This is a genomic window from Nocardia sp. NPDC004340 (assembly GCF_053602575.1).
The window spans coordinates 171,252-285,391 of sequence record NZ_JBSGDW010000007.1; the positions used below are offsets into that span (position 1 = coordinate 171,252).

103 protein-coding genes (2 of these 103 cut by a window edge) are annotated in these 114,140 nt (G+C 69.2%); 57 read left to right on the forward strand and 46 right to left on the reverse strand.

Annotated elements, in window-relative coordinates:
- From ACWEOI_RS26240 to ACWEOI_RS26260, 5 genes are all read left to right on the forward strand, one after another.
- On the forward strand, window positions 1–971 hold the 3' portion of the coding sequence (locus ACWEOI_RS26240) for a phosphatidate cytidylyltransferase (protein ID WP_433672026.1). It extends 1 nt beyond the left edge of the window; the window shows 971 of its 972 coding nt (coding positions 2–972); only part of the start codon is in view: it crosses the left edge, with 2 bases visible at window positions 1–2; its stop codon occupies window positions 969–971.
- A 94-nt stretch (window positions 972–1,065) separates the two neighbouring features.
- Window positions 1,066–2,175 (forward strand): 23S rRNA (adenine(2503)-C(2))-methyltransferase RlmN, encoded by a 1,110-nt coding sequence (gene rlmN, locus ACWEOI_RS26245; RefSeq protein ID WP_433672027.1) that lies wholly within the window; start codon window positions 1,066–1,068, stop codon window positions 2,173–2,175.
- A 253-nt stretch (window positions 2,176–2,428) separates the two neighbouring features.
- Entirely contained in the window at window positions 2,429–3,625 is a 1,197-nt protein-coding gene (locus ACWEOI_RS26250) for a fatty acid desaturase family protein (RefSeq protein ID WP_452361316.1), read from the forward strand.
- A gap of 56 nt (window positions 3,626–3,681) precedes the next feature.
- Window positions 3,682–4,119, forward strand: coding sequence for a 2,4'-dihydroxyacetophenone dioxygenase family protein (locus ACWEOI_RS26255; RefSeq protein ID WP_452361317.1), 438 nt, complete (start codon window positions 3,682–3,684; stop codon window positions 4,117–4,119).
- A 137-nt stretch (window positions 4,120–4,256) separates the two neighbouring features.
- Window positions 4,257–4,685 carry a phage tail protein gene (locus tag ACWEOI_RS26260; protein WP_433672030.1) on the forward strand — a complete coding sequence of 143 codons (429 nt, stop codon included), beginning with the start codon at window positions 4,257–4,259 and terminating at the stop codon, window positions 4,683–4,685.
- A gap of 5 nt (window positions 4,686–4,690) precedes the next feature.
- On the opposite strand, the gene ACWEOI_RS26265 is transcribed toward ACWEOI_RS26260, so the two are convergent.
- Together ACWEOI_RS26265 and ACWEOI_RS26270 are read right to left on the reverse strand one after the other, a co-directional pair.
- The gene (locus ACWEOI_RS26265; RefSeq protein WP_433672031.1) at window positions 4,691–5,557 is read right to left on the reverse strand and encodes a GDSL-type esterase/lipase family protein; all 867 of its coding nucleotides are present in this window, start codon (window positions 5,555–5,557) and stop codon (window positions 4,691–4,693) included.
- Window positions 5,558–5,612: 55 nt separating this feature from the next.
- Complete coding sequence (locus ACWEOI_RS26270; RefSeq protein ID WP_452361318.1) at window positions 5,613–6,464, reverse strand: helix-turn-helix transcriptional regulator; 852 nt, start codon at window positions 6,462–6,464, stop codon at window positions 5,613–5,615.
- A gap of 110 nt (window positions 6,465–6,574) precedes the next feature.
- On the opposite strand from ACWEOI_RS26270, the gene ACWEOI_RS26275 reads away from it, so the two are divergent.
- The 3 genes from ACWEOI_RS26275 (at window position 6,575) to ACWEOI_RS26285 (ending at window position 9,290) form a co-directional block, all read left to right on the forward strand.
- Window positions 6,575–7,462: an NmrA/HSCARG family protein gene (locus tag ACWEOI_RS26275; protein WP_452361319.1), complete on the forward strand. Its 888-nt coding sequence runs from the start codon at window positions 6,575–6,577 to the stop codon at window positions 7,460–7,462.
- Between the two features lie 245 nt (window positions 7,463–7,707).
- Window positions 7,708–7,959 carry a hypothetical protein gene (locus ACWEOI_RS26280; protein ID WP_433672034.1) on the forward strand — a complete coding sequence of 84 codons (252 nt, stop codon included), beginning with the start codon at window positions 7,708–7,710 and terminating at the stop codon, window positions 7,957–7,959.
- Between the two features lie 167 nt (window positions 7,960–8,126).
- Entirely contained in the window at window positions 8,127–9,290 is a 1,164-nt protein-coding gene (locus ACWEOI_RS26285) for a low temperature requirement protein A (RefSeq protein WP_452361320.1), read from the forward strand.
- Between the two features lie 3 nt (window positions 9,291–9,293).
- Here the strand turns inward: ACWEOI_RS26285 and ACWEOI_RS26290 are convergent, their stop codons facing one another.
- Both ACWEOI_RS26290 and ACWEOI_RS26295 read right to left on the reverse strand, forming a co-directional pair.
- Window positions 9,294–10,526, reverse strand: coding sequence for an RNA polymerase sigma factor (locus ACWEOI_RS26290; protein ID WP_452361321.1), 1,233 nt, complete (start codon window positions 10,524–10,526; stop codon window positions 9,294–9,296).
- Window positions 10,523–10,861 carry a YciI family protein gene (locus ACWEOI_RS26295; RefSeq protein ID WP_433672037.1) on the reverse strand — a complete coding sequence of 113 codons (339 nt, stop codon included), beginning with the start codon at window positions 10,859–10,861 and terminating at the stop codon, window positions 10,523–10,525. The genes ACWEOI_RS26290 and ACWEOI_RS26295 overlap by 4 nt, the downstream gene beginning before the upstream one ends.
- Window positions 10,862–10,994: 133 nt before the next feature.
- Between ACWEOI_RS26295 and ACWEOI_RS26300 the strand changes: the two genes are divergently transcribed.
- From ACWEOI_RS26300 to ACWEOI_RS26320, 5 genes are all read left to right on the forward strand, one after another.
- Window positions 10,995–11,807, forward strand: coding sequence for an alpha/beta fold hydrolase (locus ACWEOI_RS26300; RefSeq protein WP_452361322.1), 813 nt, complete (start codon window positions 10,995–10,997; stop codon window positions 11,805–11,807).
- A gap of 102 nt (window positions 11,808–11,909) precedes the next feature.
- Entirely contained in the window at window positions 11,910–12,572 is a 663-nt protein-coding gene (locus ACWEOI_RS26305; protein WP_433672039.1) for a VTT domain-containing protein, read from the forward strand.
- Between the two features lie 58 nt (window positions 12,573–12,630).
- Window positions 12,631–13,560: a cytochrome c oxidase assembly protein gene (locus ACWEOI_RS26310; RefSeq protein ID WP_452361323.1), complete on the forward strand. Its 930-nt coding sequence runs from the start codon at window positions 12,631–12,633 to the stop codon at window positions 13,558–13,560.
- A 185-nt stretch (window positions 13,561–13,745) separates the two neighbouring features.
- Window positions 13,746–14,453 carry a hypothetical protein gene (locus ACWEOI_RS26315; RefSeq protein ID WP_433672041.1) on the forward strand — a complete coding sequence of 236 codons (708 nt, stop codon included), beginning with the start codon at window positions 13,746–13,748 and terminating at the stop codon, window positions 14,451–14,453.
- 262 nt (window positions 14,454–14,715) lie between these two features.
- On the forward strand, window positions 14,716–15,399 hold the full coding sequence (locus tag ACWEOI_RS26320; protein WP_452361324.1) for a hypothetical protein: 684 nt from the start codon (window positions 14,716–14,718) through the stop codon (window positions 15,397–15,399).
- A 103-nt stretch (window positions 15,400–15,502) separates the two neighbouring features.
- Here ACWEOI_RS26320 and ACWEOI_RS26325 read toward each other — a convergent pair whose 3' ends face one another.
- Window positions 15,503–15,787, reverse strand: a complete 285-nt coding sequence (locus ACWEOI_RS26325; RefSeq protein WP_357092747.1) for a DUF2631 domain-containing protein — start codon at window positions 15,785–15,787, stop codon at window positions 15,503–15,505.
- A gap of 93 nt (window positions 15,788–15,880) precedes the next feature.
- Here ACWEOI_RS26325 and dxr point away from each other — a divergent pair, with 93 nt between their 5' ends.
- The gene (gene dxr, locus ACWEOI_RS26330; protein ID WP_433672043.1) at window positions 15,881–17,020 is read left to right on the forward strand and encodes a 1-deoxy-D-xylulose-5-phosphate reductoisomerase; all 1,140 of its coding nucleotides are present in this window, start codon (window positions 15,881–15,883) and stop codon (window positions 17,018–17,020) included.
- A gap of 24 nt (window positions 17,021–17,044) precedes the next feature.
- Window positions 17,045–18,247, forward strand: coding sequence for a site-2 protease family protein (locus ACWEOI_RS26335; RefSeq protein WP_433672044.1), 1,203 nt, complete (start codon window positions 17,045–17,047; stop codon window positions 18,245–18,247).
- Window positions 18,248–18,328: 81 nt separating this feature from the next.
- Here the strand turns inward: ACWEOI_RS26335 and ACWEOI_RS26340 are convergent, their stop codons facing one another.
- Together ACWEOI_RS26340 and ACWEOI_RS26345 are read right to left on the reverse strand one after the other, a co-directional pair.
- Window positions 18,329–18,895, reverse strand: a complete 567-nt coding sequence (locus tag ACWEOI_RS26340) for a YbhB/YbcL family Raf kinase inhibitor-like protein (protein ID WP_452361325.1) — start codon at window positions 18,893–18,895, stop codon at window positions 18,329–18,331.
- A gap of 27 nt (window positions 18,896–18,922) precedes the next feature.
- Window positions 18,923–19,615: an alpha/beta hydrolase family esterase gene (locus ACWEOI_RS26345; protein WP_452361326.1), complete on the reverse strand. Its 693-nt coding sequence runs from the start codon at window positions 19,613–19,615 to the stop codon at window positions 18,923–18,925.
- A 71-nt stretch (window positions 19,616–19,686) separates the two neighbouring features.
- Here ACWEOI_RS26345 and ACWEOI_RS26350 point away from each other — a divergent pair, with 71 nt between their 5' ends.
- From ACWEOI_RS26350 to ACWEOI_RS26370, 5 genes are all read left to right on the forward strand, one after another.
- Window positions 19,687–20,121 (forward strand): MarR family transcriptional regulator, encoded by a 435-nt coding sequence (locus tag ACWEOI_RS26350; protein ID WP_433672047.1) that lies wholly within the window; start codon window positions 19,687–19,689, stop codon window positions 20,119–20,121.
- Between the two features lie 306 nt (window positions 20,122–20,427).
- On the forward strand, window positions 20,428–20,940 hold the full coding sequence (locus tag ACWEOI_RS26355) for an MspA family porin (protein WP_452361327.1): 513 nt from the start codon (window positions 20,428–20,430) through the stop codon (window positions 20,938–20,940).
- A gap of 381 nt (window positions 20,941–21,321) precedes the next feature.
- Window positions 21,322–24,636, forward strand: a complete 3,315-nt coding sequence (locus ACWEOI_RS26360; protein WP_452361328.1) for a protein kinase domain-containing protein — start codon at window positions 21,322–21,324, stop codon at window positions 24,634–24,636.
- Window positions 24,637–24,883: 247 nt separating this feature from the next.
- Entirely contained in the window at window positions 24,884–25,129 is a 246-nt protein-coding gene (locus tag ACWEOI_RS26365; protein WP_433672050.1) for a hypothetical protein, read from the forward strand.
- Window positions 25,130–25,361: 232 nt separating this feature from the next.
- A complete protein-coding gene (locus ACWEOI_RS26370; protein WP_452361329.1) occupies window positions 25,362–27,050 on the forward strand; it encodes a TerD family protein in 1,689 nt (562 codons plus the stop codon).
- A gap of 295 nt (window positions 27,051–27,345) precedes the next feature.
- On the opposite strand, the gene ACWEOI_RS26375 is transcribed toward ACWEOI_RS26370, so the two are convergent.
- Complete coding sequence (locus ACWEOI_RS26375; RefSeq protein ID WP_452361330.1) at window positions 27,346–28,032, reverse strand: endonuclease V; 687 nt, start codon at window positions 28,030–28,032, stop codon at window positions 27,346–27,348.
- A gap of 207 nt (window positions 28,033–28,239) precedes the next feature.
- On the opposite strand from ACWEOI_RS26375, the gene ispG reads away from it, so the two are divergent.
- From ispG to ACWEOI_RS26390, 3 genes are all read left to right on the forward strand, one after another.
- Entirely contained in the window at window positions 28,240–29,373 is a 1,134-nt protein-coding gene (gene ispG / locus ACWEOI_RS26380; protein WP_433673285.1) for a flavodoxin-dependent (E)-4-hydroxy-3-methylbut-2-enyl-diphosphate synthase, read from the forward strand.
- Between the two features lie 157 nt (window positions 29,374–29,530).
- Window positions 29,531–30,394 (forward strand): GNAT family N-acetyltransferase, encoded by an 864-nt coding sequence (locus ACWEOI_RS26385; RefSeq protein ID WP_433672053.1) that lies wholly within the window; start codon window positions 29,531–29,533, stop codon window positions 30,392–30,394.
- Between the two features lie 89 nt (window positions 30,395–30,483).
- Complete coding sequence (locus tag ACWEOI_RS26390; RefSeq protein WP_452361331.1) at window positions 30,484–32,271, forward strand: penicillin-binding transpeptidase domain-containing protein; 1,788 nt, start codon at window positions 30,484–30,486, stop codon at window positions 32,269–32,271.
- Between the two features lie 40 nt (window positions 32,272–32,311).
- Here ACWEOI_RS26390 and ACWEOI_RS26395 read toward each other — a convergent pair whose 3' ends face one another.
- From ACWEOI_RS26395 to ACWEOI_RS26430, 8 genes are all read right to left on the reverse strand, one after another.
- Window positions 32,312–32,512 carry a hypothetical protein gene (locus ACWEOI_RS26395; RefSeq protein WP_357092784.1) on the reverse strand — a complete coding sequence of 67 codons (201 nt, stop codon included), beginning with the start codon at window positions 32,510–32,512 and terminating at the stop codon, window positions 32,312–32,314.
- 210 nt (window positions 32,513–32,722) lie between these two features.
- The gene (locus ACWEOI_RS26400) at window positions 32,723–33,232 is read right to left on the reverse strand and encodes a peroxynitrite isomerase (protein WP_452361423.1); all 510 of its coding nucleotides are present in this window, start codon (window positions 33,230–33,232) and stop codon (window positions 32,723–32,725) included.
- 73 nt (window positions 33,233–33,305) lie between these two features.
- Window positions 33,306–34,127, reverse strand: coding sequence for an ABC transporter permease (locus ACWEOI_RS26405; RefSeq protein ID WP_433672055.1), 822 nt, complete (start codon window positions 34,125–34,127; stop codon window positions 33,306–33,308).
- On the reverse strand, window positions 34,127–34,963 hold the full coding sequence (locus tag ACWEOI_RS26410) for an antibiotic transporter (protein ID WP_433672056.1): 837 nt from the start codon (window positions 34,961–34,963) through the stop codon (window positions 34,127–34,129). Before ACWEOI_RS26410 ends, ACWEOI_RS26405 begins: the two co-directional genes overlap by 1 nt.
- Window positions 34,960–36,042, reverse strand: coding sequence for an ATP-binding cassette domain-containing protein (locus ACWEOI_RS26415; protein ID WP_452361332.1), 1,083 nt, complete (start codon window positions 36,040–36,042; stop codon window positions 34,960–34,962). The genes ACWEOI_RS26410 and ACWEOI_RS26415 overlap by 4 nt, the downstream gene beginning before the upstream one ends.
- Window positions 36,039–49,298, reverse strand: a complete 13,260-nt coding sequence (locus tag ACWEOI_RS26420; protein WP_452361333.1) for an amino acid adenylation domain-containing protein — start codon at window positions 49,296–49,298, stop codon at window positions 36,039–36,041. The genes ACWEOI_RS26415 and ACWEOI_RS26420 overlap by 4 nt, the downstream gene beginning before the upstream one ends.
- 41 nt (window positions 49,299–49,339) lie before the next feature.
- Window positions 49,340–49,753: an AMP-binding protein gene (locus ACWEOI_RS26425; RefSeq protein ID WP_433672059.1), complete on the reverse strand. Its 414-nt coding sequence runs from the start codon at window positions 49,751–49,753 to the stop codon at window positions 49,340–49,342.
- Between the two features lie 147 nt (window positions 49,754–49,900).
- Window positions 49,901–50,764 (reverse strand): helix-turn-helix domain-containing protein, encoded by an 864-nt coding sequence (locus ACWEOI_RS26430; RefSeq protein WP_357092801.1) that lies wholly within the window; start codon window positions 50,762–50,764, stop codon window positions 49,901–49,903.
- 262 nt (window positions 50,765–51,026) lie between these two features.
- On the opposite strand from ACWEOI_RS26430, the gene ACWEOI_RS26435 reads away from it, so the two are divergent.
- Complete coding sequence (locus tag ACWEOI_RS26435; RefSeq protein WP_379102218.1) at window positions 51,027–51,386, forward strand: DUF4254 domain-containing protein; 360 nt, start codon at window positions 51,027–51,029, stop codon at window positions 51,384–51,386.
- 260 nt (window positions 51,387–51,646) lie between these two features.
- A complete protein-coding gene (locus ACWEOI_RS26440) occupies window positions 51,647–52,009 on the forward strand; it encodes a hypothetical protein (protein WP_433672060.1) in 363 nt (120 codons plus the stop codon).
- A gap of 31 nt (window positions 52,010–52,040) precedes the next feature.
- On the opposite strand, the gene ACWEOI_RS26445 is transcribed toward ACWEOI_RS26440, so the two are convergent.
- From ACWEOI_RS26445 to ACWEOI_RS26480, 8 genes are all read right to left on the reverse strand, one after another.
- The gene (locus ACWEOI_RS26445; RefSeq protein WP_452361334.1) at window positions 52,041–53,681 is read right to left on the reverse strand and encodes a hypothetical protein; all 1,641 of its coding nucleotides are present in this window, start codon (window positions 53,679–53,681) and stop codon (window positions 52,041–52,043) included.
- Between the two features lie 135 nt (window positions 53,682–53,816).
- Window positions 53,817–54,614: an ABC transporter permease gene (locus ACWEOI_RS26450; protein WP_452361335.1), complete on the reverse strand. Its 798-nt coding sequence runs from the start codon at window positions 54,612–54,614 to the stop codon at window positions 53,817–53,819.
- Between the two features lie 3 nt (window positions 54,615–54,617).
- Entirely contained in the window at window positions 54,618–55,511 is an 894-nt protein-coding gene (locus tag ACWEOI_RS26455; protein WP_452361336.1) for a 2-aminoethylphosphonate ABC transporter permease subunit, read from the reverse strand.
- A complete protein-coding gene (locus ACWEOI_RS26460) occupies window positions 55,508–55,684 on the reverse strand; it encodes a hypothetical protein (protein ID WP_433672063.1) in 177 nt (58 codons plus the stop codon). Before ACWEOI_RS26460 ends, ACWEOI_RS26455 begins: the two co-directional genes overlap by 4 nt.
- The gene (locus tag ACWEOI_RS26465) at window positions 55,681–56,865 is read right to left on the reverse strand and encodes an ABC transporter ATP-binding protein (RefSeq protein ID WP_452361337.1); all 1,185 of its coding nucleotides are present in this window, start codon (window positions 56,863–56,865) and stop codon (window positions 55,681–55,683) included. Before ACWEOI_RS26465 ends, ACWEOI_RS26460 begins: the two co-directional genes overlap by 4 nt.
- 22 nt (window positions 56,866–56,887) lie before the next feature.
- Window positions 56,888–57,958: a 2-aminoethylphosphonate ABC transporter substrate-binding protein gene (locus ACWEOI_RS26470; protein ID WP_452361338.1), complete on the reverse strand. Its 1,071-nt coding sequence runs from the start codon at window positions 57,956–57,958 to the stop codon at window positions 56,888–56,890.
- Window positions 57,959–58,052: 94 nt separating this feature from the next.
- Window positions 58,053–58,742 carry a phosphonatase-like hydrolase gene (locus ACWEOI_RS26475; protein ID WP_433672066.1) on the reverse strand — a complete coding sequence of 230 codons (690 nt, stop codon included), beginning with the start codon at window positions 58,740–58,742 and terminating at the stop codon, window positions 58,053–58,055.
- A 24-nt stretch (window positions 58,743–58,766) separates the two neighbouring features.
- The gene (locus ACWEOI_RS26480; protein ID WP_452361339.1) at window positions 58,767–59,882 is read right to left on the reverse strand and encodes a TIGR03364 family FAD-dependent oxidoreductase; all 1,116 of its coding nucleotides are present in this window, start codon (window positions 59,880–59,882) and stop codon (window positions 58,767–58,769) included.
- Window positions 59,883–59,979: 97 nt separating this feature from the next.
- Here ACWEOI_RS26480 and ACWEOI_RS26485 point away from each other — a divergent pair, with 97 nt between their 5' ends.
- The gene (locus ACWEOI_RS26485; RefSeq protein ID WP_452361340.1) at window positions 59,980–60,774 is read left to right on the forward strand and encodes a GntR family transcriptional regulator; all 795 of its coding nucleotides are present in this window, start codon (window positions 59,980–59,982) and stop codon (window positions 60,772–60,774) included.
- 8 nt (window positions 60,775–60,782) lie between these two features.
- Here ACWEOI_RS26485 and ACWEOI_RS26490 read toward each other — a convergent pair whose 3' ends face one another.
- Window positions 60,783–61,796, reverse strand: coding sequence for an Atu2307/SP_0267 family LLM class monooxygenase (locus ACWEOI_RS26490; RefSeq protein ID WP_433672068.1), 1,014 nt, complete (start codon window positions 61,794–61,796; stop codon window positions 60,783–60,785).
- 129 nt (window positions 61,797–61,925) lie between these two features.
- Here ACWEOI_RS26490 and map point away from each other — a divergent pair, with 129 nt between their 5' ends.
- From map to ACWEOI_RS26510, 4 genes are all read left to right on the forward strand, one after another.
- Window positions 61,926–62,789, forward strand: a complete 864-nt coding sequence (map, locus tag ACWEOI_RS26495; protein ID WP_379101984.1) for a type I methionyl aminopeptidase — start codon at window positions 61,926–61,928, stop codon at window positions 62,787–62,789.
- Window positions 62,786–63,079: a hypothetical protein gene (locus tag ACWEOI_RS26500; protein ID WP_433672069.1), complete on the forward strand. Its 294-nt coding sequence runs from the start codon at window positions 62,786–62,788 to the stop codon at window positions 63,077–63,079. The genes map and ACWEOI_RS26500 overlap by 4 nt, the downstream gene beginning before the upstream one ends.
- A 10-nt stretch (window positions 63,080–63,089) precedes the next feature.
- Window positions 63,090–64,622, forward strand: a complete 1,533-nt coding sequence (locus ACWEOI_RS26505; RefSeq protein WP_433672070.1) for a cobyric acid synthase — start codon at window positions 63,090–63,092, stop codon at window positions 64,620–64,622.
- Between the two features lie 66 nt (window positions 64,623–64,688).
- Window positions 64,689–65,252, forward strand: a complete 564-nt coding sequence (locus ACWEOI_RS26510; protein WP_433672071.1) for an alpha/beta fold hydrolase — start codon at window positions 64,689–64,691, stop codon at window positions 65,250–65,252.
- On the opposite strand, the gene ACWEOI_RS26515 is transcribed toward ACWEOI_RS26510, so the two are convergent.
- On the reverse strand, window positions 65,232–66,260 hold the full coding sequence (locus tag ACWEOI_RS26515) for an alpha/beta hydrolase (protein ID WP_452361341.1): 1,029 nt from the start codon (window positions 66,258–66,260) through the stop codon (window positions 65,232–65,234). The two genes, ACWEOI_RS26510 and ACWEOI_RS26515, sit on opposite strands and share 21 nt — an antisense overlap.
- Before the next feature lie 173 nt (window positions 66,261–66,433).
- Between ACWEOI_RS26515 and mqo the strand changes: the two genes are divergently transcribed.
- The 9 genes from mqo to ACWEOI_RS26560 all read left to right on the forward strand — a co-directional run bounded on the left by mqo (window position 66,434) and on the right by ACWEOI_RS26560 (window position 76,346).
- Entirely contained in the window at window positions 66,434–67,957 is a 1,524-nt protein-coding gene (mqo, locus tag ACWEOI_RS26520; protein WP_452361342.1) for a malate dehydrogenase (quinone), read from the forward strand.
- Between the two features lie 18 nt (window positions 67,958–67,975).
- On the forward strand, window positions 67,976–68,425 hold the full coding sequence (locus ACWEOI_RS26525; RefSeq protein ID WP_433672074.1) for a GNAT family N-acetyltransferase: 450 nt from the start codon (window positions 67,976–67,978) through the stop codon (window positions 68,423–68,425).
- Between the two features lie 146 nt (window positions 68,426–68,571).
- A complete protein-coding gene (locus ACWEOI_RS26530; RefSeq protein WP_452361343.1) occupies window positions 68,572–70,722 on the forward strand; it encodes a magnesium chelatase subunit D family protein in 2,151 nt (716 codons plus the stop codon).
- A 183-nt stretch (window positions 70,723–70,905) separates the two neighbouring features.
- A complete protein-coding gene (gene cobO / locus ACWEOI_RS26535) occupies window positions 70,906–71,526 on the forward strand; it encodes a cob(I)yrinic acid a,c-diamide adenosyltransferase (protein ID WP_379276565.1) in 621 nt (206 codons plus the stop codon).
- 11 nt (window positions 71,527–71,537) lie between these two features.
- The gene (locus ACWEOI_RS26540) at window positions 71,538–72,932 is read left to right on the forward strand and encodes a cobyrinate a,c-diamide synthase (protein ID WP_452361424.1); all 1,395 of its coding nucleotides are present in this window, start codon (window positions 71,538–71,540) and stop codon (window positions 72,930–72,932) included.
- Window positions 72,919–73,311: a cobalamin biosynthesis protein gene (locus ACWEOI_RS26545; RefSeq protein WP_452361344.1), complete on the forward strand. Its 393-nt coding sequence runs from the start codon at window positions 72,919–72,921 to the stop codon at window positions 73,309–73,311. The genes ACWEOI_RS26540 and ACWEOI_RS26545 overlap by 14 nt, the downstream gene beginning before the upstream one ends.
- A gap of 121 nt (window positions 73,312–73,432) precedes the next feature.
- Window positions 73,433–74,107, forward strand: coding sequence for a hypothetical protein (locus ACWEOI_RS26550; RefSeq protein ID WP_452361345.1), 675 nt, complete (start codon window positions 73,433–73,435; stop codon window positions 74,105–74,107).
- A 91-nt stretch (window positions 74,108–74,198) separates the two neighbouring features.
- Window positions 74,199–75,650: a DUF222 domain-containing protein gene (locus tag ACWEOI_RS26555; RefSeq protein WP_452361346.1), complete on the forward strand. Its 1,452-nt coding sequence runs from the start codon at window positions 74,199–74,201 to the stop codon at window positions 75,648–75,650.
- A gap of 327 nt (window positions 75,651–75,977) precedes the next feature.
- A complete protein-coding gene (locus ACWEOI_RS26560; RefSeq protein WP_433672077.1) occupies window positions 75,978–76,346 on the forward strand; it encodes a hypothetical protein in 369 nt (122 codons plus the stop codon).
- A 57-nt stretch (window positions 76,347–76,403) separates the two neighbouring features.
- Here ACWEOI_RS26560 and ACWEOI_RS26565 read toward each other — a convergent pair whose 3' ends face one another.
- Both ACWEOI_RS26565 and ACWEOI_RS26570 read right to left on the reverse strand, forming a co-directional pair.
- Entirely contained in the window at window positions 76,404–77,504 is a 1,101-nt protein-coding gene (locus ACWEOI_RS26565) for a hypothetical protein (protein ID WP_433672078.1), read from the reverse strand.
- Window positions 77,505–77,515: 11 nt separating this feature from the next.
- Window positions 77,516–78,643, reverse strand: a complete 1,128-nt coding sequence (locus ACWEOI_RS26570) for a phosphotransferase family protein (protein WP_452361347.1) — start codon at window positions 78,641–78,643, stop codon at window positions 77,516–77,518.
- Between the two features lie 293 nt (window positions 78,644–78,936).
- Here ACWEOI_RS26570 and ACWEOI_RS26575 point away from each other — a divergent pair, with 293 nt between their 5' ends.
- On the forward strand, window positions 78,937–80,295 hold the full coding sequence (locus ACWEOI_RS26575; RefSeq protein ID WP_452361348.1) for a DoxX family protein: 1,359 nt from the start codon (window positions 78,937–78,939) through the stop codon (window positions 80,293–80,295).
- On the opposite strand, the gene ACWEOI_RS26580 is transcribed toward ACWEOI_RS26575, so the two are convergent.
- Entirely contained in the window at window positions 80,288–81,253 is a 966-nt protein-coding gene (locus ACWEOI_RS26580; protein WP_452361349.1) for a poly(ethylene terephthalate) hydrolase family protein, read from the reverse strand. The two genes, ACWEOI_RS26575 and ACWEOI_RS26580, sit on opposite strands and share 8 nt — an antisense overlap.
- Before the next feature lie 195 nt (window positions 81,254–81,448).
- On the opposite strand from ACWEOI_RS26580, the gene cobA reads away from it, so the two are divergent.
- From cobA to ACWEOI_RS26600, 4 genes are all read left to right on the forward strand, one after another.
- On the forward strand, window positions 81,449–82,690 hold the full coding sequence (gene cobA / locus ACWEOI_RS26585; RefSeq protein ID WP_452361425.1) for a uroporphyrinogen-III C-methyltransferase: 1,242 nt from the start codon (window positions 81,449–81,451) through the stop codon (window positions 82,688–82,690).
- A gap of 76 nt (window positions 82,691–82,766) precedes the next feature.
- A complete protein-coding gene (locus tag ACWEOI_RS26590; RefSeq protein ID WP_433673290.1) occupies window positions 82,767–84,230 on the forward strand; it encodes an MFS transporter in 1,464 nt (487 codons plus the stop codon).
- Window positions 84,231–84,285: 55 nt separating this feature from the next.
- A complete protein-coding gene (locus ACWEOI_RS26595; RefSeq protein WP_433672082.1) occupies window positions 84,286–84,852 on the forward strand; it encodes a TetR/AcrR family transcriptional regulator in 567 nt (188 codons plus the stop codon).
- Window positions 84,853–84,922: 70 nt separating this feature from the next.
- Window positions 84,923–85,552, forward strand: a complete 630-nt coding sequence (locus ACWEOI_RS26600) for an HD domain-containing protein (protein WP_433672083.1) — start codon at window positions 84,923–84,925, stop codon at window positions 85,550–85,552.
- A gap of 10 nt (window positions 85,553–85,562) precedes the next feature.
- Here ACWEOI_RS26600 and ACWEOI_RS26605 read toward each other — a convergent pair whose 3' ends face one another.
- On the reverse strand, window positions 85,563–86,039 hold the full coding sequence (locus tag ACWEOI_RS26605) for an AsnC family transcriptional regulator (RefSeq protein ID WP_433672084.1): 477 nt from the start codon (window positions 86,037–86,039) through the stop codon (window positions 85,563–85,565).
- Window positions 86,040–86,123: 84 nt separating this feature from the next.
- Here ACWEOI_RS26605 and ACWEOI_RS26610 point away from each other — a divergent pair, with 84 nt between their 5' ends.
- On the forward strand, window positions 86,124–87,251 hold the full coding sequence (locus tag ACWEOI_RS26610) for a metallophosphoesterase (protein ID WP_452361350.1): 1,128 nt from the start codon (window positions 86,124–86,126) through the stop codon (window positions 87,249–87,251).
- Window position 87,252: 1 nt separating this feature from the next.
- Here the strand turns inward: ACWEOI_RS26610 and ACWEOI_RS26615 are convergent, their stop codons facing one another.
- Window positions 87,253–88,083 (reverse strand): alpha/beta fold hydrolase, encoded by an 831-nt coding sequence (locus ACWEOI_RS26615; RefSeq protein WP_452361351.1) that lies wholly within the window; start codon window positions 88,081–88,083, stop codon window positions 87,253–87,255.
- A gap of 69 nt (window positions 88,084–88,152) precedes the next feature.
- Between ACWEOI_RS26615 and ACWEOI_RS26620 the strand changes: the two genes are divergently transcribed.
- Window positions 88,153–88,593 carry a MarR family winged helix-turn-helix transcriptional regulator gene (locus tag ACWEOI_RS26620; protein WP_452361352.1) on the forward strand — a complete coding sequence of 147 codons (441 nt, stop codon included), beginning with the start codon at window positions 88,153–88,155 and terminating at the stop codon, window positions 88,591–88,593.
- Here the strand turns inward: ACWEOI_RS26620 and ACWEOI_RS26625 are convergent.
- The 4 genes from ACWEOI_RS26625 to ACWEOI_RS26640 all read right to left on the reverse strand — a co-directional run bounded on the left by ACWEOI_RS26625 (window position 88,590) and on the right by ACWEOI_RS26640 (window position 94,673).
- Window positions 88,590–90,002, reverse strand: coding sequence for an NAD(P)/FAD-dependent oxidoreductase (locus ACWEOI_RS26625; RefSeq protein WP_452361353.1), 1,413 nt, complete (start codon window positions 90,000–90,002; stop codon window positions 88,590–88,592). The two genes, ACWEOI_RS26620 and ACWEOI_RS26625, sit on opposite strands and share 4 nt — an antisense overlap.
- Window positions 90,003–90,269: 267 nt before the next feature.
- On the reverse strand, window positions 90,270–91,757 hold the full coding sequence (locus ACWEOI_RS26630) for a gamma-aminobutyraldehyde dehydrogenase (RefSeq protein ID WP_452361354.1): 1,488 nt from the start codon (window positions 91,755–91,757) through the stop codon (window positions 90,270–90,272).
- 34 nt (window positions 91,758–91,791) lie between these two features.
- Window positions 91,792–93,156 carry an aminotransferase class III-fold pyridoxal phosphate-dependent enzyme gene (locus tag ACWEOI_RS26635; protein ID WP_452361355.1) on the reverse strand — a complete coding sequence of 455 codons (1,365 nt, stop codon included), beginning with the start codon at window positions 93,154–93,156 and terminating at the stop codon, window positions 91,792–91,794.
- A 26-nt stretch (window positions 93,157–93,182) separates the two neighbouring features.
- Entirely contained in the window at window positions 93,183–94,673 is a 1,491-nt protein-coding gene (locus ACWEOI_RS26640) for a CoA-acylating methylmalonate-semialdehyde dehydrogenase (RefSeq protein ID WP_452361356.1), read from the reverse strand.
- A 155-nt stretch (window positions 94,674–94,828) separates the two neighbouring features.
- Between ACWEOI_RS26640 and ACWEOI_RS26645 the strand changes: the two genes are divergently transcribed.
- Entirely contained in the window at window positions 94,829–96,400 is a 1,572-nt protein-coding gene (locus ACWEOI_RS26645) for a PucR family transcriptional regulator (RefSeq protein ID WP_452361426.1), read from the forward strand.
- Between the two features lie 7 nt (window positions 96,401–96,407).
- Here the strand turns inward: ACWEOI_RS26645 and ACWEOI_RS26650 are convergent, their stop codons facing one another.
- Entirely contained in the window at window positions 96,408–97,253 is an 846-nt protein-coding gene (locus ACWEOI_RS26650) for an SCO6745 family protein (protein ID WP_452361357.1), read from the reverse strand.
- A 229-nt stretch (window positions 97,254–97,482) separates the two neighbouring features.
- On the opposite strand from ACWEOI_RS26650, the gene ACWEOI_RS26655 reads away from it, so the two are divergent.
- From ACWEOI_RS26655 to ACWEOI_RS26665, 3 genes are read left to right on the forward strand one after another with little or no spacing between them, the layout of a single operon-like run.
- Window positions 97,483–98,997 (forward strand): amino acid permease, encoded by a 1,515-nt coding sequence (locus tag ACWEOI_RS26655; protein ID WP_433672094.1) that lies wholly within the window; start codon window positions 97,483–97,485, stop codon window positions 98,995–98,997.
- Between the two features lie 47 nt (window positions 98,998–99,044).
- Entirely contained in the window at window positions 99,045–99,494 is a 450-nt protein-coding gene (locus ACWEOI_RS26660; protein ID WP_452361358.1) for a nucleoside deaminase, read from the forward strand.
- Window positions 99,491–100,450 carry an isopenicillin N synthase family dioxygenase gene (locus ACWEOI_RS26665; protein WP_452361359.1) on the forward strand — a complete coding sequence of 320 codons (960 nt, stop codon included), beginning with the start codon at window positions 99,491–99,493 and terminating at the stop codon, window positions 100,448–100,450. Before ACWEOI_RS26660 ends, ACWEOI_RS26665 begins: the two co-directional genes overlap by 4 nt.
- A gap of 21 nt (window positions 100,451–100,471) precedes the next feature.
- Here ACWEOI_RS26665 and ACWEOI_RS26670 read toward each other — a convergent pair whose 3' ends face one another.
- Window positions 100,472–100,954, reverse strand: coding sequence for a nuclear transport factor 2 family protein (locus ACWEOI_RS26670; RefSeq protein WP_433672097.1), 483 nt, complete (start codon window positions 100,952–100,954; stop codon window positions 100,472–100,474).
- A gap of 56 nt (window positions 100,955–101,010) precedes the next feature.
- Between ACWEOI_RS26670 and ACWEOI_RS26675 the strand changes: the two genes are divergently transcribed.
- Entirely contained in the window at window positions 101,011–102,099 is a 1,089-nt protein-coding gene (locus tag ACWEOI_RS26675; RefSeq protein ID WP_452361360.1) for an NAD(P)H-dependent amine dehydrogenase family protein, read from the forward strand.
- Window positions 102,096–102,584: a carboxymuconolactone decarboxylase family protein gene (locus ACWEOI_RS26680; protein WP_433672099.1), complete on the forward strand. Its 489-nt coding sequence runs from the start codon at window positions 102,096–102,098 to the stop codon at window positions 102,582–102,584. The genes ACWEOI_RS26675 and ACWEOI_RS26680 overlap by 4 nt, the downstream gene beginning before the upstream one ends.
- Window position 102,585: 1 nt before the next feature.
- On the opposite strand, the gene ACWEOI_RS26685 is transcribed toward ACWEOI_RS26680, so the two are convergent.
- The 5 genes from ACWEOI_RS26685 to yaaA form a co-directional block, all read right to left on the reverse strand.
- Window positions 102,586–103,851 carry an alkaline phosphatase family protein gene (locus ACWEOI_RS26685; RefSeq protein WP_452361361.1) on the reverse strand — a complete coding sequence of 422 codons (1,266 nt, stop codon included), beginning with the start codon at window positions 103,849–103,851 and terminating at the stop codon, window positions 102,586–102,588.
- Between the two features lie 64 nt (window positions 103,852–103,915).
- Window positions 103,916–104,554, reverse strand: coding sequence for a maleylpyruvate isomerase family mycothiol-dependent enzyme (locus tag ACWEOI_RS26690; RefSeq protein WP_452361362.1), 639 nt, complete (start codon window positions 104,552–104,554; stop codon window positions 103,916–103,918).
- Between the two features lie 60 nt (window positions 104,555–104,614).
- Window positions 104,615–104,857 (reverse strand): hypothetical protein, encoded by a 243-nt coding sequence (locus tag ACWEOI_RS26695; protein WP_452361363.1) that lies wholly within the window; start codon window positions 104,855–104,857, stop codon window positions 104,615–104,617.
- Between the two features lie 88 nt (window positions 104,858–104,945).
- A complete protein-coding gene (locus ACWEOI_RS26700) occupies window positions 104,946–105,338 on the reverse strand; it encodes an ankyrin repeat domain-containing protein (RefSeq protein WP_357092935.1) in 393 nt (130 codons plus the stop codon).
- Window positions 105,339–105,362: 24 nt separating this feature from the next.
- Window positions 105,363–106,109, reverse strand: a complete 747-nt coding sequence (yaaA, locus tag ACWEOI_RS26705) for a peroxide stress protein YaaA (protein ID WP_452361364.1) — start codon at window positions 106,107–106,109, stop codon at window positions 105,363–105,365.
- A gap of 58 nt (window positions 106,110–106,167) precedes the next feature.
- Between yaaA and ACWEOI_RS26710 the strand changes: the two genes are divergently transcribed.
- Complete coding sequence (locus tag ACWEOI_RS26710; protein WP_452361365.1) at window positions 106,168–107,925, forward strand: proline--tRNA ligase; 1,758 nt, start codon at window positions 106,168–106,170, stop codon at window positions 107,923–107,925.
- Window positions 107,926–107,977: 52 nt separating this feature from the next.
- Here ACWEOI_RS26710 and ACWEOI_RS26715 read toward each other — a convergent pair whose 3' ends face one another.
- The 3 genes from ACWEOI_RS26715 to ACWEOI_RS26725 all read right to left on the reverse strand — a co-directional run bounded on the left by ACWEOI_RS26715 (window position 107,978) and on the right by ACWEOI_RS26725 (window position 110,586).
- Entirely contained in the window at window positions 107,978–108,265 is a 288-nt protein-coding gene (locus tag ACWEOI_RS26715; protein WP_433672105.1) for a hypothetical protein, read from the reverse strand.
- A 283-nt stretch (window positions 108,266–108,548) separates the two neighbouring features.
- Complete coding sequence (locus ACWEOI_RS26720) at window positions 108,549–109,202, reverse strand: Uma2 family endonuclease (RefSeq protein ID WP_452361366.1); 654 nt, start codon at window positions 109,200–109,202, stop codon at window positions 108,549–108,551.
- A gap of 130 nt (window positions 109,203–109,332) precedes the next feature.
- Entirely contained in the window at window positions 109,333–110,586 is a 1,254-nt protein-coding gene (locus tag ACWEOI_RS26725) for an NADH:flavin oxidoreductase/NADH oxidase family protein (RefSeq protein WP_452361367.1), read from the reverse strand.
- 63 nt (window positions 110,587–110,649) lie between these two features.
- Here ACWEOI_RS26725 and ACWEOI_RS26730 point away from each other — a divergent pair, with 63 nt between their 5' ends.
- The 3 genes from ACWEOI_RS26730 (at window position 110,650) to ACWEOI_RS26740 (ending at window position 112,874) form a co-directional block, all read left to right on the forward strand.
- A complete protein-coding gene (locus tag ACWEOI_RS26730; RefSeq protein WP_452361368.1) occupies window positions 110,650–111,240 on the forward strand; it encodes a TetR/AcrR family transcriptional regulator in 591 nt (196 codons plus the stop codon).
- 25 nt (window positions 111,241–111,265) lie between these two features.
- Window positions 111,266–111,949 (forward strand): type 1 glutamine amidotransferase domain-containing protein, encoded by a 684-nt coding sequence (locus tag ACWEOI_RS26735; protein ID WP_452361369.1) that lies wholly within the window; start codon window positions 111,266–111,268, stop codon window positions 111,947–111,949.
- Between the two features lie 190 nt (window positions 111,950–112,139).
- Entirely contained in the window at window positions 112,140–112,874 is a 735-nt protein-coding gene (locus tag ACWEOI_RS26740; RefSeq protein WP_452361370.1) for an alpha/beta hydrolase, read from the forward strand.
- A 45-nt stretch (window positions 112,875–112,919) separates the two neighbouring features.
- On the opposite strand, the gene sigJ is transcribed toward ACWEOI_RS26740, so the two are convergent.
- A complete protein-coding gene (gene sigJ, locus ACWEOI_RS26745) occupies window positions 112,920–113,816 on the reverse strand; it encodes an RNA polymerase sigma factor SigJ (protein ID WP_452361371.1) in 897 nt (298 codons plus the stop codon).
- 134 nt (window positions 113,817–113,950) lie between these two features.
- Here sigJ and ACWEOI_RS26750 point away from each other — a divergent pair, with 134 nt between their 5' ends.
- Window positions 113,951–114,140: the beginning of an NADPH-dependent FMN reductase gene (locus ACWEOI_RS26750; protein ID WP_452361372.1), read on the forward strand. Its footprint extends 392 nt past the window's final position; the window shows 190 of its 582 coding nt (coding positions 1–190); its start codon is at window positions 113,951–113,953; its stop codon lies beyond the right edge, outside the window.

The following is a 114,140-nucleotide window of genomic DNA, read 5'->3' on the forward strand; positions in this document are numbered from 1 at the left end:
TGAGCGACGGGACAATCGTGGCCGAAGAGACTGCCTCCACCGGCGAGCTGCCGGAGGGGGCCACCGCATCGCCGGCCGAGCTGCCGGCCGCGAATTCGGCCACGCCGGACAATGCGGGCGAGGCCGCCTCGGGTGGGAAGCCGGGCGCGCCCGCGTCGAAGGCGGGCCGCAACCTGCCCGCGGCGCTGGGCGTCGGATTCGGGCTGGGGTTGTCCCTGATCGCGATCCTGCTGTGGGCTCCGAAGGTGCTCGTCGGCGTGATCGCGATCGCGGTCGCGGTGGCCACCTGGGAGGTGACCAAGCGGCTGCGTGAGGCCGACGTGCTGGTGCCCCGGATCCCGCTGTTGCTCGGCGGGCAGGCGGTGGTGTGGCTGGCCTGGCCGGTCGGGCCGCAGGGCGTGCTGGGCGCGTTCGGCGCGACGGCGCTCACCCTCATGGTGTGGCGGCTGTTCGACCACGGCCTGACGGCCACCCCGCGAAACTACTTGCGCGACACCGCGATCTCGGTGTTCACGCTCACCTGGATTCCGCTGCTGGCCTCGTTCGCGGTGCTGATGCTGTCCGAGGACAAGGGCAACCTGCGGGTGCTGTCCTTCATGATCCTGGTGGTCTGCTCCGACGTGGGCGGCTACGTGGCGGGCGTGCTGTTCGGCAAGCACCCGATGGTGCCGCACATCAGCCCGAAGAAGTCCTGGGAGGGATTCGGCGGTTCGCTGGTGTTCTGCGTGATCGGCGGTCTGCTGACGGTGACGCTGCTGCTCCAGGCGAATTCGATGATCGGCGTGCTGCTGGGCGTCGGGCTGGTGCTGGTGGCGACCAGCGGCGACCTGATCGAATCGCAGGTGAAGCGGGAGCTGGGCATCAAGGACATGGGCACGCTGCTGCCCGGACACGGCGGGATCATGGATCGGCTCGACTCCATGCTGCCGTCGGCTTTCGTGGCGTGGCTGGTGCTGACCGCCCTGCTCTGACGGGTCGCGTGGCCGCCGACCAGCCCCGTATGTGACGAGCGCATCGCACCCCGCGGCTCCGAACGCGTGTTTCGGATGGAACACTGGAAGGGTTATGACTACCCCGTTGCCCCTCGTTTTCGACGCCCCTCGTCGCGGTATGCCGCCGCGGCATCTCGCCGACCTCGATTCGGGGGAGCGCAAGGCGGTGGTCGAGGAGCTCGGCCTCCCCAAGTTCCGCGCCGACCAGATCGCGCGCCAGTACTACGGCCGCCTGGTCGCCGACCCGGATCAGATGACCGATCTGCCCGAGGCGATGCGGTCCAAGGTCGCGGAGGCGCTGTTCCCGCAGCTGCTGACCGAGATCCGGCACATCGAATGCGATGACGGCACCACCCGCAAGTCGCTGTGGCGTGCCAATGACGGCACCCTGCTCGAGTCGGTGCTCATGCGCTACCCCGACCGCAACACCCTGTGCATCTCGTCGCAGGCGGGTTGCGGCATGGCGTGCCCGTTCTGCGCCACCGGTCAGGGCGGTCTGAACCGCAATCTGTCCACCGCCGAGATCGTCGATCAGGTCCGGGCCGCCGCGGCCGCCCTGCGCGACGGCGAGGTCGCCGGTGGACCCGGCCGCCTGTCCAACATCGTGTTCATGGGCATGGGCGAGCCGCTGGCCAACTACAAGCGCGTGGTGAACGCGGTCCGCCGCATCACGTCCCCGTCGCCGGAGGGTTTCGGCATCTCGCAGCGCTCGGTGACGGTCTCCACCGTCGGCTTGGCGCCCGCCATCCGCAAGCTCGCCGACGAGGACATGTCGGTGCGACTCGCTGTCTCCCTGCACACCCCCGACGACGAGCTGCGAGACACCTTGGTGCCGGTCAACAATCGCTGGCCGGTCGCCGAAGTCCTCGACGCCGCACGCTATTACGCGGACAAGTCGGGTCGCCGGGTGTCGATCGAGTACGCCTTGATCCGCGACATCAACGATCAGGGCTGGCGCGCCGACATGCTCGGCAAGAAGCTGCACAAGGCCCTCGGCCCACTGGTCCACGTCAACCTGATCCCGCTCAACCCGACGCCGGGCAGCAAATGGGACGCGTCCCCGAAGCCGGTCCAGGACGAGTTCGTCCGGCGTGTCCAGGCGCAGGGCGTCACCTGCACCGTCCGTGACACTCGGGGCCAGGAGATCGCCGCCGCCTGCGGCCAGCTCGCCGCGGAAGGCTGACCACACGTCGGTGTGATGACGCTCGTGGTGAACGGGCGTGCGGCGGGCGCGATCGGGCCCGTCGGGTCGTAGCGGATCCTCGACCAAGTCGGGTATCCCGCATGACATTCCGTGTCAGCGAATAGTGGGTTATCACGCGGCAGGCGCCTCACGCGGTATTCTGACAGGCTGGATCGGCCCGGCGTCCGCGAGTTTGTCGTCGCAAGCAACGGCGCGACGTGGGCAGACGGGTTCGTCCTTGCAGCACCTTTCGATGCAGATCGATCTCACCGCAGATTGGAGCGTTGATGGCACTGTCCGAATCACGTTTGCCCGGTCGACTGCGATCGGCCGGGGCGCACTGATGGCCATCACCGACGTAGCGGCCTACACCCATCTGACATCCGAAGATGTTCGCGAGTTCGGAGACCGGCTCGACGAGATCAAACGATCGGTGGAGCACGACCTCGGTGAGCGGGACGCCCGCTACATCAGGAACCTGATCAGGATCCAGCGGACGTTCGAGGTCGGTGCGCGGCTGGTGCTCCTCGACTCCGGCAGAAAGAGCAGTTGGTGGCTCGGCACCGGACTGTTGTTCTTGTCCAAGGTGATCGAGAACATGGAAATCGGACACAATGTCCTGCACGGCCAGTGGGACTGGATGAATGATCCCGAGATACATTCGTCCGCCTGGGAATGGGATCACCCGATGCCGGCGGCGCACTGGAAGAAGGCGCACAACTACCAGCATCATGTTTTCGCCAACGTGATCGGGATGGATCCGGACGAGGGGTACGGGCTGCTGCGCGTCACTCGCGATCGACGTTGGCGCCCCTACCATCTGGGCAACGCGGTGTACGTCGTGCCGATCTCGATGCTCTACGAGTTCGGGATGTGCATCTATCATCTGGAGATCCCGAAGGTCGTGGCGGGACGCAAGGATTCTCAGGAGTTGCGGGGAGCCGGCGTCGAGATACTCCGCAAGGCGAGCAGACAGCTCTTCAAGGACTACGTCGCCTTCCCCGCATTGTCGACGCGGAATTGGAAATCGACCATCCGCGCCAACCTGGCCGCCAACGTCGCGAAGAACAGCTGGGAGCAGATCGTCACCTTCTGTGGCCATTTCCCCGACGGCGCCGAGAAGTTCACCCGACGCGATCTGGCCACCGAGACCCGCGGCGAGTGGTATCTCCGGCAGTTTCTCGGAAGCGCGAACTTCCCGTCCGGTCCGGTCGGGAGAATCTTGACCGGGTCATTGGGATATCAGATCGAACACCACTTGTTCCCGGACGTGCCGAGCAACCGCCTGCCGGATGTCGCCCGGCAAGTCCGAGACCTCGCCGAACAGTACGGGCTGCCCTACACCTCCCGAAGCATCGTGGTGCAGTATCTGCTCACTCTGCGCACCATCGCGATGCTGTCCTTGCCGGACCGATTTCTCGGGCTCGATACCGAGAGCGCAACGGGATGAATCGGATATTTCGGATTCCCTTCGGGCGCAAAGGTTCTTGACCTAGCGTTTGCTTCATGTTGCAGCAACCGCTCGTAGGGCACGTGAACGAAGCCGATATCCCCTGGGTGTGGGCGGGTGATGTCGGCTTGCAGCTGCTGCGGGTGTCGCCGTCGGGGTTCGTGCTGCGCAATCGGTTCAAGGCCGGGTTCAGCCTGCCCACGCACAAGCACACCGGTGCGGTGAACGCGTACACCTTCTCCGGGGACTGGTACTACGCCGAGCAGGGCATCCACTACACCGCCGGGACGTTCATCCACGAGCCCGCCGGGTCGGTCCACACCCTCACCGTCGCCGAGGACTCCGATGTCCTGTTCATCGTCGAGGGCGCGTTCATCGACCTCGACGCCGACGGCAATGTGGCGGGTGTGGTCGATTCGAAGACCATCCAGGACGCCTACTTCGCGCTCTGCGATGTCGCCGGTGTCGCCCGTCCGACCGGAATTCTCGAATAGCGTCCCGACCGGCGGGCTTGTTGCCCGAAGGTAGCTATGCGATCGATTCGCTCTTGCCGGGCGTGCCGTGGTTCCTACACTGGATCGAAGGCGGATGCTTGCCGGGCGTCCGATCGGCCGAGGAGCGCATGATGCCAATGCCGCAACTCACGACCATTTCCTCCTTCGTCATCGTCATCGACGGCCTCCAGATCGCGTCCTTCGCGGAACTGGGCGGCATCGTGTCGGAAATCGAACCGGTGGCCTACCTCGAAGGCGGTGGCGGCGGTCCGATCCAACTGCCCGGAAGGGTCAAGCCGCCCCAGGTCACGCTGTGCCGAGGCCGCACCGGCACCGCCGACCTGTGGGCCTGGCACCAGTCGGCGCGCAATGGCCAGATGGCCATGGCGCGCCGCGACTGCACCCTGACGATGTACGACGGCGAGGGCACCCCGGTTCCGAGCTACCTGCTCGAGCACGCGTGGCCGTCCAAGATCGAGGTCTCCGCCCTGCGGGACGGCCCCGGCGAAATGCTGTACAACAGCGTCACATTGGTCTGCGAGAACCTCCAGCACATGGCCGCCTGACCCGGTCAGAGGGTGGCGATCATCTTCTGCGCGGTGGCGGCGTGGCCGTACTGGTTCGGATGGAATTGCGCGCCTTCGCCATTGTCGACGGAGGTGCCGTTGACCCAGCGATCCGGAACGGCTTCGCAGACATCGTGGCCGTCGTACAGCTCGTAGGTGCTGAAGTAGGTGGTGCCGGGCTGCGAGCTCAGCATGGTGTTGAGACCGCCGATCACGCCGTCCCGAATCCAGTCGGCATCGGCGGCGAGCACCGGTTGGCGGCCCGCGCACAGAGACGCGTTGTCGGGCAGGATTTTCGGATACCCGACCAGCACGATGCGAGCCTGCGGCGCCTGCGTCCGAATGGCGGCGAGCAGCTGGGCGAGCTTGGCCGCGGTCATCGACAGCCGCCCCGGCATCGCCGCCGCGTACTTGTTCTTGCAACCCGCCACCAGCTCGGCGACCGCCCCGGCACTGCCGCTGGCGCTACCCGTGGCGAGACTCCCTGTCCCGCTACCCGTTCCGATCGTGCCCGCGAGCACGCAATCCTTCACCAACTGCCCGAACCCGACATCATTGCCGCCGACCCCCAGCGTGACGAGGGTCGTGTCCGAGGTGACAGCCGACAGCTGCGTACTGGTCACCGAGTCGATGGTCGCGCCACCACAGGTGACGTCGGTGAGCGCATACCCGCGCTGCGCCGCGAACAGATGCGCGTAATTGCGATCCGACCGCGAACAGGTCTTGTCGAGAATGTTCGAGATGCCCACCCCCGCCGCATACGAATCGCCCAGCGCCACATACTTTCCGCTGTCCGCACCGGCCGGGGTGATGCCGGTCAGGCCGGCGGCAACGATCATCGCAATTGCGGACAGGCAGTGTTTCAGTTTCACGAGAGGGTCCTGGTGGTGCAGCGGGGAGGGGATCCCGCCGACCCTAGAAGATGGCCTACCGCCCAGTAGGTCGGTTTGCGCGATCGTTATCGAGCAATGTGGCGATGCGGTGGCGGTCGTCCGCGGTGGCGGGGAGTTGGACGACCATGAGCAGGTCGGGGTTGTCGACCGGGCGGAGTTGGTGGACGTCGAGGTCGAGCGGGCCGGCGGTGGGGTGGTTCAGGGTGATGGTGGCGGGGCGGAAGTCCTGGACGGGGTATTCCTGCCACCAGGTGCGGAATTCGGGGCTGGCTTCGGTGAGGGCCGTGATGAGGGCGGTGAGGTCGGGGTTGTCGGGGGTGCGGCCGGCCACGGCGCGGAATTGACCGAGGATGGCGCGGGCGGCGCGTTCCCAGCGGGGCATCATGGCGCGGGTGCGGTCGTCGGTGAACATCCACCACAGCAGGTTTCGGCGGTCGGCGGGAAGTTCGGCGGGGTCGACGCGGACGCGGGCGAAGGCGGCGTTCCAGACGACGAAGTCGAAGCGGGCGTCGTGGACGACGGCCAGGTCGGGCATCAGGGCGTCGACCAGGCGTTGCAGTCGGCCGTCGTCGATGTCCTTGTGCTCCAGGGGATCCGCGAGGCCCGCCAGGGTGCGCAGGTGGCGGTGCTCGGCGGGGGACAGGAGCAGGGCGCGGGCCAGGGCGTCGACCACCTGGGGGCTGGCCGCGATCTTGCGGGCCTGTTCGAGCCACGTGTACCAGGTCAGACTGACGCCGGCGAGCTCGGCGACCTCCTCGCGCCGCAGCCCGGGGGTGCGGCGGCGGCCGGGCTCCGGGTCGTCGAGCAGGCCGACGTCCTTGGGGGTGAGCCGGGCTCGGTGCGCTTTGAGGAAGGCGGCCAGTTCGGAACGGTGATTGTCGGGCATCGCATCCCCTTGTGGCTAGCAGTATCGGTACCAGGACCAGGTGTCGGCGCGTCCCTAACGTCATAGGCATCAGGTGATCGGCACGGATCACCGCTCATGGGGAGAACGACATGACGAACGACAAGGCACCGGTTCTGGTCATCGGCGCGACCGGGCAGCAGGGCCGCGCGACCACACGGCAGCTGCTCGAACGCGGCTGGGAAGTACACGCTTTCGTGCGCGACCTGGAGTCGCCCGCCGCGACCGCGCTGCGCGCCGAGGGCGCGAACCTGATCCAGGGCGACCTCGACGACACCGACTCCATCCGGGCCGCTCTGGCAGGCGCGTACGGCGTGTTCATGATGCTGACCATGATGGAGGGCGTCCACATCACCACGGAAGGCATTGCGGCCGAACAGCGCCGGGGCCGGACGGTCGCGGAGCTGGCCCGGGAGCTCGGTATCGAACACTTCGTCTACAGCTCGCTGCGCGGCGCGGGTCAGGACACCGGCGTCGAGTACTACGCGGCGAAGACGGCCATCGAGGGGTACATCCGCGAACTCGAGCTGCCCGCGACCATCCTGCGGCCCACCTTCTTCATGGACAACCTCAACGGCTTCAACCGGCCGGTGCTCGACCAGAACGGCGTGCTGCAGCTCAATCTCGCGGTGCGCGGGGACATTCCGGTCTCGCTGATCTCGACGCGCGACATCGGCGCGTTCGCCGCGTTCGCCTTCGACCGGCCCGGGGAGTTCCTCGGCCGCACGGTGCCGCTGGCCGGGGACTACCTGACCCCGCCGCGGATCGCGGAGATCATCGGGGCGCACGCCGGGCTGCCCGCGCACAGCAATGTGGTGCCGCTGGAACAGGTCCGGGCGTTCGACCCGCACGTCGGGCAGATGTTCACGCACTTCAACGAGAACCCGGACGGGCCGCTGGACCTGGCGGAACTGCGGGCCGAGCACCCGGGACTGCTGGATCTGGCCGCCTGGCTGCGGTGCGTCGACTGGAAGCCGTGACGGGACACGGTCGCCGACGGCGGTGCGGAGCTGCTGCTTCGCGCCGCCCTTTCCGTGTGCGCTCACGCCGGACCTCCCGTAACGGCGGGTCGATCGACCGCTCTAACCGGATCCGATTGCGGCGCACGGTGACTCGGAGACGATTCGGCGACCGTGATCGGGGTCCGGGCGGCTGGATCGGGTGGAGGGGTGCGAAGTTCCGGTATCGCCGCGGTGTCGTCGGACCGCGGCGCAGCCTGGATGGCATGAACGCACAACGAAGCCGAATGGACTCGGCGACACGGCCGTTGAAGCGGGCCGCCGCGGCGGCGCGGCTGGATATCGCGGTCACCGATCTGCCGGAGCTGGGTGGTGGCTGGACCGTGGGGGAGGTGTGGCGGCTACGGCGGGAACGGCCCGACTGGCTCGACGACGCGCGGCGGCGGTTCGCCGGGCGCGGCCCGCGCGGGCGGGCCCGGGTGCGCGGGAATCGCCTCGGTCCCTCCGGCGGGCGGTGATCCGGGTGACGGCTCGGCGTGACCCGGCCGGCCACTCGATGTGGCCTGCTTCGGGTGATCGGTGTGATCGGTGGGTGTGATCAACGTAGGGGCAGGTCGGACAAAACGGTCATGCGGTGTGACTAGAGTGAACGCGCTGGAAATGGTGCTAGGCAGGGATTACGGGTGTGACTGAACCTCTACGTGAGGCGCATGAGCGGGCCAGTTGGGCGGAGTTGTTCTTCGACCTGGTGCTGGTGTTCGCGGTGACGCAGGCCGCGCATGTGGCGGTGGCCGGGGAGAGCTGGGGAGCCGTCGGGCAGACGGTGTTGCTGCTGGCGATCATGTGGTGGTCGTGGGTGGGGACGACGCTGTCGGTGCACGGGGTCGAGGATTCGAATCGGCAGCGGATCTTCCTGTTCGCGTGCGGGCTGTGCATGTTCGTCATCGCCATCGCCGCGCCGCACGCGTTCCTCGGGCGCGCGCTGCCGCTGATCCTGGCGGTCGCGCATCTGGTGCTGCGGCTGCTGCTGTGGGCCGAGATGCGGCGCAAGCGGGCGTTCTCGCAGGCGGGCGTGTTCGGCAGCTGGGTCAATCCGTTCACGGTCACCCTGGTCGCGGCGGTGCTGCTGGTGATCGCGGCGCTGGTTCCGCAGGGTGGGGCGCGCAACGCGCTCTGGGTCGTCGCGGTGCTGCTGGCTTTCGGCGGTCCGGCGCTGCTGGCGCGGCGGATGGAGTCGGTGCAGTTCGGCGCGACGCATCTGCCGGAGCGGTTCGCCACCTTCGTCATCATCGCGCTCGGCGAGACCGTCGCGTCGGTGGGTTCGGAAGCGGCGGAGGCGCATCTGGGCGTCATGTCGTGGATCGCGGTGGTGCTGATCTTCGTGCTCGGCTGCGGTCTGTGGTGGCTGTACTTCGCCTACGGGTTCTCCGCGGTCGAGCATTCGTTGCGCACCAACCAGGTTCGCGGCACCGTGGTGCGGGATGTGCTCAGCTACGGCCACATTCTGCTGGTGATCGGCCTGGTCGGGGTGGCGGTCGGCGCGCGCAGCATGGTCGAGCATCCGACCGGGACCGCGCACGGCGTCAACGCCTTCCTGCTGCCCATCGGCGCGACCCTGTACGTGTCGACCTTCCTGTTCACCCGCTGGCGCATGTTCGGCGCGGCGACCCTCGGCCGGTTCATCGCCGCACTGGTGCTGGCGGCGCTGACCCTCGCCTCGACGCTGCTGCCGGAGATCGTGACGCTGGCCGCGGTGACCGCGGTCCTGGTCGGTCTGAATGCCTGGGAGCACTGGGTGGTTTCGACCGGACGCCCCCTGCTGCTGATGACCCGCACGCGGGCGAGCTGACCCTCAGCCCTCGACCTCGGCCAACCGGCGGCGCAGATAGTCGCGCTCGGCGGCATTGGCGGTGAGGTCGAGGGCGGCCCGGTATTCGATTGCCGCCGAAGCACTGCGGCCCAGCCGTCGCAGCAGATCGGCCCGGGTCGCGGTGACCTGCCGGGCCACCTCCGACCCGACCGGAGCCGCCACCGAGTCGAGCAACGCCAAACCCGCCTCGGGTCCGGAGCGCATGGCCACGGCGATGGCCCGGTTCACAGCCACCGTGGGGGAGGGGATCCGGGCCCACAACCCGTCATACAGTTCGGCGATCCGCGCCCAATCCGTCTGCCCGGGATCCGCGGCGGTGACATGGCAGGCGACGATCATGGCCTGTAACTGGTACGGACCCAGCCGATCCCGGCGCGCGGCGCGCCGCAACTCGGCCAGCCCCGCCGCGATCAGCTCCCGATCCCACCGCCCCCGATCCTGCTCCTCGAGCGGCACCAGCACCCCGTCCAGAGTCCGGGTCGCGGCTCGCGACTGCTGGAGCAGGACAAGCGCATTCAGCCCGCCCGCCTCGGGATCATCGGGCATCAACTCGACCACCAGCGCGGCCAGCCGCCGCGCCTCCGCCGCCAGATCGGGCCTTTGCAGATCGGGCCCAGCCCCGGCCAGGTACCCCTCGTTGAACAACAGATAGATCACCCCGAGCACGGCGGTGGTGCGCTCGGGCAGCAGATGCGCGGGCGGCACCCGATACGGGATGCCCGCGTCGCGGATCTTCTGCTTGGCCCGCACCAGCCGCTTGGCCATGGTCGGCTCGGGAACACCGAACGCCCGGGCGATCTCAGCGGTGGTCAGCCCGGTCAACGTGCGCAACGCCAGCGCCACCTGCGCCTCGAACGCCAGCGCCGGATGGCAGCAGGTGAAGATCAGCCGCAGCCGATCGTCGGGAATGTCGGTGCCGGACACGGCTTCTCCCGCATCGGGGATCTCGGTGCGGGCCAGTTCCCGCAGTTTCCCGGCCCCGACGCGTTCGCGGCGCAGCCGGTCGACGGCGCGGCGCCGGGCCGCGGTCAGCAGCCACGCCCCGGGCCGCTCGGGCACGCCGTCGCGCGGCCAGGTGCGCCAGGCCAGCGCGAACGCCTCTTGTGCGCACTCCTCGGCCAGGTCCCAGTCGCCGAGCCCGCCGATCAGGGTGGCCACCAGCCGCGCCCATTCGGTGCGGAAGGCGGCGGTGAGCGCGGCGTCGACCTCGGTCACAGCGTCAGCACCGGCCGGATCTCGATCTGCCCGAACCGGCTGGCGGGATGCCGGGCCGCGATCTCGATGGCCGCGTCGAGATCCGCCACCTCGATGAGCGCGAACCCGCCGATCTGATCCTTCGCCTCGGTGAACGGTCCGTCGGTGAGCAGCACCTCGTCCCCGCGCACCCGGACCGTGGTGGCGGTGTGGCTGGGGTGCAGGCCCTCGTGGGCGGTGAGCACGCCGCGGGCGAGCAGGTCGTCGAGCCAGTCCCGGAACTCGCTCATCCCGTCGTCGGTGCGGTGTTCGTCGACCCGGCTCTCGTCGGCGCTGATCAGCAAGAGATATCGCATGGTCGTCTCCTCTCACCCGCACGACGAACGGGACGGACGCGGATGGACACCACTATGCCGACCGCCGCCGTCCATGGCCGGGATTCCCGTTCGTCGATCCGGTATCGAGTCCACCCACAGACTGGAGACGACCATGCCCACCGTGACTTCCGCCGACGGCACCACCATCGCCTATCACCGCGCCGGCGCCGGCCCGGCCATCGTGTTCCTGCCCGGGGCCTTCAACGACAGCGGCACCTGCGCGGCCCTGGCCGAGCAACTTGCCGACCGCTACACCGTGGTCCGCCCGGACCGCCGCGGCCGCGGCGACAGCACCGACGCCCTCGCCCCCGCCGACTCCGGCCGCTACGACGTGCGCCGCGAGATCGAGGACCTGGACGCCGTCATTGCCGAGATCGGTGGCAGTGCAGCGGTTTTCGGCTTCTCCTCCGGCGGCATCCTGGCCCTGCGCGCCGCCGCCGCGGGCTCGCGCATCACCCGCCTGGCCCTCTACGAACCGCCGTTCGCGCTGGGCGGCCTGGCCGATCACACGCCGCAGCGGTTGCCCGAACGGCTGGCCGACCTGATCGCCCGCGGCGAGCGCGGAGCCGCCGTGGAATTGATGCAGCTCGAGGGCATCGGCCTGCCCCCGGCCGTGGTCGAACAGGTCAAACGGTCACCGATCCGGCCGCAACTGGAGGCGATCGCCCAGACCGTGGTCTACGACGCCGCCATCTGCCGCCCGCCCAACCTGCCCACCGAGCAGATGGCCCGCCTCGATATCGAGACCGTGGTGATCAGCAGCCCCGAATCCTGGCCGGGCGTCCGCTCCGCCGCCGAGGCCCTGCCCGCCCGCCTCGCCCGCGCCCGCTACGCGGAGGTGCCCGGCGGCGCGGACCACGGCATCCCGGCCGAGGCCACCGCGAAGCTGCTCGACGCGTTCCTCGGCGCGGACGTGACCCGCTGAGCCGGACCGCGAACCACCCGGAGCCACCCGAAAATCGTTGCGCCCGCCCGGATCGTGCGACCGGCCCCGCGGGTGACCGGCCCCGTCGGTACCGTGGCGGACATGAATTCGCTGATGCACCGGATCCTGGATATCGCGCCGGTCTGGGTGTACCTCGTCGTCGCGCTGCTGGTGTTCGCCGAGGACGCGATCTTCGTCGGCTTCGTCATTCCCGGCGAGACGGCCGCGGTGCTCGGCGGCGTCGCCGCCAGCCAGGGCCACGTGCAGCTGTGGCTGATGATCGTGCTCGTGATCGCCGCCGCGATCATCGGCGACAGCGTCGGCTACGAGGTCGGCAAGCAGGTGGGTCCGAAGCTGTTGCAGGCCTCGATCCTGGACCGCCACCGCGGCCGCCTGGACAGCGCCCAGGACTATCTGGCCCGCCGCGGCGGCTGGGCGGTGTTCCTGGGCCGGTTCACCGCCTTCTTCCGGGCCATGATGCCCGCGCTGGCGGGCACCTCCCGGATGCCGTACCGCCGCTTCCTGATCTTCAACGCGGTCGGCGGAATCGTGTGGGGCGCAATCTTCGTGGTGCTCGGCTTCGTCGCGGGACAGTCCTACGAGGCGGTGGCCAAGACGGTCGGCCGGGATCTGGCCCTGGGCGCGGCCGCGGTCGTGGTGGTCGCGCTGATCGTGTGGAAGTTGCGCGAACGCCGGCGCGAGCGCTCGTTCGAGGCCGACTACGAGGTCTCCCATGCGAGCCCGATGACCCCCGAGACCGACTGATTCCCATTCCCAGCGATCCCCCAGGGATCGCCGCGACCGCACCGCGCATACTGGGGCCGTGGTTCGGATCGAGACACCGCTGCACCTGAGCGGACTGGTGAGCGCCTGGCGATGGGACGCCTCGACGGCGGTGGTCGTCGCGCTGCTGGGCCTCGCCTACGCGACCTGCTTCGTGCTCGGCCGCCGTCGCGGGGAACAGCTTCCGGTGAGCCGGGCCGTGTACTTCGGCGTCGCGGGGCTGGGCGTGTGGCTGTACACCGGCCTCGGGATGCCGGGGGTGTACTCCGACACGCTGTTCTGGGTGCGCGCGCTGCAGGTGCTGTTGCTGCTGTACGTGGTGCCGTTCGCGCTCGCGGCCGGAGCGCCGTTCACCGTGCTGCGCGCGGCGCTCGGCGAGGCGGGGCGGAAACGCCTGGACGCCATGCTCTCCGGCGACGTGGCCCGGCTGCTCACCCATCCGGCCACCGCGTCGATGCTGATTCTCTTGCTGCCGTGGGCGCTGTTCCTCTCGCCCTGGTACGAGGCGGTGCTGCGGCACGGCGGGGTCGACGCCATCACGCGATTCCTGGTGGTGGCCATCGGGTTTCTGTATTTCTACTCCCGCTTGCAGATCGATCCGGTGCCACGGCATTTCACGCAGGGGCTGTCGCTGCTCATCACGGTCGGCGAATCGCTCGCCGACGGCATCCTGGGCATCGTGCTGTGGCTCGGCCCGCTCGTCGCCGCCGGGTACTACGGTTCGCTCGGCCGCACCTGGGGACCGGACGTCCGCCTGGACCAGACGATCGGCGCGGGCATCCTGTGGCTGCTCGGGGATCTGCTCGGCCTGATCTACTCGCTGGTCGTGATGCGGCGATTCGCCGACGACGAGAAGCGGGAGGCGGGCGCGCTGGACGCCGAACTCGATGCCGTCGAGGCCGACGAACCGGTCTCCACGGGACTGTGGTGGGAGAACGATCCGCAGCTGCGGGACCGCTTCCGCCGCTGATTCACGGCCCAATTGTGGCCTGTGTCACGGGTTCTGGCACTGAGTGATGTTCGCTATCAAAGGAGCATTTGCGGCTATTTCTCAGTACTTTCTTATTGGACGCCCGCTCAGGATGCTCGACCTGCGTCCCATCCGATCTTCCGGGCCAACCCGGTGGAATCCCGCCCGTAAGAAAGCCAGAAGTCATGCAGTTCAGCAAAATCGCCGCCACCTCCGCGCTGGTCATCTCGGCTCTCGGCGTCACCGCCGGTGTCGCCTACGCCGACCCCGCTCCGGCTCCGGCCCCCGTGCCGGTTCTGCCCTCGCTGATCGACGGCGTGAACAAGGGCATCAATCAGGTCGCCCCCGCCATCCATTGGAACGCCCGCATCGAGGGCAACGCCGTCGTCGTCGACACCGACCGGGGTTCGATGACCACCGACAACGGTCAGCTCCAGGTGCGCGACGACAACGGCATCGTGGTCGCCGCGGTCCCGCTGTCGTACACCGTCGACGATCTCGACTACCCGATCCAGGCCGGTGTCGAGGGCCTGCGCGCCACCCTGACCCCGAGCACCGATCCGGCCGCCGCGCGTCCGACCAACCTGCCGCTGCATCAGGTCACCACCGACCACCAGGCCAGCTTCGATGACGCGGTCTCGGCCGCGGCCACCGAGTTCGGCCTGGCCACCGCCATCGGCACCCTGGTCGGCACCGTCATCGGCGGCACCCTCGGCTTCCTGATCGGCGGCCTGGCGGGCGGCGGCGTGCTGTCCATCCCCGGCGCCCTGGCCGGCGCCGCGACGGGTATCACGCTGGGCGGCGCGGCCGGCCTGGTGCTGGTCGGCGTGCCCGCCGCGATCATCGTCGGCATCATCTTCCTCAACCGCATCAACAACCCGGCCGAGCAGTAGCCGGTAGTTCGCGCACCGCGACCCGCGGTCATGCCCCTCGATCGGGGTGTGACGCGGGTCGCTTCGCATTCTGGAAAGTTGCTCAGATCACCGAACAGATGATCGGCAAACACCGTCTTTACGCAAAACATACGTTCAGGACCGTTTTCGCCACGATTTGGCAACAAATAGGCAACATTTGCTGACTTATCTTATCTCGGGTGCTCGATGAGGACCTCGCTCCCAAGAGGGAAGCGCCCAGTCTAGAAAGCGACGAAAAGTAATGCGTTTCAAGAAGTTTGCCGCCACCTCGGCTCTCGCCATCGCGGCCGTCGGCGTCTCCGCCGGTACCGCCAACGCCGCCCCGGTCGCCGCCCCCGAGGGCATCCACTGGGATACGAAGATCGAGGGTGCGTCCGTCGTCCTGAAGACCGACGCGGGCTCGCTGACCACCGAGAACGGTCAGTTCCAGGTGCGTGCGGCCGACGGCGCCGTGGTGACCGCGTTCCCGCTGAGCTACGTGACCGGCGATATGGCCCACCCGGTCGCCGCGAAGATCGCCGGCAACACCGCGACCCTCACCCCGAACATGGACCCGGCCGCCGCCTTCCCCGCCCCGGCGCTGCCCGCTCCCGCGTTGCACGATGTCGCCAGCCAGGCCGATCAGGACGCCGCCATGTCGGCCGCGGTCAACCAGTTCGGTCTCTCCACCTCCATGGGCACCCTGCTCGGCACCGTCGTCGGCGGCGTCGCCGGTTGCGCGCTCGGCGCGGTCGGCGGTGCGGTGGCCGGTGTGGTGATCATGTCGGTGCCGACCGGCATCGCGGGCTGTGTCGCGGGTGCCGCCATCGGCATCCCGCTGGGCGCCGCCTCGGGTCTGGTGCTGACCGGTGTGCCCGCGGCCATCGCCGTCGGCATCGGCCTCTACAACCGCATGAACGCGCCGGACTCCACCCCGGCCAGCTGAGGCTCCTCGCCTCCGCGCCGCGGTGAGAACCCGGCGGACAACACAATTCGGTCCGGATCGCTCAGGGGCGATCCGGACCGAATGTCGTTGTGGGGCTTCGCGACTAGCGCGGGCGACGCGACAGGATGGAGTCGCGGATCAGGATGACCGCCAGGCCGGCCGCGAACAGCACGAGCGCGATGTAGCCGACATTGCCGGTACCCGACGAGCTGCCCTGCTGGTTCTCGAACAGCATGGTCAGCAGGATCACGACGACGACCCAGCCGGCGATGCGGAAGGTCCGGCGGGACTCGCCGCTCCAGCCCCACGCTGCGGACGGAACCTCGGCGGTGTCGACCTTGGTGACGACCTCAGAGGGGTGCGCGGGTTCCAGTTCCGTGGCGGCCACTGTGGCTCCTTTACGGCTCGAATCGATTGCTGGCCAATATCGTGACATACGACCCAGCGTCGTAGCGACCAGGGGGCGGGGGACAATAGGCGCGTGTCCGACGTTGTGAGAGTTCTGCTGCTGGGCAGCACCGGTTCGATTGGTACGCAGGCACTGGAGGTGATCGCCGCCAACCCCGACCGCTTCGAAGTGGTGGGGCTCGCGGCGCGCGGGGGTAACACCGAACTGTTGGCGAGCCAGATCGCGGCCACCGGCACCACCAATGTGGCGGTCGCCGACGAGGCCGCGGCCGCCGAACTCGGTGTGGCGCTGGCAGGTCCGGACGCCGCCACCGAGCTGGTGCGCCGCACCGACGCCGACGTGGTGCTCAACGCGCTGGTCGGCTCGCTCGGACTGGGACCCACCCTGGCCACCCTGGAATCGGGGCGGCGACTCGCCCTGGCCAACAAGGAATCCCTGGTGGCGGGCGGCTCGCTGGTGACGCGGGCGGCCACGCCGGGACAGATCGTGCCGGTGGACTCCGAGCATTCGGCGCTGGCCCAGTGCCTGCGCGGCGGGCGCGCCGACGAGGTGTCGAAGCTGGTGCTCACCGCCTCGGGCGGGCCGTTCCGGGGCTGGACCACCGAGATGCTGGAGTCGGTGAACCCGTCCGAGGCCAAGACCCATCCGACCTGGTCCATGGGCCCGATGAACACGCTGAATTCGGCGTCGCTGGTGAACAAGGGCCTCGAGCTGATCGAGACGCACCTGCTGTTCGGCATCGGCTACGACGACATCGACGTCACCGTGCACCCGCAGTCGATCGTGCACTCCATGGTCACCTTCAAGGACGGTTCGACCCTGGCCCAGGCCAGCCCGCCCGATATGAAGCTGCCCATCGCGCTGGCCCTGGGCTGGCCGGACCGGGTGCCGGGCGCGGCCGCCGCCTGCGACTTCTCCACCGCCTCGACCTGGACTTTCGAGCCCGTCGACAACGCCGTGTTCCCGGCCGTCGAGCTGGCCCGCACCGCCGGAAAGGCCGGTGGCTGCGTGACCGCCGTGTACAACGCCGCCAACGAGATCGCGGTGCAGGCGTTCCTGGACGGTCTCATCCGATTCCCCGACATCGTGCGAACCGTTGCGCGCGTCGTGGAGTCCGCCGACCGCTGGGCCGCCGAACCCGGTAGCTTGGACGAGGTGCTCGCGGCCGATACGTGGGCGCGCGACACCGCTCGCACGATCGTGCGCGGCTGACTGCAGGAGAGGGCTCGTAACCGGATGGTCTACGCGATCGGCTTCGCACTGTTCGCCCTCGGGATCACGGCCTCGGTCGCCCTGCACGAATGCGGTCACATGTGGACCGCGCAGGCCACCGGCATGAAGGTGCGGCGCTACTTCATCGGTTTCGGGCCCAAGATCTTCTCGTGGCGGCGCGGCGAGACCGAATACGGTCTCAAGGCGCTGCCGCTGGGCGGTTTCTGCGATATCGCGGGCATGACCGCCCTCGACGAGCTCGAGCCCGAGGATCTGGACCGGGCGATGTACCGGCAGGCCACCTGGAAGCGCCTGCTGGTCATGTCCGGCGGCATCCTGATGAACTTCCTCATCGGCTACATCCTCATCGTGATCCTGGCCGTCGGCTGGGGTCTGCCCCGCTTCGATCAGCCGGCGGAAACCCAGCTCGGCAAGCTCGGCTGCGTCTCCGACATGACCGCCGACCAGAAGCTGATCGACTGCACCGGCACCGGTCCCGCCCAGTCGGCCGGTCTCCAGCAGGGCGACAAGGTCACCAAGGTCAACGACGTCCCGATCAAGACGTGGAAGGAATTCCGCGCCGAGACCGAGAAGCAGACCGGCCCCTTCACCTACACCTTCGAACGCGACGGCAAGACCATGACCGCCCCGGTCACCCCCAAGATGGCGGTCGTCTACCCGGAGAAGAACGGCACCCCCAAGACGGTCGCCAAGGTCGGCGTCGGCCAGGACTTCTACGGCCCGGTCCAGTACAACGTCCTCGCCGCCATCCCCGCCGCCGGCGCCTTCACCGGCCAGATCGCGGTCCGCACCGTCGAGTCCCTCGCCCAGATGCCCGCCAAGGTCGGCGACCTCTGGCACGCCGTCACCGGCGGCACCCGCGACCCCGAAACCCCTGTCTCGGTCTACGGCGCCTCCAAGATCGGCGGCGAAACCGCCGAACACGGCCTCTGGTCCATGTTCATCCTGACCCTGGCCTCGCTGAACTTCTTCCTCGGCGCCTTCAACCTGCTCCCGCTGCTGCCCCTCGACGGCGGCCACATGGCGGTGGTCATCTACGAGAAGCTCCGCAACGTGTTCCGCAACCGCAAGGGTCTCCCCGACGGCGCCCCCGTCGACTACCTGAAGCTGTTGCCCGCCACCTACGTCGTGGTGGTTCTCGGCGGCGCGTACATGATCCTCACCCTGGTCGCCGACATCGTGAACCCGGTGAAGCTGTTCCCCTGACGAGTTGGCTCCGGTCAGACGCTCGCGCTCACGTTCTGGGTCGCGCGCAACGCGAGATGTGACCGGCCGCGACCGGATCCCTCACGAGCGTTCGTAGAAGCCGTCGATTCGGCCGCGGGCGTGGGCTCGGGCGGCGGCCAGGACGTTCTTCGGCTTGACCGAATCGATGGGCTTGCCGTCGATATCGGTGAGGGGTTCGGTCAGGGCGAAGATCTGGAACGCGTAGCGGTGTGGGCCGTGTCCCTTGATGGGGGAGGGGCCCATGTAGCCGCGGCCCCAGTCGGAACGCAGCAGTCGGACTTCGGCGGGTGCCGTGGCCTTACCCAGTGCGCCGCGCGGCAATGCGGTGACTGTCGGCTCGAGCAATGCGACGCAGTGCACGAAGGGCGCTGAGCCGGGGGCGTCCGGGTCTTCGATGACCAGGAGCAGTTGCGCGGTGCCCTCGGGCGGGGTCGACCATGTCAGCGCCGGGGACTCGTCCCTGCCGCCGATCCGCTTCCCGGTATGGACGTCCGGCAAGGTCGATTCGTGTGCGAAATCCGCACTGGTGACAGTGATTTCCGCGGACGCGGACAGTCCCGGCCGATTCCAGGCCAGCCCCGCGTCGCCCGCGCGCCGATTCTTCAGCAGTTTGCCGAGCAGTGCCATTCGGTTCTCCCTGTGTGCTGGTGGGTTTCAGAGCTTGCGGTCTTCGGGGGAGGTGAGCACGGACAGCTCGCGCTCGGACCGGTCGGTGCGAATGGTCTCACTCGCTCCCGTGCAGCCGTTCAGCTCGCGCCAATGCTGCCCGGATTCGGTCAAACCATAAGTGCGGCCGCGTAGTTCACCGTCGGACCCGCGATGGCGGGAGTGCCCGCCCTCGATCGGCACCCACGGATCGCCATCGCCATTGATCAGGATGGCCGAGACCGCGTGGGTCGGATCCACTCCCGCCAGATCGGCAGGTAGTCCACCGGCGACCGCCGCGAACACTGGAACCAGATCCCCGATTTCCAACCCCGCACGGTGAGCCATGAACGCGCCGTTGGAAATTCCGGCCACGATCGAATGCTCGGCCACCGTGTCATAGCGTTCGGCGCTCCACTCGATCACAGCGCGCAGAAACGACACATCGTCCACGCCCGCCTCATCGGCGAGCGTCGCTCCGCGCCCGTCGGCCCAGCACCCCGACCACCCCTGCGGAAACGCGACCCCGATTCCCCATCGGTCGGCATTGGTGCGAAAGGTGGTCCAGTCCCGCCATGCACGCTTCTTGCTCGCCGACTGATTGCCGTGTAGTACCAGCACGAGCGGCCGACCGGCTTCGCTGGGTGGCCGCATCAGAACCGTCCGCTCCCGCCCGCCCACCGTCAGTTCGGCCGTGACCATGCCATCCACCATCGGACCCTCTCCGAATTAATACAGTCAAACTGCGCAGTCTTCCTGTACTTTATGGAGTCGTGAGCGAACTGACAAGCGATCCAGCAGAACTCGCCGACGACCTCCAATCCGTTGTCGGCGCCCTGGTCCGCCGCATGCGCGCAGCCTCACCCCGCCGAGCCATCTCCCTGTCCCAGGTGTCGATCCTCAAACGCCTCGACCGAGACGGCCCCGCCACCGTCGCCGACCTCGCCCGCGCCGACAAGATCCGTCACCAGTCCGTCGCAACGGCCGCATCCACCCTCATCGAGCGCGCCCTGATCCGCCGCACCACAGACCCCGCCGACCTCCGCCGCAAACTCCTCGAACTCACCCCCGCCGGCCGCGTCCTGCTGACCGAACGCCGCGAGGCCGGCTCCGGCCACCTGGCCGACCTCCTCGACGAACGCATGACCCCCGCCGAGCGGGCCCACGTATCGGAGGCGCTGGCCCTGCTCCGCCGCCTCGTCGACTGACCAGTCGCAAGTCGCGGTACTCGGCTGTGCCGATTCGGTGGGGGTGGACACGCCTTGCGGTGACACGGCCTGGATGGTGGCGCCGTCTAGGCTTGCCGAGCGGTATCCCTCCGTGTGGGTCTGCCCCATGTGTTGTCGAGTTGCCCATCGCGAACCGGAAGGCTCCAGGCATGCGACGTTCGTTCACCGGCGCCTTGGTCGCTACGCTCGCGGCGAATCTGGCCGGGGTGGGCTTGTGGGGCCGGCGGTGCCGGACTCGGTCGCGCTCAGCCGCCGGGCACGGATGCCTCCGGTGGGGGAGTCCATGTGACGGCGTCGGTCGACAGCATCGAGGCGAGCCCGCCCGGTGACCGGACACCGAACGTCCTCATGACGTTCTCGCATGCCGCGCAGATATCCGGCGATTACTCGGTCACCGTGGACGGGGGCCCGATCACCTCGGGTGAGGCGGTCGCGGGATTCATCCTCGGCTGCGGGATCAGTGTGGACGGCGGCTTCGACGCCGACCTCGGCGCCTATCAACAGCTGGGCACAGTTATTCCCGCTGGGGTCATCAGCCCCGCTGTCATCGGGAATCTGGGTGTGGCCGAAGGCGTGTTCGCGAACTTGGGACCCGGCCAGGTCACTGTCGCGAGAACGGAGACGGCCCGCCTGGGTGCCACCACGACGTTCCCGCTTCGCATCGCGTTCAACAATGCCGCGCTCAATATCGCCCAATGCGCCTCGCCGGTGTCGGCCGTCCCGTTCGTCACCACCACGGTGAGCACCGCCGTGGGACTCGCGCAGACCACCGCCTACGGCGATCAGTTCACCTTCTGAAGCGGTGGCCCGGTCGGAGTTGTAATCCTTCGCGCCGACGGAGGTCGAAATTCCGGGATTACCCCGATTTGCGTGAAACCTCTTGTGCGGCAAACCGAATCCCGGGTCGGGTCATTGTCGATAGGAGTTGATTCACGCATGGTTCAACGGTTGTCGGTAGGTCTGGGTACTGCGGCCGTGATCACCGCTGCGGCCGGCGTCCTGGCCCCGGTGGCATTCGCGACGCGAATCAGGTGGGTGAGCGAGCGCAGTGGATCGCCGCATCGCCGCGTGGATGATCATGCGGGAGCGCAGGTCTTCGCCGCCTTCCGTGGGTGAAAGGCGAGGTGGCCATGATCGACTGCGCGATATCCTGAGCACGTCAGGAAGCGGGACCGGCGCATGGTCGACATCGACCCATTGAAAACTCAGCGCGACGCGGTCTGTGAGATCACGGCGGAGCTGGCGGCGGCCGGATTCACCGACGCCGAGCAGATCGGGCGCGGCGGGTTCGGCCTGGTATATCGCTGCATCCAAGAGGCGTTGGACCGGACGGTGGCGATCAAGGTGCTCACCGCGGACCTCGAGGAGGAGAACCGCGAGCGGTTCGTCCGGGAGCAACAGGCGATGGGCCGGCTGACCGGGCACCCGAACATCGTCGAGGTGCTGCAGGTGGGCATGACGGCGTCCGGTCGGCCGTATCTGGTGATGCCCTATTACCCGCAGGATTCCCTCTACGCCCGGATCCGTCGTTACGGTCCGCTGTCGGTGGACGAGACGTTGCGAGTGGGGGTGAGGATTGCCGGGGCGCTCGAGACGGCTCATCGGCTCGGTATCCTGCATCGAGACGTCAAACCCAGCAACATCCTGATCACCGAATACGGTGAGCCGGCGCTGACCGATTTCGGTATCGCGCGCATCCCCGACGGGTTCCACACCGCTACCGGCTTGGTCACCGGTTCGCCGGCGTTCACCGCGCCGGAGGTCTTGGCGGGTGAGGCACCCACCCCCGCCGCGGACGTCTACGGACTCGGTGCCACCTTGTTCGCCGCGCTGACCGGGCACGCAGCGTTCGAGCGACGCAGCGGCGAGCAGGTGGTCGCCCAGTTCGTGCGGATCACCACCGAGCCGGCACCGGACCTGCGCGAGCACGGTATCGACCCGGACCTAGCGGCGGTGATCGAACATGCCATGGCTCATGCTCCGGGGGAGCGGCCCTCCGTCGAGGCGTTGGGAGAGCAGTTGCAAGCACTGCAAGCCGGGCGCGGATTGCCGGTCGACGAGATGGCGATGCGCGCCGAAGCGGGTGCCGAGCGGCAGGAGAGCACCCCGGTTCCGTTGACTCCCGTGGCCACCGGTCGCTCGCCGGCCCGGGAGCCCCTGCCGTTCGCTTCGCCGGTCAGCACAGGGTCCTTTCCTCTCGAGCTGACGAGCTTCGTCGGCCGCCGCACCGAATTGACCGAGGTCAAGTCCCGGCTGGCGAGTTCCCGGCTGGTTACCTTGGCCGGGATCGGCGGGGTCGGCAAAACCCGGCTGGCGTCGCGGGTCGCGACCGATGCACAGCGCAATTTCCCGGACGGGGTGTGGCTGGTCCAGCTCTCGGAGGTGCACGACGATGCCCTGCTGCCGGGAGTGATCGCCACCGCCGCGGGGTTGCGCCCGCAAGGGAAGCTGGTACTCGACATGCTGATCGACTACCTGGCTTCGCGACAGTCGCTGCTGGTGCTGGACAATTGCGAACACATTGTGGACGCGGCCGCGAAGCTGGTCGAGACGCTGCTGCGGGAGTGCCCGACGTTGCGGATTCTCAGCACCAGCCGCGAGCCCCTGCGCATCGGCGGGGAAACGGTCTTACACGTGCGGCCGCTGTCTGTTCCCGATCCGGATCAGCCGCCGTCGCTGCGGAGGGCGGCCCGCTCCGACGCGGTCACCCTGTTCATCGAACGCGCTGCCGCCGCCGTGCCCGACTTCGCGCTCACCGAGGACAACCTCGCCACCGTGACCGAGATCTGCCGCGGGCTCGACGGGCTGCCGTTGGCGATCGAATTGGCGGCGGCCCGATTGCGAGCATTGTCACCCGAACAGATCCTGCAGCGGCTCACCGACCGATACGCGCTGCTGACCAGCGGCAGCCGCGGCGCACCGGACCGCCAGCAGACCCTGCAGCGGTGTATCGACTGGAGTTACTCCCTGTGCACCGCGGCCGAACAACAGGTGTGGGCACAGCTGTCGGTGTTCGCCGGCACCGTCGAACTGGACGCTGTCGAACGGGTGTGCCGAAACGACCTCGGAGCGCCGCTGCTCGACATCCTCACCGCCCTGGTCGACAAGTCCATCCTGAACCGGGAGGAGTCGGGGTCGGTGGTGCGGTTCCGACTGCTCGAGACGGTGCGCCAATATGGCCGCGACAAGCTCGATCAGACAGGCCGGTACACGGACCTGCGGCGTCGGCACCAGGCCTGGTACCGGCAGCTCGCCGAGCGCGCCGAGGCCGAGTGGATCAGCCCCCGCCAGCCGCATTGGATCGTCCGCCTCGACCGCGAGCAACCGAATCTGCGTGAGGCGCTGGATTTCTGCCTGACCGACACCGAGGCGGAATCCGACGCCGCGTTGTCGTTCGCGGCTGCCCTGCAGCCGTTCTGGATCGCCCGAGGCCAGCACAGTGAGGCGCGGTACTGGCTCGACCGCGCCCTCGCCGACGGGTCAGCTGCCGCTACGGCGCTGCGCGCCAAGGCGCTGTGGCACGCCAACCTGGTGGCGATCGGCCAGGACGATCGCGCCGCGGTGTCCGCGCGGGCCATGCAGGCGCAGGCACTCGCCGCAACGACCGACGACCCGATCGTGCACGCGTTCGCGGATCTCGGCCAAGCCTTTCACGCACTCAGCAGCGGCGACCCGCCGCACGCCCGCGCCCCCGCGGAAGCCGCCCTGGCGTGGTTCGCTGCGCACGGGAACGTCTATGGACAGATCTGGGCCCTGTTCGCGCTCGGATGGGTGTGCATATTTCGGGAGGACAGCGCAGCAGGCCTCTCGTACTACGAGCAGGCCCTCGCGATCAGCGAATCCCACGGCGAATCGTTTCATCGGTCGGCTGCCTTGTGGGGAGCAGCGGTTGCCGCGTGGCACCAGGGCGACAGCGAGCGGGCGCTGCGGCTGCTGCGGCAATCGATACAGATGACCAGGCAGCAGAAGGACCTGTTCATGGTCGCGCAGACCATGGAAACACTGGCATGGGTTGCCCAAGCACAGGGCGGCGCGAGGCGCGCCGCCGTGTTGCTGGGCGCCGCGAAGGCTCTGTCCCAAGCGATCAGCGCTTCCGCGATGATCTTTCCGGAACTGGTGGCCTACCACGAGAACTGTGAGCGAGCGGCGCGTCGCACGCTCGGCCGGGGACCCTTCGAGACCGCCTACCGCGAAGGCGCCGAGCTGGATCTCGACGCCGCGATCGACTACGCCCTCGGAGAGCAACCAGCGGCCACAGCTCCCGGTCGGGGTCCTTCGGCGCAGCTGACCCGCCGGCAGCAGGAGGTCGCCACCCTCGTCGCCGAGGGCCTGACCAACAGGGCCATCGCCACCCGCCTGCACATCTCTCAGCGCACCGCTGCGGCACACCTCGAACACATCCTGACCAAACTCGGATTCACCTCGCGCGTCCAGATTGCCGCCTGGGTCGCCGAACAGAGCCGACCCGAACCGGTTGAGGGCTCGAGCCGCTGATGAATCGCCCCGGCGCCCGAGAATCGGCTCGAACGTAGCCCGCCGTTGACCTCGAGTGCCTATCATGGCGCACGTCGGCCCCCTTCTGCGTGGGGTAGACCCCTCGGCATTGCCCCTGGGCCTTCGTGGCATTCCTCGCGGGCGGTCGACCTCGGCGTACACCGCCGCCGCGAGTTGCGAATCCAGCCCGCCCGGTGAGACCCGGCGTCGGGCGTTCGACCATCGGAAAGGTTCAGCAATGTTCGCAATGACCAGGCAGACGGTGGCCCGGGCCGTATTCGCCGGTGCGATCGCGGTGGCTCCGGTCACCGCCGTGACCGTCCCGACCCAGGCCGATGTGGTCGTCAACTACGCCCCCACCCCTGTCGATCAGCACGGGGACCACAGCCAGGAGAGTAAGCGCTTCCTGTTCCCTCCGGGCTGGGGAATCCCTCCGGGATGGTTCAAGCATCTACTGCCGTTCGAGTTCTTCGATTGGTTCGATTGGGACTAGTCGGAGCGCTCGATACGACCACCGGCGCCGACACTCCCCGGCAGATCCGCCGTCATCGTCCGCTACCTACGCGACAGTCGCCCGCTGACAGCACTGGCCCCCACCATGACCGAAAGTGCCTGAAGACAGCGCTCTGTCGAATGTCGTCGGTGCGGCTGACTAGTGTTTGTCGCCGTGGCCGTAGCTGACGCGGATGTGGGGATCATGAACTCCAAAGTCCCTGGCGCAGAACATGGCTCACGGTCGGTTGTGTGTGAGGAACGGGGTTCGGGTCGTGGAGTTGGCGCGTGGTGCAAATGCGCTCGTGGCCGCGTCGGCGGTGTCGCTGGTCCTGCAGTGGGATGGCGGACGGGAAGTCGACCCGCACGCCCTGCTGCTGGCCGGGTCGGGGAAGATCCGATCCGACGCTGATTTTGTGTTCTTCAACGCACCACAGCATCCGTCCGGTGCCGTGGTGCTGGATCAGGTGATGGCCGGGCGAGCCGGGCTGGCGGTGAACCTGAACGCGATCGAATCCGGTGTGGATCGTGTCGTGATCGCGGGATCCGTAGCACAAGGGTCGTTCCAGGACGTTCCAGCGCTGGTACTCAGCGTGTTGGGAACCGGAGGCCGACTATTCGAGTATCGGGTGTCGAGCCCGGAAGCCGTGCAGGCCATGGTGTTCGGCGAATTCTATCGCCGGGACGGCGGCTGGAAGTTCCGTGCGGTCGGACAAGGATGGTCGAGCGGATTGCGCGGACTCGCCGAGGAATTCGGCGTCTCGGTGGACGACGACGAGACACCCGCACAGATCGTCGCACCCGGTTGGTATGTGGCGCCGGACGGCACAGGGCAATTGCAGTGGTGGGATGGGACGGCTTGGACGGCCGACCGTCGACCGCGGCATCCACAACAGGAACCGGCGATCTGCGAGCGGTGCGGGCGTCCGCGGGCGGTGCACCGAGTCGGTGGCGCACCCCGGAGCCGGAGCTTCGGCCAATCAGCCGCACAGCCAACGGTTGTCGCGTCGCCGTGTCAATGGTGTCAGCGTGAGGTTCAGCATCTGATGGACACCTGGCGAGGTCAGGCGTGGCAGGTGCTGATCGAGGACGGTCCCGGCGGTTCACGGTGGGACGACCTGTGGGTGATGCTCCAGTTCCACATGGTCAGCGAGGCCACCGGACGCGAAGCTCTGCGGTCGTTGGCCATTGCACATCTGGAACGGATGGTCGCCTTCGCCTTCGCCGACAACCAGATCGACCAGGAGGAACTGGACGACTTCGAACGGACTGTCTCCGAGTTGCAGGCCGCTACCGATCTGTCCGCGGCGGGATCGCTCATTCACGGTCTGCGTCAACGGATGGTCCGTGGCCGGTCACTCACCGAGGTCCGGGCCGGAGATCTTCCCCGGCTGAGCCGTCCCGAGCTGCATCTCGCGATGGACGAGTTGCTGCATGTCGACGTCGACGCGACACAGATACGAATGCTGGCCAGCGGTCCGAAGCACACCACCGGCCGCCTGCTCGGCAGCAGCAGCAAGCTGCGGTTCATCGGTGCCGGGACGGGATCCGAACTCGCCTGGGCCAAGATCGTGGCTGTTCGGCACGAATACGACACGGTGGTGATCGATGCGACGACGGCCCGGGGTGGTGGCAGCTACCGGGTACGGGATGCCGAGTACGTCGCAGCGGTCCTCGAGGGTGCGCTACGCATCGCGAAGCGTCTCGTGCTCGCGCCTGGACAACGCGACTCCCGCGCGATCCCACAGGAGATGAAGTCGCGAGTCTGGCAGCGTGACGGCGGGAAGTGTGTCGAGTGCGGCGCTCAGGAGTACCTCGAGTTCGACCATGTCATCCCCTGGAGCCGAGGCGGTGCGACCAGCATCGACAACCTCCAGATCCTGTGCCGCGGCTGCAACCTGGCCAAGGGCGCGCGAATGTGATCCGCACTCATTCGATCGAGGCCCGCCGTCGCGGACCGTGACCGGCACCTCGGTTCTCACAGGTGTGGCGGCCGCGGTGTCTTTCTCGCCGGGGAATCGCGGGTGAAGGCTGCCTCGGCTGTGGCCAGCAGTTCCGGGGGCACGTCGGGTGCGGTGTCCGCGATGGCCCCCAGGGCGGCCGTTGTATCGCGTCCCAGCCCGAGGCACGAGCGTTCGATGCCGGCCTGTGCGTCCGCGAGGGCACGCTCGAATCGGAATCGCAGTTCTGCGTCGTTCGGTTTGTCGGAACTCGATCTCATGGCCGCACCGGGGAAATTTCGCGCAGTAGGTCGCGGCAGAGGCGGTCGGCTCGGCGGGTGGTTTCGGGCTGGCGGAACTCCGGGGTCAGGGCCAGGACCTGGGCGCAGGCGGTGTCCAGGTCGATGAGGTGGCCTACCGAGACGAAGACGGGTTTGACGCCGGTGCGGGTGCGGAGGGCTCGGCCTACCGGGTCGCCGTCGATGGTGATGACGGAGGAAGAGCCCCGGTCGGGGCCCGGTTCCTCGTAGTCGCCCCAGGCGTTCTTGGCGACGCCGACGGTGGGTATGCCGGTCAGCAGGCCCAGGTGGCAGGCGAAGCCGAAGCGGCGGGGGTGGGCCAGGCCCTGGGAGTCGCAGATGATCAGATCCGGTGTGGTGGTGAGGGTTTCGAGGGCTGCGACGGTGGTGGGGAGTTCGCGGAAGGCGAGTAGGCCGGGGACATAGGGAAATGTCGTGGTGCCGCGGGCGGTGGCGGTTTCTACGGTGTCGAGGGTGGTTGCGTCGAGAATCACGATGGCGGCGGCCACATTTCCGTGGTCGTCGTAGGCGGAATCGAGGCCGGCAACCGTCCGGAACCGCGGTGGCCGGGGGTTCGCGGGAATCACCGCGTTGCGTAGCCGATCTTGAAGTGCCACTGCCTGTTCCGGTGTGGACGGCCAGTCGCCGGGATTCGCTACCTTCACTTCTCGGAGCGTAAACCTTCGCGTCGATTGCAACGAATATGAACTGTAGGTCCCGGCCGCTTCCGAGTCCCGCTTCCGGCGCGGGTACCGTTGTCGCCGCCGTCACAGGGCGACCGGTATTCGAGCCTCGGTAAGCTCGGAGCCGGTAAGGGTGAGGAATCAGTGGAAAGTAGGCAGCCGATCGTGAGCAGTGCCATCGCATTGGGGATGCCGGCCGCACCGGCGGCCGTCCTCGCACCACGGCGCAAGACGCGCCAGCTGATGGTGGGCAATGTCGGAGTGGGGAGCGAGTTCCCCGTCTCGGTTCAGTCGATGACCACCACCAAAACCCATGACATCAACGCCACCCTGCAGCAGATCGCCGAGCTGACCGCCTCCGGCTGCGACATCGTGCGCGTCGCCTGCCCGCGTCAGGAGGACGCGGACGCCCTGGCGACCATCGCCAAGAAGTCGCAGATCCCTGTGATCGCCGACATCCATTTCCAGCCGCGCTACATCTTCGCCGCCATCGACGCCGGCTGTGCCGCGGTGCGCGTCAACCCCGGCAACATCAAGGAGTTCGACGGCCGCGTCAAGGAGGTCGCCAAGGCGGCCGGTGACGCGGGCATCCCGCTGCGCATCGGCGTCAACGCCGGTTCGCTGGACAAGCGGCTGCTCGAGAAGTACGGCAAGGCCACCCCCGAGGCGCTGGTCGAGTCCGCGCTGTGGGAGGCGAGCCTGTTCGAGGAGCACGGCTTCGGCGACATCAAGATCTCGGTCAAGCACAACGACCCGGTGATCATGGTCGAGGCCTACCGCCAGCTCGCCGCCCAGTGCGACTACCCGCTGCACCTGGGCGTGACCGAGGCCGGTCCGGCGTTCCAGGGCACCATCAAGTCCGCCGTCGCCTTCGGCGCGCTGCTCAGCGAGGGCATCGGCGACACCATCCGGGTCTCGCTCTCGGCCCCGCCGGCCGAGGAGATCAAGGTCGGCTCGCAGATCCTGCAGTCGCTGAACCTGCGCCCGCGCAAGCTGGAGATCGTCTCCTGCCCGTCCTGCGGTCGCGCCCAGGTCGACGTCTACACCCTCGCCAACGCGGTCTCCGCGGGCCTCGAGGGCATGGAGGTCCCGCTGCGCGTGGCGGTCATGGGCTGCGTCGTGAACGGCCCCGGCGAGGCCCGTGAGGCCGACCTGGGTGTCGCCTCTGGCAACGGCAAGGGCCAGATCTTCGTCAAGGGCGAGGTCATCAAGACCGTGCCCGAGCACCTGATCGTCGAGACCCTCATCGAAGAGGCCCTGCGCATCGCCGAGGAGATGGGCGACGAGGCAGGTTCCGGCGCCCCGGTGGTCACCGCGAGCTGACCCACCCCGATCGACACGGCCCGGCCGGCGCGACAATCGCGCGGGACCGGGCCGTCGCCGTCTCCGATCCCCCTGGGCGCGTGATATTTTCGCTGGTCGCCGGGCGGCTGGTGGCAATCTTGCGGCGCGGGGCGGGAAGTTCTGGCAGGCTGTGAGCGTGCGGAGTGTGCTGGAGCCGACTCGCCGGGGCCGGACATCCGGGGCCCGTCAGCTCGCGAACCGCGACCTGACGCAGGTTCTGCGTGTGCTCGACACCGATCCCGTGGCGACCTGCATGGTGGCCGCGCGCCTGCAGGAGTTCGGGCTGGATCAGCGCGGCGTCTACGGCGAACTGTGGACCCGGGGCGGACCGGGGGACTCCCTGTGCTTCTCGGGGGCGAATCTGGTGCCGCTGCGCGGCGGCCGCGAGGATCTGCGCGCGTTCGCGGAGAAGGCGATCAAGAACCCGCGGCTGTGCTCGTCGGTGGTGGGGCGGCGTGAGCTGACGCTGCCGCTGTGGGAGTTGCTGGCCGGGCACTGGGGGCCGCCGCGGGAGCTGCGCGCGGATCAGCCGCTGCTCGCGCTGGATCGGCCCGCGGGCATCGCCCCGGATTTGCGGGTGCGCCGGGTGCGGCCCGAGGAGATCGACCGGTACCTGGTGGCCGCGATCGCCATGTTCACCGAGGAGATCGGCGTCGACCCGCGCACCGGGGACGGCGGACGCAGTTACCGCCGCCGGGTGGCGGGGCTCATCGAATCCGGCCGGGCCTGGGCGCGTTTCGAGGACGGTGAGGTCGTCTTCAAGGCGGAGGTCGGCGCGTTGTCGCGACGCACCGGGCAGATTCAGGGCGTCTGGGTCCATCCGGACAAACGCGGCGAAGGGTACGGAACCTCCGGCACCGCCGCCGTGGCCAATGTGGTGGTGTCCTCCGGGCGCACGGCCAGCCTGTATGTCAACTGCTACAACGAGGTTGCGCGGCGCGCCTACGCGAAGGTCGGTTTCCGGCAGATCGCCACATTCGCGACAGTGCTGCTGGATTGACCGAATTTCGCGTGATATCGGCGTGAAATCCGTTCCGGTGCAGTGTGTCGCACCGGTTTGCCAGTAGTTGGCTCTTAGCATCGGATCCGATGTCAACTCGGGTCTTCTCCACGCTGATCGCCGCCGCGGTCGCGGTCGCCGCGGCCGGCTGCTCCTCGGGTCCCCAGGGTCCCGCCCAGGCCGCCGAGGCCTTCGTCTCCGACTTCGCCGACCACGATGTGGACGCGGCCGCCGACCGCACCAGCCAGCCCGAAAAGGCCCGCGCCGCACTCGGTTCGGCGTGGGACCAGCTGCAGGCGGAGAAGCTGGTGGCGACCACCGGCGCGGCGCGGATCACCGGCGACACCGCCATCGTCGACTACACCTACGAATGGCATCTGCCCAAGGATCGCGTCTGGACCTACCAGGGCCAGTTGCAGATGGGCCGCGCCGGCGGCCAATGGCAGGTGCGCTGGTCGGCCGCCGACATCCACCCCCAGCTGGGCAATACCCAGACGCTGCAACTGCGTTCGAACCCGGCGCCGCGGGCCCGGGTGAACGAACGCTCCGGCGGGGACGTGCTGGTGCCGGGCGCGCTGTTCCGGGTGCAGTTCAAACCGTCCGCTTCGTCCGATCCGAACGGCGTCAGTATCGCGCTCGCGAATGCGTTGCGCCGCTTCGACGAGAAGATCGACGCCGCCACACTGCTGCGGACCGCGCGCCGCGCCGACGGCCCCTACACCGTCGCCCAGCTCTCGGAATGGGAGTTCGGCGAGGTCGATTCGGTCCTCATGGGCCTGTCCGGGGTCACCTTCAACAAGGAATTCGACCTGGTCCCCACCGACCGCCACTTCGCCCCGGATCTCATGACCCAGATCCGCAAGACCGTCATCGACGAGGTGGACGGCAAGGCGGGCTGGAGCGTGGTGACCGTCAACGCCAACGGCGCCGACACCGATGTGCTCGAGGAGGTGGATCCGCAGACCTCCCCGTCCTTCTCGCTCAGCGTCGACCGCTACGTCCAGAACGCCGCGCAGCACGCGGTGGACGTCCGCAAGGAACAGGCCATGATGGTCGTGATGCAGCCCTCGACGGGCGCGATCCTGGCGGTCGCCCAGAACGAGGCGGCCGACAAGGACGGTCCGGTGGCCGCGACCGGTCTGTACCCGCCCGGTTCGACGTTCAAGACGGTGACCGCCGCCGCGGCCATGACCGCGGGCCACGCCACTCCCGACACCGTGGTCCCGTGCCCGAGCCAGATCGTGGTGGGGGAGCGCACGATTCCGAACTACGACCTGTTCAGTGTCGGCAGCGTGGCCATGGCGACCGCCTACGAACGGTCCTGCAACACGTCCTTCGCCAAGCTCGCCTCCGAACTCGAGGGCGAGGATCTGCGCACGGCCGCCGCCGCGCTCGGCCTCGGCCTGGACTACACGATCGCGGGCCTGCCGACGGCCTCGGGTTCGGTGCCCGCCGACGACGATCTGGTGCAGCGCGCCGAGGACGGCATCGGGCAGGGCAAGGTGCTGGCCAGCCCGTTCGGGATGGCGCTGGTGGCGGCGACAGTCGCGCACGGTTCGGCGCCGACGCCGTATCTGATCGCGGGTCATCAGACCCAGGTGTCGGGGGACCGGCCGCAGTTGAAGCCGGAGGTGATCGACGGCCTGCGGTTGATGATGCGCAAGGTGGTGCTCGGCGGTACGGCCGAGCGCATCGTCGATCAGGGTGAGGTGTACGGGAAGACCGGTGAGGCCGAGGTGGACGGCGGTTCGCATTCGTGGTTCATCGGATACCGCGGTGATCTGGCCTGGGCCACCCTGGTGGTGCGAGGCGGCAGCTCCGACAACGCCGTGGCGGTGACCCGCGATATGGTCGCGGCCCTGCCTGAGGGGTATTGAGGCCTATCGAGGAGGGGTCTCTGAGCACTCGGGGGTGAAGTCAGCGTCCGGTGTAGCGGCCGTCGACCTTCACGCATGCGGCGGACTGGATCTCACCGACATTGTCGGTCACGAATCGCTGGTCGGCGAGGGTCCGGACGGGTGGTCCCTCGACGGATCCGTCACCGAGCATCTCGGTGACACCGGCGCCCGCGAGAATCATGCCCGCGGTGGTGACTAGCAAAAGGGCCGAGCGCTTCATATCCCGCTCCCTTGTTTTGGGATGAGTAAGGAGACCCGAACGGTGTGAATTCGGTGATCCGGTCCTCGATTAGGAGTTGGCTGAGTGTTTGCCGATGTATGAAACGGTAATCGGTGACGTATGCCGAGGCAAGGCGCAAATGTGCTGCCGCACTCCGCTTGCGGCGGAGAACGGCAGTTCGCGGCCGCTATCCGACCGTAAAGTTCACTTTCAGTTCGTGCGCTGCAGGGTGGCTGCCAGATGGTGCGTGAGAGGTTGCTCGACAGCTGCCATGCGCAAGGAGTAGTCGAGAGTGTCGCCTGTGACGGAAATGGTCCGGCCCAGCGCGGTCACCGACTTCGCACTGCTGCTCATCCCGATCGAGGTGGAGTCGAGTTCCAGGCGCAGCTCGCCGTCCTCGCGGACCAGCCGGCCCTCGCAGATCTCGGTGATGCCGGTGGGGTGGGCCAGGATCAGTTCGATCCGGTCGTCGGGCAGCGCGCGCAGATAGCCGGTCTCACTGTGCATGGGACGGCTGCCGTCGGCGGCGCGGGTGCGCTGCCGGTAGGTCAGGAAGGGGCGGCCGACATGGCCGAAGTGCACTTCCTCCAGGTACTCGAACGAGTCGATGGTCGGGTATTCGCCGCGGCCGCGGCCGCGCCACGTGCCCAGCAGCGGGGCCAGGTGGGCGATATCGGGGTGGGGCGCGACGGCGGTTTCGGGTTCGAGCACGGCGGACAGCTTAATCCGCTCGCCGCGCCCCGGCAGGAGGTCGGGGCGTCCGCGCGCCGACTTTCCCGGTAAGGGGTATTGATCATTGGCGGCTGGCGCGGCGGTAGCCGAGGCCCGCCGGGATCGCGAACACCACGATCAACCCGACCGACCACGCCACCGTCCGCAGCAACGGTCCCGCGACCGGACCGCCCTCGGCGAGCGCTCGCATGGTGTCGACGGCCACCGACATGGGCTGGTGCTCCACCACCGGCTGAATCCACTTCGGGTAGGCCGCCAGCGGCACGAACCCGGTGCTGAAGAACATGAGCAGCGACGACAGCAGCGCCACCGCCTCGACCAGCGTGGCCTTGGCGGTGAACACGGCGATGGCGGTGACCATGGTGGCGAAGGCCAGCCCGAACAGCACCGGGATCCACAGGAACGCGAACGCCTGCCAGGGCCCTTGCCGGAAGCGGAAGCCGAGCGCCATGCCGAAGCAGATGATGACGACGGTCCCCGCGAAGATCCGGCAGCCCTCGGCGATGATCCGCGCCGCCAGTCCGGAGGCGCGGTGCACGGGCAGCACCCAGAAGCGGGCCAGGATCCCGGCCTCGCGTTCGCGGCCGAGCATGATGCCGCTGGCCACCGTGCCCGACAGCGCGCCGACCAGCGTCACCATGGGCGTGGACCCGTAGAGGGCGCTGCGGCCGGAGAACCTCTCGATCTGCGACCCCACCACGATGTCGAGCATGAGCAGCAGCAGGCACGGCACGATGAGGGTTTCGAGCAGGGTGATCGGGTCGCGCATCCACCGCACCAGCAGCCGCTGGGTCTGAATCCAGGTGTGGCGCAACAGGGCCGGTGCGGAACCCTCGCGGAAGCGGAGGAGGTCGGCGGTGTCGGGGCGTTCGAGAGTGGTCATCACGACCTCTTCAGGTTCTGCTGGTAAATGAAGTAGCAGGCCAGCGCGATGGTGCCCACGAGCCACAGCAGCACGGGGGTCATCAGCGACCAGGTGACCGCGTGCGCCTTGCCGCCGGGGTCGCCGCCGAGCGCGCGCAGCCCTTCGGCGTACTGCGAGACGGGCTGGTTGCGGACGAAACCCTGGACCCAGTGCGGGAATTGGCGGGCGGGGGCCAGGCCGGTGGAGAGCATGCCGAGGATGAGCGGTGGCAGCACCAGCATCTGGCTGGTGGCCTCGGGGCTACGGGTGTAGGTGCCGATGGCGTCCGCGCCGAGGCAGAACGTGATGCCGATGACCATGCCGAGCGCCAGGAAGCCGAGGGTGTGCCCGGCGCCGGCGGCGAAGCGGAAGCCGATCACATGGGTGCTGATCACGGCCGCGACGAGTCCGACGGCGAGTCGGAACACGTTGGCGGACATGCGCGCCGCAGCGGGCACCAGCGGGTGCATGGGCATGGCGTCGAAGCGCCGGTCGAGTCCGGAGACGGCGTCGGTGGCGGCGCGGAAGGCGGCGGAGACGGCGGTGAACGCGCAGGCCTGCAGGATCACGATGGGCGCCATGAACTGCGCGTAGCTGCTGAATCCCAGGCCGGCGAAGGACATCACGCGGTTGAGCGGGATGTAGAAGCTGGCGGTGAAGGTGACGGGTGCGGCGATGGCGGTGATGATCTCGCCGGTCTTGACCGAGGGCACGATGAGCCGCACGGTGAGCACCCACCATTGGGCGAGGGTGCCCGGGGTGGCGCGGACGTCGGTGAGCCAGCCGGTGGTGGCGGGCGCGGTGGTGGTGGTCATGCGCGGGTCCGATCGCCGTCGGCGCGGTGGCGCCCCTCGCCGTTTCGGAAGCGCACCGAGGGGGAGTCCTCCTCGGGTTCCTCGGTTTTGGCCATGTGCCCGGTGAGTTCGAGGAACACGTCGTCGAGGGAGGGCCGCCGCAGCGCGATGTCGACGAGTTCGAGTCCGGCCGTGTCGAGGCGGCGCAGGGCTTCGGCGAGGGTTTTCGCGCCTTCGGGCGCCGGGATGGCGAGCCGGTCCGAGTCCCCGGTCAGGGCTTCGCGATTGGCGGCGGGGAGCAGGTCGCCGAGGGTGCTGATCAGGGCGGGCATGTCCTCCAGGCGCAGGGGGACGATCTCGCAGTAGCTGCCGCCGGTGCGGGCCTTGAGTTGGTCGGCGGTGCCGTCGGCGATGACCAGGCCCTGGTCGATGACGATGATGCGGTCGCAGAGCGCGTCGGCTTCCTCGAGGTACTGGGTGGTGAGCAGCGTGGTGATGCCGTGTTTGCGGAAGCCGCCGACGAGGTCCCAGACGCCTTGGCGGCTGCGCGGGTCGAGGCCGGTGGTGGGTTCGTCGAGGAACACCACTTCTGGCCGGACGACCAGTCCGCAAGCGATGTCGATGCGCCGCCGCATACCGCCGGAGTAGGTGCCGACCCGCCGTCCGGCGGCCTCGGTGAGGTCGAATTCCTCGACGAGTTCGTCGGCGCGGGCGCGGGCCGCGCGTTTGCGCAGGCCCATGAGGCGGCCGAACATGACCAGGTTCTCGTATCCGGACAGGGCGTCGTCGAGGGCGGCGAACTGACCGGTCAGCATGATGGATCGGCGAACCGCCGCCGCGTCGGTGACCACGTCGTGCCCGGCGACCTGCGCCCGCCCGGCGTCGGGAGAGATGAGGGTGGACAGGATATTGACCATGGTGGTCTTGCCCGCGCCGTTGGGCCCGAGGATGCCCAGGACCTCGCCGGGCGCGGCCTTGAAGGTGACGCCGCGCAGGGCCTGGACCGCGCCGAAGGATTTCACGACGCCCTCGACGACCACCCCGTCGGAGGAGGTGTCGGTCAGGTCGGTGGTCTCGGCTCTGCCGGTGTCGGTGTTCACGGTGTCTCTCCCTGGGGTGCGTCGAGATTCCGGGTCCAGTGGGTGTCGAGGATCCGGGCGATGGCCGCGAGCGCGTGCGGTGCGGTGAGTTCGTCGTGGCTGACGTCGATGTCGTGGTTGGTGATGGTGCCGGTGATCCAGGGCCGCCAGCCTTCGGGGCCGAAGATGTCGGAGGTGTGCACGGTGGCGCTGAAATACAGCGCGTCGCCGTGGTAGACGGGCCGCTGGTAGCCGGTCCGGGTGGCGGCGGAGGCGTTGTAGGAGGCGGCCATCCGTTCCAGGGTGGTGGCGTCGACCAGGTCGACCCCGCCCATGCGGTCGCGGATCATGGCGGCGGCCTGGGTGGCGGTGGTGTCGGCGGGGATGTCGGTGATGCCGAAGACGGACCCGAAGGTCGCGACGAAGGAACCGGCGGTGAGCTTGTCGATGCTGTCACCGTCGATATCGGTGCTGTCCGCGTCGAGTAGGGCCAGGGTGCCGACCTCGTCTCCGGTTGCCTCGAGCTGGGCGGCGACGGCGTGCGCGATCAGGCCGCCGAATGACCATCCGAGCAGATGATAAGGCCCGTTCGGTTGGAGTCTGCGAATTTCGGCCACGTAGCGTTCGGCGAAGTCGCCGATGCTGCGGGCGTGCGGTTCGCCGGAAAGGTCCGGTGCCTGCAGGCCGTAGATCGGCCGTCCGGGGGCCAGGGCCTCGGCGAATCCGAGGTAGGTCCAGGCGATGCCGGACGAGGGATGGATGCAGAACAGCGGTGGCGCGTCGCCGCCGGGCCGGATGGGCAGCACCACGTCCAGGCCGAGTCCGGGACCGGCTTCGGCGCGCGAGGCGGCCAGTGCGGCGGCCGCCTGCTGCTCACGCAGTTCGGCCATGTGCTTGCGTTCGGCCTCGGCCGCGAATTCGGCGGCGGGTGAGGTGGCGAAGTACGCCGCGGCGGCGAGCGCGTCGGTCCACAGGTGGGCCAGCATGGTGATCTCGTGCCGGGGCAGCAGGGTCTGCGGGAAGGTGAAGCTGGCCTGCAACCGGTCGCCGGCCACCACCGCGTTGATCTCGATCTCGGCGGTGACGGGCACGTCGCCGTGTTCGGTGGTGCGCAGGTCGCCGAATTCGTCGGTGGGCAGCCAGCCGAGGTCCTCGAGCCCGGCCGGGATGTCGGCGGTGGCGTAGCGGCCGAGGTAGTTGAAGCCGATGCGGCCGGGCACCCGGTGCGGCAGGGCCGCGGCGGTCTCGGGGTTGAGGTAGCGCAGCAGGCCGTAGCCGATGCCCTTGTCCGGCACGGCCATCAGCTGGTGTTTGACGGCCCGGATGGCCGCGCCCATGGCGGGTCCGCCCGCGAAGGCGTCCCGGATCGGGATGTGGGACAGGGCGAGTCGCACCGGGTAGATGGTGGTGAACCAGCCGAGGGTGCGCGACAGGTCCGCGCCCGGCACGATCTCCTGCTGCCGTCCGTGTCCTTCGAGCCGGACCAGTACCGCCTCGGACGGGTCCATGCGCCAGCGCATGACGGCCAGGGCGAGCGCGGCGAGCAGGGTGTCCTCGACGGTGCCGTCGAAGAGTCCGGGCAGGGTGGTGAGCAGGGTGTCGGTGACCTCGGCGTCGAGTTCGATCTCCACGGCGCGCACCGTGGGGACCCGGTCGACGGCCGGGTCCAGTTCGCGCGGCCCGATCGGCGGGTCGGGGGTGGCGGTCACCTCGCGCCAGTAGTCCAGTTCGGCCGTGCGGGTGTCGCGCCGCGCGGCCTCCTCGAGGGCGTGCGCCCAGCGGCGCAGCGAGGTGCCGGTCTCGGGCAGGATCGGGGTGGTGTCGCCGCTGATCTGTGCCCAGGCCGCGATGAGGTCGGGGATGAGGATGCGCCAGGAGACGCCGTCGGTGACGAGGTGGTGGGCGACCAGGATGAGGCGGCCGCGCCGGTGGGCGGGGCTGCCGGGCGCGGGGTCGAGCCACACCAGTTGCAGCACGGTGCCGGTGGCGGGGTCGAGGCGGCCGAGTGCGGAATCGGTTTCGGTGATGGCGTATTCGCGCAGGTCGACCGTGTCGGCGGTATCGAATTCGATGCGGTACAGCAGGGCGTCGACATCGACCGAGCCCGGTTCCCCGATGCTCATCCGCCACTCGTCGTCCTCCGGCGCGAGCCGGGCGCGCAACGCGTCGTGATGGTCGACGACGGCGGTGACGGTGGCGACGAGTTGTTCGCGGCTGATCCCCTGCGGCAGTTCCAGGACCGCGGTCTGCGCGAATCGCCGGTGGTCGCCGCCGCGTTCGAGCATCCAGCGCACGATCGGGGTGAGCGGCAGGTCGCCGACGCCGCCGCCGGGCAGTTCCTCGAGCACGACGGTGTCGCCTCCGGCCGCGGCGAGTGCGGCCAGCGCGGCGACGGTGCGGTGTTCGAAGATCTGCAACGGTGTCAGTTCGATGCCGCGCAGTTTGGCGCGCGACACCAGCTGGATGGCGAGGATGCTGTCGCCGCCGAGGGCGAAGAACGAGTCGTGCACACCGACCTTGTCGCGGCCCAGCAGTTCGGCGATGATCTCGGCGAGCGCGGTCTCCAGATCGCCGCTGGGCGCGCGGTATTCGGTCTCGGCCTCGAACACCGGCGCGGGCAGCGCCCGCCGGTCGAGCTTGCCGACCGCGTTGAGCGGGATGGCGTCGAGCACCACGAAGGCCGAGGGCACCATGTAGCCGGGCAGCCGGTCGGCGGCGTGGGCGCGCAGGTCGGCGAGGTCGATCTCGCGGCCGGGTTCGGGCAGCAGGTAGGCGGCCAGGGCGGTGGCCCCGCCGGGGCCGGGAACGCCGAGGGTGACGGCGAATTCGACATTGTCGGCGGCGGACAGCGCGGCGTCGATCTCGCCGAGTTCGATGCGCTGTCCGCGCACCTTCACCTGGAAGTCGGTGCGTCCCAGGTATTCCAGGCGCGGTTCGTCGAGGTAGCCGGTCCAGCGCACGAGATCGCCGGTGCGGTAGAGGCGTTCGCCGGGCCGCCCGTAGGGGTCGGCGACGAAGCGGGCGGCGGTGAGGCCGGGGCGATCGTGGTAGCCGCGGGCCAGCGCGTGCCCGGCCAGGTACAGCTCGCCGGCGACGCCCATGGGGACCGGTCGCAGCCGGTCGTCGAGGACGAGGCTGGCCGCGCCTCGGATCGGCGCGCCGATGGTGACGGGCTGCCCCACCACCAGCGGCTCGGAAGCCGTTGCCCAGATGGTGAATTCGGTGGGCCCGTACAGGTTGATCAGGGTGCGCCCGGTGGCCCAGCGCGCCACCAGGTCGGGTCCGATGGCCTCGCCCGCCACGGCCAGCACCCGCACGCTGGACACGGCGTCCGGGTCGAGGGTCGCCAGCGCCGACGGTGTGATGACCAGGTGGGTGACCCCTTGGGTGGCGATGAGTTCGGTGAGCGGTTCGCCGCCGAACACGTCGGGCGGGGCCACGATGGCGGTGCCGCCGGAGCCGAAGGCCATGAGCGCCTCGAAGGCGGAGGCGTCGAAACTCGGTGAGGCGACCTGGAGGACGCGGCAGTGCTCGCCCAGCGCCAGCAGTTCCCGTTGGGCGCGCACCAGATCGGCGATGCCGCGATGCGACACGGACACGCCCTTGGGTGTGCCGGTCGACCCGGAGGTGTAGATCAGCCACGCGGGCTGGTCCGGGTAGCTGCGCCTGGCGCGAACCCGACTGCCGCCGAGCGGGATTCGCACGCTGGAGGCGGCGGGGTCGTCGAGTACCAGCCAGCCGATCCGGTCGGGCAGCGCCTCCCGGTGCGCGCTGGTGGTGAGCCCGAGCAGCGCGCCCGAGTCGGCGAGCATGTGGTCGATGCGGTCGAGGGGGTGGCGCGGGTCGATGGGCAGGAACGCGGCCCCGGCCTTGGCGCACGCCCAGATCGCGGTGAGGAGTTCCGCGCCGCGCGAGAGGGCCAGCGCCACCACGGTTTCCGAGCCCGCGCCGGCGGCGGAGAGCTGCATGGCCAGCCGCTGCGAGGCGGTGTCGAGTTCGCGGTAGGACACCGCGCGCCCGTCGGCGATGACGGCGGGACACAGCCGGTGCGCGGTGGCGGCGGCCCGGAAAACCTCGGCCAGGGTGGTGATTCCGCTGGTCCGGGGCCCGCGCACCGGGACCAGGGCGGCGCGTTCGGCGAGGTCGAGCAGTTCGATGTCGGAGAGCCGGACGCCCGGGTCGGCGGTGACGGCGGTGAGGACGCGCCGCCACCGGGTGACCAGCCGCGAGGCGGTGGTCTCGTCGAACAGGTCAGTGGCGAAGGTGAGGGTGCCGTCGAGCCCGGATTCGTCGTAGCCGGGCAGTGGGGCGCGCAGGTCGAAGGTCAGGTCGAACTGGGAGGCGTCGCGTTCGATGGGTTCGACCTCAACCCGCAGGCCCGGGAATTCCACGGTGGGCGGTTCGAAGTTCTGCAGTGACAGCGAGACCTGGAACAGCGGGTGCTGGGCCGTGGATCGCGGTGGGTCCAGGACCTGCACGAGTCGTTCGAACGGCACGTCGCCGTGCGCGAAGGCGTCCAGGTCGGCGGTCCGGACCTGCGCCAGGAAGTCCCGGAATCCCAGTGCCGGGTCGACCGGGGTGCGCAGCGCGAGGGTGTTGACGAACATGCCGACCAGATCGTCGAGGGCGGCCTCGCCGCGGCCGGCCACCGCGGTGCCGATGAGCACGTCCGGGGTTCCGGCCAGTCGCGACAGCAGCACCGCCAGCGAGGCGTGCAACACCATGAACAGGCTGGTGTCGGTGGCCGCCGCCAAGGCGGTGAGCGCTTCGTGGGTTCCGGCGTCGATGCGGAATTCGAGGTCGCGGCTGTGCAGGCTCTGCACCGCGGGCCGCGGCCGGTCGGTGGGCAGTTCCAGCACGTCCGGTGTCGAGGCGAGGCGTTCCTTCCAGAACCGGACCTGGTGTGCGGCACGGGATTCGGGGTCGTTCTCGTCGCCGAGCAGTGCGCGCTGCCAGATCGAGTAGTCGGCGTACTGCACGGGCAGCGACGGCCGTTGGGGTTCCGCGCCGTGGGTGCGGGCGAGGTAGGCGGTGACGAGGTCGGTGGCGAGCGGCGCCATGGAGGCCCCGTCCGCGCTGATGTGGTGGACCACCAGCACCACCACGTGTTCGGTGGGTTCGCCGGGGCGCGGGGTGAGGCGCAGGACGTGCACGCGCAGTGGGGCTTCGCGGGTGAGATCGAAACCGGTCCCGGTGTTCTCGGCGATGGCGGCGTGCAGGTCGGGGCCGTCGTCGGTGTCGGCGAAGCTGATCTCGGGGGCCGCGGCGTCGGCGCTGAGCACCACTTGGCGGGGGCCGTCGGCGTCGGCGGGATAGATGGTGCGCAGTGATTCGTGCCGGGTCACCACGTCGGCGACCGCGCGGTGCAGCGCGTCGACGTCGAGGTCGCCGGTCAGGCGCAAGGCCGCGGTGATGTTGTAGGCGGCCGAGTTCGGGTCGAGCCGGTTGAGGACCCACATGCGTTGCTGGGCCGGGGACAACGGGATCCGGTCCGGCCGGATGCGCGGGGCCAGGGTCGGCAGGCCGGGGAGTTCCGCGCCCGGCACGATGCGTGAGGACAGTTGCGCGACGGTGGGCGCGTCGAACAGGTCGCGCAGCGCGACGGTCGCGCCGAGGGCGGCGTTGACCCGGGCCACCACACGGGTGGCGGTGAGGGAGTTGCCGCCCAGTTCGAAGAAGGACCGGTCGATGCTGACCTGGTCGGTGTCGAGGACGTCGGCGAACACCTGGGCGACGGCGGTCTCGACGGCGGTGCGCGGGGCGAGGTACTGCTGGTCGACGGTCGCGAAATCCGGTGTGGGCAGGGCGTTCCGGTCCAGTTTGCCGACGGGCGTGAGCGGCACGTCGTCGAGTTCGATGAGGTAGCTGGGCACCATGTAGCCGGGCAGCGCCGCGGCGATGCGGGTGCGCAGCAGTTCGGTGTCGAGGCGCTGTCCGGGGGCGGCGACCACGTAGGAGACCAGGACGGTCTGGCCGCCGGGTCCCGGGCAGCCGAGGGTGGCGGCGTAGTCGACCTGCTCGTCGGCGGCCAGCACGGCGTCGATCTCGCCGAGTTCGATGCGCAGGCCGCGGATCTTGACCTGGAAGTCGCTGCGCCCCAGGTATTCCAGTTCCAGCTGGGTGCCGTCGGCGGTCTTGACCTCCACCCAGCGCACCATGTCGCCGGTGCGGTACATGCGCGCGCCGGGCGCGGTGAAGGGGTTGGCGACGAAGCGGGCCGCGGTGAGCCCGAACCGGTTGAAGTAGCCGCGGGCCAGCGCCGGTCCGGCCAGATACAGTTCGCCGGTCACGCCGAGCGGCACCGGCCGCAGCCAGCTGTCGAGCACCAGGGTGGCCGCGCCGCGCACGGGGGCGCCGATGGTGATCGGTTCGCCGGGCCGCAGTTCGCCGGGTCCGGTCGCCCACACGCTGAATTCGGTGGGCCCGTACAGGTTCACCATGCGCCGCCCGGTCGACCAGGCCGCGACCAGTTCGGGTCCGGCGGCCTCCCCGGCGACCGACAGGCAGCTCAGGTTGTCGAGTCCGGCGGGGTTCATGGTGGCCAGCACGGACGGCGTGATGACCGCGTGCGTGACCCCTTCGGTGCGCAGCAGTTCCTCGAGGGCGTCGCCGCCGTAGACGTCGGGCGGCGAGATGACCAGCCGTCCGCCCGCGCCGTGCGCCATGAGCAGTTCGTGCACCGAGGCGTCGAAGCTGGGCGAGGCCACCTGCAGGGTGCTGGAGTTCTGGTCCAGATCGAGCAGACTCTGCTGGGAGGCTGCGAGATTGGCGAGTCCGCGGTGGCTGAGCAGTACGGCCTTCGGTTTGCCGGTGGAGCCGGAGGTGTAGATGAGGTACGCGGTCTGGGCGAGGTTGATGGGCCCGCCGCGTTCGTCGTCGGTGATGTGCGCGTCGGAGACGGTCATGACGCGCCGGATGGTGTTGAGGTCGTCGAGCAGCAGCCAGTCGATGCTGCCGGGCAGGGTCTCGCCGACCGAGCACACGGTGACGCCGATGGGCGCGCGCGAGTCGGTGAGGATGTGCTCGATGCGTTCGACCGGATAGTTGGGGTCCAGCGGCAGGAACGCCGCGCCGGTCTTGGCCAGCGCCCACACCGCGACCACCGATTCCACCGACCGGGTCAGGGCGAGTACCACGAAGGTCTCGCGACCGACCCCGCGCCGCAACAGGACTCGCGCGAACCGGTTGGACCAGGCGTCGAGGTCGCGGTAGGTCATGGTCATGCTGCCGGAGCTGATCGCGACGCCCTCGGGGTTGGCGCGCGCGCCCGCGGCGAGGATGTCGGGCAGGGTGCGCAGCGGCGTGGGCGTGCCGCCGCGGACCGGCACCAGCTGCGCCCGCTCCAGCGGGTCGCAGTGCTGCAGCTGCGCGGTGCGGCGTTCGGGGTGTTCGGCGATCTGGTCGAGTAGCAGCAGGAACCGGTCGAGCAGTCGCCGCGCGGACGCCTCGGGCAGTTCGTCGGCCATGAATTTGACGGTGATGCGCAGGCTTTCGCTGCCGTCGGCGGCGCGCTGCGGGATCACCATGAGGTTCAGGGGGTAGGGGGTGGCGTCGGTGCCGGACACGTCCAGGATTCGCATGCCCGCGATATCCAGTGCCCGCGAGAGGGTCTCGCGGTCGATGGGGTAGGACTCGAACACGGTGAGGGTGTCGAACAACTCCGGCAGCCCGACCGCCCGGTGGATGGCGGCCAGCCCGACGTGCTGATGGTCCAGCAGCCGCGCCTGCTCGGTCTGCACCCGCGCCAGCAGATCGCCCACCCGCTCACCGGGATCCAGCCGCACCCGCACCGGCAGGGTGTTGATGAACAGCCCCACCATCTCCTCGACGCCGTTGAGCTGCGGCGGGCGTCCCGAGACGGTGCCGCCGAAGACCACGTCGGTGCGCCCGGTGAGCATGGCCAGCAGCAGCGCCCACCCGGCCTGCACGGCGGTGTTCACCGTGGCCCCGGCGGCGCGCACGGTCTCGGTGAGCTGTTCGAGTTTCGCGGTGCCGAAATCGGCGGAGACCATGCCGGATTCGGCGGAGGTGATGCCCGCCAGTGTGGGAATGGCCCGGGTGGGGGAGTCGACCCCGGCCAGCGCCTCGGTCCAGGCGGCCAGCGAGGCGGCGTCGTCCTGTTCGCCGAGCCAGGTCAGGAATTCGCGATAGGAGTGGGCGGGGCTCTGCGGGATCTCGTGCCCGGTGACCGCGGCCAGATAGCCCGCGAGGAGTTCGCGCACCACCAGCGGCGTGGACCAGCCGTCCAGCGCCAGATGGTGATTGGTCATCAGCAGCGTGTACGCCTCGGCGTCGGTGCGGATGAGGCTGAAGCGCAGCAGCGGCGGCCGGGCGAGGTCGAAGCGGGTGCCCGCGTCCACGGCGATCAGGCGGGCCAGTTCCCGCTGCCGTTCGGCCGGCTCGGCGATGCCGGTGAGATCGATTTCCTGCCAGGGGATCTCGGCCTGGCCGAGCACCAGCTGCCGGGGCCCGTCGGGGGTCTCGACGTAGGCGACGCGCAGCACCTCGTGCCGGTCCAGCAGGGCCGCCGCGGCGGTGCGCAGCCGCCCGGAGTCGACGCGCCCGGCCAGATTCAGCTGGGTCTGCACGGTGTAGCCGTCGGCGGTGTCGGTGTCGTAGCGGGCGTGGAAGAGCAGGCCGTACTGCAACGGCGACAGCGGCCAGACCTCGGTGAGGTCCGGATATTCGCGTTCCCAGGCGTCGATCTGCGCCTGCTCGACGGCCACCAGCGGGAAGTCCGAGGGCGTGTGCCCGCCTGACCCGGCGTGCCGGGCGTGGGTGACCAGCGCGGTCACCGCCAGTCCCCACAGCCGCGCCAATTCCTCCACCTGTTCGGCGGACAGCACCCGCGACGCGTAGGCCCAGGTCACCTCGAGACCGGCGGCGGTGTGGAAGGCATTGATGTCGATGACGGCGGCCAGCGGCGCGGCGTCGTCCTGGGTGGCGGCGAATCGGACCGGCACCCACGGGGTTTCCGCGCCGCCGGGATGCTCCACGCCCGCGCCGGTGCGCCCGAGATAGTTGAAGCTGATCTGCGGCGTGGGCGCGCCCTCGAGGTCGGCCGCTGTCGCGGCGTCGAGCCAGCGCAGCATGCCGAAACCGACACCCTTGTCGGGGATGGCCCGCAGTTGTTCCTTGACCGCCTTGAGCGCCGCGCCCGCCGCGGGCCCGCCGTGGAAGGCGTCGTCGAGATCGAGTTCGCCCAGGTCGAGCGCGACGGGGAACACGCTGGTGAACCAGCCGATGGTGCGGGAGATGTCCGCGCCCGGCAGCACCGCTTCCTCGCGGCCGTGGCCCTCGACGGTGAGCAGGGTCCGCTGTGTCTGCCGCAGCTGACCCGAGGCGAGGGCGAGTGCGGTCAGCAGCGCGTCCTCGAGTCCGCAGTGGAACCGCGCCGGAATGAGTTCCTGTGCGGCCGTGGCGGTATCGGGGTCGATGACGGTGCGCAGCTGACCCATGGTGGCCACGGTGTCGAGCTCGGGATCCAGGGCGCGGGTGCCCAGCCGCGGGTCCGGCGCGGTGAGGACCTCACGCCAGAAGGGGAGTTCGGTGGCGCGGGCGGGGGCCTGTTCCGACTGCCCGTGCGCCCAGCGCCGGAAGGAGGTGCCGACGGGTGCGAGGGCGCCGCCCGCCCAGGCGGTGGCCAGGTCCGGCAGCAGGATGCGCCACGAGACGCCGTCGGTGACCAGGTGGTGCAGCACCACCCACAGCAGGGGCAGGGCCTCGCCGCGGTCGATGAACACGAACCGGGCCACCACCCCGGCCGACGGGTCGAGCAGGTCGGCGGCACGCTGCAATTCGTCCTCGCCGTCGCTGTCGGGTTCGGCGGTGACGGTGTCGATGAGGGCTCCGGCCTCCACCATGCCGGGCTCGCCGACCCGCCACACCCAGGGGTGCTCGCCGGTGCCGGGCTCGTGGGTGAGGGTGCTGCGCAGTAGGTCGTGGCGGTCGATCAAAGCTTGGACGGCCGTGGTGAGCGTGGACCGATCGATGTCGTGCGGCAGTGGAATCAGTACGGCCTGTGCGAATCTCGGCCAGGTGTCGCCGTGCTCGAGCATGTCGTGCACGATCGGGGTCAGGGTCACCGGGCCCACCGCCCCGCCGGGCAGCTCCTCGACGACCGGCGCGGTCACGGCGGTGGCGACGGCGGCCAGCGCGGCGACGGTCTTGTGCTCGAACACATCCCGGGCCCGCAGCCCCAGCCCGGCGGCCTTGGCGCGGGCGACCAGCTGGATGGCCACGATGCTGTCGCCGCCGAGGGCGAAGAAATTGTCGTCGGCCGATACCGATTCCACGCCCAGTACGGATTCGAACACCGTGGCCAGCGCCCGTTCGGCGTCGGTGGAGGGTGCGCGTCCGGCCCGCGGCCCGGATCCGAAGTCGGGCGCGGGCAGCGCCCGCCGGTCCACCTTGCCCGCGGGGGTCAGCGGCAGCGTGTGCAGCACCATCACCACCGACGGCACCATGTGCGCCGGAAGCTGCTGGGCGACGGTTGTTTTCACGTCCTCGGGCGCGACCACCGAGTCGGCCGCCAGCACGTACGACACCAGCGCGGTCGCCCCGCCGGGCGTGGTCGCGCCGATCGTGACCGCCATCTCGACGCCCGGGTGCCGGGCCACGGCCGCGTCGACCTCGCCGAGTTCGATGCGGAAGCCGCGCACCTTCACCTGGGTGTCGCCGCGGCCCAGGTACTCCAGTTCCCAGCGGCCGGACCGCCGCCGCCAGCGCACCAGGTCGCCGGTGCGATAGATCCGCGCGCCCGGATCGACGGGGCTGGCCACGAACCGCCCGGCGCTGAGCCCGATGCGCTGGTGGTAGCCGCGCGCCAGACCCGCACCGCTCAAATACAGTTCGCCGACCACCCCGGGTGGCACCGGCCGCAGCCACGGGTCGAGGACCAGCGCCCCCACCCCGCGCGACGGCCCGCCGATGGTGATCGCCTCGCCGGGCGTCAGCGGCGCGCTGAGGGTGGCGGTGATGGTCGCCTCGGTCGGCCCGTATCCGTTGATGACGCACCGCCCGGCCCACCGCACCGGCAGCTCCGGCGGACAGGAGTCGCCGCCCACCACCACGGTCCGCAGCCGGGGCAGGGTCCGCGGTTCCAGCGAATTCGCCACCGCCGGAGTCACATTCAGGTGCGTGACCTCGAGCTTGCGCAGCACCCGCGCCAGGTCGTCGCCGGCGTAGGCGGCCGGGGGCACCACGCCCACCGTCGCGCCGACCGCGAACGCGACCAGCAGCTCCTCCACCGAGATGTCGAAGCTGGGGGAGACCGCGTGCGCCACCACGGCGTCGGCGCCGACCCCGAACGCCGCTCCGGACCCGGTCGCCAGATTCGTCAGACCGCGATGGGTGACCGCGACGCCCTTGGGCAGACCGGTCGAGCCGGAGGTGTAGATGAGGTAAGCGACCTGGTCCAGGCGCACCGGCGCGGACCGGTCGGCGTCGGTGATCGGCGCGGAATCGGTGGCGGCGATGGTCTTCTCGGTCTCGGGATCGTCGAGGACCAGCCACCGCACCCGGTCCGGCAGCGCGGCCCGCGAGCCCGCCACGGTGACACCGGCGACCACGCCGCTGTCGGTGAGCATGTGCTCGATCCGGTCGATCGGATAGCCGGGATCGACGGGCACGAACGCCGCGCCGGTCGCGGCGACCGCCCACATGGCCAGCACCGACTCGGCGGAGCGGGGAATCGAGATCGCCACGGCGCGTTCGGGTCCCGCGCCCGCGGCGATCAGCACCCGGGCCAGCCGGTGGGCGTACTCGGTGAGCTCGCGATAGGTGAAGGCGGTGCCGTCCACCCGCAGCGCGATGGCCGAGGGGGCCTTCGCCGCGCCCGCCGCCAGGATCTCCGGCAGGGTGTGGGGCCGGCTGCCGTCGCGGCCGCGCGCGGGGGCCAGCGCGGCGCGTTCGGCCTCCGACAGCGCGGTCACCGAGGTCAGCGACTGTTCGACGCCGCCCGCCAGGAAGCGGTGCAGGAAGTCGAGGAACCGGGCGTGCAGCGCCGCGAGTTCGGGTTCGTCGTAGCGGTTGGGATTGGCCTGGAAGTCGATGTGGGTGGGTTCGCCGCCGGTGCCCGGGTACACGTTGACGAACAGGTCGTCGATCATGCCCGAGGTCAGCACGTGCAGCTGCCCGGTCACCCCGCCGGATTCGCCGGAGTCGGCGGTGCTGAAGCGGATGCGGGTGTCGGCCAGCATGAGGTTGACGGTCGGCCCGAATCCGGCGACCTCGTCCATGGCCCAGCCCAGGTCGCGGAAGATGTCTTCCTGCCGGTACCGCTGGCGCCGCAGCGCCGCGGTCAGCTCACCCTGGGTGGCGCGCAGCAGGTCGCCGACGGTGGCGGTGGGGGACAGCGGCAGCCGCAACGGCACCACATTGGCGACCATGCCACCGGATCGGCGCAGTGTGGCGGTGGTGCGGCCGGACACCGGCAGGCTCAGCACGATCTCGCCCGCCCCGGTCATGGCTCCCACGTAGGCGGCGAAGGCGGCCACCACCACCGGCGCCGGACTGGTGGACTGCGCGGCGGTCAGCGAATCCAGCAGGGCGGCAGTGTCTTCGGGCAGCGCGCCGCTCAGCAAGCGGGGGTGGGCGTCGACCGCGCCGGTGCGCCGCCCCAGCAGCGCGGGCTCCGGCATCCCCGCCAGGTGCTCGCGCCAGTAGTCGCGGTCGGCCTGCAGCTTGTCCGAATTCCGGTAGGCCGCATCGGCTTCCACGATGCGTTGCAACGGTTCGGCCTTGCCGGCCGGGACCTCCTGCCCGGTGACGGTGGCGTTGTAGATCTCCGAGGTGCGCTGCAGCATGGTGAGCGCGCCGACGCCGTCGAGCAGGATGTGGTGGAACCGCGAGTACCAGTACCAGCTGTCCTCGCCCAGCCGCAGCATCACCATGGTGCACAGGCGGTCGCGGGTCAGGTCCAGGGGCGCGGTGTACTCGGCGCGCATCCACTCCTGGGCGGCGGCGCGCGGGTCGGGCGCTCCGCTGCAGTCCACGGTCCGGACGGCGTCGTCGAGGGTGGTGTCGACCAGCTGCCACGGCAGTTCGTCGATCTCGATCAGCCGCAGGTAGCCGGTGCCGAACTCGCGTCCGGCCCGGCGTGCGGCGTCGGCCAGCAGTTCGGCGTCGATCGGCCCGGTCAGCTCCACGTACTGGGCGATCGAGACGGGGGTGTCGCCGGCCAGCTGCTGGGCGAACCAGATGCCACGTTGTGCGGCGGAGAGGGCGAAGGCCGCCGAGGTGTCAGGGGTGGAGGGCAGGGGACTGCTGAAAGCCATACTGCGGAAACCTTCTGCGGGCTGCGGCGGCTTCGGCGCGGTCAGGAGGCCTTCCGCGCCAGGTTCAGTTCGGCCTCGCTGAGCGGGGCGTCCGAGCCGGTGAGGTACTGCACCAGCGTGCTGCGGTCATCGAGCACCAGCCAGCGGCTCCGGTCGGTGACCAGATCCAGCCCGGCCTTGGTGGTGATGCCGAAGTCGGCGCGGGCCACGGTGGACTCGGTGGACACCGGGACGGGGGTGGCGCCGGTCTTCTCGATGGCCAGGCGGGAGACCACGGCCTCGACTCGCGGCGTCTCCGCGATCACGACCTTGGACCCGGGGCGGACCCCGAGACCCAGCAGCATGCGCGCCACCCGGTTGCTCCAGCGATCCAGTTCGGCGTAGCTCAGGTCGCAGTCGGCGGTGGTCACCGCGATGGCCGTGGGAGCCGCGGGCGATTCGACCGTCTTGCACATGAACATCATCCTCTCGGAGGGGCCGCTTGCGGTGGCGTTCGGTATGTATCCACTTTCGCCGCCGCGAGCCGCCGCCGGTACCGACCACAGTGCTGCCGGAACCCGCTCCGAGGGTGCGTGTTGTCCCACCCTGGGGTGGGTGGAAGATCAGCCGTTCAGGGCGTCCATCGTCTCCGAGATCATGGTGATCGAGTCGCGCGGGCTCAGCGCCATCGCCCGGAGCTGGTCGAACATCACCCCGTAGCGGCGCACCTCCGGGTGGCCCTCGATCAGCTCGTCGCTGGCGATCCCCTCCACGTACACCAGCTCCGGGTCGGCGGGGTCGGGGAAGTCGAGCAGGGTGAAGGAGCCCAGCATGCCCGGGTGCGCGCCGGCGTCGAAGGGCAGGATCTGCAGGATCACATTCCGCTTGTTGGTGTGGTCGAGCAGCTGACTGAACTGTTGGTTCATCACCTCGGGGCCGCCGACCATGCGGCGGATGACGGCCTCGTCGAGCACCACCCACAGCTCCAGCGGGTTGTCCTTGGTGAGCACCTTCGAGCGCTCCTGCCGAGCCCGAATCCGTTGCTCGATAACCTGATCCGACACCTTGGGCATGGTGGTCTGGTAGACCGCGCTGGCGTACGCCTCGGTCTGCAGCAGGCCGGGGACGTAGGTGGACTGGAAGAACCGCGCCGAGAGCGCCTCGGCCTCGAAGTTGATGTATGCGCCGTAGACCTCCGACACCGCGTCCTCGAAAGACCTTGCCATGCCTGGGCGTAACGCGTCGACCAGCAACTGCAAGGCATCTGAACGCCCGGGTTCGCCGATGCCGTAGAGGTCCAGCATGGCCGTCAGGGTGCGGCGCTGCGGCCTGGCCTGGGCGGTCTCGATCCGGTACAGCGTGGTGACGTTGATGCCGGTCTTGGCGCTGACCACTTCTTTGCTGAGCCCGGCGCTCTCCCGCATCTCGTGGAGCATCGCGGCGAGCCTCCGCAAACGGACAGTGAGCACGGTGCGCTTGCCTGCCATGACGACCCTTTCCCTTGGCGCACTTGCTAGAACGCAGTATTGCGTTCTTGCATTTGTAAGAGCATGATCCAGCTAGCCTATTCGTGAACAACCGATCCGATGACCGGTATAGCTGAATCCGGAGACCAATCATGTTGGTGCGATTAGTGATGCTGTCGGGTGCGTATAGGGAGTCTCGATGACCATGTCGATAGCCGGCGTTCTGCCGACCGCTCCGCAATTGCTGTGTGCGTTCCAAGGGAGGCGATTCCAAGATCGAGTATTGCTGCGGTCCGCGCACGCACTCGCCGAACTACACGAACGTCGCGCCCAGGTACGGGATCCCATGATGGTCAGCGAGATCGATTGCCGCCGCGGCGAACTCGTTGACGATATCAACGATTGGGTGGAGCAGGAACTGCCGCAGCACCGCAACGGCGCCACCATGCACACCGAGAGCCTGGGCGCCGTGGTGGACCGCATGGCCCGGAGCTGGGTCGAAGCCAACCAGGTGATCGATCACGAGGGCGCTTCCAGTGACAACACCCATAAACACTGGTACCACCTGGCCGAACTGGTTGACGGCTACACTGATCTCGTATTCGACGTGGCCGGTGGCCGCCGCCGTTTACCGGAACAGTGATTCCGAATGCATTGACACAATTGATGTATTGCCGCCGAATCGTTGATTCGTCCCGCCCGTAGACGGCGGGCGCAACGGGGCGCCCCGCCCGGCGTGCCGCGTGGTCGACTGGCGCGGCACGCCCGCCCTGAATTTCGTGCGAAGCGTTTAGAACCAACCGTCCGGTGTTTTATTCGTGCAGTCTTTCATTCACAGGGACTCGAATTCACGACCGTGCGAGTGAAATACGGCGTTCCGCACTATGAAGGGGGGAGTTCGACATGAATCCGGGCGAGGGCACCGCCACCGACCTGTATCGACGGGCCCGCACCGGCGACTTCCGGCTGGACGTCGCCACCGCGCGCCACTGCGCCGCAACCTTCCTGCGGTTCGCAGCCATGCTGGATCCGCAAATCGACCGCAGCCACCGTGTCCACACCCTCGGTGGCTTCGGCGATTTCACCTCCGCCCGGCAATTGCGGCGCGGCTTCGAACGCAAGGGCCGCGATCTGACCGGCACGCTCACCGCGCTGCGGAGCTCCGCCGAGGACATGGCCGCGGCCTATCTGCTCGCCGCGGGCCTCATCCGCGCCACCGACGACACCCATTCCCGCGCCCTCCTGGCCGCCGCCGCGGGTCTCTGACCCGCACCCCGATCGATCGAAAGCGGTTGGGTCAGCGCGGTTTCCAGTAGTTGTCGGGCCCCGCCAGTTGCAGGATGGTGCGTGAGGGCGCGTCCAGACTGGGCTGCAGCGAGGTGTCGACCTTCAGGTCGATCGACAGCGAGTACGCCTCGTACAGGTACCGGTACTGCCAGCGACCCCAGCTGGAATAGGTTGCGGCCCACAGGGTATCGAGATCGGACTGGCAGACGCTGGCGCCGATGCCCTGGGTGGGGCACCACACGTCCCAAGTCTGCTTCTGGCCCTTGAGGCTGGTGTAGATGGCCTCGGCCTCGGTGCTGGAGGGGAAGGCGAACACCTCCAGCGAGGTCATGAGCTTGTCGGACTTGTCGATGTAGGTGCCGGTCACCATCTGGACGCACTTGTTGGCCTGCAACGCGGTCTTCACGTTCTGCGACATATTGCTTGCGACGCAGTCCTTCACGCCGGAGGAGCGGCGGGTGAACACCACACCCTTGCTGTCGGTGAAGCTCGACGGGAGCAGGGCGTCGGCGGTGAACGGGGTCTTGTCGGTGCCCTGCTGGTTGAGGGTGGCCTTGTCGACCTCGGAGGTGCCGGAGGTGGACGGGGGCGTGGTGGCGGTGGTCGTCGTCGGTGCGGTGGTGGTGATGCTCGAGCCTTTGGCGTTGTCGGTGGTCTTGTCGTCGCCGGAGAGCACGACCACGCCCACGCCGATGGCGATGACGAGGACCCCCAGCAGGACGCCGAGGATCACCTTGAGCGCGGTATTGGTCGAATTCGGCTGGGGCGCACCTTGATACGTCACCAACGGCTGCGGCGCGGACCAACCGGTCGGTGAGGTGTGGGTCGGCGGCAATGGCGCCGTCGGCGAGCCGAAACCCGCCTGTGCCAGGTACACCGCCCGCAGCGTGTCGGCCCACTCCTGCGCGGACGGCCGCGCCTCGGGTCCGAACCCGCCATTGCCGAAGGCCCGGTCGAACAGCGCCCGCACCCGCGGATCGAGATCGGCCGGCACGCCACCCGGCTGCCACGGCGCGCCAGGCGGACCCGCACTGTCGGGCAACAAGGTTCGGTACAGCAGCGCCGCCAGGTCGTACCGATCCTTGTACCGATCGTGCGCCCGGTCGGCGGGCATCAGCCCGGCGGTGTCGATGAGATGGACCAGTGGCGCGGCGGGCTGCCACAGCACGTTCTCCGCCGAGAGATCCCCGTGGATCAGCTGCCGTTCCTCGAGCACCCGCACGACCTCGCACAGCCGAACCGCCAGTCCCGCACGGAGATACGGCGTGGTCTGCCCCGGCGCGGCCCACAGGTGATCCAGGGTGCGCGGCCTGCCGTCGGGTTGCAGATAGTCCCTGGGGATCAGCGGCAGGATCGCGCCGATCAGCGCCGCGTCGTGCCGGACGAGGTCGATCGGCCAGTTCACCGCCTCCGCGGCCCCGGACGCTCCGCCCGTGGTGGCGGCGAGCAGGGTCTGGCGCCCGAAAAGCATGGCCTGCCGGGCCCATTCGATCGCGTCCGGCGCGGTGACCGGCGTCCGGTAGAGCTTGTAGAGCCGCTGCTGCCCGCGTGGATCCCGGCAGAGGTACAGCACCGAGCGCGCGCCCGCGACATAGAAGGGTTCGCCGTCGACGTCGTAGGACTCGCCGGACAGACCTGTGACAACCACCATCGAACAGCCCCCGCCCGATAAATGAGTTCCAGGCGAGTTTACCGGCCCGGGCGTCGCCACGCCCGGGCCTCGACGCAAGACACCGCTGACCGTCCCCTCACGACCCGGTCAGCGGTGTGGGTGCGGCCGCGCCGTTCAGCGCAGTGCCGCACGTCCTTTCACGCGGCCCAGCAGTACCAGGGCGATGAGGGTGACCAGGACCAGCAGGGTGGTGCTGGCGGCGGCGTCGAAGACCGCGCCGCGGTCGGTGGCCGCGAAGATGCTCACCGGCAGCGTCTTCCAGGTGGCCGGGTACACCATGATGGTGGCGCCGAGTTCGCCCATGGACAGGGCGATGGCCAGGCCGGCCGCGGCCCCGAGGGCGGGCAGCAGCAGCGGCAGGGTGATGCGCAGCAGGACGCGCGCCGGTCCCGCACCGAGGGATTCGGCGGCCTGCCGGTAGCCCGGGTCGAGCCGGTCCAGGGCGGCGGAGACGCCGCTGAACGCGTACGCCAGCACCAGCACGGTGTGGGCCAGGATGACGATCCACTTGGTGCCGCCCAGCAGCAGCGGGCGCTCGTTGAAGGTGATGAGCACCCCGAGCCCGATCGCCACCGACGGCACCGCGACCGGTACGTGGAACACCGCGTCGGTGAGCCGCCGCAGCCACGCCGGGGCTTCCATCGCGGCCAGTGCCGCCCAGGTGCCGAGGATCAGCGAGAACAGGCTCGCCAGCAGCGCTGTCTGCAGACTGACGGAGAGGCTGGCGGACTCCTCGCCGGACAGCGCCCGATCGAAGTTGGCGAAGCCGAGATCCGAGGGCAGCGGCCCGGTCCAGTGCCCGGCCAGCGCCGCGGCCACCACGGTCGCGATGGGCGCGACGAACACCACCGTGACGACGATCCCGAAGACCGCGAGCACCGCGGCCCGCCCGCGTCGCGTCCACACCAGCATGGGTCAGCTCTCCTTGCGCGCGCCGGTGAGGCGCGCGAACAGCAGTCGGTATCCGAGGTACAGGCTCAGCGACAGCAGCACCTGCACCGAGGCCAGCACGGCCGCGCCGGGCAGGTCGAAGGTGACGATGCCGCGGGTGTAGATCAGCGCGGGCAGCGTGATCACGCCCTTGGCGCCGGTGAACAGCACGATGCCGAATTCGTTGAGCGTCAGCAGCAGCACCAGGCTGCCGCCCGCCGCCAGCGCGGGCCACGCCTCGGGCAGCACCACCTGCCGCAGCACCCGCCACGGCGAGGCCCCGAGGCTGGACGCCACATCCAGTTGCTCCCTGGGCAATTGGGCGAACGCCGCCAGCAGCGGGCGCACCACGAACGGCGTGAAGAAGGTGACCTCGGCCAGGATCACGCCCCACGGCGTGCTCAGGAAGTCCAGCACCGGCTCCGTGCCGCCGGTGATCTGGTTGATCAACGCGTTCACCGCGCCCGCCGTCCCGTACAGGAACGTGAACGCCAGCGTCACCAGGAACGACGGCAGCGTCAGCACCGAGTCGATGAGCCGCCCCACCACCTGCGACCCGGGAAACGGCACGAACGCCAGCACGATCGCCAGGAACGTCCCCAGCACCACGCACCCCGCGGTCGAGCTGACCGCGATGGTGACGGTGCGCCACAACGCATTCCGGAACGACTCCTCGGCCAGCACCTTCGACCAGGTCCCGGCCCCGCGCCCGGACGCGGTCTTCGTCGACTCGAGCAGCACCCGCACGATCGGATACACCGCGATCAGCAGCACGATGAGCACCGGCGGCAGCGTCCACCACACCGGCCGCCAGGATCGCGCGGGCCGATGCTGTTCGGGAGCGTCGGCCGCGGAGGGGGATTCGAGCAAGGCCGTCACGACGCCCTCCTGTCCCGGGCGGCGGCCACGCCGGCGAAGAGTTCCGACCACACATCGGTGGTCGGGGTGCGACGTCGGAAGGATGCGCGCCGGTCCCGATTCAACGGCGTGGATACCGGTGCGGCCTCGGTGAATTCGCCGGGCGTGCGGCAGGGCAGCGAGGTCGCGGTCATGCCCGCACCTCGGGGGAGTCGGCGGCCGCGGCGGTGCCGATGCCCGGCGGGATGAGTACGCCCGCCGGGTCGGCGAAGCGGACGCCGACGTGGTCGCCGGGGGCGATGTCGGTGTGGCCGAGGACGTCGGCGGCGAGTTCGGTGGGCAGACCCGCGACATCGAGGTGCAGGCGGGTCGAGGCGCCCTTCCAGACGCTGGTGATCACGGTGGCGCGCAACGCGTCTCGTTCGGTGAGCGGGACGATGCGGACGGTGTGGGGGCGGACGCAGAGCTGGGCTTCGGCGTTCGGGACCCAGTCGGGGCGGCCGATGCCGGGCGGCGGGGCGTCGGCGCGCAGCGTGTGCTCCCCGGCGGTCACCAGGGCCGCGGTGCCGGAGACGTGTTTGACCTCGCAGGCGATCAGGTTCGCGCCGCCGAGGAAGGAGGCGGTGAACTCGGTCGCGGGTCGCTGCCACAGGTTGTGGGCGGTGTCGATGTCGACCAGCCGGGCGTCGCGCATGACCGCGATGCGGTCGGCCAGCGCGAGCGCCTCGGACTGGTCGTGGGTGACGTACAGCATCGCCGTGTCGGGCAACGCTTGTCGCAGCTGCTGGAGTTCGCCCAGCATGTTCTGCCGCAGCTGGGCGTCCAGGGCGGCGAGCGGCTCGTCGAGCAGCAGCACCTTGGGCCGGATGGCCAGGGCGCGGGCGATGGCGACGCGCTGCTGCTGGCCGCCGGACAGTTCGCGCGGCAGCCGGTCGGCGTAGCCGCCCATGCCGACCATGTCGAGGGCTTCGGTGACGCGCCCCCCGATCTCGTTGCGCGCCACCCGATGTGCCTTCAGCCCGAAGGCCACATTGTCGCGCACCCGCATGTGCGGGAACAGCGCGTAGGACTGCACCACCACCCCGATCCCGCGCTTGGCGGGGGACAGGTCGGTGACGTCGCGGCCGGCCAGTCGCACCGCGCCCGAGGTGGGCCGGACGAAGCCGGCCAGTGCCTTGAGCGCGGTGGACTTGCCGGAGCCGCTGGGCCCGAGCAGCGCCACCGTTTCCCCCGCGGCGACGCGCAGGTTGAAATCGGCCAGTGCGACAGTCGATTTGCGACCGCGGCCGTAGGTGACCCCGACCCGGTCGAACACGATGGCCGGTTCGGCGGTGGTGTCGGTGACCACCGTGGATGTCGTCAACGCGGAGGACATGGCTGCTGCTCCTGTGGGTGGGTTAGCTACCGGTGGCCTTGGTGTAGGCCGCCAGGTCGGCGTCGAGGTCGTCGAGGACCTTGGTCCAGTCCGGGTGCACGATCTCGACGTTCTTGATCACCTGCGCGGGCGACTGCGTGCCGGCGGCGGACGGCGCGGCGTCCTTCAGCTCCTGACGGGCGGGCACCGCGTAGGAGTCCGGCAGGGACTTCTGCGCGTCGGCCGACAGCAGGAAGGTCATCAGCTTCTTGCCCGCGTCCGAGTGCGGCGCGCCCTTGGCCAGGCCCATCAGGTACGGCACCGCCACGGTGGACTGCTTGCCACCCGCCGCGGCCGGGAAGAAGACGTTGAACTTCGAGCCCTTCTCCTTCACGTTGGCCAGGTTCATCTGCACATCGCCGTTGGCGACCAGGATCTCGCCCTTGTCGACCTTGGCCTGCAGCTTGCCGGTGGAGGAGGACGGGCCGACATTGTTGGCCTGCAGCTTGCCCAGGTAGTCCAGCGCGCCCTGCTTGCCCATCAGCTGCTGCAGCAGGATCAGCACCGCGGTGCCGTCACCGGCCTGGCCGGGGGTGGAGTACTGCAGCTTGCCCTTGTACTCGGGCTTCAGCAGGTCGTCCCAGGTCAGCTTGGACGAATCGACCGAGGGGTTGGCGATGAAGCACAGGTAGTTGCCCGCCAGCGTCACCCACTTGCCGTTCGCGTCCTTGTCGGTGGCCGCGACGGCGGCGGTGTCGACGCCGCTGGCCTGCAGCAGACCCGACTTGTCGGCCTTCTGCATGAACGGCGGCAGCGTGACGACCACGTCGGCCTGCGGGTTGGACTGCTCCTTGTCGACGCGGCTCACGACCTCGGCGGAGCCGGCCTCGACCAGGTTGACCGCGATGCCGGTCTGGTCCTTGAACTTCGCGAACTGGGTCTTGTACCAGTCGCCGACACCGTCGGCGGAGTAGACGGTGACCGTCTTGTCCCCGGAGTCGCCGGCGCCGGTGCCGCCGCAGGCGGTCAGGCTGAAGGCGACCGCGGTGGCGGAGGTCAGGATCAGGGCGGTCCGGGCGATGGTGCGTGCGAGGCGGTTGTTCGGATTACGCACGGTGACTGCAACTTTCAGTTCAGGGGACGTGACGGATCGTAGGAACTGGGGGGTGATCCGCGGCCCGGCGAGGCGCGCCGGGCCGCGGAATTCTCTAGCCGCGCTCGGCGAGCAGCAGCCGCGCGAACTCGGTGACCGAGGGCAGCACGTGGGTCGCGCCCGCGGCCCGCAACTGCTCCTCGGTGTGCGCGCCGGTGAGCGTGCCCGCGACGATGCGCGCGCCCGCGGCCAGACCGGTGGCGATGTCGCTGGACGTATCGCCCAGCACCGCCACGCGATCCACGGCGTCGACCTCCAGGCGCAGCACCGCGGTCAGCACCATGTCCGGGTAGGGGCGGCCGCGACCGGCGTCCGAGGGCGCCAGGGTCAGATCCGCGATGTCGTTCCAGCCCAGCGCGTTCAGCAGCTTGTCCTGCGTCTCACGGCTGAACCCGGTGGTCAGCGCCACCTTGATCCCGGCGGCGCGCAACGCGGAAATGGCCTCCGCGGCACCGGGAATCGGGGCCACCCCGGACGCCTCGGCGAGCTCGGTGTAGGCGGTCTCGAAGGCGCGGTTGGCGGCCTGGGCGCGCTCCTCGTCGCCGAGCAGCGTGCGGAAGCACCAGATCTTGGACTGACCCATGGTGTCTCGCACGAACTTCCGGGCGGCCTCGCGCTCCGGGCCCTCGGCCGGCACGCCCGCGGCGGTGACGGCCACCTCGAACGCCTGCTCGACCAGCCCGTCGTCGGCCACGGTGGTGCCCGCCATGTCGAAGACGGCGAGTTCGATCTGCTTGTCGGACACGATGATTCCTTCGGTGAGGTTCGTTCAGAGCTCGAGCAGGTCGGCGGTCTGTTCGCCGAGCGCGGGGCCCAGCGTCATGCCGCGCCCACCCGGACCGGTGATGACCCAGACGCCGTCCGCGGCCTGCGCGCGGGTGACGATGGTGCCCGGATCGATGGACTGGCTGTACACGCCCGCCCAGCGCCGCACGATCGGCGGCAGCTTGCGGCCCAGCAGCTCCTCCATCACGCCGGTGAGGTGCTCGTAGGGGGCCTCGTCCACGTCGAAGGTGAACGGCTCGTCGTATTCGTGGGTGTCGCCGATGGTGAGCCCGCCGTGCAGGCGCTGCACGGCCAGCAGCTGCATCTTGTGCTGGGCGGCCGTGAACGGCTGCGCCTCTTCGCGATTGAGCCGGTCCAGTTCCGGCCCGGCGAAGGCCGGGTAGTAGCGGAAGCTGTCGCCGTCGGCGATGGCGGTGGTGAGCGGTTCGCCCAGGGGAGCGGTCTGCATCATCTGCAGCCGCACCCGGCGCACCGGGATATCGCCGACCAGTTCGCGGGTCAGGCCGGTGTGCGCCGCGCCCGGGCAGACCAGCACCAGGTCGCCCTCGTGACGGCGGCCGCGGTCGTCGATCACGGTGGTGCCGGTGACGGTGCGGGCCTCGGTGCCGGCGAAGAAGCTGTAGCGCCCGCTCGCCTCCATGTAGCGGCGCAGCGCGGGCAGCGCCTGCCGGGACTCCACGGCGGCATCGGTCGAACAGTGCAGGCCCGCGAGGAATTTGCCGCGCAACGCGGGGTTGAGCGCGCGCACCCGCTCCGGGTCGAGCAGTTCGAAGCCGCGTTCGGCGGCCGAGGGGTTCGCCACGGCGGCCTCGGCGACCGCGAGCTCGTTCTCGCTGCGGACCAGGGTGATGGAGCCCGCGGGCCGGAAGCCCACGCCCGGCACCTTGCCGCCGATCTCCTCCCACAGCTGCCGGGATCGCAGTGTGAGTTCCAGTTCGCTGGCGCTGCGTCCCGAGACCCACACCAGACCGAAGTTGCGCACGGTCGCCCCGCGCGCCTCCACCTCGCGTTCGAGGTGGACTACTTCGTGGCCGCGCCCGATGGCGGCGAGAGCGTGGGCGGTACCGAGGATCCCTCCGCCGATGATGACCAATCGCATGGTTGTCATCGTGGGCAATGGTCTAGACCTACGGGTGTTTCGTGTGGAAACGGTAGGTTAATAATTGGTATAGACCAATCTTGTGTACGCTGGGGGCATGGAGACGAGGGAGGCCGCCGGGGTGGAAGACCAGGCGGGGCCGGGCCGACCGGCGGCCGGAACATCCAGCGCGGCAACCGATTCCGCGTCCGCCGGGCGCGTGCCCAAGTCGTATCGGGTGCGCGCCGAGTTGGAGGCGCTGCTCGGTGAGCTCTCCGAGGGCGACCCGGTGCCGTCCGAGCGCGAACTCGCGCTGCGCTGCGGCGTCGCCCGCGAGACCGTGCGCCAGGCGGTGCGGGAACTGCTGGTGGAGGGGCGGATTCGCCGTCAGGGCCGCGGCACCGTGGTCTCGCGCCCGAAGATGGTGCAGCCCTTGTCCTTGCGCTCCTACACCGAGGGCGCGATCAAGTTCGGCCGCAAACCGGGCCGTCTGCTCGTCGACTGGTCCGACATCCCCGCCGACCCCGACACCGCCCACGATCTGGCCGTGAAACCGGGCACCCCGGTCATGCACCTGGAACGCATCCTGCTCGCCGACGGGGAACGCATCGGCCTGGAGAGCACCTGGATGCCGTTGCACCGCTTCGCCGTCCTGCGCGAGTTCTACGACCCGCAGACCTCGCTGTACGTCGCCACCCGCGGTATGGGCGTGGTGTACGCGGTCGCCACCGAGCGCATCGAGACGGTGCTGGCCTCCCCGCGCGAGGCCGCCCTGCTGGAATGCACGACGGCCCTGCCCATGCTGCTGCTGCACCGCCGCAGCGTGGACGGGGAAGGCGTGCCGATCGAACGCGTGCGCTCGCTGTACCGCGGCGACCGGATCGCCTTCCAGGCCAAGCTCACCGACTACTGAGCGCGCGATCAGCCCAGCTGCGGGGCCACTTTCGCACCCAGCAGCTCGATGCTGTGCAGCACCTTCTCGTGCGGCAGCGTGCCGACGCTGGTGTGCAGCATGAACCGATCCAGTCCGAGGGTGTCGCGCACGTCGGCGATCTTCTCGGCGACGTAGTCGGGCGTGCCCACGAACAGCGACCCGCTCTGCGACCGCAGCGCGTCGAACTGCTGCCGGGTCATCGGACCCCAGCCGCGCTCACGCCCGATGCCGGTCATGGCCCGCGCGTAGGACCCGTAGAAGTCCTCCACCGCCTGCTTGTCGGTGTCGGCGATGTAGCCGTGCGCGTGCACCGCCACCGGCTGCGGCTCGTGCCCGCCCTCGGCCAGCGCCCGGTGGTACAGGTCCACCAGCGGCTTGAACCGCGCCGGCTGCCCGCCGATGATGGCGATGGCCAGCGGCAGGCCCAGGAGTCCCGCGCGCACAACGGATTCGGGGCTGCCGCCGACGGCGATCCACACCGGCAGCGGCCGGTTCTCGGTGCGCGGATAGACGATGGCGTTGTCCAGCGGCGCGCGGAACTTGCCGGACCAGGTGACCGGTTCGTCCTCGCGGAGCTTCAGCAGCAGGGCGAGCTTCTCCTCGAAGAGCTCGTCGTAGTCGGCGAGGTCGTAGCCGAACAGCGGGAACGATTCGATGAACGAGCCACGCCCGGCCATCAATTCGGCGCGGCCGTTGGACAACCCGTCCAGGGTCGCGAAGTCCTGGTAGGCGCGGACCGGGTCGGCGGAGCTGAGCACGGTGACCGCGCTGGTGAGCTGGATGCGCTCGGTCCGCGAGGCGATGGCGGCCAGCACGACCGCGGGGGAGGAGGCGGCGAAGTCCGCGCGGTGATGCTCGCCGACGCCGTACACGTGCAGCCCGGCCCGCTCGGTGGCCACGGCCTCCTCGACCACCTGCCGCAGGCGTTCGCCCGCGGTCGGCACCGGCCCGTCGCCGCCGACGGGATGCGTTTCGGCGAATGTCGTCAGTCCCAGTTCCACGGCCGTTGCCCTTCTCGAGTTTTGTTGCCAAGTCAACCGACAGGATAAACGGACCGTGGTCCGGAAGAATTCCCGCGTGCCCCGGACCTGGGAATCCCACCATTCGGACCGGCAGATAGTCTGGTACCCATGTCTGTGCGCACCCGCAAGCCCCTCGCACCCGGCACGCAGTCGCCCATTCGCGAGGTCCCCAAGAACATCGAACGGCCGGAGTACGTCTGGAAGAAGACGGTCAACGAAGGCCGCGAACCCTGGGTGCAGACCGCGGAGACCATCGACAAGATGCGGATCGCGGGCAAGATCGCCGCGCAGGCCCTGGAAGAGGCGGGCAAGGCCGTCGCGCCGGGCGTCACCACCGACGAGCTCGACCGGATCGCCCACGAGTACATGCTCGACCACGGCGCGTACCCGTCGACCCTGGGCTACAAGGGATTTCCCAAGTCCTGCTGCACCTCGCTGAACGAGGTCATCTGCCACGGCATCCCCGACTCGACCGTGATCGAGGACGGTGACATCGTCAATATCGACGTCACCGCCTACATCCACGGCGTGCACGGCGACACCAACAAGACCTTCCTCGCCGGTGACGTGGACGAGGAGGTGCGCCTGCTGGTCGAGCGCACCGAGGAGGCCACCAAGCGGGCCATCAAGGCGGTCAAGCCGGGGCGCGCGCTCAATGTGATCGGCCGCGTCATCGAGGCCTACGCCAACCGCTTCGGTTACGGTGTGGTCCGTGACTTCACCGGCCACGGCGTCGGCCCCACCTTCCACTCCGGCCTGGTCATCCTGCACTACGACCAGCCGGCCGTGGAGTCGGTCATCGAGCCGGGCATGACCTTCACCATCGAGCCCATGATCAATCTGGGCGGTATCGACTACGAGATCTGGGACGACGGCTGGACCGTGGTCACCAAGGACCGCAAGTGGACCGCCCAGTTCGAGCACACACTCGTCGTCACCGACGAGGGCGCAGAGATCCTGACGCTGCCGTGAAAATCGCCATGCCCCAGCGGGGCGTCACCACGCGCGGCATCGGCTCCCGCGGCCCTCGCCGCAAGCCCTCCCGTGTCCTCCCCCCGAACCCTCGCGACGAGGGTCTGGGCGCCCTGCGCGCCACCATGCGCCGCCACGTCGAGCTCTCCGCCGGTCGGCCGGTGGACGACGCCGAGAACCGGGACGTCGTCGCCGACACCCGCGGCGATTACGACAACCGCGACGCCTACACCAGCAGCGGCCGCGACCACTACGTCTACCGCCCGCGGGCGGAGTACAGCACGCGGTGAGTCGGCGCGAGTGAAGGGTGCGCTGCTGGTCGCCGGAACCACCTCCGACGCGGGCAAAAGCGTTGTGGTGGCCGGACTTTGCCGGATGCTGGCGCGGCGCGGGGTGCGGGTCGCGCCGTTCAAGGCGCAGAACATGTCCAACAACTCCGTCGTCACCCTCGACGGCGGGGAGATCGGGCGGGCGCAGGCCCTGCAGGCGCGGGCCTGCGGGCTCGAACCCAGCGTGCGGTTCAATCCGATCCTGCTCAAGCCGGGCAGTGATCGGCGGTCGCAGCTCGTGGTGCGGGGCAAGGCCGTCGACACCGTCGGGGCCAAGGACTATTTCCGGCATCGGCGGGAACTGCGAACCGTCGTCGCCGAGGAATTGGCTTCGCTGCGCGATGAATTCGATGTGGTGATCTGTGAGGGCGCGGGTTCCCCCGCCGAGATCAATTTGCGGGCAACCGATCTCGCGAATATGGGATTGGCGCGCGCCGCCGATCTTCCGGTCGTGGTGGTCGGCGACATCGATCGCGGTGGCGTGCTGGCCCATCTGTTCGGCACCGTCGCGATTCTGGAACCCGAAGACCAGCAACTGATCTCGGGATTCATCATCAATAAATTCCGCGGCGATGTGGATCTGCTGCGGCCCGGCCTGGATCAGCTCACCGCACTCACCGGCCGCCCCACGCTCGGTGTCATCCCCTTCGCCGAGGACCTGTGGATCGACGCCGAGGACTCCCTCGGCACCGTCGCCGACGCCCCGGTGGGCCGCTCCCGGCCGCCGCTGGGCCGCGACTGGCTGACCGTGGCCGCCATCCGCCTGCCGCGCATCTCCAACTCCACCGACGTCGAGGCCCTCGCCTGCGAGCCCGGCGTCTCGGTGCGCTGGGTCAGCGACCCGTCCCGCCTCGCCGGGACCGACCTGGTGGTGATCCCCGGCAGCAAATCCACCGTCAGCGACCTGGAGTGGTTGCGCCGCACCGGAATCGCCGACGCGCTCACCGCCCGCGCGGCCGCGGGCGGCCCCATTCTCGGCATCTGCGGCGGCTACCAGATGCTGGCCCGCACCATCGTCGACCGCGTCGAGTCCGACGCGGGGACCGTCGCGGGCCTGGGCCTGCTGGACCTCGACATCGAGTTCGCGGATCCGAAGGTGCTGCGCCGCTCCGGCGGCCGGGTCCTGGATCACGCCGGTGACGCCGATCTCCCCGTGCACGGCTATGAGATCCACCACGGCCGTGTCACCCGCACCGCCGACCGGCCCTGGTTCGAGCTCGACGGCACGCCGGAAGGCAGTGTGCGCGAATCGGTGTGGGGCACGCACCTGCACGGCGCCCTGGCGGCGGACGAGTTTCGCCGGGCCTGGCTGCGCGAGGTCGCCCAGCGCGCGGGACGCGCCGATTTCGTTGTCGCCGAGGATGTCTCGGTCGACGAGGTGCGCGCGTCCCAGCTCGACCTGCTCGCGGATCTGATGGAGAAGCACCTCGATCCGGACGCGCTCGAGCGTCTGATCGACGCGGGCGCACCCCCGGATCTCCCGACCCTGACCGTGGGAAAGTGACCCCGATCACGGCAAACCGACCGACTGGCGATCGGCCTCCACACCCCTCCTGTAGCGTGATCGACCATGGAATCACGGCGGATCACGGTCGGTGACCGCGAGTGGGCGGTGCGAGTCGGCGGGCCCGACACCCGGCACCACGTCCTGCTGCTCCCCGATGCGGGTGATCCGGCCGATGTTTACGACCAGGTCTGCGAACGCCTGCAGACCTCGGACCTGCACACCATTGCCATCGAGTCGATCGACGGCCTCGACGCCGCGACCGTGGTCGACATCCTGGGCCAGCTGAAGGTCCCGTACGTCAACCTGGTCGGTATCGGCGCGGGCGCGGACCTGGCCTGGGAACTGGCCGCCCGCCAGTTCAGCCATTTCATGAGCCTCATCGTGGCCGGTGGCGGCCACCCGGCGGTGCCCGGTGTGGACGGCACCGTCCGCGACGCCTCCTGCCCGCCGGTGGAGATCCCCACCACCCTGCTGGCCACCAAGCCCTTCCCGCGCGAGGTGGCCGAGGGCTCGGCCCGGTTCGTCTACGGCGAATTCCGGCTGGTCCCCATGGATGTCACCGCCGTGGCCGCCGAAGCGGGCCACGAACTGGCCACCGAGGTCGTGCTACGCACCAGCTTCTGGTGACTCGGCGAGCCATTTCAGCCAGGAGTCGAGTTCCCGCAGGGCCGTGTCGCGCGGCGTCTCCGACGACAGGAACACGTCGTGCCGCGCGCCCTCGATCGGCACGATATTGGTGCGCGTACCCAGGCAGCCCGACCAGCGCTGGATCTGGCGCACGTCCAGCACCACGTCCGACACGTCGGCGGCGGGCCCGTAATTGCGCATGAACTTGGTGACCTTCGACCGCAGGATCAGCGCGGGCACCCCGATGTCGAGGCCCTTGTGCAGCCGCAGGTGCCCGCGGCGGATGGCCCGCAGCCAGCCCGCGTGAACGGGGAAGCCGCTCAACGGTTTCCAGTCCAGGTTGTAGTCCCACTCACCGGACTGGGTGTGGTGCAGGCTGTCGCCGTAGGTGGTGGCCACGCCCAGCGGCAGCTTGGCGAAGGCCCGCAACCGGCCCAGGCCCTCCAAGAGCGGCGTGCCCACCGAGCGGTAGTAGCCGGGGCCCTGCAGGTCGAACCACGGGCTGTTGAGCATCAGGCCGGTGATGCCCTGGGCGCGCACACCGCCCGCCGTCTCCAGCCGGTTCAGCCACAGCGAGGTCACCAGGCCGCCGGTGGAATGCGCCATGATCACCACCGGCAGTCCGGTCTCGGTGCGGACGACCTCGAGCGAGCGGTTCAGCTCCTCGTCGTAGAGCTCCAGGTCGCTGACATAGTGCGGGGTCTGCCCGGCGCGGCGCGAGCGCCCGCATTTACGCAGGTCCAGCGCGTAGAAGGCGAACCCTTGCGCGGCCAGGTGCTGGGCCAGATGCTCCTGGAAGAAGTAGTCGGTGAAGCCGTGCACGTAGAGCACCGCACGGGTGGGTGCCGGGATGCCGTCGGGGGTGTAGCGGACCAGGGTGGCGACGGCGTCGCCCTCGCCGTCGGGGTCGGGGCCCAGGGCGAGGGTGAGCTGCTGGTAGTCGGCGCCCAGGACGTCGGGCTGCCAGGCGGTGGTCGAAGACGTGGTGGAGGACGTTTCGCGGGTCACCCGCTCAACATAGACCGCGGTGCGGAGATGTCTATTTGGGAGGGATCTCTCACATTCGGGGATTTCGAAGCGGGATTCGGGAATGGTCAGGGGCAGAATTGAGTCCAAGTGAACGACGGGTAACCTAACCCCCACCTGGTGACCCAAAAAAGACAAGGAAGTCGATCCCCGCCGTGTCGAACGCTGCCACGATTGAAAAGACCGATGTAGTACTCATCGGTGCCGGCATCATGAGTGCCACCCTCGGTGCCCTTCTTCGTCAGGTGCAGCCGGATTGGTCGATCACCGTCTTCGAGCGCCTCGAAGCCGCGGCCGCCGAGAGCAGCGACCCCTGGAACAACGCGGGCACCGGCCACTCGGCCCTGTGCGAGCTGAACTACACGCCGCAGAACGCCGACGGCTCGGTGGAGATCGCCAAGGCCATCGACATCAACGAGCGCTTCCAGGTCTCGCGCCAGTTCTGGTCCTACTCGGTCGAGAACGGCGTGCTGGCCAACCCGTCGAACTTCATCAACCCCATCCCGCACGTGAGCTTCACCCACGGCAAGGACGGCGTCGAATACCTGCGCAAGCGTCACGAGGCGCTGTCGCGGCATCCGCTGTTCGAAGGCATGGAGTTCATCGACGACGCCGACGAGTTCGCGCGGCGACTACCGCTGATGTCCAAGGGTCGTGACTTCTCCGACCCGGTCGGCCTGAACTGGACCGACTACGGCACCGACATCGATTTCGGTGAGCTCACCAAGGAGCTGCTGGCCTACCTGGGCGCGTCCGGCGCGGACATCGCGTTCGGCCACGAGGTGGTCAACCTGACCAAGCAGTCCGACGGCTCCTGGCTGGTGAAGGTGCGCAACCTGCGCAGCAACAAGGTGCGCGTCATCAACGCCAAGTTCGTGTTCGTGGGCGCGGGCGGCGGTGCGCTGCCGCTGCTGCAGAAGTCGGGCATCAAGGAGATCCGCGGATTCGGCGGCTTCCCGGTGTCGGGTCTGTTCCTGCGGTGCACCAACCCGGCGCTGGTGGCCCAGCACGAGGCCAAGGTGTACGGCCAGGCCTCGGTCGGCGCGCCGCCGATGTCGGTGCCGCACTTGGACACTCGCGTCATCAACGGTGAGAAGGGCCTGCTGTTCGGTCCCTACGCCGGCTGGACGCCGAAGTTCCTCAAGGACGGCAAGCTGACCGACCTGATCAAGTCGGTGAAGCCGAACAACCTGTTCTCCATGCTGGGCGTCGGCGTCACCGAGATGGGCCTGGTCAACTACCTGGTCGGTGAACTGCTCAACTCGCAGAACGACCGGATCGGCTCGATGGAGGAGTTCATCCCGCGCGCCGACGGCGACGACTGGGAGCTGATCATCGCCGGTCAGCGCGTGCAGGTCATCCGCCGCAAGGGCGCGGGCGGCGTGCTGGAGCTGGGCACCGCGGTCGTCGCGGCCGAGGACGGCACCATCGCCGGTCTGCTCGGCGCCTCGCCGGGCGCGTCCACCTGTGTGAGCGCCATGCTCGACGTGATGAAGAAGTGCTTCCCGCGCGAATTCTCCACGTGGGAGCCGAAACTGAAGGAAATGGTGCCGTCGCTGGGCGTCAAGCTCTCCGAGAACCAGGCCCTGTTCCGCGAGGTGTGGGACTGGTCCACCAAGGCTCTGCAGCTGGATCCCGCCAACACGCCGGAGCACGCGGGTATCGCTTCTCACGCGTAGATGTGATAGCAAGACGCGATGATGTCAACGGTTGCTCTCAAACGGTCGTGGTCCCAAGACCTGGACACCGCGACGCTGTACAAGCTGTTGAAACTTCGCGTGGAGGTTTTCGTCGTCGAGCAGAAGTGCGCCTACCCGGAACTGGACGGGTTCGATCTATTGCCGGAGACCCGTCACTTCTGGCTCGATGACGAGGGTGAGACCATCTGCACCCTCCGTCTCATGGAGGAGCACGAGGAAGGCGTGAAGTCGTTCCGCATCGGCCGGCTCTGCACCACCCCGGAGGCGCGCGGTCACGGCTACACCACCCGCCTGCTGCAGGCCGCCCTGGCCGAGGCGGGTTCGGCGACGGTCCGCCTGAACGCCCAGACCTACCTGCTCGACATGTACACCAAGCACGGCTTCAAGGTCGACGGCCCGGAGTACATCGAAGACGGCATCCCGCACATCCCCATGCGCCGCGGCTGACCCCGCCCCGCACCCTCCCGCGCCCGCTGTGAAACCCACAGCGGGCGCGGCTGTTTCATCGGCGCTGCGCCGGAACGGCGGGCGGGCGGGCGCATCGGGGATGGGGTCGTGGGGGTTCGGCTGGTGGGCGCGCATAGAGTTGGGGCGTGTCTGTTCCTGTGGCTTACTCCGAGAGTGTTCGCGCGGCCGGTGACGAGGCCGGGTTTCCGTTCTCCGCGGTGGTGGGGCAGGAGCGGCTGCAGCTGGCGTTGATCCTGTGCGCGGTGCATCCCGGCATCGGCGGGGTGCTGGTGCGCGGGGAGAAGGGCACCGCCAAGTCGACCGTGGTGCGCGCGCTCGCGCAGCTGCTGCCCCCGGTCGTGGACGAGTCCGGCGCGCGGCCCGCGCGGCTGGTGGAACTGCCGGTCGGCGCGACCGAGGACCGCGTTGTCGGGTCACTGGACCTGGAGCGGGTGCTGCGGGACGGGGAGCAGGCGTTCAAGCCGGGCCTGCTGGCCGCCGCCCATCACGGCGTGCTCTACGTCGACGAAGTGAATCTGCTGCACGACCACCTGGTGGACGTCCTGCTCGACGCGGCCGCGATGGGCCGGGTGCACATCGAGCGCGACGGCGTCTCGCACACCCATCCGGCGCGATTCGTGTTGGTGGGCACCATGAATCCCGAGGAGGGCGAGCTGCGGCCGCAGCTGCTGGACCGCTTCGGCCTCACCGTGGACGTCGTCGCCTCCCGCGACGTGGACACACGCATGGCCGTGGTCCGCCGCCGCCTCGACTACGAGGCCGACCCCGCCGCCTTCGCCGACCGCTACGCGGGCGCGGATCGCGCGGTGGCCGAACGCATTCTGACCGCCCGCGACCACCTCGCCGAGGTCAGCCTCGACAATGTCGAGCTGCGCCGCATCGCCGCCCTGTGCGCCGCCTTCGACGTCGACGGCATGCGCGCCGACCTGGTGGTGGCCCGCACCGCCACCGCCCACGCCGCCTGGCGCGGCGCCACCGAGGTCACCGAGTCCGACGTCCGCGTCGCCGCCGAACTCGCGCTGCCGCACCGCCGCCGCCGCGACCCCTTCGACGAACCCGGCATCAGCGAGGAACAACTCGACGACGCCATGCGGCACGCCGCCGACGAAGCCGCCCGCGCCGAGCAGGACGGAGCTGACGGCCTGGGAAAAGGTGAGGCGGTCCCGCCGAACGGCGCGGGACCGCAGGATCCGGCGGAAGGCGCGGGGCGTGACGCCGATTCGCCTGCCGCGGAACAGAATCCATCCGAGGGCCCGACGCCCGCCGACTCGGCCGTGGCGGACCGTCCCGACGGCCCGGACTCGCACGATCCCGGCCCGGACTCACCGGATGGTGGCCCGGACTCGCCGGACGGCGGCTCGGATTTCCCCGGCGGCCCGAATCCTCCTGGCGGAGGCCGGAATCCCTCCGATGACCGCGCCGACCGCAACCCCTCGGCCGATCGCCCCGCCCGTGAGGGCAGCGTCGCCGCCCCCACCGCCGCCCTGCCCAAGCCACCGCGCTGGGAGGTCCCCGGCGTCGGTGAAGGCGCCCCCGGCCGCCGCTCCCGCGCCCGCACCCGCCAGGGCCGCATCGTCCGCGCGACCGACGACACCTCCACGGGTCTGCACCTGCTGGGCACCATCTTCGCCGCGGCCCCCCGCCAGTTCGAGCGCGGCCGCCTGACCGGGCCCCTCGCCTTCGCCGCCGACGACCTGCGCGGCGCGTATCGCGAAGGCCGCGAGGGCAACCTGGTCGTCTTCGTCGTGGACACCTCCGGCTCGATGGCCGCCCGCGACCGCCTCTCCGCCGTCACCAACGCCGTCGTGGCTCTGCTCCGCGACGCCTACCAGCGCCGCGACAAGGTCGCCGTCATCACCATGCGCGGCCAGGAAGCCGACCTGGTCCTGCCCCCGACCTCCTCGGTCGACATCGCCGTCCGCCGCCTCGCCGACCTGCGCACCGGCGGCAAAACCCCACTCGCCCAGGGCCTGCTGAAGGCCCGCGGCCTGATCCGCCGCGAACGCACCCGCGACCCCCACCGCCGCCCCCTGCTGGTCCTGCTCACCGACGGCCGCGCCACCGGCGGCGTCGATCCCGTCCCGCGTGCCCGGGCCGCCGCCCGCATGCTCGCCAACGACTCAGTCACCGCCATGGTCGTCGACTGCGAGCGCGGCATGATCCGCCTCGGCCTGGCTCGCGACTTCGCGGCCGAATTGCGCGGCGGCTACCTGCATTTGGGCGAACTCACCGGCGACGCCGTCGCAGGCATCGTCCGCGCGAGCCGGGCTGCGTAGACACGGTGGGAACGCGCGGAACAGCATGAAAGTTCGCGGCCCGTCTCGTTCTGGACTGAGTGGAGCGGAGGAGCGAAGCGGGGGAGCGGAGGGAGGGAAGAACGAGACTTCGGGGGCCGCGAACAGCCCGGAGCGAAGCGGAGGGCAAGATGAAACAGCCCGCGTTGAAAGGAGCCTCCACCGATGCCGAAGGGTGTTCCCCTCCCGGAATCCATTCCCGATGACGGTCTGACCACCCGGCAGCGGCGCAACCAGCCCGTGCTGGCGGTGCACACCGGACCCGGCAAGGGGAAGTCGACGGCCGCGTTCGGAATGGCGTTGCGGGCGTGGAACCAGGGCTTCGACATCGCGGTGTTCCAGTTCGTGAAGAGCGCGAAGTGGAAGGTGGGCGAGGAGGCGGCGTTCCGCACCCTCGGGCAGCTGCACGACGACACCGGCGCGGGCGGCGCGGTGGAGTGGCACAAGATGGGCGAGGGCTGGTCCTGGACCCGCAAGCAGGGCTCCGACGACGACCACGCGGCCGCGGCCGCGGCGGGCTGGAAGGAGATCCGGCGACGGCTGGAGACCGAACAGCATCGCTTCTACGTGCTCGACGAATTCACCTACCCGCTCAAGTGGGGCTGGGTCGATGTGGACGAGGTCGTCGAGACGCTGCGCGACCGGCCCGGCAATCAGCACGTGGTGATCACCGGCCGCGACGCCCCGCAGGCTCTGATCGACGCCGCCGACCTGGTCACCGAGATGACCAAGGTGAAGCACCCGATGGACGCCGGCCGCAAGGGCCAACGCGGCATCGAGTGGTGAGCGGGCCCGCCATGGTGAGCCCGGCGAGCACCCCCGCCGTCGTCATCGCCGCGCCCGCCTCGGGCAGCGGGAAGACCACGGTGGCCACCGGATTGATCGGCGCGCTGCGCCGTGCCGGGCACCGGGTCGCGCCGTTCAAGGTCGGCCCGGACTACATCGACCCCGGCTATCACGGCCTGGCCGCCGGCCGCCCGGGCCGCAACCTGGACCCGGTCCTGGTCGGTGCGGACCGCATCGCGCCCCTGTACCTGCACGGCAGCCGCGACAGCGATCTCGCGGTGGTGGAGGGCGTCATGGGCCTGTTCGACGGCCGCATCGACGAACACCACACCGACCCCATCGCCGAGGGCTCGACCGCCCAGATCGCGGCCATGCTCGGCGCACCCGTGATCCTGGTGGTGGACGCGCGCGGCCACAGCCAGAGCCTGGCCGCCCTGCTGCACGGATTCGCCACCTACGACAGCGGAATCCGGCTCGGCGGAGTGATTCTCAACCGGGTGGGTAGTGAACGCCACGAACAGGTCCTGCGCGCCGCCTGCGCGCGCGTGGGCCTCCCGGTGCTGGGCGCCCTGCCCCGGCTCGCCGAATTGGCCGTGCCCTCACGGCATCTCGGCCTGATCCCGGCGATCGAGCACGGCACTGCCGCCCAGGCGGCCGTGGACGCCATGACGGATCTCGTTGCGGCGCACATCGATCTGGCCGCGGTCGCCGCTCTGGCCGCCTCCGCCGTACAGGGCCGGGCGTGGGATCCGGCCGAGGAAGTGACGGTCCAGGAGTCCGGACCGGTGGTGGCCATCGCCGGGGGACCGGCCTTCACCTTCGGCTACGCCGAACACCGCGAGCTGCTCGCGGCGGCCGGAGCCCAGGTCCGCGTCTTCGACCCGCTGCGCGACGAACTGCCCTCCGGCACGGCCGGATTGGTCATCCCCGGCGGCTTCCCCGAGGAGCACGCCGCCGACCTCGCGGCCAATACCGGGCTGCTGGCGGCCATCGCCGACCAGGCCCGCCGCGGGCTCCCGATCCACGCCGAATGCGCCGGTCTGCTGTATCTGACCCGCACCCTCGACGGTCACCGCATGGCCGGTGTCCTCGACGTCGCCGCCGAGTTCGGCCCGCGCCTCACCCTCGGCTACCGAGACGCGGTGGCGCTCACCGACTCTCCGCTCTGGAGTGCGGGTGACCGCGTCCGCGGCCACGAGTTCCACCGCACCCGTTTGACCTCCACGGGTTCGGCGGACACGGCCTGGGCCTGGCGCTCACCCACCGGTGAGACGGTCCGCGAGGGCGCGATACTCCACCGCGTGCACGCGTCCTACCTGCACACCCACCCGGCCGGGAACCCGGCGGCCGTCGGACGGTTCGTCGCCGCGGCGGCCGACTTCGCCCGAACCGATGTCACGGTCTGACCTGGCGGTCGGCGTCGGGCTGCGCCCCGGGACGACCGCCGACCTCATCGTGGCGGCGGTGCGGGAAGCCTTGGGGGACAGGGCGGTCGGCCGATTGGCGACTCTCGACCGGCGCGCCGGTGAACCAGGGTTTCTAGAGGCGGCGTTGCGGCTGCACGCTGTGGCCATGGGGTTCTCGGCTCTGGAACTGGCAGCCGTGGCCGTTCCCAATCCGTCAAGCCGGGTTTCGGAGGCTGTCGGCGCCACGAGCGTCGCGGAGGCCGCTGCCGTGCTGGCCGGTGGGGGTGGGGATTTGACGCTCCCCAAGACCGTTGTGTCCGGAATCGTGATTGCTGCTGTGGAATTCGATTTGTCGGGATCGCTGGACCTGGGTTCATGATGTCGCCCCTTCCGGGACTCGATCTGAAACGGGAAGACGACTTAGCGCTTCGTGCGCGCCTCGTCTGCGATCATCGGATGCTTGCGACCATGAAAAGCAGTGGGGAGAGATCGAGTTGCCGATGAGATCTCACAGTGAGAACACCGAACTGATCGAGCAGGTCAACCGTGACTTTCAAGAACGTGCCCGTATCTTTCCCTACTCGGCGGTCGGAGAGATGCGGCGAGGTGGTGTACTCGAAACTCAGCCCATGAGCCGAGGCTCTGGGGCGACCATGACAGCAGTCGAGCTTGCCCGCTACAACGTGGTTGCTGCCAGCGACATTGCTCAATCGACGTTCGCTCTCTGCTCAGCGCACCTGACCGCCTATGCAACGATCACACAGGGGTCGGCACGAGAATTGAACGAACGCACCTATTCCTGGTGTCCGCAATGCGGGGAGACCGAAGGGCCACGGTACCCCAGCGGGCAGCCGATGACGGTCGGCCAACCGGTGACATTGCTGCGCGGCCACCACAAGGGCCAGCACGGAACGATTAGGGGATTCACTCAGAAGAAGGTCCAGATCGACGCACGAATTCCAACGGGGGCGGTGGACCAGTGGGGCTTGCGTGAGACAAAGCCTGTTCAGGTTTCGGTCGCACCCGAGGCGGTTGTCCTCGGTCATACGGCTGGTCGACCGATTGCCGCCGAAGACCTGATAAGGGCGGCCGAGGAACGTGGGGTGGTCGGTAGCGCGAGCGTGCGCAAGCTGCACAAGCTGTTACTCGATCTCCGATTCCCAGAGATGGACTGAGCTTCGGGAACTAGGACGAGAAGTGCGAAAATCCTTGCGATACTGGACATTTCGGGTTCTCGCGGTGATCATTCCCGCGTAAAATAGAGGCATGGATTCGAATGGGGTGACACTCGACGACTGCGGTATCGCTGAACTGGCGGCCGCTGTCTCGACCCTGTCGGAATCCGTGCAGGGCGGGAAGATGGCGGAGTTCTCCGACGAAGATGTCGTGTCGTTGATGCAGCAGCTGGAAACCTGCAAGCGTCAGCTCGCTGCACTGGATACCCGCCTGATCATCGAAGCGGGAGAGCGGTCTCTGCATTCACGCAGCGGGGCCGGGAAGATGGTGCCGTTCCTGCGGCACACCCTCGGGTTGTCGCGGTATGACGCGTCGGTACGTGTGAAGATCACCCACCATTGCGGCGAATTCGTCCAACAGACCGGGCACGTCGCGCCGCCGGTACTTCCGGTGACCGCCGAAGCGTTCGCGGCCGGTGAGATCTCGCGGGATCACGTGCGCCACATCATGGACGTGATGAACCACCTGCCCGTCGATGTCCCTGCCGAGGCGCGTGCGGAGGCGGAGCAGATCCTCGTCGACTACTCGCGTAGTGGGTGGCCCGATGACCTGTTGAAGATCGGGCGTGACATCCTCGCCCGCCTCGATCCCGACGGGAAAGTGGTGTCGGACGCTGACCGTCGTCGCCGTCGTGGGATCACGTTGTGCCGTCCTGGTGTGGATGGGATGACTCGGATCGAGGGGTGGATCACGCCCGAGTTGCGGGCGTGCCTGGATGCGGTGTTCGCCAAGCTCGCTCGTCCGGGGATGTGCAATGTCGAGGATCCGGAAAGCCCTTCCGCGGCTGGTGGGTTCATCGCCGACAGCATCCTTGATGCTGCTGCGCGTCGTGATCGTCGTGATGCTGGTCAGCGGACTCATGATGCGTTGCTGGCGTTGGTGCAGCCGGGTGTGAACATGCGGACCTTGGGCATGCACCGTGGGTTGCCGGTCGAGGTGGTGCTCACGATGAGCCTGAGCGACCTCGAGAACGGGACCGGCGTCGCGACCACTGCGTCGGGCACCCAGATTTCGATCAACGAGGCCCTGAAGATGGCGGAAGGCGCTCGCCCGGTGATCGCGGTGCTCGATGGGGATGGGATGCCGCTCTACCTGCGGCGTTCGCGTCGCACCGCGAACCGCGCCCAACGCCTCGCACTTGTGGCCCGCGATAAGGGATGTACTCGCCCGGGGTGTGAACAACCCGCCACTATGTGTGCCGCCCACCACGTCAATGATTGGGCCAAGGGTGGTCCCACCGACATCAACAACCTGACATTGGCGTGCGATCACTGCCATGCGTTGGTCAATGATGGCCCGGATGGTTGGAAAACCGTTGTGATGGGGAAAGATTCGCCGTTCCCCGGCCGTACCGGGTGGATTGCTCCGAAGAGTGTTGATCCCACCGGCACGCCACGGGTGAACGATCGTCATCACGTGGGGCAGTTGATCGCCGCTGCGATCGATTCGAGTTGCCGGACGTGGCGCTCACGGGCAGCGTGAAATCCGGCTGCTCGTCGGCTGCTGGCGTGCGCAAAGCGACGGGGAGTGTGGTCGCGTCGCCTGCCCTGCCGGACTTGGGCTGACGCCGGGCTGGGATCCGTTACCCGCCGATCCCAGCCCACGGACTGCACGCATCACCTTCTCGAGCCAAACCCAAACCCCTTGCTCTTGCTCCGGGATGATGCGCGGCCGAGCGGTGCGGGGCTGGTAGGTGAGGGGCCTCGCAAGCTCGGCCACCTCTCTTCCTTCTCCAGGCGTCTTTAATCTTTTGATCTTTGCCGCTTTCGGTCTTTGGCCTCAGGCCTTTTCTTCTCTATCTTTTGCCATGTGGCCGACCCCACCCTCACTCTCACCCCGGACCGCTGGCGCACCTTCCTGACCTGGTGGCGCTTCTGGGGCATCCTGGGTTTCTGCGGCTCGGCCTTCCTGACGTTCCTGATCATCAGCGATCTGGACGGCGTGCCCGCCTACTGCGGCTGGCGCCACCCCTGCCCACCGTGGATCACCCTGACCATCGGCGCGTTCCCGATGTACGTGTGGGCGGCGGGTGGAGCCGTTGCCTGGCAGCTCGGCAGGATGGCCCGCCGCCGGGGTTGGCGGCCGTCCCTGGGTATCCCGATCGGCGCACTGATCTTCTTCCCCGGCCTGCTCCTGAGCCTGTACATCGTCTACCACTACTGGTGGCCGAACGGCTGAAACACCGCAGCCCCCGCCGACTGGTTGGGTATCGGCGAGGGCTGCGACTTCACGCGATCAGGGCGCGACAGAACCCCAATCGGCGAACCCGGTCGGATCGTGCCGACCCATGGTGCCGTGTTCGAACAACCCCCAGCCCTCGTCGTCGCCGCAGCGCGCCTTGCCGACGTGGTCGATGACGCCGAACGGAATCCGGCCGGCCACAGCGGGATCGGTCAGGTCGTAGAGCTTGCTCTCGGACCAGTTGCGGCCCTTCCACTGTCCGTGCAGCCAGTCCGGGTCGCCGCCGTAGCCGCAGCCGGCGTTGAGCGCGATGAAGGTTCCGGCCTCGACCTCGACCTCGAGGGGCTTGCCGTCGGGCGTGCAGAGTTCCAGCCGCAGCGCGGTGGGGATGCGGGTGCCGGACTTGTAGGTGAGATGCACGCGCGGCCAGCCCAGCTGCTCGACCCGCCCGTCGTTCCAGACCCGGGTGGCGTCATTGAGCGTGCGGAAGCCGTTGGGCTCCTCCTGCACGATGACGATGATCGAGTAGTCGTCGAACTTCAGCGGCACGTACAGCCACCAGAAGCCTTCGGACGGCTCGTCGGCCACGCGCCCGGCCGGATCGGAATCGCCGACCGGCCGGATGCCCCAGGAGCGGTCGCGGGTGCCGCACCACACGGCGGGGTCGATGGCGAAGTCGTCGCCGTCGACATTCAGTGTGCCCGACCAGGTTCCGACCTGGGCGAAGCGCTGGGCGTCGATGATGGGCCGGTTCAGCTTGGTGATGATGGTGTGCGGCTGCTCGGCGACCGCGGGGTGGGCGCCTTCCCAGGTGAGGTCGAACGACAGGTCGTCGTGCTCGCAGATCACGCGCAGCTTCTGCAGCGGCTCGATCACCTCGATGCGGTACCCGCCGACGGCCAGGTCCAGGCCGCGCTGGTCGAGCGCGTCGGAGAACCGCACCGCGCGCTGGGTGTCGCCGCGGCGCACGGTGGCGAAGGCGTCGGTCACGCCCAGGTTCGGGTAGACGCCGAACCCGGTGATGAGCATGGTGTCGCCGCCGGTCTGGATGGCGTTGTAGTAGCTGCGGTCGTAGAAGTTCCGATCGCTGCTCACCACCCGCGCCATCGGCAGCGGGGTCTGGTGGATGGGGTATTCGTCCAGCGGACCGATCATGTCCTCGTCTCTCAATCCCAGTTGTACGTGCCGTCGAGCAGTGCTTCGATCAGATCCGCGTGCATGACGAACTCGTCGCGGTTCTCGGGTTCGGTGGTCTCGCCGAAGTGGATCATCCGTCGCCAGATGCGGGCCATCACGACGCCGTGGCGCAGGGCCGCGTAGGTGAGGTACCAGTCCAGGTCTTGCAGGGTGTGGCCGGTGGCCTCGGTGTAGAGCTTCTCCACGTCGGAGCGCCGCATGTAGTCGGGCACGCCGGTCTGGCCGTACTTGGTGGCCATGTCCTGGAAGAAGCGGTGGATCAGCAGGGTCCAGGCGACGTCGAGTTCGCGCGGGCCGATCGCGGCCATCTCCCAGTCGAGGACGGCGTTGGGGGTCAGGCCCTCGAACATGATGTTGCCGGGCCGGGCGTCGCCCCAGCTGAGCACATCGGCGCTCGGGTGCTCGGGAAAGTTGTCCTCGAGCCACGCGAAGGCGCGGTCCAGGATCGGGATGTTGTAGCCGTCGTCGGTGAGAGCCCAGGCGTACCAAGCCTTCTGGGCGTCCAGGTGGCGGCGCAGCGCGGGGCCGTCGCCGTCGAGGTGCGGGAAGCGCTCGGCGGGCTTGTCGATGGCGTGGATGCGCGCGATCACGTCCACGGTGTTGCGGGTGATCTCCAGGCGCTGTTCGGGGGTGGCGTCGTAGAGCCAGCCGGTGAACACGTAGGGCGGGTTGTCGGACGGCGCCTGGCCGCCGACGCGGCGCATCACCAGGAACGGTGAACCGAGGATGCTGTCGTCGGCCTCGTACCAGCACAGCGGCGGGATCGGCAGGTCGGTGTGCTCGGTGACGGCCGCCATGGTCGCGAACTGGCCGCCGAGATCGTATTTCTCGAAGACGGGGAAGGAGTCGGCTTCCGGTGCGAGCCGGGCGACGAAGGATCCGCCGGCGGACTCGCCGTTCTCGGTCCATTCGGCGTCGAACAGCAGTGTGGCGCTGGACATGCCGCCGGACTGGGGGTGGGTGAGGGAGGTGACCCGGGGCTGGGTGTCGGACTCGACCTTGGTGGACAACCATTGGGCCAATCTCGTCGCGAGCTCGTCGTCATCGCGGTCGGAGACCGTCAATTCCCATTTCTCATTGAGATCGTCGGCGGACATTGCCGTCCCTTCTAGCGCACCCGCATCACCGTCGGCGATGTGGTCTGAGTAACACGTGCCCAAAATGTAACCGGTTCTAGTGGGGGGTGGGAAGTGCTCCCGGCGATTGGTGTAAGCAGTACCGCTGACCGGGATGACCGCTGGTCGGGGGTGTGGACTCGTGCTGCCCCGTAATCCCTTGGGAGGACTTCCGATTAGGCATATTCCGGGTCGGCTCAGGGTCTTCACGGAGGCGCCGCGCGGGGTCCGGAACCTAGCGTCGAAGGTCCGGATCGACGACGAGGGGATGTGGGATGAGCCTGCTGACGGCCGAGGACGGAACCGAACTGGCGCCGCCGCCGCCGGGGGAGCGCGCCGGCTGGAAACCGGCCACCCGGATTCTCTTCCGATTCGGCTTTCTCTATTTCGGACTGTTCTGCGTGTTCTATCCGCAGCCGATCTTCGCCTTTCTCGGCGTCATCCAGGAATGGCTGCCGGAGAATATCCAGATCACCATGGTGAACTGGTATCACGCGCCGATCGAATGGGTCGGGCGGACCGTTTTCGGCGCCGACGTCGCCCTGAATCCGCAATCGGGCAGCGGCGATCAGGCGTATTTGTGGGTGCTGGTCTTCTGTGTCCTGGTGGTCGCCGTCGCGGGCACCCTGGTCTGGAGTGTGCTGGACCGCCGCCGCACCGAGTACCGCCGTCTCGCGGGCTGGTTCCTGCTGTTCATCCGGCTCTGCCTGGCCGGGCAGATGCTGGGCTACGGCTTCGCCAAACTGGTTCCGACCCAGATGCCGGTGCCGCCGCTGGACGCGTTGGTCCAGCCGCTGGGCAGCATCACCCACTCGTCCATGCTGTGGCTGCAGGTCGGCACCTCGCCGGTCTACGAAATGCTGCTGGGCGGGGCCGAGGTCATGGGCGGCATCCTGTTGCTGCTGCCGCGCACCACGCTGGCGGGCGTCCTGCTGAGTCTGGTGAGCATGGCGCAGGTGTGGGTGCTGAACATGACCTTCGACATCCCGGTCAAGCTGCTGTCGTTCCATCTCATGCTGCTGTGCCTGGTGCTGCTGGTCCCGGAGGCGCGACGCCTGACAGCGGTGCTGACCGGCCGGGCGGCGGGACCCGCGGACGCCCCGGAGCCGGTCTCGAGCGCCAGGGGACGCCGGATCCTGGTGATCGGGCAGGTGACCCTGCTCGTCTGGTTCCTGATCGCACAGGTGGTGCAGCAGACGCGGGCCTACCACGAGTGGGGCCCGGGGCGGCCGAAGTCGGAGCTGTACGGCATCTGGACGGTCACCGAATTCACCCGCGACGGGCAGACCGTGCCGCCGCTGGTGACCGATGAAACCCGGTGGCGGCGACTGGTGTTCGACAACCCCGAGGCGGCTTCCTACCAGTCGATGGACGACACGCTGACCACGGTCGGCGCGAAGATCGACGCGTCCGCGCACACGCTGGCGCTGCTCGCCCCCGGCGGTGAGGGTTCGGACGGCCCGCGTCCGCTGGCCACCTTCACCTTCGACCGCCCGCGATCCGAGCATCTGGTGCTGACCGGCGAGCTGTCCGGGCATCCGGTGACCGTCACCCTGCAACGCGTCGACGAGAGCGGTATCCGATTGCGGCAGGGCGGGATTCACCTGATCCAGGACGTCCCGCGGTTCAGCTGACACCGACGGTGCTGCACTGGTTGTCCCACAGCGGATTCGGCGCGAGGAACTCGCCGCTGCCCCGCACGAACGCCTGCCGGGCGTCGGAACTGCCCAGCAGGTGGGCGGCCAGCCAGGCCGTCGGATAGCCGAGGTAGCCGTGCACCCCGGTCGCGCACGGCCAGGCCGCGCCGGAGCAGTCCGGTTGGCCTTGCACGTCATTGTGATCCGGGGTGACCAGGGTGCCCCACGCCTTCGGGATTCCGGCGGGCACCGCGTCGTAAAAGGCCCGCATGGACTCCAGCCCGATGGCCTGCGCCGGCAACAGCTGATCCGACGGCGAGATGAGGGTGTCGGCCGCGCCGTTGACGAAGAACACCGAGCCCGCCGTCAACGCCCGGATATCGGGGCACGACACGCCGAAGACGCACAGCAGTTGGATCGGCAGTTCGATCGGCACCGCGGTCGTGATCCGGCCGCCGGAATGCGCCATGGCATTGAGGACTCCGGTCGCGCCCTGCGAATGTCCCACGGCCCCGACCGCATCCGGGTCGAGGTTGCCGTGGAACACGCTGCCGGGGTCCTCGGCCAGGATCAGCAGCTTGTCCACCGCGCCCGCGATGTCCACGCCGGATCCGGTGGCGGCGTTCTCGGTGGCGATCACCACGAACCCCCACGAGGCGAAATGGCGCAGCAGGTAGGCGTATTGGCTCGGGTGCGCGTCGGTGCCGTCGCCCCAGGTGATGATGGGATGCCGGAATCCCTTGGCCCCCAGGTCGGTCGGATACCAGATGTCGTAGGCCGCTCCGGTGGAATCGCAGCAGGTGAAGGCCGTGTGCTCGGTCACCTGCCAGGGCCCCGGTTGCGAATACGCGCTCTCCACAGGCGGATCCGCGTGGCCGGTGCCCGGGGCGAGGCCGAGCGCCAGCAGCGCGGCGAGCAGGAGACTGCGAACGACCACGACGACCCTGCGTGTCATAGCTATTCAGCATAAGAACTGCCGGGCCGGTTCCGTCGCAAGTTACGCGGACCGCCGCGCGCAGTCCGCGCGGATCGTGAACTTCCTATCGATTGCTGCACGGACGCCAGGCGATTGTCGTGCGCGGCCCCGCACGCCGTACCCTGAATCCTTGTGCAGAACCCCGCAGCCACCCCCGATGACCAGCCGGTTCCCGTGCCCCGGGCCGAGACCGGTGACCCGAACTACCTGGTCGGCCTCGATCTGAACGGCCGCCGCGTGGTCGTGGTCGGCGGCGGCACGGTCGCGCAGCGGCGGCTCGGGCTGCTCATCGCCTCCGGTGCGGACGTGCACGTGATCAGCCGCGAGGTCACCCCGGCGGTCGAGGGCATGGGCACCATGGGGCAGCTGACCATCGAGCTGCGCGCCTACGCCGACGGCGACCTCGACGGCGCCTGGTACGCCATGGCCTGCACCGACGAACCGGACACCAATGCCGCCGTCGTCGCCGAGGCCACCCGCCGCCGCATCTTCTGCGTGCGCGCCGACACCGCCCGCCTGGGCACCGCGGTCACCCCGGCGACCGCCCGCTACGACGGCATGACCCTCGGCGTGCTGGCGGGCGGGCAGCACCGCCGGTCCGCCGCGGTCCGCAACGCGCTGCTCGAGGCCCTGCAATCCGGTGTGGTGACCGATGATTCGGCCCCCGTCACCCCGGGCGTGGCCCTGGTCGGCGGCGGCCCCGGCGACCCGGACCTGATCACCGTGCGCGGCCGCCGCCTGCTGGCCCGCGCGAATCTCGTTGTCGCCGACCGGCTCGCGCCGCCGGAGCTGCTGGCCGAGCTGGGTCCCGACGTCGAGGTCATCGACGCCGCCAAGATCCCCTACGGCCGGGCCATGGCGCAGGAGCGCATCAATGCCGCGCTCATCGAGGGCGCGAAGGCGGGCAAGTTCGTGGTCCGGCTCAAGGGCGGCGACAACTATGTCTTCGGCCGCGGCTACGAGGAACTCGAGGCGTGCGTCGACGCGGGCATCCCGGTGACCGTGGTTCCCGGCGTCACCTCCGCCATCTCGGTTCCGGCGCTGGCCGGTATCCCGGTCACCCACCGCGGCGTCACCCACGAGTTCGTGGTGGTCAGCGGCCATGTCGCCCCCGATCACCCGGACTCCCTGGTCGACTGGCCCGCCCTGGCCCGGCTGCGCGGCACCATCGTGCTGCTCATGGCCGTCGAGCGGATCGAGAAGTTCGCCGACGCCCTCATCTCCGGCGGCCGCGCGACCGACACCCCGGTCACCGTCATCCAGGAGGGCAGCCTGCGCACCCAGCGCATCCTGCGCGCCGACCTGGCCACGGTCGCCGAACGGGTCCGGGCCGAGGGCATCCGCCCGCCGGCCATCATCGTCATCGGCCCCACCGCCGGGTTCACCGCCGGAGCTCCGGACCTGGCCAACTCCTGACGAGCGTGGTGAGGACGGTTGCCCCGGTCACTGCATCCTCTAGAGTGAGCCCGTGCTCGATAACCCCGCTGCGACGATGCAGTATCCGGTGACCAAGCGGGCGTTCGGGCTCGCGATCCTCGTCCTCAGCGGGTTGCAGCTGATGGTCGTGCTCGACGGCACGGTCATGATCCTGGCGCTGCCCCGACTACAGGAGCAGCTGGGCCTGTCCAACGCGGGCAGCGCGTGGACGGTGACCGCGTACGGGCTGCCGTTCGCCGGACTCATGCTGCTGGGCGGGCGGCTCGGTGACTCGTTCGGCCGCAAGCGCATGCTCATCATGGGTGTCGGGCTGTTCACGGTGGCCTCGGCGCTGTGCGGCACCGCGCAGAACGAGGCATGGCTGATCGCGGCTCGCGCGCTGCAGGGCACGGGTGCGGCCATCGCCGCGCCGACGGCGTTCGCGTTGGTGGCGAGCACCTACGCGCCCGGTCCGGCCCGCAATCAGGCGGTGGCCATCTTCGGTTCCATGGTCGGTATCGGGTCGGTCGGCGGTCTGGTGATCGGTGGCGCGCTGACCGAGGTCGACTGGCGCTGGATCTTCTGGATCAATGTGCCGATCGGTCTGCTCATCGTGTGGGGCGCGGTCACCCAGCTGCGCGACACCGTGCACCACCGCATCTCGCTGGATGTGCGCGGCGCGGTGCTGGGCACGCTGGCCTGTGTGGCGATCGTGTTCGGCGCGACCGAGGGGCCCGAGATGGGCTGGACCAACCCGGTGATCCTGGGTTCGGTGATCGGCGGTCTGGTGCTGCTGGTGGTGTTCGTGCTCGCCGAGCGCGATGTCGAGAACCCGCTGCTGCCGTGGTCGCTGTTCGACAGCCGCGACCGCGTGATCACCTTCGTCGCGATCTTCCTGACCTCCGGCGTGCTCGGCGCCACCACCTTCTTCGTGGCCCAGTTCCTGCAGAACGTGCTGCGCTACAGCCCTTTGCACGCCGGTCTGGCCAGCATCCCGTTCACCCTCGGCGCGGGCGTCGGTACCGCGGTGGCCTCGAAGGCGTGCATGTACGTGCGGGCGCGCTGGCTGCTGCTGGCGGCGGCGGTGGTGCTGTCGGGCGCGCTGTATTTCGGTTCCACGCTGGACAGTTCGGCCGACTACTTCCCGACGCTGCTGGTCATGATGTCGATCGTCGGCTTCTGCGTCGGCACGGCCATCGTGATCCTGCCGCTGTGCGTGCTGGTCGGCGTGGACATGGCCCATATCGGTCCGCTGTCGGCGGTGGGGCAGATGTTCATGAACATGGGCACGCCGTTCGCGGTCGGCATCCTGAGCCCGGTCGCGCTGTCGCGCACGCTGTCGCTGGACAAGGGCGCGACGGGCAAGGTGAGCACCATGACCCAGCATCAGATCGACGCGCTGGGCAGCGGTTACACCCTGGTGCTGCTGGTCTGCGCCATCGGCACCGCGCTCATGGGCCTGCTGGCGTTGACGTTGCGGTACACGCCCGCGCAGCTGGTGCAGGCGCAGCACGCGCAGGACGAGGCGCAGAAGAACTGAGCCCGGCGCCCGGGGCCGCTTGGGTGTCAACACGTGTTGGCCTACACTTGTGGGCATGACTGTGGAGACGGGTCCCCGGCGCTCGGACGCCACCCGCGCCGCGATTCTCGAGGCGGCGCGCAAACGGTTCGCCGAGGACGGCTTCCGCAAGGCGACCATCCGGGCCATCGCCGCCGACGCGGGCATCGATCCGTCGATGGTGATGCGGTACTACGGCAACAAGGACGGATTGTTCGACGCCGCACTCGATGTCGACCTGGCCCTGCCGGATCTCGGTGCGGCCGCGCCGGATTCGGTGGGCGGCCTGCTGGCGGCGCGCTTCCTGGAACTGTGGGAGCAGCCGCCGACCAGCGAGATCCTGCTGACCCTGCTGCGCTCCGCGCTCACCGACGAAGGGGTGGCCGAACGCACCCGGCGCATCTTCGCCCAGCAGTTGATGCCCGCGGTGCTGGGTTTCGGCGACCCGGCCGACGCGCCGCACCGGGCGGGCCTGATCGCCGCGCAGATGCTGGGACTCGCCTTGTGCCGCTACATCTTGCGGCTGCCGCCGGTGGTGGCGCTCACCCAGGAGCAGATCGTGGCCGAGATCGGCCCCACCATCCAGCGCTACCTGTCCTCCTGACCCGCCGAGTGGTGAAAGCCACCGTTCTCGAGGGGTTTTCACGGGCCCGAACTTTCGGCACACTGCCCGGATGGGGATGAGCCTGGACACGGAACTGCTGGACCGCTGGACGAAACTGGCCGGGCCGCAGGCGCAGGCGGTGGGGGAGGACCTGGTCCGCCGCTATCGCGAGCCGCACCGCCGCTATCACACCGTCGAACACCTGGCCGCCATGCTCGCGGTCATCGACGACCTGGCCGCGGACGCCGACGACCTGGACGCGGTCCGCTATGCCGCGTTCTTCCACGACGCGGTGTACGCCATGGACGGCACCGACAACGAGGAGGCCAGCGCCCGCCTGGCCGAAACCGCGCTGCCCGCACTGGGAGTCGCGCCCGACCAGGTCGCGGAGGTCGCCCGCCTGGTCCGCCTCACCGGCGGCCACCACCCGGACCCCGCGGACCGCAACGGCGCGGTCCTCTGCGACGCCGACCTGGCCATCCTCGCCGCCGACCCCGCCGGATACGCCGCCTACACCGCCGCCGTCCGCGCCGAATACGTCCACGTCCCCGACAACCTGTTCCGCGCCGGCCGCGCCGCGGTCCTCGCCGCCCTGGCGGAAGGCCCCGCCCTCTTCCGCACCCCGACCGCGCTCCGGCGCTACGAGGCCGCGGCCCGGGCCAACCTCGCCGCCGAAATGGCCGCGCTCACAGGCGAATAGCGCACTCGGCTCAGCGGGTGCCCCACTTGTAGGTCTGTTTGCGCAGTTTCAGGTAGACCATGATCTCCGCGTGGCGGACGCCCGCGAGCGCGCGGATGCGGTTGGACACCAGGTCGAGTAGCGCTTCGTCGTCGGGGCAGACGGCTTCGCAGAGGATGTCGTAGCGTCCGGCGCAGATCACCACGTAGTTGATCTCGTCGATCAGGGCGAGCGCGTCGGCGACCGGCTGCACCGACCCGTCGACGGTGATGGCGAGCATGGCCTGCCGGAACAGTCCGACCTGCAGCGGGTCGGTGACGGCCACGATCTGGATGACGCCGGCGTCGGCGAGCTTGGTCACTCGCTGCCGCACCGCCGCCTCGGACAGCCCGACCACCTTGCCGATGGTGGCGTAGGGCCGCCGCCCGTCCTCCTGCAGTTCGGTGATGATGCGTTTGGAGATGTCGTCGAGGTGCGGGGCGCCGCGTCCGGAGGTCTGGTCGGTCACGTGTGATCATCCTTCCCGAGAAACCCGGTACGTTGGAGAGCACGCCTTCTCCGGCGGCATTCGGTCCGACAAGGATGATCTCCCGTGAAGTACGTTCCCCGCGCGGTTCTGTTCCTCTGCGTACCCGCGCTGTTGTTCCTGCTCCCGTGGTGGCTGCTGGTCTACACCACCCTCTCCGGTGCGGCCTTCTGGCTCGGCACCGCGGTCTTCCTGCTCGGATACCTGGCGCTGCCCGCGGGCATGCTGCTCGGGCACGGGCCCCGGCAGTCGGACGCTGCGGCCCTGGTGGGCGACACCCTGCTGGGTGTGATGTGGGTGGTGTTCAGCTGGTCGGTGATCGGCGCCGTCGTGCGCGGCGGCCTGGCGGTGGCCGGGGTGGACGATCCGGCCCGCTCCCGGATCGTGGCCGCGGGCGTGCTCGCGGTCGCGGTGGTGCTGACCGCGTACGCGATCTACAGCGCCCGCAAGGTGCCGACGGTGCGGACCATCGAGGTCGAGATCCCGCGTCTGGGAGCCGGATTGGACGGCTTCCGGCTGGCCGTGGTCACCGACACCCATTTCGCCGCGACGGACCGGCTGCGCTGGTCGGAGAAAGTCGTGGCCGAGGTCAACGCCCTGCGCCCCGACATCGCCTGCCACGCGGGCGATCTCGCGGACGGTTCGGTGGCCAAGCGGGGCGCGCAGGTGGATCCGCTGGGCAAGGTCGAGGCCGAGTACGGGCGCTTCTACATCACCGGCAATCACGAGTACTTCGGTGACGCTCCCGGCTGGATCGAGCACATGGCGGGCCTGGGCTGGCGGCCGATGCGCAATGAGCACGAGGTCATCACCCGCAACGGCGACAGCCTGGTGATCGCGGGCATCGACGACCCGACCGGCACCAGCCTGACCGGTCACGGCCCCGATCTGCCCGCGGCCCTCGCCGGCGCGGACCCGAACCTGCCGGTGATCCTGCTGGCGCATCAGCCCCGCCAGGTCGCCGACGCGGTGGCGTCCGATGTGGCCCTCCAGATCTCGGGTCACACCCACGGCGGTCAGATCTGGCCGTTCCACTACCTGGTCCGCCTGGAGCAGCCGGTGGTGGCGGGCCTGAGCCGCCACGGCGAGCGCACCCAGCTCTACACCAGCCGCGGCACCGGCTTCTGGGGTCCGCAGCTGCGCCTGTTCGCCCCGAGCGAGATCACCCTGCTGATCCTGCGTTCGCCCCGCTGATCTACCGATCCGCCAGTCGCCGAACGGATTCGGCGTAGGCGGCCGGGTGGGTCAGGTTGCCGTTGTGGCCGCCGGGGAATTCGGTGGCCTCGACGCCCATCAGTTCGGCCAGTTCGAACGCGCACAGGCGGTCGAAGACCTGCGCCGGGGTACGGCGTCCGACGGCGGGCAGGATGCGGGTGCTGGTCCGCGCCAGCCGGTCGACATCGAGCTGGTCCTCGCGGATGGCCGTGAAGTCCTGCTCGATGAAATAGGTGAAGTTCGCGGCCCTTTCGGGCGTGATGGGCGGCAACCGCACGCCCTCCTCGATCTCCTGGTCGGCGGGGTTGATGCCGAGCGTGCGGGCCATCGGGGCCAGCGCGGCCCGCCACCCCTCGGCGCGGCACACCTCCTGGCATTCCTCGAGTTCGCGCTGGTGGTGCGCGCGCTGGGTGGCCGCGAGCAGCCACGGCGAGACCGGTTCGTGCGCGATGAGGGTGTGCACCTGCTCGGGATGCGTTGCGGCCAGGTGCAATCCGAGGGACGCGCCCATGCTGCACCCGAGCATCAGGACGGGCTGGTCGGTAATGGCGGTCAGCAGCCGGTGCACGTCGTCGGCGTGGGCGGCGACGCTGGGCCGCGCGCTCGGCTCGTGAATCCGGCTGCGCGACAGCCCCCGTCGGTCATAGGTGACGACGGTGAATTCGTTCTCCAGGTTCCGCACCAGGCCCTCGCTGCGGCGTGCGTCGCCCTCGCCGCTCTGGGAGATGAGCAGCATCGGTCCGGTGCCGCGGATTTCGTAGTACAGCTCGGCGCCGTCGACGGGGAGGGTGGCGGTCTCGATCGTGGTCATGCCATCACCGTAATCCATCTTTTCTGATGTATCAAGAGTGATGTATCTGAATTGATGTATCGTCGCTGTATGAACGGAGTCGAGCTGTTCCTGCTGGGTCGCGCCCTCATGAAGATGGGGGAGCAGGCCCTGCCCGGCGCGGGCGAGCGCACGGGAAACCGCGCGGTACTGGTCGTCATCGGGGACGTGCTCGAACACCCGGGCACCACGATCAGCGAGGTGACCGGTCGCACCGGGCTCCCGCAGAGCGCGATCTCGGGTGCCGTTGCCCGGCTGCGGGAGACGGGTTCGGTGGTGGCCCGGACCGATCCGCACGACCGCCGCCGCTCGCTGCTCGAACCCGCCCGCGAGTTGTCCGAACGGGTGTCGCAGGTTCGGGCCACCAGCATCGACGACACCCTCGCCGCGGCCCTGGGCGACGCCGATCCCGCCGCCCTCGCCGACGTGCTCGCGGCGCTGGAGCTGCTGTCGACGCGCCTGGGCATCCGCCCGGGCGCGACCGTCGACTAGCTGTCGAACCCCAGCCCCGTGTAGTCGAGGGTCTTCAGCCACAGATTGCGCCGCCCCTGCCGCGCGTCCGCGCGGGCCAGGGACCAGCGGGTGAGGTGAATTCCCGCAGAGCGCAACGGTTCCGGCGGCAGCGGCAACGGCCGCGAGCGCACCATGCGCAGCCGGGTGCGTTCGGTGTCGAGGCCCCACAGCTGATCGAGCATGACCTCCGCACCGAAGCGGGTCGCGCCGACTCCGAGCCCGGTGTATCCGGCCGCGTACACCAGCCGTCCCTTGTACGCCGAGCCGAAGAAGGCGCAGAACCGGCCGCAGGTGTCGATGACCCCGCCCCAGCGATGGGTGAACCGCACGCTCTCGAGCTGCGGGAAGGTCTGGAAGAAGTGCCGGGCCAGGGTCTCGAAGGTGGCCTCGTTGTATTCCAGCCCGGGCGCGATGCGGTTGCCGAAGTGGTAGATGGCGTCGTAGCCGCCGAACAGGATCCGGTTGTCGCTGGTCAGCCGGTAGTAGTGGAAGCGGTAGGAGGCGTCCCCGACGCCGGTGCGGGTGCCCCAGCCGATGCTGTCGAGCTGGTCGGCGGTGAGCGGTTCGGTCATCAGCGCGTAGTCGTAGACCGGCACCACGTGCCGGCTCACCTTGGGCAGCGGTCCCGCGAATGCGCTGGTGCACAGGGCGACCCGCGGGGCGCGCACCTCGCCGTGCGGTGTGTGCAGGGTCAGTCCGCCGCAGGATTTCGACATGCGTTGCACGGGAGTGCCTTCGAAGATCCGCACCCCCGATTCCAGGCAGGCGCGCCGTAATCCCCACGCCAGCCGCGCCGGATCGAGCATGGCGACGCCGTCGCGGTCCCACCATCCGCCGAGATACGTGGGGGAGTGCACCATGCCCTGGACCTGCCCGGCGTCGAGCAGCCGGGTGCGATGGCCGAGCGCCTCGGCGGCGTCGTGGCTCTCGCGCAGCCAGGCGATTTCGTGTGGGGCGGTGGCGACTTCGAGTTCCCCGGTGCGTTCGAAGTCGCAGTCGATGCCGTACTGGACGAGGGCCTTCTCGATGTCGTCGAGGTTGGCGCGTCCCAGCCGTTCCAGCTGCCCGATCTCGTCGGGGAAGCGTTCGAGCCCGTTGGCCAGGCCGTGGGTGAGGCTGGCGGAGCAGAACCCGCCGTTGCGCCCGGAGGCCGCGTGCCCGCACAGCCCCGATTCCACCAGCACCACATCGATTTCCGGATCGCGTTCCTTGGCCAGCAGCGCCGTCCACAACCCGCTGTAGCCGCCGCCGATGACGGCCAGCCCCGCGTCGACGGCGGTGGTGAGGGGGTCGGTGGGGGCCGGCCGCTCGGGCCGGTCGGTCCAGTACGGCGTCGGCGCCGCATCCGCCAGCGCCGACGCCCACCGTTTGCTCTCCTTGGCCGACATGGCCGATCAACTCCTTCTCTCATACCGCGCGGCAGGCATCGGGGTACGCGAAAGCCGCCGATGGCCCGGACGGGTCCAGTCGGCGGCTTTCGGGAGAGTCAGCTGGTGGCGGCGCGATCCTCGGAGCGGCGGGACATGCGCAGGGTGGACCGCAACACCTCTGTCGGCATCATCGGCAGGTCCATTTCCGCCTCCTCCTGATGTCATGAGGATAGCTCAGAAATGCGGGGGCAGCCCCGACCGAATCCACTTCGCGACGCGAATGGTTTATTCGGCGCGGAAGATCACGTCGTGCCAGGGTTTGCGGGCGGCGCCGGTGATATCGGACATGACATGCTTGATATTCGTGTACTCCTCGAATGCGTAGGCGGACATGTCCTTTCCGAATCCGGAGGATTTGAACCCGCCGTGCGGCATTTCGCTGACGATCGGAATGTGGTCGTTGATCCACACACACCCGGCCCGGATCTCCCGGCTCGCCCGCTGGGTGCGGAACACGTCGCGTGACCACGCCGAGGCGGCCAGGCCGTAGTCGGTGTCGTTGGCCAGGGCGATGGCCTCGTCGTCGGTGTCGAACGGCAGCACCACCAGCACCGGGCCGAAGACCTCGCGTTGCACGATCTCGGAGTCCTGGGCCGCGCCGGTGATCAGGGTCGGCTCGAAATACGCGCCGGCCGCGGGCGTGTGTGCCGGAATTCGGCCACCCCGAACGACTTTCGCGCCGGATTCGCGGGCCCGCTCGACCATGCCCTGTACTTTCTCGCGGTGCGCGCGGGAAATGAGCGGCCCCATATCGGTGCCGGGGTCCTCGACGGGGCCGAGCGTGACCCGGTCCATGAGCTCGGCGACCCGGCCCACGAATTCCTCGAACAAGGGCCGCTGCACATAGGCGCGGGTGGCCGCGGTGCAATCCTGCCCGGCGTTGATGAGCGCGCCGGCCACCGCGCCGCGTGCCGCGGCCTCGGGGTCGGCGTCGTCGAAGACGACGAAGGGCGCTTTGCCGCCCAGCTCGAGGTGTACCCGTTTGACCGCGCCCGCGGCGGCGGCCGCCACCTGCTTGCCGACGGCGGTGGAGCCGGTGAAGGACACCATCGCCACCGCCGGATGCTCCACCAGCGGCTGCCCCGCCTGGAGGCCGGTGCCGGTGAGGACGTTGATCACGCCCGGCGGCAGGCCCGCGGCCGTGGCCGCCTCCGCGAACAGCAGGGTCGACAGCGGGGTCAGCTCCGACGGTTTGAGCACCACGGTGTTCCCGGCGGCCACGGCGGGCAGGATCTTCCAGGCCGCCATCTGCAGCGGGTAGTTCCACGGCGCGATGGACCCGATGACGCCGAGCGGTTCGCGCCGGATGGCGGAGGTGTGGTCGCCGGAGTACTCCGCCGCCGCCTTGCCCTCCAGCTGCCGGGCGGCCCCGGCGAAGAAGGCGGTGTTGTCGATGGTGCCGGGCACGTCGAACTCGCTCGCCAGGCGAATCGGCTTGCCCGCGTTCACGCTCTCGACGGCGGCGAGTTCCGCGGCGCGCTCGCGCAGCACCCGGGCCCACTCGTGCATGAGGTCCGAACGCGCGCCCGGCGTGCGCCCGGCCCAGTCGGGGAAGGCGTCCCGGGCCGCCGCCACCGCCGCCGCGGTGTCCGCGGCGTTCGCGCCCGCGCCCGTCGCGATCACCGCGCCGGTGGCCGGCGCGGTGATCGACAGCGGCGCTCCGGACCCGGATCGCCGTGTGCCGCCGATGAATTGCAGGTCCTGCTGATTCACTGCGCTCCTGAAGAATCGAGTCCGCCGTCGGGGATCACACAGTATGGCCGTCGGCGACGGTCAGTGCCTGGTCGAGAATGGCGAGCCCCTCCTTGGCCTCGGCCTCGCCGACGATGCAGGGCGGGACCACGTGCAGGCGGTTGAAGTTCACGAACAGCAGCAGTCCGGCGGCCTTGGCGGTGGCGACGGCCTCGACCATGGCCGGGCTGGTGCCACCGTAGGGCGCGAGGGGTTCGCGGGTGGCGCGATCGCGGACGAGTTCGACGGCCCAGAACACGCCCAGACCCCGGACCTCGCCGACGCTCGGATGCCGTTCGGCCAGTTCGCGCAGGCCGGGGCCGAGGACGCGCTCACCCATGTCGGCGGCGTTCTCCACGATGCGTTCCTCCGTCATCGCGTTGATGGTCGCGACCGCGGCGGCCGTGGCCAGCGGATGCCCGGAGTAGGTGAGCCCGCCCGGATACGGGCGGTCGTCGAAGGTGGCGGCGATGTGCGGCGCGATGGCGACGCCGCCCAGCGGCACGTACCCGGAGTTGACGCCCTTGGCGAAGGTGATCAGGTCGGGCACCACGCCGAAATGGTCGATGGCGAACCAGCGTCCGGTGCGCCCGAAACCCGCCATCACCTCGTCGGCGATGAACACGATGCCGTAGCGGTCGCACAGTTCCCGCACGCCGGCCAGATAGCCGGGTGGCGGAACCATGATTCCGGCGGTGCCGGGCACCGATTCGAGGATCACGGCCGCGATGGTGCCCGGCCCCTCGAGTTCGATGGTCTGCTCGAGGTGCCGCAGCGCGCGGTCGCACTCCTCGGCCTCGGTGGTGGCGTGGAACTCCGAGCGGTACAGGTACGGCCCGAAGAAGTGCACGACGCCGGCGTTGCCGTGATCGTTGGGCCAGCGGCGGGGGTCGCCGGTGAGGTTGATCGCGGTCTCGGTGCCGCCGTGGTAGGACCGGTAGCGCGCGAGCACCTTGTACCGCCCGGTGTGCAGGCGCGCCATGCGTACCGCGTGCTCGACGGCATCGGCGCCGCCGTTGGTGAAGAAGATCCGGTTCAGCTCCCCGGGGGTGCGTTCGGCGATGAGCCGCGCGGCTTCCGAGCGTGCGTCGTTCACGTACGCCGGTCCGATGGTGCACAGCGTGGCCGCCTGCTCCTGGATGGCGGCCACCACCTTCGGATGCTGGTGCCCGATATTGGTGTTCACCATCTGCGAGGAGAAGTCGAGCAGCCGGTTGCCGTCGCCGTCCCACACGTAGCAGCCCTGGGCCGCGGTGATCACCATGGGGTTCAGCGACTTCTGCGCGGACCAGGAGTGGAAGACGTGCTCGCGATCCAGTTCGTAGGCGCGGGCGGCCCGTTCGCGCGCCGCCTCGGGGGTCAGGCCATGGGGCAGGGTCATCGCAGGTCCTTCGATCGTGTCAGCCGTCAGTGGTTCTGGGGGAAGCCGAGATTCAGGCCGCCGTGGCTGGGATCGAGCCAGCGGGTGGTGACGGCCTTGGTGCGGGTGAAGAAGTGCACGCCGTCGGCGCCGTGCGCGTGCGAGTCGCCGAACAGGGAGTTCTTCCAGCCGCCGAAACTGTAGTAGGCCATGGGGACCGGGATGGGGACGTTGATGCCGACCATGCCGACCTCGACCTCGTTGTGGAAGCGCCGCGCCGCGCCGCCGTCATTGGTGAACAGGGCGGTGCCGTTGCCGTAGGGGTTGGCGTTGATCAGGGCCAGCGCCTCGTCGTAGCTGTCCACCCGGACCACCGACAGGACCGGGCCGAAGATCTCGTCGGTGTAGACGCTCATCTCGGGCGTCACGTGGTCGAGAATGGTGGGGCCCAGCCAGAATCCGTCCGCTCCGCCGTCGGCGGCCACGGTACGCCCGTCGAGAACCACTGTCGCGCCGGAGGATTCGCCCGCCGCGATGTAGGACGCCACCCGGTCGCGGTGCGCGGCGGTGACCAGCGGGCCCATATCGGTGCCGCGGGTGCCGTCACCGGTGCGAATGGTCTCGGCGCGCTCGGTGATGCGCACCACCAGGTCGTCGGCGATGTCCCCGACGGCCACCAGCGCGCTGATCGCCATGCAGCGTTCCCCGGCCGAACCGAAGCCCGCGTTCACGGCGGCGTCGGCGGCCAGGTCCAGGTCGGCGTCGGGCAGCACCACCATGTGGTTCTTGGCCCCGCCCAGCGCCTGCACCCGTTTCCCGGCGGCGGTGCCGTGCTCGTAGACGTATCGGGCGATCGGTGTCGACCCGACGAACGACACCGCCTTGATCGCGGGGTTGCGCAGCAGCTCGTCGACCGCGGTCTTGTCGCCCTGGACCACGTTGAACACCCCGTCGGGCAGCCCGGCCTCCTGCCAGAGTTCGGCCATCCACAACGAGGCCGAGGGATCCTTCTCGCTCGGCTTGAGCACCACGGTGTTCCCCGCCCCGATGGCGACCGGGAAGAACCACATCGGCACCATGGCCGGGAAGTTGAACGGCGAGATGATCGCCACCGGGCCCAGCGGCTGGCGCACGGAGAAGATGTCGACCTTGGTGGAGGCGTTCTCGGTGTAGCCGCCCTTGAGCAGATGCGGTATGCCGCATGCGAATTCGACGATCTCCAGGCCGCGGGACACCTCGCCGAGGGCGTCGGCGAGCACCTTGCCGTGTTCGGCGGTGATGATCGCGGCGAGCTCCTCCTTGCGCTCGTTGAGCAGTTCGCGGAACCGGAACAGCACCTGGGTGCGCTTGGCCAGCGAGGCGTCGCGCCAGGCGGGGAAGGCGGCGACGGCGGCGTCGACCACCGTCCGCACGTCGGCCGCCGACGCCAGGGCGACCTGTCCGGTCACCGCGCCGGTGGCCGGATTGGTGACGGGCGCGGTCTCGGCGCTGGAACCGGTGAACGTCTTGCCGTCGAGCCAGTGTGCGATGGTCTGCATGTCTCCTCGATTCCGTGATTCCGCCGGTCGGGCCGCGGTTCGTCCGTCCCTACTGTGCGCCATTACCGGCCGGTTGATACCCGACATTGTGTATTTGTTTTCGAGTTTCGTATTACGATTCGTCGGTGCTCCTCTCCGTTGCTGACGTGCTGGCCATGCCGGTCGTGCGCGCCGGGCTGCCGGAGGTCGTGGGCGGCGGTCCGCTGGATCGGCCGGTGCGATGGGTGCACGTCAGCGAACTGGCGGATGTCGCGAAGCTGTTGGTCGGCCGGGAACTCATTCTCACCACCGGGCAGGCGCTGGCCGGTAGCGACGCCGAGACCGTGGCCTATCTGGAATCCCTGGCGGCGGCGGGGGTGTCGGGGCTGGTGGTCGAATTGGGCACCTCGGTGCGGGAGTTCACGCCCGTGGTGGCGCGGACCGCGGACCGGCTGGGTCTGCCGGTGGTGGCGCTGCACCGGGTGGTCCGGTTCGTGGAGATCACCGAGGCGGTGCACCGGGTGATCGTGGCCGACCAGTACGAGGAGCTGGAGTTCGCGCGCACCGTGCACGAGACCTTCACCGCGCTCAGCGTGCGGCGCGCGTCGCTGGCCGAGATCGTCAAGACCGCCGCGGGCATGCTCGACGCCTCGGTCGTGCTCGAGGATCTGGCGCATCGGGTGCTGGCGCTGACCGCGCGCCACACCGGCACCTCGGCGCTGCTCGACCGCTGGGAGGCCACCTCCCGGCTGCTGTCGGACGCCGATCCGAATGTGGTTCCGGTGGGCCCGCATACCCAGCGCTGGGGCCGGCTCATCCTGCGTTCGAACCGCGTGACCAGTGCTCGCGCCCGCATGGTGCTGGAACGCGCGGCTCAGACGCTCACCCTGCACCGCATGATCGAGCGCGACCGGTTCGGCCTGCACCGGCAGGCGCAGACCGGGCTCATCGACGACATGGTCAACGGCCGCCTCACCGACGAGCGTGACGCCGTCGCGCTGGCCGCCGCGCTGGGCCTGGCCCGCCGGGTCCGCTATGTGCCCCTGGCGTTGGAGGTCGCCGCGGCCGCCGAGTCGGATCCGGTTGCGCAGCAACGGCGTACGGCCGCGCTGCTGGACGCGGCGCTGCACGGGGTGGCACTGGCCAAGGCGACCGCGCTGGCCGCGCCCGACCACGGCAATCGGGTCACCTTCGTACTGGGCGTGCCGCGCGGCGGTGACCTCGACGCCGCGCTCACCGCGATCTGCGTGGCCATGCTCGCCGAGGTTCGCCGGGTGCCCGGCGTGGGGCGCGTGGTGATCGGCGTCGGCGGTGAATCGGACTCGTTGCTCGACACCGCACGCGAACTGGCCCAGGCCGCGCATGTCGCGGAAGTAGCGCTCTCCCTGGACGCTTCGACGCCGCGCCCGTTCTATCGCAGCGGCGACGTCCGGCTGCGCGGCTTGCTCTCGCTCATCCGCGACGAGCCCGGGGTGCAGCGTTTCGCCGAGACCGAACTGAGCGCCCTGCTGCGCCACGACATCCGCAACGCCACCGACCTGACCCGCACCCTGCGCCAGTTCCTGGACCTGGCGGGCAACAAGACAGAACTCGCGAAGCGGCTCAACATCAGTCGCCCCACCCTCTATGACCGGTTGTCGCGGATCGAGCGCATCCTCGACGTCGATCTGGACAACGGCGAGACCCGGACCTCCCTGCATGCCGCGCTGCTGATCCGCGACCTGGCCACGGCGGGCGAGACCCGGTGAGCCCGGCTCAGGCCGGGTCGGCGCCCATCGGGTTCGGGTAGGGGATCTCGCCGCTGCGGGCCACCGCGCGGGCGGCGGGCGTCAGCACCGCGAGGGTCTCGACGATGCCGGGAACATCGCGGTAGGCGGTCATGGCCAGGGCGTCGGTGCGGGCCTCGATGTGGTCGCGCAGCGCGTGCCCGGCGTCGGTGAGGCCGCCCTCGGCATCGAGCAGGCCGCGGTCGGCGAGCCGTTCGCGCGCCGCCTGCCAATCGGTTTCGCTCCAGCCGCGATTGTCCCGCCAGATCTGGGCGGGGACACCGCTGCCGGCGGAGAACAGCACGTGCGCCTCGCAGCCGTCGATGCCCTCGGTGAGCAGGCAGGCCACGTGCCCGTCGCCGCGGTGTTCGCGCAGCGCGGTGACTGCCTGCCAGAGCGCGTGCACGGCGTCGCCGGGTGTGGGCAGGTCGCGGTTGGCGGCGAACAGCGCGCGGCCCCCGGCCGGGGCGTCGGCGACAGCCCGCTGCAGGTGGGGTACGGAGCGGGCGGCGACGGCCGCGATATCGGGGACGATGGCGCGCAGGACCGCGGCGGCGGCGATGGTGCGGGTGGCGACGACCGCGTCGGGCGTGGCGAAGCCCCAGGCGTCGGGCAGGGCCCGCCGGATCATCGCGGGGTGGAAGTTGTAGAAGGTGGCCTCGACCACCGAGGGGCCGACCGCGCCGAACGGAGCGGAGCGGGCGGCGAAGTAGCCCATCCAGAAGCCGCGCAGGCCAACGGCTTTGTTGGCGGCGATGCAGTCCGCGGAGAAGTAGGTGACGGCGTGCAGCGGTTCCAGCACGCGCCACAGGTCGCGGGCGAAGGCGTTGTCCATGGGATCGACTCTAGCGGCTGAGTTCAGTTAACTGAAGTCAGGTGAGGGGAAATGCGCGTAGCCCGCCCGACGATTTGTAAAGGGCTGGACGGTCTTTCGGTCCGACTGTAAGGGTAGTGACCTGAGTCACACCACCGGTCGACGGCGGTAACGCCGTTTCATATCCGCGCAACATTCCGGCCCGCACAATTCCTCGCAGGTCATCGACCAGAGATAGAGGAGTCACACCATGGAACCGAGTGCACCGGTAGCGCTTTCGGGAGAATCCGGCGAATCCGAACCGGGAGTGTCGCGGCTCAAACCCAATGTGGTGGGTTTGCTCGGCGTGGTGTTCATGGCCGTCGCGACCGCCGCGCCCATCACCGCCATGACCGGCAATGTGCCGTTCATGATGTCGGCGGGCAGTGGAATCGGCACGCCCGCGGCCTTTCTGATCGCCATGGTGGTGCTCGCGGTGTTCACCGTGGGATTCACCACCATGGCCAGGCACATCACCGCGACCGGCGCGTTCTACGGATTCATCTCCTTCGGGCTGGGCCGCACCGCGGGCCTGGCGGCCGGACTGCTGGCCGCCTTCGCCTACATGGTGTTCGAGCCGTCGCTGATCGGCATCTTCTCCAGCTTCGCCCACAACACCGTGCGTGAGCAGCTCGGAATGGACGTGCCCTGGTGGGTTTTCGCGATTCTGATGCTGGTGATCAACGCGGTGGGCACCTGGTTCGGCGTCGCTCTCGCCGAACGACTACTGGTCGTCCTGCTGGCGACCGAGGTGACCGTGCTGTTCATCATGGCCGTGTCGGTGCTGCTGCACGGCGGCGGACCGGACGGCATCTCGCTCGCGCCGATCAACCCCGTCAACGCCTTCCACGGCCCGTCCGCGGGACTGGGACTGTTCTTCGCCTTCTGGTCGTGGGTCGGGTTCGAGTCGACCGCCATGTACGGCGAGGAATCCAAGGATCCGAAGCGAATCATCCCGCGCGCCACCATGATCGCGGTGCTCGGTGTCGGAGTCTTCTACCTGTTCGTGTCCTGGATGGCGATCTCCGGCAGCGGTGGTGACAAGGCCCTGGAACTGGCCGCGTCCGACAATCCGATGAACGTGTTCTTCGCGCCGACCGAGCGCTATGTAGGGCACTGGGCGGTCGACGCCATGCAGTGGCTGATGGTCACCGGCTCGCTGGCCTGCGGCATGGCCTTCCACAACTGCGCCGCTCGCTACCTGTTCGCGCTCGGTCGCGAGGGTGTGGTGCCGGCGCTGCAGCGCACCATCGGCAAGGCCCATCCGGAGCACGGTTCGCCGCACATCGCGGGTCTGGTGCAGACCGTCGTGGCGGCGCTGCTGGTGCTGGCGTTCGGGCTCGCCGGCAAGGATCCGTACGCGGGCCTGTACACCCTGCTCGCGGTGCTGGGCACGATGGCGATCCTGATCGTCCAGGCCACCTGCTCGTTCGCGGTGATCGCCTACTTCCGGACCAACCACCCCGAGAGCCGGCACTGGTTCCGCACGCTGGTGGCCCCGCTCGTCGGTGGCGTGGCCATGATCGGCGTGGTGCTGCTGCTGGTTCTCAATATGGACACCGCGGCCGGGACCGAAGCCGGATCGATGATCCTGAAGGCGACGCCGTACCTGGTCGCCGCGGTCGCCCTCGCGGGCCTCGGCTACGCCGCCTATCTGCGGCGCACCGACCCCGCGCGATACGCGCTGCTGGGCCGGACGGTGCTCGAGGAATCGCACGAGCGCTGAGCGCGGGCGCTCGGATCCCCGGTGTGGGCGGTGGCAGCATGGTCGGCATGATCAATGCGCAGGATCTGCTGGCCACCGCCTACGAAGAGGCGCAACTCGGCCTGCTGGAGGGTGGAATCCCGATCGGGGCGGCCCTCTTCGACAGCGCCGGCACGCTGCTCGGCCGCGGCCACAACCGCCGCGTCCAGGACGACGATCCGAGCGTGCACGCCGAGACCGACGCCTTCCGCAATGCCGGTCGCCGCCGCGACTACCGCGACACCATCATGGTCACCACGCTGTCCCCGTGCTGGTACTGCAGCGGCCTGGTCCGCCAGTTCGGCATCGGCGCGGTCATCGTGGGGGAGTCGCGGACCTTCACCGGCGGCCACGATTGGCTTGCCGAGCACGGGGTTTCGGTCACCGTGCTCGACGATCCGGCCTGCGTGGACATGATGACGCGCTTCATCTCCGAACGCCCCGACCTGTGGAACGAGGACATCGGAGTGCCGCGATGACACCCATCGCGACCATCGACCTGGACCGCTGGCGGGCGGGCGGCGAAGCCGCGGCGGAGGTGCTGCGCGAGGTGGACGCCGGCCTGCGGCGCGCCGGATTCCTGCTGGTGCACGGGCACGGTGTGCCGCAAGGACTTCCGGGCGAGTTGCGAGCGGCGGCCCGCCGCTTCTTCGCGCTGTCGCCCGCGGTGAAACAGCGTTACGCGGTGTCGGTCGGCGGCCGCGGCTGGATCGGTCCGGGACTCGAGGCCAACGGCTACTCCGAGGGCACCGAGACACCGCCGGATCTGAAGGAGACCTTCGCCGTCGGCGCGGACACCCGCACCGGCGATCCGCGCGTGGACCGGGTCTGGTTCCTCGACAATGTGTGGCCGGAGGAGGTGATCGAACTGCGGGAGCTGCTGCTCGCCTACACCGCCGCGGTGCGCGTCCTCTCCGATGAGCTGCTGGCCTTGTTCGCCGCGGCACTCGGCCTGCGGCACAACCCTTTCGAGCGCCTGACCGCCCGGCCCACCTGGACCTGCAATATCAACCACTACCCGCCGTTGACCGAGATCGGCCCGCCCGAACCCGGCCAGTACCGCATCGGCCCGCACACCGACTTCGGCACCGTCACCGTCCTGGACCGCGAGCCCGGCGCGGGCGGGCTGCAGGTGTACACCGACGACGGCGGCTGGGCCGACGCACCCTACGACCCCGCCGCGCTCACCGTGAACATCGGTGACCTGCTGGCCTATTGGAGCGGCCACCGCTGGCCCGCGGGCCGGCACCGCGTGCTGCCGCCGCAGGCCGTCGCTCCGGAGGAGGACCTGGTCTCCCTGATCTACTTCTATGAACTCGACCACGACGCCCGGGTGACCCCGCTCGGGCCGCCCATCGGCCGCGTCAGGGGCCTCGCGCCGGTGGTCTCCGCCGAATTCCTGCGCACCCGATTGGACGCGATCACCCTGGGGTGACCGGCATCCGGCGCGGGGACGCTAGCGCGACTCCTCGGAAGGAGCCCAGCGGTTGGCGGTGAGGGCGTAGCCGGGCAGTTCGGCGGTCGACATCTTGGACTCGTAGATGCGCTGGTAGCCGGTGCTGGCGATGCGCCATACGCCGTCCTCGCGGCGGTAGGTGTCGTGGTAGTAGGCCGCGCCGCGGATCAGCAGGCCGTAGTCGGCGGCGATGACCGTGTCCTCCAGGCACCAGCTGCCCGAGGCGGTGTCGCCGTCCACGGTGATCTCCGGGTGGTTGGCGACGTGCACGGTGATGATGTTGCCGCTGAGCGCGCCCCGCATGTAGTCGACGATCTGGTCGCGGCTGGTGAACTGCGCGGGCAGGCCGCCCGAGGGCGAACCGTAGGAGCCGACGATGTCGGCGCACAGCGTGTCCGCGAACTCGTCCCACTGCTTGAGGTCGAGGGTGCGGAGGTAGCGGTACTTGAGTGCGCGAATCGATTCGAGTGCTGCGAAATCCATACCGCAATGTAGCCGAATCGGACACCAACCTACCAAGCGTTTGCTACGTTTCGGACATGATTTCCACCCTGGTCTGGGGCACGGGCAATGTCGGCCGGGCGGCCATCCGGGCTGTCGCGGCGCATCCCGAACTGGAGCTGACCGGCGTTCTGGTCCACAATCCTGACAAGGTCGGCCGCGACGCCGGCGCGCTCGCCGGATTGGACGTCGATCTGGGGGTCGCGGCCGTCGACGACATCGACGCCGCGCTGGCCGCGGGCCCGCGGGCCGTGGTGTACGCCGCCTCCGGTGACATCCGCCCCGACGACGCCGTCGCCGATATCGAACGCGCCCTGCGCGCCGGGGCCGTCGTGGTCACCCCCGCGCTGTACGCGCTCTACGACCACCGCAGCGCCCCCGCCGAACTGCGCGACCGGGTCACCGCCGCCGCCACGGAAGGCGGTGGCACGCTGTTCGTCTCGGGCATCGACCCGGGCTGGGGCAACGACATCCTGCCGCTGCTGATGAGCGGCCTGGGCAGCACCGTGGACGTGCTGCGCTGCCAGGAGATCTTCGACTACACCACCTACGACCAGCCCGATTCGGTGCGCTATCTGGTCGGCATGGGTCAGCCCATGGACTATCAGCCGCCCATGCTGGCCCCGACCATCCCGACCATGGTGTGGGGCGGGCAGATTCGGCTCATCGCGCGCGGACTCGGCGTGGCGCTCACCGACATTCGCGAGGTGGTGCAGCGCCGTCCCCTCGCGGACACCGTGGAGACCGAGCTGATGGGCAAGTTCGAGGCGGGCACCCAGGGCGCGGTGCGCTTCGAGGTGCAGGGCATCGTCGACGGCAACCCGCGCATCATCATCGAGCACGTCACTCGCATCCACGCCAGTTGTGCTCCCGACTGGCCGCAGCCGCCCAGCGGCGCGGGCGCGCACCGCGTCATCATCGAGGGCCGTCCCCGCATCGAGATCACCGTGCAGGCCACCGACGAGGACGGCAATCACTCCGCGGGCGGAAACGCCACCGCGGTGGGCAGATTGGTGAACGCGCTCCCGTGGCTGGCCACCGCGGAACCCGGTTTGTACGACGCACTCGACGTGCCCCTGCCGTTCGGCACTCTCGGAAGACAGCAAATTTCAAAGGAGCCCGCATGATCATCGACATTCCCGAGGGCAAGGACCCCATCGGCTACGTCTGGGGCGAGATGGTCCCTGGCATCGGTGTGGCGGCCTCCAACTTCTCCCTCGCCGTGTACTCGCACAGCACCCTGGGCCTGCGCGAGTTCGAGGCCGCGCGGCTGCGCATCGCCCAGATCAACGGCTGCCTGTTCTGCCTGGACTGGCGCACCGACCGCAATGGCGAGAAGGTCGAGGAGTCCTTCGCCGACGACGTCACCAACTGGCGCACCACCGAGAACTTCGACGACCGCGTCCGACTGGCCGCCGAATACGCCGAGGTCTACACCCTCGACCACCACTCGCTCGACGACGAGTTCTTCGAGCGCATGAAGAAGCACTACACCGACGCCGAGATCGTGGAACTGTCCATGTGCCTGGGCTCCTGGCTGGCCTTCGGTCGCCTCAACCACGTGCTCGGCCTGGACGCGGTCTGCGTGCTGCCGGGTCACTCCGCGTCGTAGGTCACAGGCTCCACCCCGCCGTCGCGGCCAGTTTGCGCAGGATGTTCCACTGCTCGAAGTCGGCCGCGACGGGTCCGCAGCTGCCGGGCGTCACGGGCGGGACATTCCATTGCGGGGCATCGAGATCGGGCGCCCCGGTGAAGTCGAGCACCTCGGCGATATTGCGGGCGGCGGCGTCGCGGGGAGTCAGAGGCTGCAGGCCCCAACGCCATTCGATGGCCTTGAGCACCGAGGTGTGGTCGTACACCTGATGCGCGACGTGCCCGCGCCGCGCGCGCGGCGAGATGACCAGGCACGGCACCCGGAATCCGCGTAATCCCCGGTCCGGGTTGGCGTCCGGCGCGACCTGCGGCGGCACGTGGTCGAAGAACCCGCCCCATTCGTCGTAGTTGATGATCAGCAGCGTCCGCGACCACACCGGGCTCTTGGTGACGGCCTGATACACCTGGTTCAGAAACGCCTGTCCGGCACGGATATCGGCGTGCGGGTGGTCGTCGGCGGAGGTGCCGGTGGCTTCGTCGAGGAATTTGGGGTCCACGAAGGACACCGCGGGCAGCGTCCCGGCCGCGCAGTCGGACAGGAAGGCCGGGAACCGGCGCGCGATGGAGATGTACTTCGTGCCCCACAGCGCCAGGAACGGCGCGTCGTAGAAGTAGTAGCGGGCCTGAACATCGGCTTCCTTCAACCGATCCCAGATGGTCGGGAGCTTCGAGACGTCGGTCGAGCTGTGGATCCGATCCGTCTGCGCCGCATGCTGATAGAACCGGTTCGGCAGCGTCTCGGCCATGATCGCCGCGAAGTAGTTGTCGCACACCGTCCACGCCGGCGCCGCGTTCCCGTAGAACCCGAGGTCCTCCTTCCGGTAATACCCGATCGAGAACTCGTCATTGGTCCCGGCCCGCAACCACCCGTCGCACTTGCCGTCGTTGAACTCGACCCGCCCGCCCTCGAACGAGTGATCCGGATCGTGATACTCGCACCCCTGCGTGGTGGCGAGATGGAATGTCTTGCGCACCAAACCGTTTCGATCGGCGAACGCGAGATCCTGCTTCCCGTTCGCCCCCGGCAGCCATCCCAGGTAGTGATCGAACGATCGATTCTCCATCATCACCACGATGATGTGGTCGATCCCGCTCTCCGCGGGCACGGGCATCGACGCGGTCTCCGGCGTGCACCCCACCGTCGACCCCGCCACAGCCCCCAACGCGAGGGCCCCGGCCCCCGCCAGCACGGTCCGCCGCGTGGCGGTCCCCCGAACGATTCCCATCACGAATTATGAATCGCCCGGACCACCCCCAATGCATAACCGCCGAACCGCAATTGGACTCGATTCAGATCCGACCGCGCAGTACGTCCACCCCCGGCCCCGCGAGCTCGTCGCAATAGACCGCTCGCCCTGCCATCGCCATGGTCAACGCGAGCGTTGTCCCCCCGATCACCGGCCCAGCTCCCACGGCGAACGGCCCATCACTGGCCTCCAACCGCAGTCCCTCGATCGCACTGCGCCCCGCGACGGTGAAGTCCCGGCTCGCGAAGAACCGGGCCACCTCGGTCACCGCCTCGATCGCCGGCTCCCGCCTCAGCCCCAACGGCTGCCGAATGTCCTGCCCATGTACGACCACCTCCCCGAGCCAGGCCGCCGTATGCCCCGACGGCGCGACCGTGCTGTCCACGATCGACCGAAACCGCTCCAGCGTCTCCTCGGGCGTGTTCCCGCGATGCGCCGCCAACTGCCGGTCATTGTGTCTGCCGAAGTCGAACCGGTTCCGCAGCACACTGAGCATCCACCGCAACCGCCCGGTACTGGCCCCGGCGGTCAGGTGCGCGACGACCTCCTCGACCGTCCAATCCCCACACAGCGACCGCTCACCCCACTGCACGGAGCTCAACCCCGCGAGCTCCTCGGCCAGCGCCCCGCGCTCGGCTCGCACCATCGCCCACAACTCGTCACGAGAAGACGTCTTCGACACTCGGGATACCTCCCAGCTCGGTTCACATTCCCCTCTGTGGACGCCGCCGCCCGCTCGAATTCATCGCATCGCGGAAACCCGGGTCACCGTCGTGTCGGGGAGACCGGCGGCGTTCTCGGGACCGAAGGCCTCGAACATCACGTGGATGTAGGCGATGAGCAGGGCCAGGAAAACGAGCAGGCCGATCAGCATGCCGAGTGCCACCGCCAGTGCGTCGCTGATCAGCGAGGGCGTGTCGGCCGGGTCGTCATCCTCGGGTGGTTCGGCGGATTGTTCGAAATCGGTTCTGCCGCTTCGTATCACCGGATCGACATTATCCGCGGCGGGTGCCGGGATCATGCCGTCGGAATCGTGGGGATGTGATGTCGATCCGGTGGGTCGGGCGTCGAACTCAGGCGTCGAACAGCTTCAGGTACTTGGTCTGGCCGAACATCTCGGCGGCGTCGCGGGCGGACGGGCTGCCCGCGTTCGGGTCGGCTCCGGCGGCGAGCAGGGCGTTGACGATCTCGTCGGAGCCCTTGAAAACGGCTCCGGAGAGCGGGGTTTGGCCCTTGTCGTTGCCGAAGTTGGGGTCGGCTTTGCGGTCGAGCAGGGCGGTGACCGCGTCGGGGTGGGAGTAGTAGGCGGCGAGCATGAGCAGGGTGTCGCCATTGTCGTTGGTGAGGTTCACCGGGACGCCGGCGTCGAGGTAGGCGGCCAGGGTGGCGGCGTCGCCGGTGCGAGCGAGGTCGAAGATCTTGCTCGCGAGTTCGAGGACCTCGGGGGAGAGCTCGTTGGGTTCCACCCGGCCACTCTATCGAGGCTCGGGTCAGTTGGTGATGATGAGCAGCTCGGTCGGGGACGCGATCTCGGTGCGCAGCCCGGCCTTCTCGGCGACCTTGGCCAGAGCGTCGATGGTGGACGGTTCGGTGCGGGTCAGCACCAGGGCGCGGGCCAGCAGGCCCTTGTGGTGTTTGTTGAAGTGGCTCACGACGGTTCGGGAGCCGTCGGGGCGTTCGGTGAGGACGGTGGCGGTGACCGCGCCGGGGATGCGGCCCAGGTTCTGGTAGGTGCCCGAGCGCAGGTCCACGACCAGCTGTCCGGCGGCCTCGGCGCGCAACGCCTCCGGCAGCACCGCCTTCCACAGCGATTGCAGCGTCGGCAGTCCGGGCAGTTTGGAGCCGCCCGAGAGCCGGTAGGCGGGGATCGGGTCGCCGGCGCGCACCACGCCGAACAGTGCCGAGCCGATGCCCAGGCGGGCTTCGGCCTTGGCGCGCTGCGCCTTCGTGAAGCCCGCGGCGTCCAGCGCGTCGTAGAGGACGCCGGTGTACCGGTCCAGGGCCGGGCGGGTGGCGGAGGTGCGCAGGGCGGCGTTGCGGGCGATCTCCGCGTCAGCCCCCTTGCCCAGCCCGAGCGCGGCCCGGGAGGCGTCGGCGTCGGCGGCCAATCCGATCACTTCGGTGACCAGTTTGTCGCGCACCGCCGTGAGCTGCGGCATCGCGAGGGAATCCAGGTCCAGGGGACCGCCCGAACCACCGTCGGACTTGGTTTCTGAGGGAGGCAGCAGCACCAGCACGAGCCAACACGGTAATGCCTTGGGAACTGTTCGCTAGCAGCGGCTACTGTGTTCATCCGTGATCACCCGCCTCTCCCACCTGTTCCTGCGCACCCTGCGCGACGATCCCGCCGACGCCGAGGTGCCCAGCCACAAGCTGCTGGTGCGTGCCGGATACGTGCGTCGCATCGCGCCCGGCGTCTACTCGTGGCTGCCGCTCGGCCTGCGCACGCTGCGCAAGGTCGAGGACGTGGTCCGGGCGGAGATGAACGCCATCGGCGCGCAGGAGATCTCGCTGCCGGCTCTGCTGCCGCGCGAGCCGTACGAGACCACCAACCGCTGGACCGAGTACGGCGACGGCCTGTTCCGGCTCAAGGACCGCAAGGGTCAGGACTACCTGCTCGGCCCCACCCACGAGGAGCTGTTCGCGCTCACCGTGAAGGGTGAGTACAACTCGTACAAGGATCTGCCGGTCACGCTGTACCAGATCCAGACCAAGTACCGGGACGAAGGCCGTCCGCGCGCGGGCATCCTGCGTGGGCGCGAGTTCGTCATGAAGGACTCGTACTCCTTCGACCTGGACGAGGACGGGCTGAAGAACAGCTACGGCGCCCACCGCGAGGCCTACCAGAAGATCTTCGACCGTCTCGGCGTGAAGTACGTGATCGTGGCCGCCACCTCGGGCGCCATGGGTGGTTCGGCGTCGGAGGAGTTCCTGGCCGACAGCCCGGTAGGTGAGGACACCTACGTCATCTGCCGCGAGTCCGGGTATGCCGCGAACGTGGAGGCCGTGGTCACCGCCGCGCCGCCCGCGATCGCCATCGAGGGCCAGGCCGAGGCGGCCGTCCACGACACCCCCGACACCCCGACCATCGCCACCCTGGTGGACTGGGCGAACGGCGCGGGCATCGACAAGGTGCTGGGCCGTGAGGTCACCGCCGCGGACACCCTCAAGAACGTCATGGTCAAGCTGGTCTACCCCGACGGCAAGACCGAGCTGCTGGGTGTCGGCGTCCCCGGTGACCGTGAGGTCGACGAGAAGCGCCTGGAGGCGTCGGTCGAGCCGGCCGCGGTGGAGCTGCTCGACGAGGCCGACTTCAAGGCCAACCCGTTCCTGGTGAAGGGCTACATCGGCCCGAAGGCCCTGCTCGACAACGGCATCCGCTACCTGGTCGACCCCCGCGTGGTGTCCGGCACCAGCTGGATCACCGGCGCCGACGAGCCCGGCAAGCACTATGTGGGTCTGGTCGCGGGTCGTGACTTCACCGCCGACGGCACCATCGAGGCTGCCGAGGTCCGTGACGGCGACCCGTCGCCCGACGGCCGCGGCGTGCTCGAGGCCGCCCGCGGCATCGAGATCGGCCACATCTTCCAGCTGGGCCAGAAGTACACCGACGCCTTCCAGGTGGATGTCCTGGGCGAGAACGGCAAGCCGGTCCGCCTCACCATGGGCTCCTACGGTGTCGGCGTCTCCCGCATGGTCGCGGTCCTGGCCGAGCAGAAGCACGACGACAAGGGCCTGCGCTGGCCCCGCGAGGTCGCCCCGTTCGACGTCCACGTCGTCATCGCCAACAAGGACGACGCGGCCCGCGCGGGCGCCGAACAGGTTGCCGCCGAACTGGATTCCCTCGGCTTCGAGGTCCTCCTCGACGACCGCACCGCGTCCCCCGGCGTGAAGTTCAAGGACGCCGAACTCCTCGGCATGCCCTACATCGTCGTGGTCGGCCGTGGCTGGGCCGAAGGCAAGATCGAACTCCGCGACCGCTTCGCCGGCACCGCCGAGGAACTCCCCGCCGACACCGCCGTAGCCACCGTCGCCGCCAAGATCCGCGGCTGACCCAACCACCCCGAGTGGCGCATCACCTCCTGGTGATGCGCCACTTTTGTGTTCACCCCTGCCCGCGCCCCGAGTCCCCGCGCAGTGCCGACACGGAGATGACGACGAGCATGGCCGGTAGCAGGAACAGTTGGAGAATCACCAGGTAGGTCCCGGAGTGATAGAAGAATGCGAGATAAACTCCATATCCGGCGCACAGGCTGCCGCAGGCCGCGTTGGCCAGCCGCCACCACCAGTCCAGCCGCGGTGGGATCACCAGGACCAAGAGGACGATCCCGCTCGCCAGTAGTAGTACGACGTACCACGAAAACAGCGGGTGCACACCGAAATCCAGATTCACGAGCTTCCTCCCCCGTCGACAGTGGGCCCCATTGTCAACGCAAACCCCAAGGCGGGCAACGGGATAAGATCCCCGCATACCCGCCCCGCTCCACGCACTCCCGATAGCGTCAGGTTCGATCCCGAATCCCTGAAGGGAGCCCGATGCGGCGCAAACTCGGAGACGCGGCCTGGGTCCTCCTGGGCGCGGCCCTGGGCCTCCTCATCGCCCTGATCGCCGCCGTCCTCGTCCTACGCGTCATGGCCGAGGGCTCAGCCGACATGAACAGCCTGGCCCCACCGAATCAGAATTCGATTTCGTCCCAGGCGATGTGGATGGGGAATGGGTGGTCGAAGGCGATGGCCGCCGACGTGCCGGAATTCCACTCGCCCGCGACGATGTAGTTGGCGGGCCGCAGCGACGTCACGCCTTCCGGCAGGCTGGCATGTCCGATTTTCAGGCCGTAGGCGCGAATTGTGGAGATCCGCCGCGGGTCTCGGCCGAGGATGACTTCCCAGTACCAGGGGATGCCCGCTCCCGCGTAACGCGCCTTCTTCGCCTCGATATCGCGTTCGGTGTTCGACGGTGACAGCACCTCACCGGCGATGAGCACGGCACTCGCGCGGATGTCCTGGTAGTCCTGCTCGGGGCACCGGTAGACGAGGAAATCCGGCGTGACGAAATCGGATTTCCCGGTCGAGCCGAAGAAGATGTTCGTCTCGGTCGAGGCCCGCCAGCAGTGCTGAGGCTGTGCCGCCATGGTTTCCCGGGCGCATCGTCGCAGGGCATTGCGCAGCTCCACCGAATAGTCCTGATGCTCGGCCGGGCCCCTGCGGACCCACACCACTCTGCCCTCCCACAGCTCGATCTGCCCGGCGATCTCATCGGGCAGCTTCTCGAGTTCCTCCCATGTCATGAACTGCGGAAGGTCGGGTCGCTCGACGGGCGGGGTCGGCATACCGGCCATGCTACCGAGGCCCGGCCCCGATCCAACACGTCGCTCGCCGCTCGTCATGACCCCCCTGATAGCCACCGTCATACGAGAATTCGGTGCCGTGCGGGTCGTCGGATGGCCGTGTCGGTGCGGGTCAGCGCACCGAATCCGCCAGGGCGGGGCGGGTGGTGAGCCAGGTGCGGTAGCGGCGGAGGGCTCGGCGTTGGAGGGCGGTTTCCTGGAGGAGGGCGAGGGTGGGGTTGAGGGTGGGGCGGGTGGGGCGGCCGGCGCCGAGGCGGCGGAGTTGTTGGCGGACACGGGCCATGGAGGCGGCGGAGGCGATGGCTTTGTTCTTCATGCGGACGGGGGTGAGTTCGACGGCGGCTTCGGGTTCGTCGCGCCATTTGTTGGGGAGGTCGGGGTCGATGGCCAGGGCGCTGCCCATGCCGACCAGGTCGACGCCGCCTGCCAGGACTTCTTCGGCCACTCGTCGCCGGACGATGCCGCCGGTCAGCATGAGGGGGAGTGGGCTGGTGGTGGCGAGTTCGGCGGCGAGGGTGAGGAAGTAGGCCTCGCGGGCGCGGGTGCGGTCGTCGCCGACCTGGCCGGTCATGGCGGGCGCCTCGTAGCTGCCGCCGGACAGTTCGACGACGTCGACGCCGAGGGGAGCGAGCATCGCGATGACGGCGGCGGCGTCGTCGGCGTCGAAGCCGCCGCGCTGGAAGTCGGCGGAGTTGAGTTTGACGGCGACGGCGAACTCGGGAGCGACGACGGCCCGGACCGCGCGCACGATGTCGAGGAGCAGCCGGGCCCGGTTCTCCAGGCTGCCACCCCACTCATCGGTGCGCCGGTTGGCCAGCGGCGAGAGGAACTGCGACAGCAGGTACCCGTGCGCGGCATGGATTTCGACGCCGTCGAACCCGGCTTCGGCTGCGCGGCGGGCGGTTTCGGCGAAGCGCTCCACCGTTTCCGCGATCTGCGCCGCGCTCATGGCGACCGGTTCGGCGAACATCTTGCTGGTCTTGCCGATATCGACCCGGACCGCGGACGGGGCCCACGCGACGCCGGGCATATCCGCCCGCACCTGCCGCCCCGGGTGATTGATCTGCATCCACACCCGAGCCCCGCCGCTCTTGGCCGCGGTGGCCCAGTGCCGGAACGGTTCCAGCGGCGAATCCTTGTCGAGGACGACGCCGCCGGGCCCGGTGAGGGCGTCCGCGTGCACCATGACATTGCCGGTGATGATCAGCCCGACGCCGCCGCGGCTCCAGCGCCGGTACAGCTCGAACAGGGCTCGGTCGGGGAGTTGACCGGAGGCGGCCATGTTTTCTTCCATCGCGGCCTTGACCAGCCGGTTCGGCAGCGCGACGCCGTTGGGTAGCGTGAACGGTTCGAAGACCGGTGTCATCAGCTTTCTCCTGAACGCGGTATGTTTACATTGCTAACATGAGGCTAGGAGGGAGTGTAAGCAGTGTCAACATCAGTGAAGAGTGGCTACCATCACGGCGACCTGCGCGCCTCGCTGCTGGCGGCGGCGATGCGCGGCCTCGAGGCCGGTGAACCGTTCTCGCTACGAGCCCTCGCCCGCGAGGTGGGCGTCTCGCCGACCGCCCCCTACCGGCACTTCGCCGACCGCGAGGCCCTGGAATCCGCCCTGGCCGCCCAAGGCCTGCGCGACCTGAAAGCCGACCTGACCGCGGGCCGCCAACTCCCGGAATCGCCCGCCGACCTCGCCGAACTCGCGGTCGTCTACGTCGAGTTCGCCCTGCGCCGCCCCGCCCTGTTCCGCCTCATGTTCGGCACCGCCTGCGACGCGGGCAGCGAGGAGCGGATCGCCGCGGCGGAGGAGATCCACGATCTCCTGCGCCTGGCGATGGCCTGCGTCTTCCCGGACGGCGGCTCGGACGCGCTGTCCTCGGCGGGCTGGGCGCTGGCCCACGGGCTGGCGTTCCTCCACCTGGACGGCAAGCTCCCCGCGGAATCGAGTCGCGAGGTGGCCGATCACGTGCGGGCCGCGTTCGCCGCCGTCCTCTCCCTGCCCGCCTCCGGCGTAACCGAATAATCCACGACCAGAAGGAGTTTCGAGCATGTCCAAGCGCATCTTGAATGTCGTGACCAATGTCGGCCACTACGACGATCCCTCCCATCCGACCGGCCTGTGGCTGTCCGAACTCACCCACGCCTGGCACGTCTTCGAGCAGCACCGCTTCGATCAGACCCTGATCAGCCCCGCGGGCGGGCCGGCCCCGCTGGAACCGCGGTCGCTGAAGTTCCCCAACTACGACCGCACCGCGAAGGCGTGGCGCGCCGACCCGGCCCGGATGACCCTGCTGGAGAACACCGCCGCCCCCGGCGAGATCGATTCGGCCGACTACGACGCCATCTACTTCACCGGCGGCCACGCGGTCATGTACGACTTCCCCGACAGCGAAGGCCTGCAACGCATCACCCGCGAGATCTTCGAACGCGGCGGCATCGTCGCCTCGGTCTGCCACGGCTATTGCGGCCTGCTCAACACCCGCCTCTCCGATGGCTCCTACCTGGTGGCGGGCCGCAAACTCACCGGATTCGCCTGGCAGGAGGAGGTTCTCGCGCGCGTCGACAAGCTGGTGCCCTACAACGCCGAGGAGGAGATGAAGAAGCGGGGCGCGCTGTACGAGAAGGCCATGCTGCCGTTCGTCTCCTACACCGTGGTCGACGGCAAACTGGTAACCGGCCAGAATCCCGGGTCGGCGAAGGAGACCGCGAAGCGGGTCGCCGCCCTGCTCTGACCTCGTCGGAGTCTTCGGGAAAACCCTTTGACGACCCGCGCGACCATTGCTACCTTTCCTCGGACCGTGCCAGAGGACGAGGAGGTGATACCCGTGAACGCTGTATCGACATGGGTGCTCCCCTCCGGAGTCATGGTCGGGCGATAGGTCGTCCGGGAGCGCCGTTCTGTGCACTCCGAAAGGCACGACCATGCAATTCATTTCCGAAAAGCGTCTCGACGACTCCATCCTCGAGCGTGAATTCACTCTCGGCGAGATCCCCGGCATCCTGTGGACGCCCACGACCGTCGCCGCACCGATACCGCTGATCCTGATCGGGCATTCCGCCGCCGGGCTGCCGACGATGTACCCGCGACTGCTGGGCAGGGCCCGATCCGCCGTGGCGTCGGGCTACGCGGCGGCCGCCCTCGAACTCCCCGGCAGCGGTGTGCGACCTCGTTCCGCCGGCGTCGATCAGGCTCGCGCCGATCTGCAGCGGGCGCTGCGGTCCGGCGAGCCGGTCACCGACGACATCGTCGACCGGCTGGTCCTCCCGCTGGTCGACCAGGCGGTCCCGGAATGGCAGGCCGCCCTGGACGTCCTCCTGGACCTGCCCGAGATCGGCGGCCCGGTCGGGTATTCGGGCGGAGTGATATCCATCGGCGCCCGCCTGGCGGTGGTCGAGCCGCGCATCGTGGCCGCGGTTCTGTTCGCGGGGAGTTTCGTGCCCCGGGCCATTATGGAGGAGGCGCGCCAGGTCACCATTCCGCTGCACGTCCTGCTGCAGTGGGACGACGAGGGCAACGACCGGCAGATGGCCCTGGACCTGTTCGACGCGTTCGGTTCCGAGGAGAAGACGCTGAACGCCAATATGGGCGGTCACACCGGTGTCCCGCAGCACGCGGGGGAAGCGGCGAACCGCTTCTTCGACCGGCATCTGAAGTAGCGGCTGGTCGCCGGGCCGGCACCAGCTGTCGGCCCGGCGACGCCGTCAGGCGCGCCGGGATGTCCAGGGCCGCAACTTCTCCGGGTTCCGGATCACCCAGATGCGGGTGATCCGCCCGTCGGCGATGTCGAAGGCGTAGACCGAGACGACGGTGCCGTCGAGCTCGGCGACCAGACCGGGCTGTCCATTGACGGTGCGTTCGATCAGCGTCATCGGGAGCCCGCGTGCGGCGATCTCCATCCAGGCCTGTGCGATCTGCTCGCGCCCGATGATCGGCTCGAGGAAGGCGAGCACGTGGCCGCCGCCGTCCGCCGTGGCCGTCGCGCGCGGGTCGAGCAGCCCGATGAGTGCCTCGATATCCTTTGTCTCCCAAGCCTTTTTGAAGTCCCGGACCACGTCGGCGCGTTCGCTGCCGGACGGCGCGCGGGAGGTGTCGATGCGGCGTCGGGCACTGGAGGCGAGCTGGCGGCAGGCGGCGGGGGAGCGGCCCACGATGTCTCCGACCTCGGCGAACGAGTACCGGAACACGTCGTGCAGCACGAAGGCGACCCGTTCGGCGGGTGTCATGGAGTCCAGGACGACGAGGAACGCCATGCTGATCGACTCGTCGAGCGTGACCCGGTCGGCGGGATCGGCCGGGGCGATCCCGTCCAACCAGTCGGTCCGGCCGGGCACCGGCTCCGGAATCCATTCGCCCACATACCGTTCCCGCCGGGCACGCGCTGATCCGAGCAGGTCGAGGCAGATCCGGCTGGCGACGGTGGTCATCCACGCCCCGGGCGTCTCGATCTCCTGCCGCTGCGGTTCGGTGAGCGCGTACCAGCGCGCGTAGGTCTCCTGCACCACGTCCTCCGCCTCGGCCAGCGACCCGAGCAGCCGGTAGGCGAGGTTGATCAGCTGGCGGCGTTCGTTCATCACCGCGGGCAGCTGCGGGTCGGTCATGGTCGGCTCCTTCGGTCTGCGTGCCATTACCGATATCGACGATGTAGCGGCAAAGAATGTGAGCACGGCCTGACATTCCGGACGGCTGCTTCGTCGGTAGGGCAAGCAACGTTCAGTAGAGCAGGAGTTCGGTCATGACCAGAATCGGCATCATCCTCGGCAGTACCCGGCCCAACCGCAAAGGCGCGCAGGTCGCCGACTGGGTCCAGGATCAGGCCTCGACGCGCGGCGACGCCGACTACGACCTGATCGACCTGCGCGACCACCCCCTCCCGCACTTCGACGAGCCCGTCCCTCCCATGTTCGGCCCGTCGGAGAACGAAT

What these genes read in the sequence shown, in the direction of transcription:
- rlmN (WP_433672027.1), top strand. Translation starts at nt 1,066, where the DNA reads ATGACTACCCCGTTGCCCCTCGTTTTCGACGCCCCTCGTCGCGGTATG.
- ACWEOI_RS26250 (WP_452361316.1), top strand. Translation starts at nt 2,429, where the DNA reads ATGCAGATCGATCTCACCGCAGATTGGAGCGTTGATGGCACTGTCCGA.
- ACWEOI_RS26255 (WP_452361317.1), top strand. Translation starts at nt 3,682, where the DNA reads ATGTTGCAGCAACCGCTCGTAGGGCACGTGAACGAAGCCGATATCCCC.
- ACWEOI_RS26260 (WP_433672030.1), top strand. Translation starts at nt 4,257, where the DNA reads ATGCCGCAACTCACGACCATTTCCTCCTTCGTCATCGTCATCGACGGC.
- ACWEOI_RS26270 (WP_452361318.1), bottom strand. Translation starts at nt 6,464, where the DNA reads ATGCCCGACAATCACCGTTCCGAACTGGCCGCCTTCCTCAAAGCGCAC.
- ACWEOI_RS26275 (WP_452361319.1), top strand. Translation starts at nt 6,575, where the DNA reads ATGACGAACGACAAGGCACCGGTTCTGGTCATCGGCGCGACCGGGCAG.
- ACWEOI_RS26280 (WP_433672034.1), top strand. Translation starts at nt 7,708, where the DNA reads ATGAACGCACAACGAAGCCGAATGGACTCGGCGACACGGCCGTTGAAG.
- ACWEOI_RS26295 (WP_433672037.1), bottom strand. Translation starts at nt 10,861, where the DNA reads ATGCGATATCTCTTGCTGATCAGCGCCGACGAGAGCCGGGTCGACGAA.
- ACWEOI_RS26300 (WP_452361322.1), top strand. Translation starts at nt 10,995, where the DNA reads ATGCCCACCGTGACTTCCGCCGACGGCACCACCATCGCCTATCACCGC.
- ACWEOI_RS26305 (WP_433672039.1), top strand. Translation starts at nt 11,910, where the DNA reads ATGAATTCGCTGATGCACCGGATCCTGGATATCGCGCCGGTCTGGGTG.
- ACWEOI_RS26315 (WP_433672041.1), top strand. Translation starts at nt 13,746, where the DNA reads ATGCAGTTCAGCAAAATCGCCGCCACCTCCGCGCTGGTCATCTCGGCT.
- ACWEOI_RS26320 (WP_452361324.1), top strand. Translation starts at nt 14,716, where the DNA reads ATGCGTTTCAAGAAGTTTGCCGCCACCTCGGCTCTCGCCATCGCGGCC.
- ACWEOI_RS26335 (WP_433672044.1), top strand. Translation starts at nt 17,045, where the DNA reads ATGGTCTACGCGATCGGCTTCGCACTGTTCGCCCTCGGGATCACGGCC.
- ACWEOI_RS26340 (WP_452361325.1), bottom strand. Translation starts at nt 18,895, where the DNA reads ATGGCACTGCTCGGCAAACTGCTGAAGAATCGGCGCGCGGGCGACGCG.
- ACWEOI_RS26345 (WP_452361326.1), bottom strand. Translation starts at nt 19,615, where the DNA reads ATGGTCACGGCCGAACTGACGGTGGGCGGGCGGGAGCGGACGGTTCTG.
- ACWEOI_RS26360 (WP_452361328.1), top strand. Translation starts at nt 21,322, where the DNA reads ATGGTCGACATCGACCCATTGAAAACTCAGCGCGACGCGGTCTGTGAG.
- ACWEOI_RS26365 (WP_433672050.1), top strand. Translation starts at nt 24,884, where the DNA reads ATGACCAGGCAGACGGTGGCCCGGGCCGTATTCGCCGGTGCGATCGCG.
- ACWEOI_RS26370 (WP_452361329.1), top strand. Translation starts at nt 25,362, where the DNA reads ATGGCTCACGGTCGGTTGTGTGTGAGGAACGGGGTTCGGGTCGTGGAG.
- ispG (WP_433673285.1), top strand. Translation starts at nt 28,240, where the DNA reads ATGCCGGCCGCACCGGCGGCCGTCCTCGCACCACGGCGCAAGACGCGC.
- ACWEOI_RS26390 (WP_452361331.1), top strand. Translation starts at nt 30,484, where the DNA reads ATGTCAACTCGGGTCTTCTCCACGCTGATCGCCGCCGCGGTCGCGGTC.
- ACWEOI_RS26395 (WP_357092784.1), bottom strand. Translation starts at nt 32,512, where the DNA reads ATGAAGCGCTCGGCCCTTTTGCTAGTCACCACCGCGGGCATGATTCTC.
- ACWEOI_RS26405 (WP_433672055.1), bottom strand. Translation starts at nt 34,127, where the DNA reads ATGACCACTCTCGAACGCCCCGACACCGCCGACCTCCTCCGCTTCCGC.
- ACWEOI_RS26410 (WP_433672056.1), bottom strand. Translation starts at nt 34,963, where the DNA reads ATGACCACCACCACCGCGCCCGCCACCACCGGCTGGCTCACCGACGTC.
- ACWEOI_RS26420 (WP_452361333.1), bottom strand. Translation starts at nt 49,298, where the DNA reads ATGGCTTTCAGCAGTCCCCTGCCCTCCACCCCTGACACCTCGGCGGCC.
- ACWEOI_RS26425 (WP_433672059.1), bottom strand. Translation starts at nt 49,753, where the DNA reads ATGTGCAAGACGGTCGAATCGCCCGCGGCTCCCACGGCCATCGCGGTG.
- ACWEOI_RS26430 (WP_357092801.1), bottom strand. Translation starts at nt 50,764, where the DNA reads ATGGCAGGCAAGCGCACCGTGCTCACTGTCCGTTTGCGGAGGCTCGCC.
- ACWEOI_RS26440 (WP_433672060.1), top strand. Translation starts at nt 51,647, where the DNA reads ATGAATCCGGGCGAGGGCACCGCCACCGACCTGTATCGACGGGCCCGC.
- ACWEOI_RS26445 (WP_452361334.1), bottom strand. Translation starts at nt 53,681, where the DNA reads ATGGTGGTTGTCACAGGTCTGTCCGGCGAGTCCTACGACGTCGACGGC.
- ACWEOI_RS26450 (WP_452361335.1), bottom strand. Translation starts at nt 54,614, where the DNA reads ATGCTGGTGTGGACGCGACGCGGGCGGGCCGCGGTGCTCGCGGTCTTC.
- ACWEOI_RS26460 (WP_433672063.1), bottom strand. Translation starts at nt 55,684, where the DNA reads ATGACCGCGACCTCGCTGCCCTGCCGCACGCCCGGCGAATTCACCGAG.
- ACWEOI_RS26465 (WP_452361337.1), bottom strand. Translation starts at nt 56,865, where the DNA reads ATGTCCTCCGCGTTGACGACATCCACGGTGGTCACCGACACCACCGCC.
- ACWEOI_RS26480 (WP_452361339.1), bottom strand. Translation starts at nt 59,882, where the DNA reads ATGCGATTGGTCATCATCGGCGGAGGGATCCTCGGTACCGCCCACGCT.
- ACWEOI_RS26485 (WP_452361340.1), top strand. Translation starts at nt 59,980, where the DNA reads ATGGAGACGAGGGAGGCCGCCGGGGTGGAAGACCAGGCGGGGCCGGGC.
- map (WP_379101984.1), top strand. Translation starts at nt 61,926, where the DNA reads ATGTCTGTGCGCACCCGCAAGCCCCTCGCACCCGGCACGCAGTCGCCC.
- ACWEOI_RS26510 (WP_433672071.1), top strand. Translation starts at nt 64,689, where the DNA reads ATGGAATCACGGCGGATCACGGTCGGTGACCGCGAGTGGGCGGTGCGA.
- ACWEOI_RS26525 (WP_433672074.1), top strand. Translation starts at nt 67,976, where the DNA reads ATGATGTCAACGGTTGCTCTCAAACGGTCGTGGTCCCAAGACCTGGAC.
- cobO (WP_379276565.1), top strand. Translation starts at nt 70,906, where the DNA reads ATGCCGAAGGGTGTTCCCCTCCCGGAATCCATTCCCGATGACGGTCTG.
- ACWEOI_RS26540 (WP_452361424.1), top strand. Translation starts at nt 71,538, where the DNA reads ATGGTGAGCCCGGCGAGCACCCCCGCCGTCGTCATCGCCGCGCCCGCC.
- ACWEOI_RS26545 (WP_452361344.1), top strand. Translation starts at nt 72,919, where the DNA reads ATGTCACGGTCTGACCTGGCGGTCGGCGTCGGGCTGCGCCCCGGGACG.
- ACWEOI_RS26550 (WP_452361345.1), top strand. Translation starts at nt 73,433, where the DNA reads ATGAGATCTCACAGTGAGAACACCGAACTGATCGAGCAGGTCAACCGT.
- ACWEOI_RS26555 (WP_452361346.1), top strand. Translation starts at nt 74,199, where the DNA reads ATGGATTCGAATGGGGTGACACTCGACGACTGCGGTATCGCTGAACTG.
- ACWEOI_RS26565 (WP_433672078.1), bottom strand. Translation starts at nt 77,504, where the DNA reads ATGATCGGTCCGCTGGACGAATACCCCATCCACCAGACCCCGCTGCCG.
- ACWEOI_RS26570 (WP_452361347.1), bottom strand. Translation starts at nt 78,643, where the DNA reads ATGTCCGCCGACGATCTCAATGAGAAATGGGAATTGACGGTCTCCGAC.
- ACWEOI_RS26575 (WP_452361348.1), top strand. Translation starts at nt 78,937, where the DNA reads ATGAGCCTGCTGACGGCCGAGGACGGAACCGAACTGGCGCCGCCGCCG.
- ACWEOI_RS26580 (WP_452361349.1), bottom strand. Translation starts at nt 81,253, where the DNA reads ATGACACGCAGGGTCGTCGTGGTCGTTCGCAGTCTCCTGCTCGCCGCG.
- ACWEOI_RS26590 (WP_433673290.1), top strand. Translation starts at nt 82,767, where the DNA reads ATGCAGTATCCGGTGACCAAGCGGGCGTTCGGGCTCGCGATCCTCGTC.
- ACWEOI_RS26595 (WP_433672082.1), top strand. Translation starts at nt 84,286, where the DNA reads ATGACTGTGGAGACGGGTCCCCGGCGCTCGGACGCCACCCGCGCCGCG.
- ACWEOI_RS26600 (WP_433672083.1), top strand. Translation starts at nt 84,923, where the DNA reads ATGGGGATGAGCCTGGACACGGAACTGCTGGACCGCTGGACGAAACTG.
- ACWEOI_RS26615 (WP_452361351.1), bottom strand. Translation starts at nt 88,083, where the DNA reads ATGACCACGATCGAGACCGCCACCCTCCCCGTCGACGGCGCCGAGCTG.
- ACWEOI_RS26620 (WP_452361352.1), top strand. Translation starts at nt 88,153, where the DNA reads ATGAACGGAGTCGAGCTGTTCCTGCTGGGTCGCGCCCTCATGAAGATG.
- ACWEOI_RS26625 (WP_452361353.1), bottom strand. Translation starts at nt 90,002, where the DNA reads ATGTCGGCCAAGGAGAGCAAACGGTGGGCGTCGGCGCTGGCGGATGCG.
- ACWEOI_RS26635 (WP_452361355.1), bottom strand. Translation starts at nt 93,156, where the DNA reads ATGACCCTGCCCCATGGCCTGACCCCCGAGGCGGCGCGCGAACGGGCC.
- ACWEOI_RS26640 (WP_452361356.1), bottom strand. Translation starts at nt 94,673, where the DNA reads ATGCAGACCATCGCACACTGGCTCGACGGCAAGACGTTCACCGGTTCC.
- ACWEOI_RS26645 (WP_452361426.1), top strand. Translation starts at nt 94,829, where the DNA reads ATGCCGGTCGTGCGCGCCGGGCTGCCGGAGGTCGTGGGCGGCGGTCCG.
- ACWEOI_RS26650 (WP_452361357.1), bottom strand. Translation starts at nt 97,253, where the DNA reads ATGGACAACGCCTTCGCCCGCGACCTGTGGCGCGTGCTGGAACCGCTG.
- ACWEOI_RS26655 (WP_433672094.1), top strand. Translation starts at nt 97,483, where the DNA reads ATGGAACCGAGTGCACCGGTAGCGCTTTCGGGAGAATCCGGCGAATCC.
- ACWEOI_RS26660 (WP_452361358.1), top strand. Translation starts at nt 99,045, where the DNA reads ATGATCAATGCGCAGGATCTGCTGGCCACCGCCTACGAAGAGGCGCAA.
- ACWEOI_RS26665 (WP_452361359.1), top strand. Translation starts at nt 99,491, where the DNA reads ATGACACCCATCGCGACCATCGACCTGGACCGCTGGCGGGCGGGCGGC.
- ACWEOI_RS26670 (WP_433672097.1), bottom strand. Translation starts at nt 100,954, where the DNA reads ATGGATTTCGCAGCACTCGAATCGATTCGCGCACTCAAGTACCGCTAC.
- ACWEOI_RS26675 (WP_452361360.1), top strand. Translation starts at nt 101,011, where the DNA reads ATGATTTCCACCCTGGTCTGGGGCACGGGCAATGTCGGCCGGGCGGCC.
- ACWEOI_RS26680 (WP_433672099.1), top strand. Translation starts at nt 102,096, where the DNA reads ATGATCATCGACATTCCCGAGGGCAAGGACCCCATCGGCTACGTCTGG.
- ACWEOI_RS26685 (WP_452361361.1), bottom strand. Translation starts at nt 103,851, where the DNA reads ATGGGAATCGTTCGGGGGACCGCCACGCGGCGGACCGTGCTGGCGGGG.
- ACWEOI_RS26720 (WP_452361366.1), bottom strand. Translation starts at nt 109,202, where the DNA reads ATGCCGACCCCGCCCGTCGAGCGACCCGACCTTCCGCAGTTCATGACA.
- ACWEOI_RS26725 (WP_452361367.1), bottom strand. Translation starts at nt 110,586, where the DNA reads ATGACACCGGTCTTCGAACCGTTCACGCTACCCAACGGCGTCGCGCTG.
- ACWEOI_RS26735 (WP_452361369.1), top strand. Translation starts at nt 111,266, where the DNA reads ATGTCCAAGCGCATCTTGAATGTCGTGACCAATGTCGGCCACTACGAC.
- ACWEOI_RS26740 (WP_452361370.1), top strand. Translation starts at nt 112,140, where the DNA reads ATGCAATTCATTTCCGAAAAGCGTCTCGACGACTCCATCCTCGAGCGT.
- sigJ (WP_452361371.1), bottom strand. Translation starts at nt 113,816, where the DNA reads ATGACCGACCCGCAGCTGCCCGCGGTGATGAACGAACGCCGCCAGCTG.